This is a genomic window from Streptomyces sp. ISL-99, assembly GCF_018614005.1.
Taxonomy (GTDB): domain Bacteria; phylum Actinomycetota; class Actinomycetes; order Streptomycetales; family Streptomycetaceae; genus Streptomyces; species Streptomyces flavidovirens.
On record NZ_JAGGPC010000020.1, the window covers coordinates 1 to 93,926 of the forward strand.

Below are 93,926 nucleotides of genomic sequence, written 5' to 3' on the forward strand. Positions count from 1 at the left end.
GGTGCGGGGCTTTTCTGCGTTCTCAGGCAGGTCGTACCAGCTTTGCGTCGTACGCCAGGATTACCGCCTGGACGCGGTCCCGGGCGCCGGTCTTCGCGAGGATTCGGGAGACGTGGGTCTTCACCGTTGATTCCGCCAGGTGCAGGCGTTCCGCGATTTCGGTGTTGGTCCAGCCCTGGCCGAGGAAGCCGGAGGCACCGGCACGCAGGCCGGCGTAGGCGTACTCGTCCAGGTCGAAGGTGGTCATGATGAGGACCTTCGTACGGTCTCCCGCAGCGACGATGCGGCGCGTGGCCTCGATGCCGTCCAGGCCGGGCATGCGGATGTCCATCAGCACGACGTCCGGGCGGAGTTGGGAGGACAGGCGCACTGCCTCCGCCCCGTTGGGGGCTTCGCCCAGGACCGTCATGTCGTCCTGGCTTTCGAGCAGCATGCGGAAGCCGAAGCGCTGCATGGGCTGGGCGTCGGTGATGAGCACGGTCGTCACGGCTCGGGGTCCTCGTTCCGGGGGAGATGCAGGTGGATGCGCCAGCCGCCGGTCGGCCGGGCGCCGGCTTCGAGAGTGCCGTCGTACAGGGCGGTCCGTTCGCGCATGCCCGTGATGCCCCGGCCTTCGGGGGAGGGATACGGTGTGCGGCTGCTCGTGTCGGTGACGGTGGCGGTCACGGCGTGGGGGGTGTACGTGACATCGACCTCCGCGGTCGCGTCGGGGCCCGCGTGCTTGAGGGTGTTCGTCAGGGCTTCCTGGACGACGCGGTAGACGGTGAGCTGTTGGCCAGGTCCCGGAGGTACGGCGTCGGGGTGGCGGCGGACCGTCATGTGTACGGGGAGGCCCGCGGCCCGTACGCCGTCCATGAGCTGGTCCAGGTCCGTGAGGGTGGGCTGCGGGGTGAGTTCGGCCGGCGGTGGTGCGTCCTCGCGCAGGACGCCCAGGACGCGACGCAGTTCCGTCAGGGCCGTGCGGCTCGTCGTACTGATGGCGTCGAGGGCCTGGACCGCGCGCTCCGGGGACTTGGCCGCCGCGTACCGGCCGCCGTCCGCCAGGCCCGTGATGACCGACAGGTTGTGGCCGATGATGTCGTGCATCTCGCGGGCGATACGGGTGCGTTCGGCGGCGGCGGCGAGCTGGGCCTGCTGGTCGCGTTCCGCCTGCAGGCGACGGGCGCGGTCGACCAGTGCTTCTGTGTAGTCCCTGCGGGTGCGGACCGCGATTCCGAGAAGGGCGACGAGGCCGACAGCCCAGATGCCGGGGACGACTTGCTCGTCCCAGCCGTCGGGCGGAAAGCGGATGGCGCCCGCGACGTAAGGCCCCATTACCAGCGCCGCCGCCCACCACAGCGTCCTGATCGGCAGGCGCAGCGCGATGTTGAAGAGCGGGAAGAGCTGGAGCAGGGCCGCCTGCAGGACGGCGCCGGTGAGGCTGTTGGCGAGCGCGACCAGTGACAGCGCCGTGAGGACGGGCAGGGGGTGGCGGCGCCGCCACAGCAGCGGCACCGAGAGGCCGAGGCTCATCGAACAGACCAGCCAGCCCGGCAGGTTCGCGTTGTGCGCGATGGTCTGCCAGCCGCCCTCGCCGTAGTCGATGAGCGCCGCCGTCACGAAGAAGCCGGTCAGCAGCAGGTCCCAGACCAGCGGGCGGCGCCGGTCGAAGTCACGTATGCGCTGTATGAGGCGCTGGATGCGCCGGGTGAGAGCCGGAGCACCCGGCGACCAGTCCTGGTCGCGGGCGTCCGGGCCGGCTTTCAGGGCGGGCGTCACCTGCTCATCCTCGTACGAGCGGCGTGTGGAGGGGAGTTCATACGTCGCGGCGCTTCAGCACCGCGCCTGCCATCGCCAGCGACGCGGCCGCCCACAGGACCATGGCCAGCAGAGCGGCTCCGGGGGACGCGGCCCCCGGTATCGCCTGTGCGGAGGTGAGGGCCTCCACCGCCCTTGGACGGGAAGTACTCCACGGCGTCGCTCACGACGTCGTACGGCAGCATGGCGAGCACCTCCGGGAGGATCATGACGCCGCCGATGAACGCGCCGATGGCACCCGGCACCGAGCGCAGCAGCGCGCCGAGCCCGAGTGCGATCAGGCCGAGGAGGGTCAGGCCGGCCGCACTGCCCGCCAGGGCGCGGGTCACGCCGGGATCGCCGAGCGAGGCGGCCTGGTCGGTGCCGGAGAGGAAGAGCTGGGCGGCCAGGAAGGTGACGACGGCCGTGATGAGTGTGAGGGTGAAGGCGACCGCGCCGAAGACCGCTGCCTTGGACCACAGGACGGGGAGCCGGCGGCGCCGACCTGGTGGAGCGGCGCGGCGTGGGCGGCGTAGGGGCGGCCGCCGACGGTCGAGTGGCCGCGGGTCGGTGCGTCCAGGCCGAGGAGCATGCGCAGGGTGGTGGATTTGCCGGCGCCGTTGGGGCCGAGGAAGCCGGTGACGGTGCCGGGGCGGACGGTGAAGGTGAGGTCGTCGACGACGGTCTTGTCGCCGTACCGCTTGGTGAGCCCGACTGCTTCGATTCCGCTTTCTGGGCTGCTGGTCATGGGATCGACGCTACGGAGCGGGCGGCGGCGCAGCGTCCGACCGTGGGCGGGAGCGGGGCGCGGGGGGTAGTACCCGGGTACGACGCCTAAATCGCTTGGCCTGGAGGTCGGGGCGGACGAGTATCGCTGGATGGACTGTGTGATTCGGCCCGTGCGTGCCGGCGAGTGGCCCGAGGCGAAGGAGCTGCGGCTTGCCGCGCTTCAGGATCCGCTGGCGGGGATCGCGTTTATGGAGACGTACGAGAAGGCCGTGGCCGAGCCGGATTCCTTCTGGGAGGGGCGTACGGCCAGGGTCGGCGAGGGCGGTGACGCGCGGCAGTTCGTCGCGGAGGCGCCGGACGGGCGGTGGGTGGGGTCCGTCACCGCGATCGTCGAACGGGCAGGGGACCAGGCGGCGTTCGGTGGTACGCCGGAGGTCGACCAGGTGCACGTGGTGGGCGTTTTCGTGCGTCCCGAGGCACGGGGGACCGGGGTGGCGCAGGAGCTTCTCCGGGCGGCGCTGGAGTGGTCGTGGTGGCTGACGGAGCCGCGGGTCGAGCGGGTGCGGCTGCACGTGCACGAGCGGAACGGGCGGGCCGAGGCGCTCTATGCCAAGGCGGGGTTCGTGCGGAGTGGGGGGACCGTGGCGGTGCCGGGGGACGCGGCGGCGAAGGAGTACGAGATGGTGGCGGTGCGGGGGCGAGGGTAGGGGGAGGAGGTCGATCGCCCCGGCGGGCTTACGGCTCGGTCTGTCCGGTGGTCAGATGGTGGTCCGGCCAGCGGGCCCTGCCCTGTTCCTGGGAACGGAGCAGGACCAGGGTCGGCAGGCCCTGGTCCTGACCGGTCGACAGCAGCTCGGGAAGCTGGGGAAGCGGAGCCACGGCCGCGACGTCGTCCAGGACGAACGTCATTGGTGGGTCGAGCCGACCGTCGGATGACCGTGCGGCCATGCGGCGGCCGTGCTCGACCACGCTTGAGGTGAGTGCGGTGAGCAGAGGCATCGCTCCGGGACGCGACTTAGGGTCCTCGATTGCTTCACCCACCACATAAAGAGTGCCCCCCTCGCCCGCAAATGATTCCAAGGTGACCGAATCGGTTCGGTTGGGGGTGCAGGCTTCGCGAATGTGGATCGAGGACAGCGCGGCGAGCGCCCTCGCCGTCAACTCCTGGGCGATCTCCCGGCGTTCCGGGTACGCGGTGAGCGCGGACTCGAGGAGCCCCGCGGCGCCGCTCGACGCCTTGGGGTGCGTGCGGAGGATACGTACCGGCTCGTGCGCACTGTGCCCCTGCGCCCAGCGGTGCACCTGCCGGAAGGGGCGGCCGTCGACGGCGGCGGCGTGCAGCCAGCCGCTCAGCAGCGTCTCCGCGGTGTCGGCCATCGCGGCGTCCAGCCGCGCCTGGGGCCGTATGGGCGCCAGCAGCGCCACGGCGCGAGCGGCGGCGATGTCGGCGCGGTCGCAGCCGGTGGTGGGGGACCAGTGGAGGCGGGCCGGGGTGTCGCAGAGGTGCCCGGGGTCGTAGACGAGGACGGGGCCGAGCTTGGCCCGCGCGTCCTTGGTCTCGGCCCAGACGGTGGGGTCGGACGTGACGACGAGCGCGGCCCCTTCGGCGTCGAGGACGGCCTGCACGGCGGTGGGCCGACGCACTTCGGGGCTGCCGTAGAGGAGGCGGGGGGTGCGGGGTGCGGGGACCTCGGGGGCGGGGAATGCGGCTGCCGCCGGCTGCGGGGGGTGGAGGCTTGCGGGCGCGTGCGAGGCGGGGGCTGACGTGCGGGCGCCGGCTGCGTCTGAGGCGGCGCCGTGCTGAGGGTTCGCACCGGGGCCCGGGAGGTACGGGCCCACGCCCGCGGAAGCCCCGTGGGCGGCGGAGCCCGCGCCGGGTCCGTAGCCGCCGGCGGCTGTCGCACCAGCAGCGGACAGCCCGTGGTCGGCGCCCGCGCCGGCACCTGCACCTGCGCGGGGCAGGGCTCCAGGTCCGTAGGCAGCACCCGTAGCCTCACCGGCGAGCGGCCCGGCTCCCGGCCCCGGGTGGGGCGGGCCGCCGTGGCCGTAGCCCGGCCCGGGACTGCCGCCAGCGGCATTTAGCCCGGCGCCCGGGCCCGTGTGGGGTAGGCCGCCGTGGCCGTAGCCCGGTCCCGGACCGCCGCCTGCGGCATTCAGCCCGGCTCCTGCACCCGTGTGGGGTAGGCCGCCGTGGCCGTAGTTCGCTCCCGGACCGCCGCCTGCGGCATTCAGCCCAGCCCCCGCACCCGTGTGCGGCGGGCCGCCGGGGCCGTGGTCGGGTCCCGCGTCCGCGCCCGCGTGCGTGTGAGGACGGAACGCGTGGTCCGGGGCGGTTGCCTTGGTTGCCCGTGCCGCTGCCCGGGTCGTCTCGCGTTGTGCCTTCAGGCGGGCCAGTATGCCCAGTACGAAGATCGTCAGTACGCACAGCACCATCAGCTCGCCGATGAGCAGGCCCCAGAACAGCCCGTACCCCGACAGCTGGTCCGCCGGTGTGTCCGGCCACGCCGCCGGGATGTCGTGCGGCGCGCCCATCAGGCGGCGCAGGGCCAGCGGCGTACGGGCGAAGGTGACGCCGTCCGGCCACGCGCCGTGGGTGAACAGACCCGCCAGGCCCGTCGCGAGCCATGCCACGATCGTCAGGCCCAGCAGGAACGCCAGCAGGCCTACCAGCAGGGAGTCCAGGACACCGCGTTCGCCGTGCCCCGCGTACCCCTGCCGCTCGTCGTTGTGTCTCATGTCAGGCGACCGTCGATTCCGAGGACGAGGACTCGCTCATCTGCTGCTCGATGAGCGCCGCCCTCTGCTCCGCCTCCCACTCCGCGGCTCGCAGGTCGTCCGAGATCATGTCCGCCGAGGTCTCCGTCATCGCGCGGTCCGTGAAGACGAGTGGCCGTTCCGCCTCCGTGATCAGGTGTTTGACGACCTGGACGTTGCCGTTCACGTCCCATACGGCGATACCGGGGGTCAGGGTCGGGATGATCTCGACCGCCCACCGCGGCAGGCCAAGTACCCGGCCCGTCGCCCGCGCCTCGTCCGCCTTCTGGGCGTAGATCGTCCGGGTCGAGGCCATCTTCAGGATCGCTGCCGCCTCCCTCGCGGCCGCGCCGTCCACCACGTCGGAGAGGTGGTGGACGACCGCCACGAAGGACAGACCCAGACGGCGGCCGAACTTCAGCAGGCGCTGGAAGAGCTGCGCCACGAACGGGGAGTTGATGATGTGCCACGCCTCCTCCACCAGGAAGATGCGCTTCTTGCGGTCCGGCCGGATCCAGGTGTGTTCGAGCCACACGCCCACGATCGCCATCAGGATCGGCATCGCGATGGAGTTCCGGTCGATGTGGGAGAGGTCGAAGACGATCAGCGGCGCGTCCAGGTCGATGCCCACCGTCGTCGGGCCGTCGAACATGCCCCGCAGGTCACCGTCGACCAGCCGGTCCAGGACCAGAGCCACATCGAGACCCCACGCCCGTACGTCGTCCAGGTCGACATTCATCGCCTCCGCCGACTCCGGCTCGGGGTGGCGCAGTTGCTCGACGATGTCCGTCAGGACCGGCTGCCGGTCGATGATCGTCTCGTTCACGTACGCGTGCGCGACCTTCAGCGCGAAGCCGGACCGCTCGTCGAGGCCGTGCCCCATCGCGACCTCGATGATCGTACGGAGCAGGGCGAGCTGGCCCGTAGTCGTGATCGCCGGGTCGAGCGGGTTGAGGCGGATGCCGCCGTCCAGTGCCGCCATCGGGTCGAGCCGGATGGGAGTTATCCCCAGCTCCTGCGCGATCAGGTTCCACTCACCCGCCCCGTCCTCGCCCTGCGCGTCGAGGACGACGACCTGCCGGTCCTTGAAGCGCAGTTGCCGCAGTACGTACGTCTTCTCCAGCGCCGACTTGCCGTTCCCGGACTCGCCGAGCACCAGCCAGTGCGGCGCCGGGAGCTGCTGTCCGTACAGCTGGAAGGGGTCGTAGATGTAGCCCTTGCCGCTGTACACCTCGCGGCCGATGATCACGCCCGAGTCGCCGAGACCCGGAGCCGCGGTCGGCAGGTAGACGGCCTGGGCCTGCCCCGTCGACGTACGGACAGGGAGTCTGGTCGTCTCTACCTTCCCGAAGAGGAAGCTGGTGAAGGCATCCGTGACGGCGGACAGCGGATCTCGCATGGCGGGTCTGCCCTCTCGGCTAACGACGGATACCGGTGGCGAACGGCAGGGTGTTGACGAACGCCCGGTGGTGCTCGCGGTCGCACCACTCCAGCTTCAGATACGACTTACCGGCCGAGGCCCTGATGGTCCGCTTGTCGCGGGCCAGCGCCTCGGGTGAACGCGACGACACAGTGATGTACCCGACCAGGTTGACACCGGCCGCACCGCTCGCGAGATCTTCACCCCGCTGGTCGAGCCGGCCGTGTGCCGCGATGTCGCGCGGGTCGACGGTCCGGTTCATCTTGGCCTGACGGCTGGCTTCCGCCTCGTCGTTGGTCTTCTCCGTCAGCATCCGCTCGATGGCGACCTCGGTGGGTTCGAGGTCCATGGTGACGGCGACCGTACGGATCACATCGGGGGTGTGGACGAGCAGCGGCGCGAGGAAGTTGACCCCGACCGGCGTCATCGGCCACTCCTTCACCCAGGCGGTGGCGTGACACCAGGGCGCGCGCGTTGACGACTCACGCGTCTTGGCTTGCAGATACGTCGCCTCCATCGCGTCCAGCTCGGCCGGCCAGGCGTTGCGCTTCGTCATGGCCTGGATGTGGTCGATGGGGTGATCGGGGTCGTACATCGAGTGCACGAGGGAGGACAGCCGCCCCTGCCCGAGGGGCTGGCGTACCCGGATGTCGGCCTCGGCGAGCCGCGCGCAGATGTCGGTCAGCTCGCGCGCCATGACGACGGCGAGCCCGGAGTCGCGGTCGAGCTTGCGGCCGCCGTGGGGGCGGGCGGCGCGGGCCATGGCGTTGGCCTCGGCGGCGAGCTCGCGGGAGTAGTGCATGCAGGCGACGAGGTAGGCGCGGTGCTGCTCGCTGGACGTGGACACCATGGACTGGAGCTGGTCGTACGACTCCTTCAGCCAGCCGGGGGCGTGCGCGTCGCCGCGCTGGGCGACGTCCTTGGCGTGGGCGTCGGGGTCGGCGGGGAGGGTGCGGGCGAGCATCTGCAACCGGGTCACGAATCCGTCGCCGTTCGCGACATGCTTGAGCAGCGTGCCGAAACGGTCGACCAGCGCCTCCTGGTCCTCGCTGTCGCGCAGGCCGACGCCGGGGCCTTCGATCTCGATCGCCGCGGTGACCGTCCGCCGGTCGGCGTGCAGGAGGACGGCGATCTCGTCGGGCCCGAAGGGGGCGGCGAGCCAGTTGATCCGCCCGATGCCGGGCGGGGGCCCCACTTCCACTTCACGTCCGTCGCTGCGTACGCCCGCTTCCATGGCGCCGCTGCGGTACGTCGTGCCGTTGCGCAGGGTCCGCTTGTAACTGCGGTTGATTTCGAACCATTTGTAGAAGGTGCGGTGCTTGTACGGGACGTACACCGCCATCAGGGCCAGCATCGGGAAGCCCATGAGCAGCACGATCCGCAGGGACAGGACGGGGACCAGCAGGCCGCTCATCATGCCGAGGAACGCGCCGGCGATGATCAGGGCGATCTCGCCGGTCTCGCGATTCTTGCCGACGATCGCGTTCGGCCGGGCGCGGCCGATCAGATACGTACGGCGGGGCGTGATCGGTTGGGACTGCGTCGTCAACGCCCTGCACCTCCTGTGCTGTTGTTGCCGGTGCCTGTGTTGCCGGTGCCGCGGTTCGTGTGGGTGCTGTTGCTACGGGGCGAGGGCGCGGCGGAAGGGACGGCTCCGCCTCCTCCACCGCCTGTGGGGCCACCACCGATCCCGCCTGCGCCGCCTGCGCCGCGGGAGCTGTGGGCGGCCACGCCGCCGCTGACGGGGTTGGCCTGGCGGGGCGGTGAGGAGTTCCCGCCCCGTTCGCCGCCTCCGCCACCACGGCTGCTGTGGGTCTTGATGCCCTGCGAGACGAGGGCGGCGGGGGAACTGATGACGGCGGCGGCCTGGGCGCCGTCGGTGGCCTTGTTGCGGTTGCTGCGGGCGGCGGCGATCTCGTCGCCGAAGCCGGGGACGAAGCGGTAGATCATGCCGGAGGCGAAGATCGCCAGCAGGATGATGGCGAGGCCGGAGACGACTGCGGAGAAGGCGTTCGGCCCGTCGTCGGCGGAGAGGGCTCCGGCGAGGCCGAGGACGATCACGATGACGGGCTTGACCAAGATGATCGCGATCATGATGCCGGCCCAGCGGCGTACGTGGCCCCACATGTTCTTGTCGACGAGTCCCGCGTAGATGACCACGCCGAGGAGCGCGCCGACGTAGAGCAGCAGGGCGCGGATGAACAGCTCCAGGAAGAGGATCCCGGCCGCGAGGATGGTCACCAGCGAGACGACGATCAGCATGATCGGCCCGCCGCCGATGTCGTCCCCCTTCTTGAGCGCCTCGGCGAACGAGCCGAAGAACACGTCGGTCTGACCGCCGGTGCCGGCGGCGATGACCTCGGTGACGCCGTCGGTGGCGGATACGACGGTGTAGAGGATCAGCGGCGTGAAGGCGGACGCGAGGACGGTGAGCCAGAGGAACCCGATGGCCTCGGACAACGCGGTCGCGAGCGGCACGCCACGGATGGCGCGCTTGGCGACGGCGAGCAGCCAGAGGACGAGGGTGAGGATGGCGGAGGCGGCGAAGACGACGGCGTACTGCTGGAGGAACTTGGGGTTGGTGAAGTCGACATTGGCGGTCGACTTCACGGCATCGCTCAGCTTCCCCACAATCCAGGCGGCGGCGTCGGCGCAGCCCTTGGCGAGGGAGGAGAGGGGGTCAAGGGACTCGGTGGGGTCGGTGGGAGCGCGTAGGCGGGAGCCGCCGCCGTCGCCGTCATCGCAGTACTCCCGTGCCGGGCCGGCGATCAGCGAACACGGATTGTCGCTCTTGTCGGGGGACGGTGACGGAGTGGGCGCTGCCGCGGCTCGGGCGGCGAACATGAGCACCGCAGCCTGAATGGCTGTCAAAGCGGCTGCGACCGAGCGAAGCCGAGGGTTACCGGGCATAAGTGAACCCTCCGAATTCGTTGACGGCGTCCGCGATCTCGTCGGATCCGGACACCGGGTTGTCGCCAGTGACCGGCGTCGGGCCCTCCTTCTGACTGGTCTCCAAGACCTTCCAGTCGGATCCGTTCCACTTCAGCTTGACCGATACCGTGAACCAGCCGCTCGTAACCGGCTTGGTCGACTTCTCGCCGGTCAGACCGAACAGGCCCGAGCACCAGACGTCAACGTCAGCATTACCGTCGCTGTACTTTCCGACCTTCGTGCCCGCAGGCATGGTTCGATTGACGAAGGTTGCCCCGGGCGGTGCGCTGCCGTCCTCGTTGAGACCGATCTGCGTCAGGAACTTGGGTGAATAGTCGGCGTCGAAGCCCGTCTGGAGCCTGTCCAGAGCACTGGGGTCGGCGATCGACTCCACAATGTCGTGACGACGGTCCTCGTTGAACATGCCGTCAGAGCCGAGGGCAGCGGCGTAATTCGCCGCAGCGGACTGCGCGCCCTGTTCGTCCTGTGCGAAGCCGGACGGGATCATCCCGGTCTTCCCCTCGACCGGCTTCACGCCCGTCGCGGACGTCGCCTCCGCCCCGCCGCCCCGCTTCGCCACACTCTCCGCGTCACTCTCCCCACCACCGCGATTCGCGAATGCGATAGCCGCGATCAGCAGCACCACCACGCCCACCACGGTGATGAGGGAACGCGAGGTCCGTACGGGCCGTCGCGCACCCCCGTACACATCGCTTCCCCCGCCCTCGGGCAGGCGGGTGCGGGTCTGGCCGGAGCCGCCGACACGGTCGGAACGACCGCTGTCGCTGCCGTAGCCGTGCTCGTCGCCGAGACTCATGCCGAGTGCGCCCCCTCAACCGTTTGCAGTTCCGCGTAGTACGACGGTAGCCGTGCTGGTTCCCGCGCGGGCGCGGTGTGGTGACTCGACATCAGGGAGACGCAACCTCAGCCAATGGGCACGACGGACGGGTGGGGTGGGGGAGTGGGCCGGGGGTACCCGGTGTTGGCTGACGGTGGGCTAGACAGCCATCCCGTACACGATGGTGAAGAGCGTGCCGAGCGAGCCGATGATGAAGACGCCGGTGAGACCGGCGACGATCAGGCCCTTGCCCTGCTCCGCGCTGAACGTGTCCCTCAGGGCCGTCGCGCCGATCCGCTGCTTTGCTGCTCCCCAGATGGCGATTCCGAGGCAGAGGAGAATGGCGACAGCCATCACGACCTCGATCATGACGCGGGCTTCGTTCCCCAGGGTTCCGAACGGACCCCAGTTCGGGGCGATTCCACCGATGATGGTGGTGATGTCGCCCTTTTCGGCTGCCAGGTTCATGTAAGTCACCGCCCCTGTCGGGTAGTTCGTCGCCCCTGCCGTACGGCAGGGGTCACGCTCTATCTTCGCTGATGAAACCGCACTGGTATGTCGACTTGGCGCCTGTCTTTACCCGACCTCCGCACGTATGGCCGGAAGGATCGCGTTGACCTGCGCTGCCTGCCGGTTGTATTCGGAAACGCGTATGGTCACTCTGTGTATCACGAGGGGTGACGCCGGGCAATGACTGGCGTTATGCACCTTTGGTCGGACGTGGCGTCACCGGGCGTTGCGGGGCGCCGCGTCCGGTACCGGGGGAGCAGTCGGTCGGTCTGTTCGGGGCGTGGCTGTGGTCGGTTGACAGTGCGATGCCGATGACGACGGCGCCCTCGACTATGGGGTGACGCCCAGGCCTCCCCTGGCGTCGGCTGGGAGACCACTACGTGCTCGGACACGCAACAAACTCAGCACTCGATGAGTCCGGCACGCCTCCCCAGTCCCACGAGTCTCAGTCGTATCGCTTCTGGCCATCACGGGTGCGTTTCGTCCCACACGGACGGCTCAGAAGCGCTATGGGTGGTGCGATCGGGCGCGGCGCTTGCCGAAGCCCGTGCTCGGCGGTGTGTCGCACCAGCGGCCGTTGCTGCTGTCGCTGAGCCTGGGGCCGCACCAACCCCTAGACCTCACGCGCCCCACCCACCGGCCCGTCGCCCGGCAGCGCACGAGCAGCCACTTGCCGGGCCTTCGCCGTGGGCTCCCCCCCGGGGGGCCGCCCCCCAGAAGCATTGCGGCGGAGGTTCGGCGGTCAAGGGTGGAGCGGAGCGCAATCGCCGCAGGCGACGCGACGTAGGAGCGCCCTTGAGGGGCGGGCCTCCGGCGCCAACCTTGGCAAAGGCGGCCCCCATGCCAGACGCAATCACCGCCCCAGGGCCGCCACCGCCCAGCCCAAAGCCCGACCCCGTCCCGTCGGTCCGTCCCCGACAGGGGCGAGCCGGAAGGGCCCGGCCCCGGCGGCCGCCTTCATGGGGCGATCAATGCTGGGCGGGGGCGGGGTCGTCGTTGTCGAGTTCGGCGAAGTGGTCGAATTCGCCGGCCTGTACGCCGAGTACGAACGCGTCCCACTTCTTCTGGGTCGTCGTGACGACGTTCTCGGGGTCGCTGGTCTCGCGGAGGTAGACCATGTCCCCCGGCCCGAACGCGATCTCGATCCAGGGCCCGGGCCCGTCCTCGCCCTCTGGCGCGGCGCGGATCCAGTCCAGGTCGGTGGGGATCTCAGCCATGCTTCGCGTTCTCCTTGAGGGTGTGGATCAGGGCGGCCCATGTGGCGGGGTGGTGCATATCGATCCCTTCACAGGCTCTGGGCGATGCTACGGACGAAGACGCGTCATGCGTCAGGCCTCAGGGCGAGCGCATCCGCTACGACGAGCAAGCCGGTCGATATCTTCAAGGTGAGTCCGTGAGCCTCACGGAGTACTCGCGCATCTCCTGTGACAGCTGCGGCGAAGTAGCCCGGCAGCGCGCGGCGAAAACCGTAGTGAACCCGCGCGGCATGGGGGAGGGTTGAGGGGTGCGCAAAGTCTGGGTGGCCACTGGGATCGGGATCGGGCTCTGCCTGAGCTTCGTCGCGCTGCTCGTCGTCGGGACCTTCTCCGCGGCCGCCGGGCTGGCCGGCGGTGCGGGTGGCGGGCGGGCGGTCGGGCTGGCCAAGGGGGCCGTACCCGCGCTGTACCAGCCGCTCGTTCAGAAGTGGGGCAATCTCTGCCCGGCCATCAACCCCGCCTTGCTCGCCGCGCAGTTGTACCAGGAGAGCGGCTGGAACCCGCGGGCGCAGAGCCCGGCCAACGCGCGTGGCATCGCGCAGTTCATCCCCGGGACGTGGGCGTCCCACGGGGTGGACGGGGACAAGGACGGGGACCGGGACATCTGGGATCCCGCCGACGCGATTCCGTCAGCCGCGACGTACGACTGCGAATTGGCCGGATACGTCAAGAACGTGCCGGGGGATCAGACCAAGAACATGCTCGCCGCCTACAACGCGGGCGCGTACGCCGTCATCAAGTACGGGGGCGTCCCGCCGTACCGCGAGACGCAGAACTACGTGAAGATCATCACCAGCCTGGAGCAGAGCTTCGCGCGCCCCATCGGGCGGGTCGAACCGTCGCGGCAGGCCGCCGGTGCCATCTACTTCGCGCAGAAGAAGCTCGGGACGAAGTACCTGTGGGGTGGGAACGGCACGCCTGAGCAGGGCGGGCGTTTCGACTGCTCGGGGCTGACGCAGGCGGCGTACCGGACCGTCGGGATCGAGTTGCCGCGCGTGGCCAACGATCAGTACAACGCGGGGCCCCACCCATCGAGGGACGAGCTGTTGCCCGGGGACCTGGTGTTCTTTTCGGACGACCTGACGAACTCGCGCGCGATCCGCCACGTCGGGTTGTACGTCGGTGGCGGGTACATGATCAACGCTCCGTACACCGGGGCCGTCATTCGCTTCGACAAGATCGATACGCCGGATTACTTTGGTGCGACGCGGGTGACCGAGGAGGGCGCGAAAGCGCTTCCCACGGACCTGCCGGAGGACCGCGGCGGCGCGTGACGTGGCTTGAACTCCCTGTTGTCGCCACCCTCTGAGCTGCGGCGATGTATCTCTCTTCGATAACGTCATGGTGATCATTCGGTGGAGAGTGGAACGGGGGGCGCCGACTGGGCGTTCTCTGGACTGGGGGAGTGGGACAGTCGCGCTGACCACGCGGCGGCGCTCGACTCGGCATGGCCATCGCACGGCATGCCATCGCAGGGCATGGCATGGCATCGCACGAACCACGGGGGTTCGCAGGAGCGGCACGCAGACACGTGTGCCGCGCAGCAGGCAACAAGGCAAGGGGCCGCGGCAGATGGCTGGACTCGCACTGGATGGGGCGAACCCCGACGTCAGTCTGCTCTACGACATCAACGGACTGGCGGCGGATGCGCCGGGCTGGTTCGACCGGGTCATGGAGTTCGTCGGTGAGTACGGGATCATGCTCGGCATGGTGCTGGTGGCGCTCTGGTGCTGGTGGAGCGTGCGTAGGCGCGAGGACGCGGTCACCTCTGTGGCCGGGCTCGTCTGGGCGCCGCTGGCGGCCGGGATCGCGCTGCTGATCAATATCCCGATCCGCGGGTTCGTGGAGCGGCCGAGACCGTTCAACGACCACAAGGGGCTTGAGGTCCTGGTGGCCGGCAAGACGGACTACTCGTTCGTCAGCGACCACGCGACGATGGCCATGGCCATCGGCGTCGCGGTCTTCGTCGCCAACCGGAAGTTCGGGCTCGCGGCGATCGGACTGGCGGTCCTGGAAGGCTTCTGCCGCGTCTACATGGGCGTGCACTACCCGACCGACGTCATTGGCGGATTCGCCCTCGGTACGGCCGTGTCGCTGCTGCTCGCGCCGGTCGCGATGGCGTTGCTCACGCCGCTCATGGCGGCGATCTCGCGGTCGCAGAAGGTGGGTTGGCTCGTACGGGCGAAGGGGTCCGTGGAGCGGGGCGCTGGTGGTGCCGGCGCTGGTCTGGGGCTCGGTTCGGGTGCGGGCTCGGGTGACGGCGGGTCAGCCGTGATTCCCGAGCCGCGGACCGGCGACAGCGAGCGCAACGACCTCGCTGCCTGACGGGTCGTCCTCTCGCCGGTTCGCCCTTGCCCCTGCGTGCTGCGGCTGGTCCGATTCAAAGGGCCTGAGGGAAGTCAAAGAGCCTGTCCGGGTCGTAACGCCTCTTCAGCTCCGTCAGGCGACCCGCCGCCGCGCCGTAGTACGCCTTCCGCCAGTCGGTCAGGGTCGCGTCCGTGTAGTTCTGGTACGCCGCCCCGGAGGCGTACCGGCGCATCGCGCCATGGGTGTTTTTCAGCCAGGTCTGCTGCGCTGTGCCGGGGGTGCCCGCGCGCCAGGCGCCGATGTACTGGGCAAGCATCCGTGACCGGCGGTGCACGAACGCCGTCGCGAGCGGGGCCGGCCGGTTCACCGCGCCGCCGAGCGCGGTCAGGGCGATGCTGCCGCCCCCGCCCTGGGCCACGGGCAGGCGGGTGAACGCCTCGGTCCGGGCGAGCAGCTCGCGTACCCCCGAGGGCGAGAGTGAGCGGTCGAAGAAGTCGCTGCGCGCGGCGTACGTCTCCCGGCCGAGGGCCCCTTGTGGCGTGCGGCCCGGGGTGGTGCCCGGCAGGTGGCACTGGGCGTCGCTGAAACCGGCGCAGCCGGCGTACACGAGCATCGACTCCTGGTAGCTGCGGCGGCGCAGGGAGACCGAGCGGGCGGGGGCGCCGATCTTGTCGGCGAGGCGGTCGACGGCGTTCTGGAGATCGCCGTACGTGCCGAGCGAGAAGGCGGAGACGGACACGTTCGGCGTTGTGCCGCCCGGGCCGGCGGCGAGGTGCGCCGATGACCAGATCTCGTCGGGCTGCGCCGGGCCCCACTCCTGCCAGGCGGTGATGACGGCCTGGGCCTTCGACCAGGGCCAGGACATGTACGCGGTGACGGCGGCGGGGGCCGGGTGGGTGCGGAAGGTCAGCTCGGTCACTACGCCGAAGTTGCCGTTTCCCGCGCCGCGCAGGGCCCAGAAGAGGTCCGGGTTCTCGGTGGACGTGCAGAGCAGGCGCTTGCCGGCGGCGGTGATGAGCGTGGCGGAGGTGAGACTGTCGCACGTCAGGCCGTACGCACGGGAGACGACTCCGTGGCCGCCGCCGAGGGTCAGACCAGAGATGCCGACGGTGGGACAGGAGCCGGCGGGGATGGTGCGGCGGCCCTGGCGGGCGAGGCCCTGGTAGACGTCGATGAGCTTGGCGCCGGCGCCGATGGCAGCGGCGGTGCCGTTCGCTTTGACGTGGGCGAGCTTCGATACGTCGATGACCAGGCGGCCGTTGCCGCTGGACCAGCCGGCGTAGGAGTGGCCGCCGTTGCGGATGGCTACGGGGGTGCGGTGCGCCTTGGCGAAGGCCAGGCACTCCTTGACGTCCGCCTCGTTCGCTACGTACGCCACCGCGGCGGGCTTCAGGTTGTCGAAGCGGGTGTTGTAGAGCTGGCGGGCGGTTTTGTAGGCGGCGTCGCCGGGGCGGACGAGCGGGCCGTCGAGACCGCGGGCGAGAGCGGCCCAGCTGGGGGTGGTGGAGGGGGGTGGGGTCCGGGGGGTGGTGCCTGAGGCCGAGGTACGGGTGGCCGGGCCGGGGCCTTTGGCGGTGCCCGTACCCGTGCCGGTGGTGGTGCCGGTGCAGGCGGCTGCTGCGGCGGTGGCGCCGAGGGCCGTGGCCGAGGTGAGAAAAGTACGCCGTTCCATGTTGTTGCCTCCCGGAGGGCGAGACGGCGTTATGGCGGAACGGGTTCCTGCGGGGCGGAAGTTTATGCCGGGCGCGGTGGCGTACGCCCGCGTCCTCGGGTGTGGATTCGCGCGATTACGAGCGTGCTCGTGGCGCTGGGTCGGTGGGGCAGTGGGTCAGGTCGACGTCGCGTGCAATGCCGCGTCCGCGCGGGCCCGTTCGCGGGAGCGGCGGGCCGGTCCGCGCCAGCCGCAGGAGCAGTGGGCGAAGCAGAAGGAGCCGCGTTCGGTTGTGCCGGTGCGGTGGGTGGGGGCGTCCGGTGTGGCCTCTTGAAGCACGCGTCCACCGTACCGGGGGATCCGCGCGCCGTGGTCGGCGGCCACCGGACCGAGTAAGCACGGAATGAGCACGGAATGAGCACCGAACGAGCGCCGATCGCGGGCGTGACCGGGGCGGTGGCGGGATCGTTAGGCGGGGCGGGTGGGATCGGACACCGGGTGGTAGGGCGTTGGGGGTTGGCGGCGATGGTGGTGCAGCAGCACAGGGTCAAGGGCGGCGCGGTCGCCGTGGCCGTCGCGGCGGGGCTGATCGCCTCCGCCGGATGTTCCGGTGGCGGTGCCGTCGCCGAGGACCAGCAGGGTGGTGACCCCCTCGTCACCGTGCGCGGCGCGGCGGACGCGCTGGTAGCGGCGGGGAGCTCCAAAGCCCGTACGTCGATGGTCATGGCGACCGGCGGCACCCGCGTCACCATCCGGGGCGAAGGGGCGTACGACTTCACGAAGCGGATGGGGCAGCTCAAAGTGCTGCTGCCGCCCGACCCCGACGGCGCGGACAAGCACCGGCCCATCACCGAGTTGCTCACGCCCGGCGCGCTCTACATGAAGAACCGGGGCGCGGGCGTGCCTGCCGACAAGTGGGTGCGGATCGACACGACGACGCTGGACGACGGGAATCTGGTCACCGGCGGGGCCACGGATCCTCTCGCCGCCGCGGAGTTGCTGCGCGGGGCGAAGGAAGCGGCGTACGTGGGAAAGGCCGATGTGGCCGGGACCGCCGTCCGGCACTATCGCGGGGTCACCGACATCGCGCGCGCCGCACGCGTCGCGAAGCCGCACGCGCGGGGCGCGCTGGCCGCCGCGGCGAAAGGCTTCGCCAGGGACGCGGTTCCGTTCGACGCGTACCTCGACGACCAGGGGCGGCTGCGCAAGGTCCGCCACCGGTTCGACTTCACCAATGCGGGACGTACGGTGGCCGTCGCCTCCACGACTCTGCTGTACGCGTTCGGGGTGCCCGTCGAAGTGCGGCTGCCGGCCGCGCGTGACATCTACGCCGGGAAGATCCAGGCGTAGGGCGAGGCCGCCCGCCTCGGCGTGGGTGGCGGGGAAATGGTCCGTCCGTGCCATGCGCGGTGTGTGCCGCGCTGCCTACGCTAGGAAGCCGACGACGGCTGAAAGAGGTGATGCACGTGGCTCCGCTCGGCAGTAGTACGCCCGTCCAGGACCACGTCGCCCTCGCCGAGATCGAGCTGTGTGGTGAGTTGATGATCGCGGCGTCCGCCGCCGACGGGGAACGGCTCAGCCCGGACCGTATCGACGAGGTGCTGAAGGTCGGAGCAGGAGCACCCGCGGCAGGAGGATCCGCGGCCGGGTCACCCGCGGCCGGAGGGTTCGCGGCCGGAGCGGCCGAAGCCGACGAGTGGCCCCGGCAGCGGCGCGACTGAGCGTTCGTCGTTCGTCCCGTGAGGGTGGCGGAGGGCCCGGGGCCCGGCGGCCCCGGACCGGGACCGCTCAGGTCCGCAGCAGGCGCGCGATCGCCTTGGTGGCTTCCTCGACCTTCTCGTCGATCTCGCCGCCGCCCTTGACCGCCGCGTCCGCCACGCAGTGCCGCAGGTGTTCCTCGAGGAGCTGGAGTGCGAAGGACTGGAGCGCCTTCGTGGACGCCGAGACCTGGGTGAGTATGTCGATGCAGTAGACGTCCTCGTCGACCAGCCGCTGGAGGCCGCGGATCTGGCCCTCGATCCGGCGCAGCCGCTTGAGGTGCTCGTCCTTCTGCTTGTGGTATCCGTGCACACCGAGGTCGTGGTCGGTCACCACGGCTTCGGAGGCTCCGGAGGGCGCTTCGGTCGTCGTCGCGCCGGCCGCCTCGGTGGTCGTCATCGCGTCCTCCCGTTGTCCTTAAAGGGGCTGTATACCCCTCGTGGGTATATGGTAACGAATTTTGCGGGTAGGGGCTCGGGGGCCCGTACTGAGCACTGTGCCTGATGGGCGACACTGAAGAACGCCGGTTAGCCGTGGCCGGATGATGCGCCTAGCATCACCCTGACCGAATCCAATGCACCCCGAGGACCCCACGTGCGCTTTCGTCTGACCCCCAGGGAGACGAGCTTCTACGACATGTTCTCCGCATCCGCGGACAACATCGTCACGGGCTCGAAGCTCCTGATGGAACTGCTCGGAGCGGATTCCTCCGCCCGAGTCGAGATCGCGGAGCGGATGAGGGCAGCGGAGCACGCGGGGGACGACGCGACCCACGCGATCTTCCACCAGCTGAACTCCTCGTTCATCACGCCGTTCGACCGCGAGGACATCTACAACCTCGCGTCGCAGCTCGACGACATCATGGATTACATGGAGGAGGCCGTCGACCTGGTCGTGCTGTACCAGATCGAGGAGCTGCCGAAGGGTGTCGAGCAGCAGATCGAGGTCCTGGCGCGGGCGGCCGAGCTGACCGCCGAGGCCATGCCGCACCTGCGGACCATGACGAACCTCACCGAGTACTGGATCGAGGTCAACCGCCTTGAGAACCAGGCCGACCAGATTCACCGCAAGCTGCTCGCGCACCTCTTCAACGGCAAGTACGACGCCATGGACGTGCTCAAGCTGAAGCAGATCGTGGACGTACTGGAGGAGGCGGCCGACGCCTTCGAGCACGTCGCCAACACGGTCGAGACGATCGCCGTCAAGGAGTCCTGACCCCCGGTGGACACCTTTGCGCTCATCGTGACCATCGGGGTCGCGCTCGGATTCACGTACACGAACGGCTTTCACGACTCCGCGAACGCCATCGCGACTTCGGTTTCCACGCGGGCGCTGACCCCGCGCGCGGCCCTCGCCATGGCCGCCGTGATGAACCTCGCCGGTGCCTTCCTCGGCAGCGGTGTCGCCAAGACCGTCAGCGAGGGGCTCATCGCGACCCCGCACGGCGACAAGGGGATGGGAATCCTCTTCGCCGCGCTGGTCGGTGCGATCGTCTGGAACCTCGTCACCTGGTACTTCGGGCTTCCTTCGTCCTCCTCGCACGCGCTCTTCGGCGGCATGGTGGGCGCGGCGCTCGCGGGCGGCACCGAGGTCATCTGGACCGGGGTGCTGGAGAAGGTCGTCATCCCGATGTTCATCTCGCCGTTCGTCGGGCTGCTGCTCGGCTATCTGGTGATGGTCGTCATTCTGTGGATGTTCCGTAAGTCCAACCCGCACAAGGCGAAGCGCGGCTTCCGTATCGCCCAGACCGTGTCCGCGGCCGGTATGGCGCTCGGGCACGGTCTTCAGGACGCGCAGAAGACCATGGGCATCGTGGTGATGGCGCTGGTCATCGCCGATGTAGAGGGCCAGGGCGACGCGATCCCGATGTGGGTCAAGATCGCCTGCGCGCTGACGCTTTCGCTCGGTACGTACGCGGGCGGCTGGCGCATCATGCGGACGCTGGGCCGTCGGATCATCGAGCTGGACCCGCCGCAGGGCTTCGCGGCGGAGACGACGGCGGCGTCCGTGATGTACACGGCCTCGTTCATGTTCCACGCGCCGATCTCGACGACGCACGTCATCACCTCCGCGATCATGGGCGTCGGCTCGACCAAGGGGTCGCGTGCGGTGCGGTGGGGCGTCGCCAAGAACATCGTGATGGGCTGGTTCATCACGATGCCGGCCGCCGCGCTGGTGGCCGCGACCTGTTATTGGGTTGTGCTGCTGGCGTTCGGCTAGCGGTCCCTCCGTACGTACGGAAACGGGCCCGCCCCCACTCCCTTGTCAGGAGTGGGGGCGGGCCCTTTGCCCTTGCGGTGGCACCGCCATGCAGCACCGCAGGACAGGCGTGGCGGCCGGCTTCTAGCCGAAGCGGCCGGAGATGTAGTCCTCCGTGGCCTGGACGGACGGGTTGGAGAAGATCCGCTCGGTGTCGTCGATCTCGATGAGCTTGCCGGGCTGGCCGATTGCCGCGAGGTTGAAGAACGCCGTACGGTCCGAGACGCGCGCCGCCTGCTGCATGTTGTGCGTCACGATGACGATCGTGAAGCGCTCCTTCAGCTCGCCGATCAGGTCCTCGATGGCGAGGGTCGAGATCGGGTCGAGGGCCGAGCACGGCTCGTCCATCAGGAGGACCTGCGGCTCCACCGCGATCGCGCGGGCGATGCACAGGCGCTGCTGCTGGCCGCCGGAGAGACCGGAGCCGGGCTTGTTCAGGCGGTCCTTGACCTCGTTCCAGAGGTTGGCGCCGCGCAGGGACTTCTCGACGACCTCGGCCAGCTTGTTCTTCTTGTACGAGTGGTTGAGGCGCAGGCCCGCCGCCACGTTGTCGAAGATCGACATGGTGGGGAACGGGTTCGGACGCTGGAAGACCATGCCGACCGTACGGCGTACGGCGACCGGATCGACGTCCTTGGCGTACAGGTTCTCGTCGTCCAGGAGGACCTTGCCCTCGACGCGGCCGCCGGGGGTGACCTCGTGCATGCGGTTGAGGGTGCGCAGGAAGGTGGACTTGCCGCAGCCGGACGGGCCGATGAAGGCCGTCACCGAGCGGGGCTCGACGGTCATCGAGATGTCGTCGATCGCCTTGTGGTTGCCGTAGTAGGCCGACAGGCCGCTGATGTCGATTCGCTTGGCCATCTGAATCACTGCTTTCTCATGGCCTTAGCGGCCGGTGCTCGGGGCCTTCCAGCGGGCGATGCCGCGGGCCACCAGGTTGAGGATCATGACGAAGGCGATCAGGACGAGCGCTGCGCCCCAGGCCCGGTCGGCCGACGCTTCGGTGCCGACGATGTACTGCTCGTACACGTACAGCGGAAGCGAGGACTGGGCGCCTTCGAAGGGGTTCGGGTTGATCAGCTTCGTACCGAAGACGAGCAACAGAACCGGGGCGGTCTCACCCGTGATGCGGGCCACCGCCAGCATGACGCCGGTGGTGATTCCGCCGATCGCGGTCGGCAGCACCACCTTGAGAATGGTGCGCCACTTGGGTACGCCGAGGGCGAGAGAGGCTTCGCGCAGCTCGTTCGGGACGAGCTTGAGCATCTCCTCGGTGGAGCGGACGACCACCGGCATCATCAGGATCGAGAGGGCCAGGGCGCCGGCGAATCCGGAGGGTCCGAAGCCCAGCATCAGATTCCAGGTGGCGAGGATGAACAGACCCGCGACGATCGACGGGATGCCCGTCATGACGTCGACGAAGAAGGTGACGGTCTTCGCCAGCCTCCCGCGCCCGTACTCGACCAGGTAGACCGCGGTCAGCAGGCCGATCGGGGCGGCGATCAGGGTCGCGATGCCGACCTGCTCCAGGGTGCCGAGCAGGGCGTGGTAGATACCGCCGCCCTCGTCGGTGTCGAGCAGGCCGCTCATCGAGTGGCTGAGGAAGTAGCCGTCGATGACCTTGATGCCCTTGCTGATCGTGACCCAGGCGAGGGAGAGCAGCGGGACGAGGGCGAGGACGAAGCAGACCCAGACGACGCTGGTCGCGACCCGGTCCTTGCCCTGGCGGCTGCCTTCCACCTTGGTGGTGATCGTGAAGGTGGCCAGTACGAAGATCAGGGCGGCCAGCATGCCCCACTGCACGCGGCTGTGCCAGCCGGCGGTGAGGCCGATGCCGATGCCGGCCGCGACGGACCCGGCGGCGATGGCGGCGGGGGCCCAGCGGGGGAGGCGGGCGTGGGCGAGCGACGCGTGCAGCGTGGGGGAGACCGGGCGCTTGTCCATTACCTGGCTTGTCTGGTTCATGCGTTGGCCCCCGAGTACTCCTTGCGGCGGCCGATGATCCAGCGGGCCGCGCCGTTGACCAGCAGCGTGATGACGAAGAGCACGAGACCGGAGGCGATCAGGGCGTCGCGGCCGAACTCGTCCGCCTCGTTGAACTTCGCGGCGATGTTCTGCGCGAAGGTGCCGCCGCCCGGGTCGAGCAGCCGGCCGGAGATGATGAAGCTCGGGGAGAGGACGACGGCGACGGCCATCGTCTCGCCGAGGGCGCGGCCCAGGCCCAGCATCGAGGCGCTGATGATGCCGGAGCGGCCGAAGGGGAGGACGGACATCCGCATGACTTCCCAGCGCGTGGCACCGAGGGCCAGGGCGGCTTCCTCGTGCATCTTGGGCGACTGGAGGAAGACCTCACGGGTCACGTTGGTGACGATCGGCAGGATCATGATCGCCAGCAGGATGCCGACCGTGAAGAGGTTGCGGGCGACGCCGTCGCTCGTCTTGTCGAAGATGTACGTCCAGCCCAGGTACGTGTCGAGCCACTTGTTGAGGCCGTCCAGGTACGGGACGAGGAAGACGGCGCCCCAGAGGCCGTAGATGATGCTCGGCACCGCGGCCAGCAGGTCGACGACGTACGCGAGCGGCGTGGCCAGCCTGCGCGGCGCGTAGTGCGAGATGAACAGCGCGATGCCGATGGCGACCGGTACGGCGATGGCCATCGCGATGATCGAGCTGACGATCGTACCGAAGAGGAGGACGGCGATGCCGAAGACCGGCGGGTCGCCGGCCGGGTTCCACTCGGAGGTCGTGAGGAAGTTCGCGTCGTCCTTCGAGACCGCGAGGCCGGTGCGGTAGGTGAGGAAGGCCGCGATGGCGGCCATGATCACCAGGAGCGTGATGCCGGACCCCCGCGACAGGGCGAGGAAGACCCGGTCACCGGCGTGGCTGCTGCCCTTGGACGCGAGGCTGGTCTCGGGTCCGGACGACGGTGGTGAGGGCGAGGTGGTCTGGGTTGCTATATCCATCGGGTTTCTCCGGTCTGCGGAGCTGGTGAGCGCTCCTGGCGGCGGTGCACCGGAAGGCGCGGCCGGCCCACGGGTGGCGGGGCCGGCCGCGGCCGGGTCAGGAGAGGGTGGGGATGATCTCGCGGACCTTGGCCGCGATCTCGGTCGGCAGCGGCGCGTAGTCGGCGTCGGCCAGGACCTTCTGGCCGTCCTCGCTGACGGCGTAGTTCAGGAAGGCCTTGAGGGCGGGCAGGGTCTCCGCCTTGTTGCCCTTGTCGCAGGCGATCTCGTACGTCACCAGAACGATCGGGTAGGCGCCGTCGGCCTTGGTGGCGTAGTCGAGGGACAGGGCCATGTCCTTGCCCGTGCCGGTGACCTTGGCGGCGGCGATGGCCTTGGAGGCGTTCTCCGTCGTGGCCTCGACCGGGGCGGCGGCGCCGGTGTCGATCTTGACGGTGTTCAGCTTGTTGGCGGTCGCGTAGGACAGCTCGAAGTAGCCGATCGCGCCGTTGGTGCCCTTGACGTTGGAGACGACGCCGGAGGAGCCGTTGGCGGCCTGGCCACCCTCGGCGGGCCACGACTTCGACTTCGGGTCGTACTTCCAGTCGCTCGCGGCGGCCGTGTTGAGGTACTTGCCCAGGTTCTGCGTCGTACCGGACTCGTCCGAGCGGTGGAAGGCCTGGATGGTGGTGCTCGGGAGCTTGGCGTCCGGGTTGAGCTTGGCGATCGCCGGGTCGTTCCACTTCTTGATCTTCGAGTCGAAGATCTTCGCGAGCGTCTTGGCGTCGAGGACGAGGTTGTCGACGCCCTCCAGGTTGTAACCGATGGCGACCGGACCGCCGACCATCGGCAGGTTGATGCCCTGGCCGCTCTTGCAGACCTTCTTCGACTCGGCGACCTCGTCGGGCTTGAGCGCCGAGTCGGAGCCGGCGAAGGCGACCTGGCCCTGGTTGAACTTGGTGATGCCGCCACCGGAGCCGATGGCCTGGTAGTTGACCTCCGTGCCCTCGCAGGCGGCCTGGAAGTTCTTGACCCAGAGGTCCATGGCGTTCTTCTGGGCCGTCGAGCCCGCCGCGAGGAGCTGGCCCTTCGCATCGTCGCACTTGATGTTGCTGGCGGCCTTGGTCTCGCCGGAGCCGCCGGTGGAGCCAGTGTTGTCGTCCGAGCCGCACGCCGTGAGTACCAGGGCGCCGGAGACGGCGAGGGCGCCGAGCGCGGTGGCGCGAAGCCGGTTCTTGCGCTGAAGCTTCACTTTCGGGTGTTCCTTCCAGGAGCCGCCGGGCCTGGGTGGTGGCGGCGTGCGAAGAGGTAGGTGTCTCGAGTCCCAGCTACACAGGGGGGCGGTCATCTCGCGATGTGCCTCGCACCGTGTACGTCCGAAATTAGGCAGAACAGGTGAAGCCGCCGACGGGGGAGAGTGAACGGGAGGTGAACCGTGCCGAACGGTGTGGTGTGCGCGGGCGTCTCGCGGTGGGCAAGGGGGGTGGGGAGCCGGGTGTGACCGGCGTGGCGTGCGGGTTTCGTGGCCGGGGAATGCTCCCCTTGCCGGTGGTGCCCGAAACGCAGGGGTCTGCGCCACTGCGCGGCGTTTCCTGGCCGACCGCCCGTTCTGCGGGGTGCGAAGGCGGCGTACGCGTCACGTGCGGTGGAGGGAGTCCAGGAGTGCGTCCACCAACAGGCGGTCGCGGGGTTGCGTCAGGCGGTTTTTGGCCGCCGCGGGGGAGAGCCACAGGATCCGGTCCACCTCGTCGCTCGGCGTGAACGCCCCGCCCGTCGCCTCCGCCGCCCAGTACGAGACCCGCTTCGGGCGGCCATTCGCGACGTACCGCAGCGTGGGCAGCGGCGCGCCCGGCGCGCAGTGGTGGCCCGTCTCCTCCAGGACCTCGCGCACCGCGCCGGCCAGGGCGTCCTCGGCGCGCTTGAGCTTGCCCTTGGGGTGCGACCAGTCGTCGTACTTGGGACGGTGTACGAGGCAGATCTCAAGGCCGCCGTCGAACGGCGACCGGCGCCACAGCACGCAGCCCGCGGCGAGGACCGGGTCCTGGGTGCCGGTCACGGCTGCCACAGCTGCTGGAAGGCGAAGCGGGCCGCCTCGACCTCGTGCCGCTGGTCGGCGTGGAGGACGCCCAGGGCGTACGCCGTCGCCGGGGCGATGCGCGGGGTACGGGCCGCCGACGCCGCCGCGCCGGCCGCCTCGGCCGCGTCCCGGTGGCGGTCCAGGGCCCGCGCCGCGGGGAGCGGGTCGACGGGGCCCGTGACGACCTCCTGCGCGTAGCGGTGCAGGCGCAGGAGCAGGCGTACGTGGTGCCAGGGGGCGTCCTGCGCCTCGCTGCTGGGCGCCGCGGCGAGGCCGTGGACGAGCGCGTCCGCGTTGTACGGGTGTGAGGCGCGCCGCAGCGGCAGTGCGGCCACCGCTTCCCGGAGCCGCTGCTCGGCGCCCGTGGAGAGCGGCGTCAGCACCTCGGCGGCGGGCGCGGCGGCGGCGGGGCCGAGCGGAACGTCCGAGGCCAGTAAAGCCACGGCGTCGGCGACCGCGTGGAACCGCGAGGAACCCAGCGCCTGAAGCGCCGCCGAGTGCGCCCGCGTCCTGGCCAGCGTCAGCTGCCGCTCCAGCAGCGCACCGGCCCGGGCGGCCCCGACGGTCAGCGAACCCCCGGGCTCCGCCCCGCCACCGCGCGCCGGGGGCACGGAGGCCTGGCCCGCGCCGCCCCCGGCCCCCGAGAGCCGGTTCAGGGCCTCAAGGAGCCGGTTCAGGCGGGCGGCGTAGGCGTGCTCGCGGGCCAGGGTGCCGGAGAGCCAGGCCAGTTCCGCACGCAGGGTGTCCGCCCAGCCGGTGTCGGTCAGCGGCCGGAACGTGTGCAGCGTCCCGCTGATCCGGCGCGCCGCGCCGCGCAGCGCGCGGGCCGCCTCAGCGGCGTCCGCCGCTCCCTGCGGTTCCTGCCCGCTCTCGCGGTGCACGCGCAGGCTGCGCAGGAAGTCGGCGGCCCGGGCGTGCAGGTAGGGCGCCAGGAGCTCACGGGAGGGGAGGTCGGGTGAGAGGGCCTGCCGGGCGGACAGGGCTTCCGCCAAGGCCTCGGCGGGCAGGATCTCACCCGCCTCCGCCGGGGGCCGGCCGGTGTCCGGCCGCCGGCCCGACCGGGGTCGGGATGCGGTGTCACGGTGTTGCACGCCGGCGCCTCCGGGCGTCAATGAGCATCTCCTGTACGTGCCGCAGCGGCTGTCCGTCGGCGTCCGCCGCGTGCCGCGTCCAGTTGCCGTCGGGGCCGAGGTGCCAGGAGGACGTCGAGTCGGACATTCCGGTTTCCAGCAGCCGGCTCAGGGACGCCCGGTGGGCCGGGTCCTTGACCCGCACCAGGGCCTCTATGCGGCGGTCGAGGTTGCGGTGCATCATGTCGGCGCTGCCGAACCAGACTTCGGGCTCGCCACCGTTTCCGAAGGCGAAGATCCGTGAGTGTTCGAGGAAGCGGCCGAGTATCGAGCGGACCCGGATGTTCTCCGAGAGGCCGGCGACTCCGGGGCGTATCGCGCAGATGCCGCGTACCCAGATGTCGATCGGCACGCCCACCTTCGCCGCCCGGTAGCAGGCGTCGATGATCGCTTCGTCGACCATCGAGTTGACCTTGATTCGGACGTACGCGGGACGGCCCGCCTCGTGGTGCGCGGCCTCCTTGTTGATCCGGGCGACCAGGCCGTCGCGCAGCGACTTCGGCGCCACGAGCAGCCGGCGGTACGTCTCGCGGCGCGAGTAGCCCGACAGCCGGTTGAAGAGGTCGGAGAGGTCCGCCCCGACCTGCGGGTCGGCGGTCAGCAGCCCCAGGTCCTCGTAGAGGCGGGCCGTCTTGGGGTGGTAGTTGCCCGTACCGACGTGCGAGTAGCGGCAGAGCTGGTCGCCCTCCTGCCGGACGACGAGAGACAGCTTGCAGTGGGTCTTCAGGCCGACGAGCCCGTACACGACATGGCAGCCGGATTCCTCCAGCTTGCGGGCCCACTTGATGTTGGCCTGCTCGTCGAAGCGGGCCTTGATCTCGACGAGGACGAGGACCTGCTTGCCGGACTCGGCGGCGTCGATCAGCGCGTCCACTATCGGGGAGTCGCCCGACGTCCGGTACAGCGTCTGCTTGATCGCCAGCACGTCCGGGTCGGCCGCCGCCTGCTCCAGGAACGCCTGCACGGAGGTCGAGAAGGAGTCGTACGGGTGGTGCAGCAGTACGTCGCGCTCGCGCAGGGCGGCGAAGACGTCCGGCGCGGACGCCGACTCGACCTCGGCGAGGTCCCGGTGCGTGCCCGCGATGTACTTCGGGAACTTCAGCTCCGGCCGGTCCAGCGCGGCGATCCCGAACAGCCCGGTCAGGTCCAGCGGGCCGGGCAGCGGGTACACCTCGGCGTCCGACATCTTCAGCTCGCGCACGAGCAGGTCCAGGACGTACGGATCGATCGACTCCTCGACCTCCAGGCGCACCGGCGGCCCGAAGCGGCGCCGCATGAGCTCCTTCTCCAGGGCCTGGAGGAGGTTCTCGGTGTCGTCCTCCTCGACCTCCAGGTCCTCGTTCCTGGTCACCCGGAACATGTGGTGCGCGAGCACCTCCATCCCCGGGAAGAGCTCTTCCAGGTGCGCCGCGATGACGTCCTCGAGGGGTACGTACCGCTGCGGTGACGCCTCCAGGAAGCGGGACAGCAGCGGCGGCACCTTGACGCGGGCGAAGTGACGGTGGCCGCTGACCGGGTTGCGTACGACCACGGCGAGGTTCAGGGACAGCCCCGAGATGTACGGGAAGGGGTGCGCGGGGTCCACGGCCAGCGGTGTGAGCACCGGGAAGATCTGCTGGCGGAAGAGCGTGAAGAGGCGCGCCTGCTCCTTCTCGGTCAGGTCGGGCCAGCGGATGAGGTGCACGCCCTCGTCGGCGAGGGCCGGGGCGATGTCCTGCTGGTAGCAGGCGGCGTGCCGGGCCATGAGCTCGCGCGAGCGGGTCCAGATGAGCTCCAGCACCTCGCGGGGCTGGAGGCCGGACGCGGACCGGCTGGCGACACCGGTCGCGATACGGCGCTTCAGGCCCGCCACCCGGACCATGAAGAACTCGTCCAGGTTCGAGGCGAAGATCGCGAGGAAGTTCGCTCGTTCGAGGAGGGGCGTGGCCGGGTCCTCGGCGAGTTCGAGCACCCGCTCGTTGAACGCCAGCCAGCTGCGCTCCCGGTCGAGGAAGCGGCCCTGCGGCAGCTCGGTGTCGGCCGCGGCGCCTTCCGCGTACTCCGCGTACGCATCGAGGTCCGCGTCGATGTCGGGATCCAGATTGGTCACCGGGGAGCCCGCCAGGGTGTGCGGGCGGTGCGCGGCGATGGAACCGACGGACGGCTGAGCATGCTGGACAGGGGCATCGGCGCTCGGCTGCTGGCTCATGACCCCATTGTTCCGCGCGTCGGGGGTGCCGGGCGCGCCGAGAAGGGGTGATGTGCGGGAGGCTCTCCCGTGCAGGGAAGGTGGCACAGCGGGCTGCATTCCGTGAGGGTCGCAAGCGTGTCTGAATGCGCGGTAACGGAGACATGACGTGCAGGATTCGGGGCCGGGGTCTCCGGGGGTGCCCCCGGGAGACCCCGGCCGCTGCCCGCCCCCTCGGGTCAGGCGTGCCGGCGGCGCAGGACAAAGAAGGCCGCGACGGTCACGAGGGCGGCGACACCCAGGACGATGCCGGTTTCCACGAGCTGGAGCGGCCAGAAGTGCGAGGACGGGTGGATGTCGGCGAAGTTCGTTACGCCGCCCCGCTCGGCCATGCACTTCGCCGGCTCCAAGTCCGCCCGGGCGGGGGAGTAGCACGGCTCCCAGTCGAGCCGCTCGCCGGACGCGGTCAGCATGCCGTCGACGGTCACCCAACTGCTGGTCAGGGCTTCCGTGGCCCGGACACCGGTCACGGTCTGTACGGGCCACAGGTGCTCCCGCACAGCGCCGGCCATGAGCAGCGCGACCGCCCCCGTGGTGAGCCCGGCGACGGCCATGGCGGCGACGGTACGGCGCACCAGCAGCCCGGCGAGCGCGCCGACGGCCACCGCGAGCAGGGCATACGCGGCCGAGGCCGGTCCGATCGCCCCGTACGTGAACGGGTCGTGCCAGCTCAGGGCCGAGAAACCGCCCTCGCCCTCGGCGAGGTAGGTCCAGCTCCAGCGGTAGACCCCGGCGAGCGCGCTCACGCCGGCGGCGACCACGACCGCGGGCACCACGATCCTGGCCATCAGCCAGGCGCCGGGCGTCGCGGACTGGGTCCACAGCATCCTGTACGCGCCGCTCTCCAGGTCGCGCGCGACCATCGGCCCCGCCACGAAGGCCGCGACGAGCAGCGCGATCACCAGCATGCCCGTCGCGCCGTACTCCATGGCCCAGAGGCTGGTGCGGTGGGCGTCGCTGTACTGGAAGATGTCGTCGCCGCAGGCGGTGAGATCGCCGTCCGGGCACTTCGCCTGTCTGGACGCCGTCCAGACCCGCAGCCCGATGACGGTCGCGGCGGACAGGACGACCAGGGCGAGGGCCGCCCACAGCGGGCGGCGGTGCCGGCGGACGGTGACCCAGACCGGGCCGCGCAGGGCGAGCGCGCTCATTCGGCCGCCCCCGCCGCGCTGGGGGTCAGCAGGGCGGGCGCTCCGGGGGAGCGGAGGTGGGCGAGCAACAGTTCCTCCAGGGACGGTTCCGTGGTCTGCCAGTCGTCTCGGACCGGACCCTCGCGCCGCACGAGCGCGGTGAGCTGACGGCCGGTCGTGCGGGACTCGACGACCGTGTGGGGGGCCAGGTCCCGTACCGGGCCCGTGAGCAGGGTGTGGGCGGCGAGGATGTCCTCCGTCTCGCCGCCGAGCCGGACGCGCCCGCCGTCGACGAGCAGCAAGTAGTCGCAGGAGCCCTCAAGTTCGGCCAGGACGTGCGAGGACATCACGATGGTCGTGCCGTGCTCGGCGGATTCGGCCATGAGCGCGCCCATCAGCTGGTGGCGGGCCAGGGGGTCCAGGTCGGCCATCGGCTCGTCCAGCAGCATCAGCTCCGGCCGCTTGCCGAAGGCGAGGGCGAGCGCGAGGCGGGTGCGCTGGCCGCCGGAGAGGGTACGGACGCAGCTGTCCGGGGCCAGGTTTCCCTCCCGTACGATCCGCTCCGCAGTCGCCGCGTCCCACTGCCCCGGGTTGAGTTCGAGCCCCATGCGCAGGGTGTCCTGGACGGTCAACTGCGGAAGCAGCGGCTTGTCCTGGGCGACGTAGGCGATACGGGAGCGCGCCTCGGCCGGGCTGGTGCCGAGGATACGCACGGTGCCCTCGGTGGGGCGCAGGAGTCCGGCCGCGAGGGCCAGCAGGGTCGACTTGCCGGCGCCGTTCGGGCCGACGACCGCGCAGACGCGTCCGGCGGGCAGCCGGAAGGAGCACTCGCGCAGCGCCCACCCCCGCCGCCCGTAGCTCTTGCCGAGGGCGGCCGCCTCGATGGCGGTGTCGGTCATGCGTGATCTCCCTTGAGCTGGTCGCTGAACTGTTCGTCCAGTACGGATGTGAAGAGCGCGGCCACGTCGTCCTTCTCCAACCCGGCCTTACGGGCCCGCGCCGCCCACTCCACGAGTTCGCCGCGCAGCGGTGAGTCGGCGGGGGCGCTGCCTAGCGAGTTGGTTACGAAGGTGCCGAGCCCGCGCCGCGCCTCGACCAGCCCTTCGCGTTCCAACTCGCGGTAGGCCTTGAGCACGGTGTTCGGGTTGATCGCGGTCGCCTCGACGACCTCGCGGGCCGTCGGGAGTTTGTCGCCGGGCTCCAGCAGGCCCAGGCGCAGGGCGTGTTTGGTCTGCTGCACGATCTGGACGTAGGTGGCGACGCCGCTGCGCCGGTCGATGCGGAATTCGACCACGTTGCTTGAACACCCTTTCACTAATTAAGTAGTGGAAGGGTGATGCATGGAAGGGGGCGGTGTCAACTGACGCCGCCCCCTGGTCCGTTCGTGCTGTGCCGGTTACGACTCCGTGCGGTACATCAGGTCCGTCTCGTGCGTGGTGAAGCCGAGCCGCTCGTACACCGTCACCGCCGCCGTGTTGTCCGCGTCGACGTACAACATCGCGGTCGGCACGCCCTGCGCCGCCAGATACCGCAGGCCCGTCGCGGTCAGGGCCTTGCCGAGGCCGCCGCCCTGCGCGTCGGGGCGGATGCCGACGACGTACACCTCACCGAGCTGCTCCTCGGCGTGCACCTTCGTCCAGTGGAAGCCGACGAGTTCGCCCTCGCGCTCCGCCAGGAAGAAGCCCTTGGGGTCGAACCAGGGCTCGGCCTTGCGGTCGTCCAGGTCGCGCTGCGTCATGCCGCCCTGCTCGGGGTGGTGCGCGAACGCGGCGGCGTTCACGGCCAGCCAGGCGGCGTCGTCCTGCCCCGGCACGAAGGTGCGCAGGCTCACGCCGGCCGGGTACACCGGCTCGGGGATGTCCAGCGGGCTCAACGGCCGGCGCATCTGGCGCAGTTCACGGAAGAGGGTGAGCCCGAGCACCTGCGCGAGATGCCGCGCCGCCGCCTTCCCGCCGTGCGCCCAGACCCGCAGCCGCTTGCCCGACGCGTCCAGCACGGTCGTGCCGAGGGTGCGGCCGTGCCCGTGACCGCGGTGCGAGGGGTGTACGACCAGCTCGGCGGCCGGGGCCTCGACGGGGTCGGTGTCCTCCAGCTGCGCGTATCCGAGGAGGGGGCCGTCGCCGACGTACAGCAGGAAATGCCGGATGCCTTCCCGGTGCCCGCCGCGCAACTGGAGCCGGCCCTGCTCGGAGACGGCCTGCATGCCGTCCACGCGGGCGGCCTCGTCGAGCAGCGCCAGCACCGCCTGGGCCTGCGCCTCGTCGAGCGCGTCGAGGGTCTGGATCTTCCTGAGAAAGGCGGTCGAGGGGTCAGTCGTCATGAGTACGAGCGTACGGCGGCGGTGGCGCGACAGGGGCGTTGCGCGGTTCTCGTCGGCGTCATTCGACTGACTGCTCCCCGTGCGGGACCGCGTCCGCGATGCGGGAGAGGTCTTCGGCGCCGGGCATCAGCTCGCGCACTTGGTCCGGCAGTGAGTGACGGCCGCCCAACGGCTGACGCACCGCCAAAGGCAACCAGCTCGTAACCCGTCACCCCCTGTTGCGCTACGCGCGTTGACTTTAGGCTGCGGTTCGTCCGTCACGCTGAGCTCACAAGGGGACAGATGTCAGCGAACCGTCGTACCACCCGCAGCCACCGAGCGACCCGGCGCATACTCGCCTCCGCCGCCGGACTCGCCACCCTCGGTGCCCTCGTCGCCGCGCTGCCGGCCTCCGGCGCGCAGGACGCCGACCGGGCCGGCGGTGACGCGCGGCACGCGTCGAAGCCCTCGCGGACCGTGGACGTACAGCTGCTGTCCTTCAACGACCTGCACGGCAACCTGGAGCCCCCGGCGGGCTCGGCCGGCACGGTGCACGAGACGCAGCCCGACGGGACCACGAAGGCGATCCCGGCCGGTGGCGTCGAGCACCTGGCGACCTCGCTGCGCAAGGCGCGGCAGGGGGAGCGGTACTCCGTCACGGCCGCCGGCGGCGACATGATCGGCGCCAGCCCGCTCATGTCCGGGCTGTTCCACGACGAGCCGACGATCGAGGCGCTGAACAAGCTCGACCTCGACGTGTCGGCCGTCGGCAATCACGAGTTCGACGAGGGCGCCACCGAGCTGGCCCGCATCCAGAACGGCGGCTGCCACCCGGTCGAGGGCTGCTTCGAGAAGGGCAAGGAGTTCGAGGGCGCGGACTTCCCCTACCTCGCCGCGAACGTGACGAACGAGAAGACCGGCAGGCCGATCCTCAAGCCGTACACGGTGTGGAAGAAGAACGGCGTCAAGATCGGCTTCATCGGCGTGACCCTCGAAGGCACTCCGGAGATCGTCACCGAGAACGGCATCAAGGGTCTGAAGTTCCACGACGAGGTCGAGACGGTCAACAAGTACGCCAGGGAACTCGACCGCCAGGGCGTCAAGTCGATCGTCGCGCTCATCCACGAGGGCGGCTCGCCGGCCTCCTCCTCGTACAACTACGACTGCGACTCGCCGGGCGCCGGCGACGGCATCTCCGGTCCGATCGTCGACATCGCCAAGGGCATCACGCCGAAGGTCGACGCGCTGGTCACCGGGCACACGCACCAGGCGTACGTGTGCACCGTCCCCGACCCGTCGGGCAAGCCGCGCATGGTCACGTCGGCGTCCTCGTACGGCAAGCTCTACACGGACACCACGCTCACCTACGACCGCCGCACCAAGGACATCGTGCGTACGGGCGTCAAGAGCGCGAACCACATCGTCGTCCGCGACCAGGAGCAGGCCAAGATCTGGGCGAAGGACATGACCTCGCTCATCGGCCGCTGGAACGCGCTGGCCGCCCCCATCGCGGGCAAGCCGCAGGGCTTCATCTCCGCCGACATCAACGGGCGCGGCTCGACGGCCCCCGAGAAGCCGCTCGGCGACCTGATCGCGGACGCGCAGCTGGAGGGTCTGGCCCCGGCCGACAAGGGCGGCGCGCAGATCGCCTTCATGAACCCGGGCGGGATCCGCTCCGACCTCGTCTTCAAGGCGAGCGGCAGTGAGGGCGACGGTGTCGTGACGTACGGCGAGGCGTTCACCGTCCAGCCGTTCACCAACATGATGAACGTCGTCGACCTGACCGGCGCCCAGCTGATCACCGCGCTCCAGCAGCAGGTCAGCGGCGGCAACGAGGCCTCGCCGAAGATCCTCCAGGTGTCGAAGGGCTTCACCTACACCCTCGACATGACGAAGACGGGCGCCGCCCGCATCGACGTCGCCTCGGTGAAGCTGAACGGCGCCGCGCTCGACCCGGCGAAGACGTACCGCGTCGCGATGAACGAGTTCCTCGCGGGCGGCGGCGACGGCTTCCCGGTCTTCAAGGAGCACAAGAACAAGCTGGTCGGCGCCTCCGACCTGGACGTCTTCAACGCCTACCTGGCGAAGAACTCCAGCGCGGCCGCACCGATCACACCCCCGGCCGCCGACCGCATCACGGTCGTGAATTGACGATTCTCTCCAGGCTGAAGCCGTGAGATTCCCGTTGGCTACTCATAGGTAGCTGGTTGGGTTTCACGCATCCGCCTCCGCCGGTGGGCGGGACTCGGCACCACGGGGCGCCTGCGCGTGCTGTTGGTGACCGAGCCGCCCGTCCGGCGGGCTCGGGCCTCGATCTCGACGGAGGCGTTGTGGTCGGCGTCGTCCTCGTGTCCGCAGTGCACGCACGCGAACAGTCGGCCGCAGCCCTTGCGGGACTCTGGATCCACTTTCCCGCAGGCCGCGCAGGTCTGCGAGGTGTGATACGGCGGCACCGGGCGCAACTCGGAGCCATACAGATGGCACTTGTACTCCAGTTGGCGCCTGCGCGTGCCGGGGCAGTTGTCCAAGATCGAGCGGTTGAGCCCGGACTTGGCCCGTACGTTGCGGCCTGGCTGTTCGAGTGTGCCTTTGGCGCTGCCGGTCATGCTGGTCACGCGCAGGTCCTCAATACCGACGAAGCCGTGGTTTTTGGCAAGGTCAGTGGTGAGCTGGTGCGTGAAATCCTGGCGCCGGTTGGCTTCTCGGGTCTTCAGCTTCCCGATCTGAGCGATGGTGCGGCGCAGCCGGTTGCTGTACTTGCCTCCGTTGTGCTTCTTGGCGTAGGTGATCTGGCGGGCCTTGCGCCGCTCCAGGTTGCGCAGCCTGGCCCCTTCGGCTGCGGTGAGGCCCGGTGGCTTCAGACGCGGCGCGGTCTCGGTGGAGACGTACGCCGATGCGGCGACGCCGAAGTCGACGCCGCAGCCCGGTTTGCCGTTCGGCAGGGCCGCCTTGATGCCGATGGCGACGCCGAAGGCGATGTGCCAGCCGGTCCCGTCCCGGGAAACGGTGGCGTTGCGAATGGTGCCGCCGAGCGCCCGGGAGAGACGGAAGCGGACCCAGCCCAGCTTCGGCAGGTACACCTCAGCCCAATGTCGGTTGAGCTTGCGTACCGCGACTGCCTGCCCCGGCAGCGGGACGGACAGCCGGTGCCCGCGCCTCTTGAACGCAGGGAAGCCAGCAGGGTGTGCATGGCTGAAGAAGTTGTCGTACGCCGCATCCAAGTGCCGCAGCACCTGCTGGCCAGCCTGGGCGGGTAGCTCGGCCAGCCATGCCAGCTCGCTCTCTGCCCGAGCCTGGGTGAGGAACCGGCACTGCTCCACTGCCCGGACCGTCCGGCCGCGCTGCTCGTACACGTGGACACGCTGCGCGAGGGCCACATTCCACAGGGCGCGCGCGGTATGTCCCCACCCGGTCAGGACCCGCTCCTGAACGCTGGTGGGATACAACCGGTATCGGCGCCCCATGTCTGCCTTCACACTGCAAACCATATTCATCGGCGGAGGCAACCGTCCTGATTCGCGCATTAGTTCACACTCCCGCGGCCATGGGGGAACGTGCATGCGAGCGGGGGGTGAACGTACTCCCGGGCCCGATCCGCGTAGGTCCCGTACTTACACCGCGTCGGGCGGCGGCGTCCGAGCGCCCGGGAGTGTGATCAGGGCCTCCGTGCCCTCGGCGCCGTCGCTCGGGCGGTGCAGGGTGACCGTGCCGCCCGTCTGGTGGATGGTGCGGGCCACGATCGACAGGCCCAGGCCCGAGCCCGGCAGAGCGCGGGCGGACGGGGAGCGCCAGAAGCGTTCGAAGACGTGGGGGAGTTCGGCGTCCGGGATGCCGGGGCCATGGTCGCGTACCGTCAGTGTCCCGTTCTTCAGGGTCACGTCGACCGTGCCGCCCGGCGGGCTGAACTTCACCGCGTTGTCCAGGACGTTGACCAGCGCCCGCTCCAGCGCCGCCGGTTCGGCCCGTACGTACCAGGGGGCGAGGTCCGCGTTGATCGTCAGCTCGGGGCCGCGCAGGCGGGCGCGCTCCAGGGCGGCGGTCGCGATCTCGTGGAGCGCGACGACGCGCAGCGGGCTGCCCTGGTCGGCCGTGTCGGGGCGGGCGAGCTCCTGCAAGTCTCCGATGAGGGATGCCAGTTCGGTCATCTGGGCCTTGACGGAGGCCATGAGCGCGGCCCGGTCGGCCGAGGGGATCGCCCGGCCTGTCTCGTCGCTGCGGGCGAGCAGTTCCACGTTCGTACGCAGGGAGGTCAGCGGCGTGCGCAGCTCGTGGCCCGCGTCGGCGATCAGCTGGGCCTGGCGGTCGCGGGACGAAGCGAGCGCGCTGGTCATCGCGTTGAAGGAGCGCGAGAGGCGGGCGATCTCGTCCTCGCCCTCGACCGGGATACGTACGGTCAGATCCTCCGTACGCGCCACATGCTCGACGGTGTCGGTCAGCTTGTCGACGGGGCGCAGGCCGGCGCGGGCGACCAGGAGCCCGGTCGCGCCGGCGCCGAGGACACCGATGCCGGACAGCGCGAGCAGCACCCAGGCGAGGGAGCTGAGCGGATCGTCCACCTCGCTCATCGGGCGGGCGATGGAGACCGCGAACGGGGGGCCGGGGGTCAGGTCCTGCCGCGACTCGCGGAACGGGTAGGTGTAGACCCGCATGTCCTTGCCGTCGGCGTTCTCCGTGGTGTGCAGCGCGTCGCCCTGCTGACCGGCGGCCACGGCGATGTCGCTGTCCTGCACGGGGATGCGCGAGGCACCGGGGAGAGTACAGGGTTCGCCGGCGAGCGGGACGAGCTGCACCACGTACGTGCCGATCGGCTGCACGGCGGCCGTGCCGCCCGCGCACCCCAGGCTGAGGTTTCGCACCACGTCCGCGTCGACCTTGACGCCGCGCAGCGACCGGTCAAGCTGGTCCTCCAGCTGCACCCGCGTCACGAACCAGCACGCCGCCGCCACCGCCGCCACCGCGATCGCCACCGCCGTGGCCGTCAGCAGCGCCAGCCGGGACCGCAGCGGCAGCGCGCGGAACCTGCGCAGCGCACCGCTCACGCCTCACCGCCCCGCAGCGCGTACCCCACACCCCGCACCGTGTGCACCAGGCGCGGCTCACCGCCCGCCTCCGTCTTGCGGCGCAGGTACATGACGTACACGTCGAGGGAGTTCGAGCTCGGCTCGAAGTCGAAGCCCCAGACCGCCTTGAGGATCTGCTCGCGCGTCAGCACCTGGCGCGGGTGCGCGAGGAACATCTCAAGGAGGGTGAACTCGGTGCGGGTCAGCTCCACCGGCCGGCCGCCCCGCGTCACCTCGCGCGTCGCCAGGTCCATCCGCAGGTCCGCGAAGGACAGGACCTGGCCGGGCCCGCCCGGCGCCTCCTCGCCGGCCGGCCCCCCGGCGGCGTACGAACTGCGCCGCAGCAGCGCCCTGATGCGGGCGAACAGCTCGTCCAGCTCGAACGGTTTCACCAGGTAGTCGTCGGCGCCCGCGTCGAGCCCGGTCACGCGGTCGCCGATCGTGTCGCGGGCGGTGAGCATCAGGATGGGCAGCCTGTCGCCGGACGAGCGGATGCGGCGGGCCGCCGTCAGGCCGTCCATGCGGGGCATCTGGATGTCGAGGATGATCAGGTCGGGTTCGTACGACGCCGCCTTCGCGAGCGCGTCGATGCCGTCGACGGCGACCTCCGTCCCGTACCCCTCGAAGGCGAGACTGCGCTGAAGAGCCTCGCGCACGGCGGGCTCGTCGTCGACGATCAGGATGCGCTCGGCGGGGGTGTTCATCGGGCTTCCTCGGCCTGCCTTCGGGAGATGCGGGTGGTCGGGGCTGCTGGTCGGCTGCTCTCAGGCTCGCACGGTACGGATGTCAGCCGTCGCCCCCGGCGCGGAGCTGCCCCAGGTCGGCCTTGACCGTGTCGATGGGGATGGCGAAACCGAGACCGACACTGCCCGCCGTGGAACCGCTCGCTCCGCTCGGGGCGTACATCGCGGAGTTGATGCCGATGATCTCGCCGTTCATGTTGATCAGGGCGCCGCCGGAATTCCCGGGGTTGAGGGAGGCGTCGGTCTGGATCGCCTTGTACGTCGTCTTCGACGATCCGGTGTCGCCGTTGAACTGCTGCCCGCCGAACTCGAACGGCCACTGGCCGCCCCCGCCCTGCCCCTGCCGGCCCTGCTGGTCCTGGCCCGGGTTCTCGTCCTTCGACACGGTCACGTCCCGGTCGAGCGCGGAGACGATGCCGCTGGTCACGGTCCCGGTGAGCCCCTCGGGCGAGCCGATCGCCACGACCTCGTCGCCGACCTTCACGTCGTCGGAGTTCCCGAGCGTCGCCGCCTTCAGACCGCTCGCCCCCTGGAGCTTGATGAGGGCGAGGTCCTTGTCGGGGTCGGTGCCGACGACATCGGCGGTGTACGTCTTGCCGTCGCTCAGTTTGACCTTGACGGAGGAGGCCCCCGAGACGACGTGGTTGTTCGTGATGATCTCGCCGTCGGCGGTGATGATCACGCCGGAGCCGGTGGAGTCGCCGGAGGCCGACGTCGCGTTGATCTCCACGATGCTCGGGCTCACGGCCTGCGCGACTCCGGAGACGGTGCCCTTGCTGCTCTGCGAGACGTTCGTACCGGTGACGTCGTTGCCGCTGGCGGCGGAGTCCGCCGCGGCGAGGCGCTCCGCGAAGGCCGCCGTCCCGCCGCCGATCGCGGCCGCGACGATGGCGACCGCGGCGATGAGGGCGACCGGCCGGCGGGCCCGCCGGTGTCCCGCCGCGGGGGGCGGCGGCGCGTACGCGGGCGGCGGCGGATACGCGCCACCACCGCCGTACGAGAAGGCGTAGGGCTGCTGCTCGGGCTCGGGGTACTCGCCGCTGCGGCGGGGGCTCTCGGTCATGTCCCAGAGCTTGGCCAGCGGTTATGAGAACCGTCTGAGGAGCCGCTGAGAAGCCCGACAGAACCGTGTATGCCCCATATAAAGGCGAATGGGCGTCGCAGGCGCCGCTTACGTCGCCGGGCAGCCGCAGGAGCGGCGTACCACCAGCGCCGACGGGAACTGCTTGAGCCGCTCGCGCCGCGACCCCGCCACCCGCAGCGAGTCGTCCAGCACCAGGTCCACCGCCGCCCGCGCCATCGCCGGCCGGTCGGAATACACCGTCGTCAGTGGCGGATCGGTGAGCGCCGCTTCCTTCACGTCGTCGAACGCCGCCACCGCCAGCTCGCCCGGTACGTCGATACGCAGCTCACGCGCGGCCCGCAGCACGCCGATCGCCTGGTCGTCCGTCGAGCAGAAGATCGCGGGCGGCCGGTCCGGTCCTGCCAGCAGACCCAGGGCCACCTTGTAGGCGTCGTACCGGTTGTACGGAGCGTGGAAGAGCCGGCCCTCGGTCGACCGCCCCGACTCCCGCATCGCCCGGCGCCAGCCCACGACGTGGTCGGCCACCGGGTCGCCGACCAACGGGGTCGACTCCATGCCGCCCAGGCAGGCGACGTACGGATGACCGTGCTCCAGGAGATGGCGGGTCGCGAGCTGCGCGCCGCCGATGTTGTCCGTGACGACCGCCACGTCGTCGATCGTCTCGGGCCGCTCGTGCAGCAGCACCACGCGGGCGTCCCACGCCTCGATCTCGGCGGCCGCCCACTCGCTCGGGCCCTGGCTGACCAGGATCAGACCGGAGACCCGCATGCCGAGGAAGGCCCGCAGATAGTGGACCTCACGCTCGTCGCGGTAGTCGGAGTTGCCGACGAGGACCATCTTTCCGCGGTCGGCGGCGGCCTGTTCGACCGCGTGCGCCATCTCGGCGAAGAAGGGCTGCCGCGCGTCGGGGACGATCATGCCTATGAGGTCGGTGCGGCGGGACGCCATGGCCTGCGCGACCCGGTCCGGCCGGTAGCCGAGCTCCTTGATCGCGGCGAGGACACGCTCGCGCGTGGCCGGGGCGACCGGCCGGGGTCCGTTGTTGATGACGTAACTCACGACCGCGGTCGAAGTCCCCGCCAGTCGCGCCACATCGTCCCGCGTCACCTTGGCCACGCGCGGCAGTCTACGCGTGGTGACCTACCGCTGGGCAGGCCGTACGGCAGCTTCCTCCTGGGGGGCCGTGTCCGCGTCCGTGCCCGCCATATGGGTGACGGCCGCAGGGGTCGCCTTTCGCGCGGCCTTGGCCCTGGCCTCCTCGGCCGCCGCCCGCTCGACCTTCTCGGGCGTCACGAAGCGGTAGCCCACATTGCGTACGGTCCCGATGAGCGACTCGTGCTCCGGGCCGAGCTTCGCGCGCAGCCGCCGCACGTGCACGTCGACCGTGCGCGTACCGCCGAAGTAGTCGTAGCCCCACACCTCCTGGAGGAGCTGGGCCCGCGTGAAGACCCGGCCGGGGTGCTGCGCCAGGTACTTCAGCAGCTCGAACTCCTTGAAGGTCAGGTCCAGGACCCGCCCCTTGAGCTTCGCGCTGTACGTCGCCTCGTCGACCGACAGGTCACCGTTGCGGATCTCCATCGGGCTGTCGTCCGAGGTGAGCTGCTGGCGGCCGGTCGCCAGCCGCAGCCGCGCCTCGACCTCGGCCGGACCCGCCGTGTCGAGCAGTACGTCGTCGATGCCCCAGTCGGCGGTGACGGCCGCGAGACCGCCCTCCGTGACGACGAGGATCAGCGGACAGCCGGGTCCGGTGGACCGCAGCAGCTGGCACAGCGACCTGACCTGCGGCAGGTCACGGCGGCCGTCGACCAGGATGACGTCGGCACCCGGGGTGTCGACAAGGGCCGGGCCCTCGGCGGGGGCCACCCGCACACTGTGCAGCAGCAGGCCGAGGGCGGGAAGCACCTCCGTCGACGGCTGAAGGGCATTGGTCAGGAGCAGCAGAGAACTCATCGTCCGCCACCTGCCTGGATCGGACAGTCATGCACGGTTCGCTCGCCCATTACGTCGGTTCCTCCTCGGTCCCTGCGGAGGGGGTCCCACCCATGCCCTTGAGGCTATGGGGGAGTATGCGGCACTGCTTATGCGGCACTGCTTGTACGGCTCGGTCCCGCGCCCTGGGACCGCGCCGCGTCATCTGTCCGTAACAACGGTCAGAAAACACAAAAGGACCCGGGGGCAACGTTGCCCAGGTCCTATGCCCAGCAGAATAGCTCACATGAGTTCCGAACCGGAGGGGCAAGTCCGCAGATCCCGTGTTCGCTTGGTCACGCAGGGGTCCCGGCGCACGGCGTCACGGACGATTCTGCGGGCGGACGACGGGGTCCGTATCGAGGCCCTGTACGAGCCCGCGCGGGGCGGCGAGGGCGATCCGGCGATCGTCGTGGCGCACGGTTTCACCGGCTCGGTCGACCGCCCCGCGGTGCGGCGCGCGGCGCGTGTGTTCAGGCAGTACGGGGCCGTCATCACGTTTTCCTTCCGCGGTCACGGCGGCTCGGGCGGCCGCTCCACGGTCGGCGACCGGGAGGTCCTCGACGTGGCGGCGGCGGTCCGCTGGGCCCGCTCGCTGGGGCACGAACGGGTGGTCACCGTCGGCTTCTCGATGGGCGGCTCGGTGGTCGTCAGACACGCCGCGCTGTACCGCGATCCGGCCGGGGACGGCGACGAAGGCGGCGACGGCACGCACGGGGGGCGCACACAAGCGCACCCGGCGGGACAGGCGCACGCGCACGCCGACGCGGTCGTGGCCGTCAGCGCCCCCGCCCGCTGGTACTACCGCGGTACGGCGCCGATGCGGCGGCTGCACTGGGTGGTCAGCCGGCCCGCCGGGCGGCTCGTCGGGCGCCTGGGGCTCCGTACCCGGATCCACGCCCGGGACTGGGACCCGGTGCCGCTCTCGCCGGTCGAGGCGGCGGCCGGACTCGGCCCGACGCCGCTGCTGGTCGTCCACGGCGACCGCGACCCGTACTTCCCCCTGGACCACCCGCGGATGCTCGCCGCGGCGGCCGGCCGGAGCGAACTGTGGATCGTGCCCGGCATGGGCCACGCCGAGAACGCGGCCGAGGAGACACTCCTCAACCGCATCGGCGCCTGGCTGACAGCGGCATAGCTCATCATGGAAGCCGACGAAAGGAGCGCCGCTATGGCAGTGGGCACCATCCGCTACTGGGCCGCGGCCAAGGCCGCGGCCGGCATCGCAGAGGAGCCGTACACGGCCGGGACGCTCGCCGAGGCGCTCGACGCGGTGCGCGAGCGCCACCCCGGGGAGCTGACGCGCGTACTCCAGCGGTGTTCGTTCCTCATCGACGGCGACCCCGTCGGGACCCGCGGTCATGAGACCGTACGGCTGGCCGAGGGCGGCACGGTCGAGGTGCTCCCGCCGTTCGCAGGAGGATGACCCCCACACCATGAGCAACCAGCAGCCCTACCCGTCGTACGACGGACACGACCCGCGCGACGGTCAGCAGGCGCCGCACGCCCAGGAGCCCTACACCCAGACCTGGGAGGGACAGACCTGGGACACCCAGTACCAGCCCGTGCAGGAGCCGTACCGGCAGCAGGACCCCGCCCCGGCCGCCGCCGACACGGCGTACCTCGCGCCGCAGAACGGCGCGTACCCGATGCCGCCGGAGCCCCAGGCGTCGTACGACCCGCACGCGGGTGGCCAGGCTGCGTACGGGACCCCGAGGGGGGCGTACGAACCCGCGCCGACCGCGCACGAGCCCGCACCGGAGGCGTACCGGCCCCCGTCGGCCCAGGCACCCGCCCCGTCGGCGGGGTACGGCCCGGCGCCGGGCGGCTACGCGGCGTCGGCGGCGTACGAACCGGCTCACGCGGCCCCCGCCGCTGCTCCCTCGCCCGACTCCGCCACCGGCACGGCGCCGTACAGCCCGCCCACCACCATGGGCCACGCGCGCCTCACCGACGCCCAGCGCGCCCGCGCCGAGGGCCGGTCGCCGATCATCGCGCCCGGGATGCAGCCGGCCGCCCTGACCACCGTGCTCGCGCTGCTGCTCGCCGGCGCCGCGGCCGTCGGCCAGTACGCACTCGTCGTGCCGCTCGTGCTGCTCCAGGCGGTCACCGCCGCGGGCTGGTTCCGGCTCAACGGCATGTGGCCCGCCCGCCAGGGCATCGCGCTGGCCTTCCTCGGCGGCGTCACCGCCGACATCGCGCTGCTGGCCGTCGACGCCGCGCACGCGCCCGCCGCGATCATCGGCACGCTCGGCGTCTGGGTGCTGCTCACGCTCGTACTCCAGCTGCGCAACCGGGCCCCCGCCGACGAGCGGATGTACGGGCTGACGGCCACCGTCACCTCGGCCGCCCTCGCCGTCATCGCGGCAGGCCACCTCGCGGCGGCCCCCGAAGCCGTGATCGTCGGCGCGATCGCCGTCGCCGTCGCCGTGCCGGCCCGCGCGCTGCCGCTGCCCGGTGTCGCCTCCGTCGTCGTCGCGCTGCTGGCCGCCGCCGGCGCCGGGATCGCGGCCGGCGCGATGACGGACGTGGGTGCCGAGGGCGCGCTGCTCGGGCTCGCGGCCGGGGTCTGCGCGCTGATCGGCCTGCGCGTCGCCAGCTACGACTACCCCTCCCGCTTCGTCCACATGACGGCGGGAGTGGCGCTGCCGCTTGCCGCCGCCGCACCCGCCGTCTACCTGATCGGCCGGGTCGTCGCCTGACGCCTGTGATTACCTGGCAGTAGGCTCGCACTCGTCAAGGGGGCTTGGACGAGTGCGCAAGTAGGAGCCGGACCGGCTCGACGAGTTGTGGGGGACCTGTAAGCCATGCGAGCACTGCGAAGACTGCTGGTTGTCGCCGTTATTCTGGGTGGCATTTTCGTGATCGTGGACCGCGTCGCGGTCAATTTCGCCGAGTCCGAGGTCGCGAAGCGCGTCCAGAGCCAGCAGGGCCTGACCGGCGCGACCGACGTATCGATCAAGGGCTTTCCCTTCCTGACCCAGGTCGCCGCCAAGCACCTCGACCAGGTCGACGTCTCCGTCGCGGGCGTCGAGGCGAGCGCGGAGGGCCGCAAGGTCCGGATCAGTGAGATGACCGCCGAGCTGCACGACGTGCGGGTGACCGGCAGCGTCAGCGGCTTCTCCAGCGCGACGGCGGATCTCGCGAACGGCACGGCGCGCATTTCGTACGCGGACCTGTCCAAGGCCTCCGGCAGCGAATTTCCCGTGTCCTACGGCGGCAACGGCAAGGTGAAGGTCACCGGCTCCGCCGAATTCCCCGGCGTCGGCGTCGTCAAGCGCAGCGTGCTGTCGAGCGTGAGCGTGGTCGACGGCACCACGATCCGGGTGCGGGCGGACGAAGTCCCGGGCGAAGGCATCCCCGGGGTCGAGGAGAAGATCCGGGAGAAGACCGACTTCGACCGGCAGATCGGCGGGCTGCCCGAGGGGCTGAAGCTCGAAAAGGTCGAGGCGACCGAGGACGGCCTTGAGGTCTCCGTGACCGGTACGAACGTAGGCCTCGCCGGATAGTGAGACGGCGGCGTCCGCCCCTCAGGCAGCGGGCGGTCCCCGACCGCGCACGGGCCCGGAACGACGGTCCGTCACCGGCTTCGCGTCCCGCATCGCGGATGATCGCGTCTCAACATCCGACACGCCGGTGACACGCCGGTCGTGACGTCCCTACGATCGGTCCCATGCAGCAGCGACAGGCGGACCTCACGAAGCGGCGGGCAGTAGACCTCTGCCGCGTCGCCGCCATGCTCTGTCGCGTTGTCTGAGCGGGTTCTGACCGGAACAGTCCGGCGCCCGCCCTCCCCGGCCCCCGATCGACCGACCGACCGAACTGGCGCAGCCGAAGCTCAGTCGAAGCCGGTCGAAGTCAGGGCCACCCCCGCCCGTGCGGTCGTACGCCGCCCCGCTTCCGCGTACCGGCGTACCCGCACAAGCCCCTCGCGCATAACCGCCGCACTTCCCCAAGCTCTTAAGGAGCAGGGGATGCCCCATCCCCCGGAGGAGAACAGCATGAGCCGCAGCGACGTCCTGGTCGACGCAGACTGGGTCGAGGCCCACATCGAGGACCCGAAGGTCGCGATCGTCGAGGTGGACGAAGACACCTCGGCGTACGAGAAGAACCACATCCGCAACGCGATCCGGATCGACTGGACCAAGGACCTCCAGGACCCCGTCCGCCGCGACTTCGTGGACCAGGCCGGCTTCGAGAAGCTCCTGTCCGAGAAGGGCATCGCGAACGACACCACGGTCGTCCTCTACGGCGGCAACAACAACTGGTTCGCCTCGTACGCCTTCTGGTACTTCAAGCTCTACGGCCACCAGGACGTCCGCCTGCTGGACGGCGGCCGCAAGAAGTGGGAACTCGACTCCCGCGACCTGGTCGCCGAGGTCCCCGAGCGCCCGGCCACCCAGTACAAGGCCAAGCCGCAGAACACCTCGATCCGCGCCTTCCGCGACGACGTCGTCTCCGCGATCAACAACCAGAACCTTGTCGACGTGCGCTCGCCCGACGAGTTCAGCGGCAAGCTCCTCGCCCCGGCCCACCTCCCGCAGGAGCAGTCGCAGCGCCCGGGCCACGTCCCGTCCGCCCGCAACATCCCGTGGTCGAAGAACGCCAACGACGACGGGACCTTCAAGTCGGACGAAGAGCTCAAGGCCCTGTACGAGGCCGAGCAGGTCGACCTGGCGAAGGACACCATCGCGTACTGCCGCATCGGTGAGCGTTCGGCCCTGACCTGGTTCGTCCTGCACGAGCTGCTCGGTGTCGACAACGTCAAGAACTACGACGGCTCGTGGACCGAGTACGGCTCCCTGGTCGGCGTGCCGATCGAGCTCGGCGCCAACAAGTAACCCCTCTCGCCTGAGACTTGAAGGACGGATTTCAACATGTGTGGAGCAAAGGCCGGCGGCCCCGACGCCTCGACGATCAAGCCCGGTGAGACCACCATCCAGGGCAGCGTGACCCGTGACGGCGAGCCCGTCACCGGCTACGTCCGCCTCCTGGACTCGACCGGCGAGTTCACCGCCGAGGTCCCGACCTCGGCCACGGGCCAGTTCCGCTTCTACGCGGCCGAGGGCACGTGGACCCTGCGCGCGCTGGTCCCCGGCGGCACGGCCGACCGTACGGTCGTCGCCCAGAAGGGTGGCCTCGCGGAGGTCGCGATCGCCGTCTGACGGCGGTTTCACCACTGGCCGAAGGGCCGCACCCCAGGGGGTTTGGACGCTACCTGGACCGGGTGCGGCCCTTCGGTCGTACGGTGGAGGTATGTACGCGCGGCGGCGGCACGCCTACTTCCTGCTGATGGGCGGATGCATCTTCCTCTTCGTCTCCGCCTGGGCTTTCGTGCGGCTGTGGTCCGTGCCGGTGGCCGTCGGGATGTGCTTCGTCGCCATGGTCATCCCGCCCGTCGCGGCGATGGTCGCCAACCGGCGGGGGCCGGACGACCGCTGGTGGGACGATCCGTCCGGGGACCCGAAGTCCGACGACTGGTGGGACGAGCTGGACGGCAAGAAGCGCCCCCGGTAGACCTCGGTATCAGTAGACGAGGGACTGCACGTCGTCCGCCATGACCTCGCTGACGAAGACCTGGGCGCCGGCGATCCGTACGCCTTCGATCACGTCCTTCTCGGTGATCTCCCGCCGCGCCGCGCACTGCGTGCACAGGGTGATCTGTCCTGCCGCCGTGATCGACTCGATCAGGTCCGGCAGCGGCGCCGCGTGCGGCAGTTCGAACTCGGCCGCGCGGCCGGGCAGCGCGAACCACGAGGACTCGCCGGTCAGCCAGAGCGAGACCTCCACCCCACTGGCGACGGCCACCGCCGCCACCGTGAACGCCTGCGAACACCGCTCGGGGGCGTCGGCCCCGGCGGTCACCTTGATCACGAGCTTCTTCGCCATGCCCGAACTGTAATCCGCCGCCGTACCGCGACGGCCGCCGACGCCGGGGCGCCCCTCGCAGAGAAGGCTGGGCAGCCGCCGACTAAGCTGGGGCCCGGCCCCGTACTGCCCACCGCTCGTGCAAGGAGCAACCCCGTGCTGACGATTTTCTTCGAAGCCCTGCTGGTTCTGGTCTGCGTCGGCGTTCTCGCCTTCGCCGGTCTGACCGTGAAGAAGCTCTACCAGGGTCAGCGCTAACCCACCCTCCCCCTCACAGATCGTCTGAGCAGCTCATGATCGAGATCCCGTCCGACCTCCACCCGGACCTCGTCCCCCTCGTCTTCCTCCTCGGTAACTGGGAGGGTGCGGGCGTTTCCGACTTCCCCGGCGCCGAGAAGTGCAACTTCGGCCAGGAGGTCAGCTTCACCCACGACGGCCGGGACTTCCTCGAGTACGTCTCGCACACCTGGGTGCTCGACAACGAGGGCAAGAAGGTCCGCCCGCTGGAGAGCGAGACCGGTTACTGGCGCATCGACAAGGACCGCAAGGTCGAGGTCGTCATGATCCGCGACCAGGGCGTCGTCGAGATCTGGTACGGCGAGCTGGCCGACCAGAAGCCGCAGATCGACCTGGTGACGGACGCGGTGGCGCGCACCGCCGCCTCGGGGCCGTACAGCGGCGGCAAGCGTCTCTACGGCTACGTGAAGAGCGACCTGATGTGGGTCGGCGAGAAGGCCACCCCGGACGTCGAGCTCCGCCCCTACATGTCGGCGCACCTGAAGAAGGTCGTCGACCCGAGCGAGTGGGCGAAGGACCTCAAGGACCTGCCCGACGACGGCATCGCCTTCTTCAAGTAGGCCGGACACCCCGTCGGTCGCTCGCCGCGCTGCCTACACTGGGCACGTGGTGAGCACCGACTGGAAAAGCGACCTGCGGCAGCGCGGCTACCGGCTGACGCCCCAGCGTCAGCTTGTCCTGGAGGCCGTGGACACCCTGGAGCACGCGACACCCGACGACATCCTCGTCGAGGTACGCAAGACCGCGTCCGGTGTGAACATCTCCACCGTCTACCGGACGCTGGAGCTCCTGGAGGAGCTGGGCCTGGTCAGCCACGCGCACCTGGGGCACGGGGCCCCGACGTACCACCTGGCGGACCGCCACCACCACATCCACCTGGTCTGCCGGGACTGTACGAACGTGATCGAGGCCGACATCGCGGTCGCCGCCGACTTCACGGCCAAGCTGCGCGAGACGTTCGGCTTCGAGACGGACATGAAGCATTTCGCGATCTTCGGGCGCTGCGAGAAGTGTGCCGCCAGGGCTTCGGCGCAGGCTTCAACCACCGAGTCGTAGGCTGGCGGGTATGCAGCCACACTCACCGGCAAGCCCCCTGCTGTCCCTGCCCGGCGCCGTCCCCGCCGAAGGGCGCGACGAAGGTGTCGCCGCGCACTACGGAGACCTGTTCCGCGAGCAGCGCGCGCTCGCCGACGGCAAAGGTTTCGTCGACCTCTCGCACCGCGGCGTCGTCACCGTCAGCGGTGACGACCGGCTGAGCTGGCTGCACCTCCTGCTCACGCAGCACGTCAGCGATCTTCCGGCGGGCCGGGCCACCGAGGCGCTGGTCCTCTCCGCGCACGGTCATGTCGAGCACGCGATGTACCTCGTCGACGACGGCGAGACGGTGTGGATGCACGTCGAGCCGGGTACGCAGGGCGATCTCATCGCGTACCTGGAGTCGATGAAGTTCTTCTACCGGGTGGAGACCGCCGACCGGACCGAGGACTTCGCGGTCGTCCACCTGCCGGCCGGCTCGATCGCCGACGTGCCCGAAGGCGTGGCCGTACGCGAGACCTCGCACGGCCGTGACCTCTTCCTGCCGCGCGGTGAGCTGGAGGCGTACGCCGGGACTCACGGCCCGGCGGCCGGCATCCTCGCGTACGAGGCCCTGCGCGTCGAGGCCCACCGGCCGCGCCTCGGCTTCGAGACGGACCACCGCACCATCCCGCACGAGCTGGGCTGGATCGGCAGCGCCGTACACCTCCAGAAGGGCTGCTACCGGGGGCAGGAGACGGTCGCCCGCGTCCAGAACCTGGGGAAGCCGCCGCGGCGGCTCGTCTTCCTGCACCTGGACGGCAGCGATGTGCTGCTGCCGGGGCCGGGGACGCCGGTGCGGCTGGCGGCGGACGGTGAGGAGGGGCGCCAGCTCGGGTTCGTCACCACGTCGGCCCGCCACCACGAGCTGGGGCCGATCGCGCTCGCGCTCGTCAAGCGCAATGTGCCGGTGGACGCGGAGCTGCTGGCGGGGAACACGGCGGCGGCGCAGGAAGTCGTCGTAGAGCCGTAGGTCCGCGCTCCGCGCTGCCTCAGACCTCGATCAGGACCGTGAACGGGCCGTCGTTCGTGAGGGAGACCCGCATCTGGGCTCCGAAGCGGCCCGTCTCCACGTGCGCGCCCAGTGCGCGCAGCTGCGCGACGACCTCGTCCACCAGCGGTTCGGCGATCTCGCCGGGGGCCGCGGCGTTCCAGGTGGGGCGGCGGCCCTTGCGGGCGTCCCCGTAGAGGGTGAACTGTGAAATAACCAGAAGTGGCGCATTCACATCCGAGCAGGACTTCTCGCCTGCGAGGATCCGCACCGACCACAGCTTCCGGGCGAGCTGTGCGGCCTTGTCCGTTGTGTCCTCGTGGGTTACTCCCACCAGCACACACAGTCCTTCGCCCACGATTTCGCCGACCGTTTGTCCGGCCACGACGACGCTCGCGCCGTCCACCCTCTGCACCACTGCACGCATACGCAGCAATGTATCGGGGGCTGAACGGGCGTAGAGCACCTGCGTAGCCCCCGTCAAGAGTGGCACGATGCACGAAGGCGGTGCGCGCCGCACCGGTCGAGGGGACGGAACAATCCATGAGCACACCTGGCGCCGGGCAGCCGCCCGGCCCCGTACCTATGCCAATGATCCAGCTGACGCCATCCGCTCCCGCCGCACGACCACCGGCACAGCGGACCGGCGAGAGCGCGGATCGTCAGACGCGGAACGATCTCGGCGGGCTGCGGCTGCCCGAACTGCGTGGCCTGCGCCGGGACTCGCAGCGGGACGAGGCCGACCTCAGCTATGTGCGGCGTCTGCTGCACGGGCGGATCGACATTCTGCGGGCCGAGCTGGCGCGGCGTACGGGGCCGGAGTCCCCTGTCGTCGAGCGGCTGTCGGAGATCCTCGCGGACGCCCCTTCCCAGCACCGCTCCTCCGCCCGGCACGTGACGATGTCCACCCCGCACAGCGAGGAGTTCCGGCTGCTGGCCGCCGAGATGCTGGCGGACGTGGAGCTGTCGGACCTGGCTGCCCGTACGGACGAGGAACTGCACGCGGCCATGGGGCGGCTGGTCCGGTACGAGCAGCAGGTCTCGCGGCGGCGGCAACAGCTTCAGCGGACGGCGGACGATTGCAGTGCGGAGATTGCCCGCAGGTACCGTGATGGGGAAGCACAAGTAGACGACCTGCTGACCTGAGGCCCTGATCCGGCCTTGCGGGAGCCTGGTCCTGTTCCCGTTCCCGGAAGGTCGAGATGTCCTCCAGCACCGCCGCCGCTGCCACGCCCCCGGTCATATCCCCGGTCCTCGCGGAAGTCGTCCGTTCCGGTTTCGTCGAGGGCCATCACCGGGGTTCGCTGGTCGTGCTGGCGGCGGACGGCAGTGTGGACCTGGCGGTCGGGGATCCGTACGCCCCGGTCTTCCCCCGCTCCAGCAACAAGCCGATGCAGGCGGCGGCGATCCTGCGGGCCGGGCTCGACCTGTCGGGGGAGCGGCTGGCGCTGGCGGCCGCGAGTCACTCGGGGGAGCGCTTCCAGCTCGATCTCGTACGGAAGATGCTGGCGGACGCCGGGCTCACGGAGGCGGACCTCCAGACTCCGCCCGATCTGCCGCTGGACCCGGTGGAGGCCGAGTCGTACCTGGCGGCGGGCGGTGTGCGGGAGCGGCTCACGATGAACTGTTCGGGCAAGCACGCGGCGATGCTGGCGGTGTGCGGGCTGAACGGGTGGGACACGGCCTCTTGTCTGGATCCGGCGCATCCGTTGCAGCAGCTCGTGCTGCGCGTGGTCGAGGAGGCGAGCGGCGAGCGCGTCGCGGCGGTGGGTACGGACGGGTGCGGCGCGCCGCTGATGGGGATCAGCCTGGTCGGTCTCGCGACGGCGTTCCGCAGCTTCGTGCTGGCCGAGCCGGGTACGGCCGAGCGCCGCGTCGCGGACGCGATGCGCGCGCACCCGGAGTACGTCGCCGGTACGCGCCGCCCCGACACCTGGCTGATGCGCGAGGTGCCGGGCACGCTGTCCAAGATGGGCGCCGAGGCGGTCCAGGCGGTGGCCCTCCCGGACGGCCGCGCCCTCGCGTTCAAGGTCGACGACGGTGCGACGCGCGCCCTGGGACCGGTGCTGGCGCGGGCGCTGCGGCGGCTCGGCGTGGACGGGCCGGTGGTGGAGCGGATCGGGCGGGCGCCGCTGATGGGCGGAGCCGCTGAGGTGGGGGAGATACGGGCGGCGTTCTGAGGCCGGGAAAAGCACGCGACAGGTCGTGTCCGGTGTGCTTAGCGTGGGCGCATGAGTGTCGACGTACGCACGATCACCGAGTCAGAATTCACCGACTGGCTGCGCGCACTCGCCACCGGCTTCCTCCGGCCGCCCGTCATCCCGGAGGACGAAGCGGCGGAGCGCCTGCCGCATATGGGCCTGCCGCGCATCCGGGGCGCGTTCGACGCCGGGCGCTGTGTCGCGACGTACCGCTCCTTCGCCCAGGAGCTCACCGTGCCGGGCGGCGCGAAGGTCCCCGCGAGTGCTGTGTCGAACGTGACCGTGTCGCCGACGCACCGCCGCCGGGGGCTGCTCAGCCGGATGATGGACGCGGACCTCGCGGCGGCGAAGGAGCGCGGGGATGTGCTGTCGACGCTGATCGCCGCCGAGTATCCGATCTACGGGCGGTACGGGTTTGGGCCCGCCGCGTCGATCACCGAGTGGGAGATCGACGTACCCAGGGCCGGGCTCGACACGCGCTGGGCGGGGCCCGGCGACGGGGGCCGGATCGATCTGATCGACGGGGCCGAGGTACGGAAGCTCGGGCCTGAACTGCACGAGCGCTTCCGCGCGACGCAGCACGGCGCGATCGACCGGGACGAGCGCTGGTGGCAGCTCGGCACGGGACAGGTGGTCCTGTCGTTCCAGCCCTGGACCGAGCCGTTCTACGCCGTGTACCGGTCGGCGCGGGGCGAGGTGGAGGGGCTGCTGGTCTACCAGGCCGACGAGAAGTGGGGCGACGGCAAGCAGCCGCTGAACACGGCGACCGTACGCGACATGATCGCGGTGTCGCCGGCGGCGGAGCGCGCGCTGTGGCACTTCGTCTGCGCGGTCGACTGGATCACGACGGTACGGTCCGGATACCGCGCCAGTGACGATCTGCTTCCCCTCCTGCTCCCGGATCCCCGGGCCGCCAGGATCGTCACCCAGGCGGATTTCCTGTGGGTGCGGCTGCTGGACGTCGTACGGGCCCTGGAGGCCCGCACGTACGCGGTGCCCGGCTCGCTCGTACTGGAGGTGCATGATGCGGCGGGGCCGGCCGGCGGGCGGTTTTGGCTGGACGCCTCGGCGGACGGGGCGGTGTGTGCGCCTTCGGCCGAGTCACCCGATCTGACGCTGGGCGTGCGGGAGTTGGGGTCGCTGTACCTGGGGGAGGAGTCCGCGGTGCGGCTGGTCGCGCTCGGCCGGGTCACGGAGGAGTCGGCGGGCGCCGCCGCCGTTGCCGACGCCCTGTTCCGTACGTCCAGGCGACCGTGGTGCCCGGACATCTTCTGAGCCTGTTCCGAGGGTTCGACGCCCTCTGGAAACCCGTCACGTCGGCCCCGACACTTTCCTGGCGACTCCTGATGTGACTCGAGGCGAACAGGTGGCACCGGTGACCGAGCAACTGCGGAATCTGATCAAGGGTGCGGAATGCGTGCTCTTCGACTTCGACGGCCCCATTTGCCGGCTCTTCGCGGGCCACCGGGCGCACGACGTGGCGGACAGCCTGGTCGACTGGCTGAAGAAACGCGACCGCCATGTGCTGCCGGCCGAGGAGGACTTGGCTTCGGACGACCCGCTCGCCGTCCTGCGGGCCGTGGCCCGGATCCTCCCCGGCAGCGAACTGGTCCAGGCCCTGGAGGAAGAGCTCACCCGCGAGGAACTCCGCGCCGCCGCCACCGCCCGGCCCACCCCTTACGCCGACCCGCTGATACGCACCTGGAGCGCGGTCGGCAGCCGCCTCGCGATCGCGACGGACAACTCCCCGCTGGTCGCGGAGCAGTACCTGACCGGCCGTGGCCTCGCCGGCTGCTTCGTGCCGCACTTCTACGGCCGTACGACTGACCTGAGCCGGATCAAGCCGGACCCGGACTGCGTCAACCGCGCCCTGACCGGCTTGGACGCCTGCCCGGGCGCGACGCTGATGATCGGCGGCACACCGTCGGACCTCTTCGCGGCGCAGGAGGCGGGCGTACGGTTCCTCGGCTACGCGCGCGACGAGACGCGGGTACAGCGGCTGCGCGGGGCGGGCGCGGAGGTCGTCGTGGACACCCTGGAGCCGGTGCTCGCGACGGTACGGGCGATGGCCCGGGCCTGATCCTCACGCCGTCCTCGGCCTGAACAGCGCGTCCGGCAGGGATCGCGGCAGCCAGGGCCCCTGTGGCGCGGTCGTCCGCGGGTCCGTGACCTCAAGTTCTGTTGAGGTCAAGCGCGTACGCTTCGTCCTCATGAGTGGTTTGCGCGAGCGGAAGAAGCAGCGGACGTACCGGGTGATCTCCGATGCCGCGATCGCCCTGTTCCTGGAGAAGGGCTTCGACCAGGTCTCCGTCGCCGAGGTGGCGGCCGCGGCCGAGATCTCCAAGCCGACGCTCTTCCGCTACTTCCCCGCGAAGGAAGACCTCGCCCTGCACCGGTTCGCCGACCACGAGGACGAGGCGGCCCGGGTGGTGGCCGCCGGGCGCGCGGAGGGGCTCTCGCCGCTGGACGCCCTGCACCGGCACTTCCTGGCGGGCCTCGACCGGCGCGAGCCCGTGACGGGGCTGAGCGACGACGCCGACGTGCTCGCCTTCCACCGGCTGCTGTACGGGACGCCGAGCCTGGTGGCCCGGCTCCACGCGTACGTGCGGCGCTCCGAGCAGGCGCTCGCGGCCGCCCTCGACGGACCGGACGACCCCATCGCCGCACGGCTCGCGGCCGGGCAGATCGTGGCCGTACAGCGGATCCTCGCGGAGGAGAACTGGCGCCGGATCGAGGCGGGGGAGCGCGCGGACGACGTGCTTCCGGGGGCCGTGGCGGCGGCTGGTCTGGCCTTCGGGCAGCTGAGGGCCGGACTCGGAGCCAAATTCTAAGGCTGAGTTAAATTCGTTACTGAGTTACGTTATCTTGAGTGGATGACGTCACTCGACCATGCCCTCAGCCAGGAACGGACCTTCCACGACCTCTGCCGCGCAGCCCTGACCCGGATGACCGAAGGCGCCGGTGAACAGGTCGTCACGGGTGAGGACGTCTCCGCCTCCGGCGCCGACGCCGAAGTCCTCGGCTTCCATCTGCGCTCGTACGCCAAGGAGTTGCGGGAGGAACCCGAGAGCCCGCTCTTCTTCGGGCGGCTGGATCTGGCCGACGGCCGCAGTCACCACATCGGGCGCCGCCGCATCGCCGAGCACCCCGCCGATCCGCCGCTGGTCATCGACTGGCGCGCCCCCGTCTCCCGCGCCTTCTACCAGGCGAGCGCACGCGACCCGCAGGGCGTGCGGGTGCGCCGGCGGTTCGGCTGGGCGCCGTGGAGCAAGGGGGCCTCGGAGGATCTGACCGGGCTGGAGGACGAGCGGCTCGCGGCGGGGGAGCAGAGTGACGGCGTACCGGGGGGCGGCATCCTCGCCGGTGAGATCGAGCGGCCACGCGTCGGTCCGATGCGCGACATCGCCGCCACCATCCAGCCGGAGCAGGACGATCTCGTACGCGCCGGGCTCACCGAATCCCTCTGCGTACAGGGCGCTCCGGGCACCGGCAAGACCGCTGTCGGCCTGCACCGCGCGGCGTACCTCCTCTATACGTATCCGCAGCGCCTCAGGCGCAGCGGCCTCCTGATCCTGGGACCCAACCGGACGTTTCTGTCGTACATCTGCGAGGTGCTGCCGGCGCTCGGCGAGGGCGGCATCAGACAGTCGACGGTCGAGGACGAGATCGGGCGCCATCCCGTGCGCGCCGAGGACAGCCCCGCTGCCGCCGCCGTCAAGCACGACGCCCGGATGGGCCAGGTGCTCCAACGTGCGCTGTACGGGCGGGTGTCGGCGCCCGCCGAGGCCGTCGCCGTGCCCGACGGCTCGTACCGCTGGCGGATTCCGCTCGGCGAGCTGGAGCGGATCGTCGAGGAGGTACGGGCCGAGGCGCCCCCGTACGCCGTCGGCCGCGAGCGCGTCCGCACCCGCGCCGTCCGCGCGCTCCAGCTCCAGGCCGAACGCCGCGCCGGGCCGACCGGCAACGAGTGGCTGCGGCGGATGGGGCGGTCCCGGGCAGTCGGGGCGTTCGTCGACTCGGTATGGCCGAAAGTCCACCCGGAGGAGATCGTGGCCGCGGTGCTCACCGACCCGGCCGACCCCCTCCTCACTCCTGACGAGCGGCAGGCCATCCGCTGGGGGAAGCCGCCGCGCTCCTGGAGGAGCGCCAAGTGGTCGGCCGCGGACCTGGTGCTGATCGACGAGGTCGCCGGGCTGATCGAGCGGCCCGAAAGCTATGGCCACGTCGTCATCGACGAGGCACAGGACCTCTCCCCGATGCAGTGCCGGGCGATCGCGCGCCGCGTCGGCTTCGGTTCGGTGACGGTGCTGGGTGATCTCGCGCAGGGTACGACGCCGTGGGCCGCCCGCACCTGGCCCGAGCTCCTCGCCCACCTCGGCAAGGAGACGGCCGCCGTCGTGCCGCTGACCACCGGTTTCCGTGTCCCGGCCGCGATCGTGGAGCTGGCGAACCGGCTGCTCGGGGCGCTGGACGTCGACGTACCGCCGGGCCGGTCGCTGCGGTCCGACGGGGAGCTGGCGGTGCGTGAGGTGCGGGATGTGGTGGCCGCGACGGTCGACGCGGTACGGGCCGCCCTGAGCCGGGAGGGATCGGTGGGCGTCGTCGCGGACGCGGGCCGGGTGCGGGAGCTGCGGGAGGCGCTGGACGCGGCGGGGGTCGGCGAGAGGGCGGCGGGAGAGGCGCGCCGGGTGTCCGTACTGCCCGCCACGCTGGCCAAGGGCCTCGAATTCGACCACGTCGTCGCGGTCGAACCGGCCGAGATCGCCGGCGCCGACGACCGGGGGCTGCACCGCCTCTACGTGGTGCTGACGCGGGCGGTCAGCCGCCTGGACGTGCTGCACTGCCTTCCGCTTCCGCCGCACATGCGGCCCTGAGCGGACGTAATGCCGGGGGTTGGACGCACGAGCCTCGCGAGGGCCGTGGAAGGCGCCTGAGTGCTCATCAGGTGCGTGGCACCGCCGGGGCCGGACGGCCGGCCCGCCATGGGGGAGCCGCCCGGCGCCCCGAAGCCCCGGGCAGCTTTCCGCCTCGGCCGTTCCCCTCAGCGGTCCGTACGCCGCAGCCGTACCACCGGAATGTCACGGGTGGTCTTCTTCTGGTAGCTCTCGTACGGCGCGAAGACGTCCACCAGGTGCGGCCACACGCGGGCCTTCTCCTCGGCGGAGAGCGTCTCGGCGCGGGCCGGGAACCGCTCGGTACCGACGCGCAGTTGTACGTCCGGGTTGTCCTGGATGTTCAAGTACCACAGGGGGTGCTCGTCCGAGCCGCCCTTCGACGCCACGACCAGATGGTCGTCGCCGTCGCGCCCGTAGATCAGCACGGTGCGCCGGACGGTGCCGGTGCGCCGTCCCACGTAATCCAGCAGCAGGCAGGGCGCGCCCTGCATGGTGGTGCCCTTGGTGCCGCCGGACTCCTCGTACAGCTCGGCCTGCTCGGCCACCCAGCCGCTGGGGCTGAGCTTCACCGCACCGCTGCCGTCGCCGGCGCTGTTCTCGTCTGTCACGTGTGTGGTCACCTGTGCCGCTCCTTCTGGCCGTATCGCTGTCGCGTCGTAGTGCCGGACAACATCCAGGGTCACCCCTGTCGCCTCCGGTGGCGCAAAATCGCTCGACAACGGTCGTACGGGCAAAGAACATTCACCCCGATGACACGAACCGATATCCCTCCCACGCCCGACGAGCGCGCCTCACTCGCGACCTTCCTCGACTACGTCCGCGACACCGCGCGCGCCAAGTGCGACGACGTGTCGCAGGAGGACGCCCGCAAGGCCCCGCTGCCCGGATCGCCGCTGATGACGCTGTGCGGGCTCATCAGCCACCTCCACTGGGTCGAGTACTACTGGTTCCAGGTGGTGTTCCTCGGCGAGGAGGACGAGGGGCCGTGGACGGAGGAGGACCCGGACCGCGAGATGCGCATCGCCCTCGACGTCCCGCTCGCCGACCTGCTGTCGGCGTACGACGCCCAGTGCGCCCGCTACCGGAAGCTGGTCGCCGACCACGACCTGGACACCGAGGCGCGGCGCGCCAGGGGCAACGGGAGCCGCGTCAATCTGCGCTGGATCCTGCTGCACCTGATCGAGGAGACCGCCCGCCACAACGGCCACCTCGACATCCTGCGCGAGCTGGCGGACGGCCGTACCGGCTCCTAGGGGCCGGTTCACCCGACGGGCGGCGCGTCCTTGCTCTTGAGGTCGCGCCGGTCCGGGCGGCGCGGTGAGACGACGTCACGGTGGTGGCGCTCCAGGGTCATGAGGCCCCGGCCGCCCGGCATCGCGACGACCGCGCCGGAGGCAGGGCTTCCGGCGAGCCAGACGCCGTTCTCCATCGCCGGGTCCCAGCGGTACCACCGGAGCGGATTGCGCGCCGTGAGCGGCCGGGACCAGCCGCCTTCCCTGGTCATCAGCCGTACGGGTACGCCGTTGGGGTCCTTGGTGCCCGCCTGCTTGCTGAGCGCGTCCCGGTGCTTCCACGGGTTGGCCTGGAGCACCTTGCGCATGCGGCGCAGGCGGCGCAGCGACCCGATGTAGGCGTACAACGCGCCGGGCGCGACGAGTCCGAAGAAGAGGGCGGGGACAACGCCCGCCCCGGCGCGGCGGATGTCCTGCGCGTACAGGCCCGTGAGGGCGAGCGCCGTGATGGTCAGCAGCACGAAGACGACCAGGCCACCGGCGACGCGCCGTCTCGCGCGTTGCCAGGCCTTCCGCGTCTCCGGGTGGTCGAAGGCACAGTCGGTCGAGGGCAAGCCGGCGTCGTTTGTCATGCGTACCGTTCCTGAGATGGGGCACTGGGAGGGCGCGCGGGCGCCCCAAGGACCGTATACCTGGGGCTCGGGCCCCGAGGGCGACACGCGAACACTTTTGCAAGCAGGCGCTTGCAAAAGTTAGCGGTGATGGCGCACTATCGGGGCATGGCATCACTCAACGTCGGCAATCTCGGCGAGTACCTGCGCGAGCAGCGGCGCACCGCGCAGCTGTCGTTGCGGCAGCTCGCCGACGCCGCCGGGGTGTCCAATCCGTACCTCAGCCAGATCGAGCGCGGGCTGCGCAAGCCGAGTGCGGAGATCCTGCAGCAGCTCGCGAAGGCGCTGCGGATCTCCGCCGAGACGCTGTACGTACAGGCCGGGATCCTCGACGAGCGGGAGCGCGAGGAGCTGGAGACGCGTGCCGTCATCCTCGCCGACCCGTCGATAAACGAGCGGCAGAAGCAGGTGCTGCTGCAGATCTACGAGTCGTTCCGCAAAGAGAACGCGACGGATGTCCCCTCGGATGTCCCGTCGGACGCCCCTGCCGGCCGCCCCCGCACGGCCGACGACGGCAGTGATGCCGGCACACCACCCTCACAGTGAACTGAGCTCCGGGAGGACCACAGTCATGGCCATCACCGATGACCTGCGTAAGACCCTCACCGACCCGACCCCCCTCTACTTCGCGGCCGGCACCGCGGACCTCGCCGTACAGCAGGCGAAGAAGGTGCCGGCGCTGATCGAGCAGCTGCGCGCCGAGGCCCCGGCGCGTATCGACGCCGTGCGCAACACCGACCCCAAGGCCGTCCAGGAGAAGGTGACCAGCCGCGCCAAGGAGGCCCAGGCCACCGTTCAGGCCAAGGTCACCGAGGTGCTCGGCACGCTCGACACCGATGTGAAGAAGCTGGGCGAGCAGGCCCAGGACCTGGCGCTGCGGAGCGTGGGCGTGGCCGCCGAGTACGCGGTCAAGGCGCGTGAGGCGTACGAGAAGGTCGCCGAGCACGGTGAGCAGAGCGTGAAGGCCTGGCGCGGCGAGGCGGCCGAGGAGATCAACGAGATCGCCGTCGCCGTCGAGCCCGACCCGGAGCCCAGGGCGGACGGGCCGAAGGCCGCCGAGGCCAAGGCCGCTCCGGCGAAGAAGACCCCCGCCGCACGCAAGGCGCCGGCGAAGAAGGCCACGCCGGCCGCCGAGAAGTAGGGCAGACACGGCGAGCAGGCGACCAGGGCTGTACGGGCGCGAGCCGGGCACCTCTATGGGTGTCCGGCTCGTTGTCCGGGTACCTTGGCCGCGAGGCGCTCATCCACTCTCTAGGCGGTGTACAGCATGTTGCTCCAGGGATTCGGCACTCTGTTGTCGTTGCTCAACCTCGCCATGCTCCTCCTCGCCGTGGTCGCGCTGTTCTTCGCCGCGACGGCCCGCGAGGACGCGTACCGCGCCACCGACAAGCAGACCAAGGTCTTCTGGCTGGTCCTTCTGGGCGTCACGGTCGCCGTGAATCTCTTCGTCCCGATGCTGTTCCTGCAGATCGCCGGTCTGGTCGCGACCATCGTGTTCATGGTCGACGTACGGCCCGCGATCAAGCAGGTCTCGGGCGGCGGCGGTGGCGGGCGCAAGGGCGGCGGCAGCAGCAGCGACGGTCCGTACGGGCCGTACAACGGCGGACGCTAGACGCCGCGGCCGGGCGGCTGCTCAGCCCCGGTCCAGGAGCACCAGCGCCACGTCGTCGGTCAGTTCACCGCCGTTGAGGTCCCGTGCCTCGGTGACCGCGGCCTCCAGCAGGGCCTCGCCGCGGAGTCCGGCCGCCAGCTGGCGGTTGATCATCGCGACCATCCCGTCCTGGCCGAGCCGCTGCTTGGAGCCGGGCGGGCCGACCCGGCCCTCGATCAGGCCGTCCGTGTACATCATCAGGCTCCACGAGCCGCCCAGCTCGACCTGCCGGCGCGACCAGCGGGCGCGGGGCAGCAGGCCGAGCGCGGGGCCCCCGTCCTCGTACGGAAGAAGCTGCGCGGCCCTGCCCTGGCGCGCTATCAGCGGTGACGGGTGTCCGGCCAGGCACAGCCCGGCCCGCCGTCCGTCCGGCGCGATGTCGACCGTGCAGAGCGTCGCGAAGATCTCCTCGCTCTCCCGCTCGTGCTCCAGGACCTGCTGGAGCGTGGACAGCAGCTCGTCGCCGCACAGTCCCGCGAAGGTCAGGGCGCGCCACGCGATGCGCAGTTCCACACCGAGGGCGGCCTCGTCCGGGCCGTGGCCGCAGACGTCGCCGATCATCGCGTGGACCGTGCCGTCGGAGGTGCGGACCGTGTCGTAGAAGTCGCCGCCGAGCAGGGCGCGGGAGCGTCCGGGCCGGTAGCGGGAGGCGAAGCGCAGGTTCGAGCCCTCCAGCAGCGGGGTGGGCAGCAGACCGCGCTCCAGGCGGGCGTTCTCCTGGGCGCGCAGCCGCGACTCGGCCAGCTTGTGCTGCGCGGTGTCGGCGCGCTTGCGCTCCACGGCGTACCGGATGGCCCGGCTGAGCTGGCGCCCGTCGAGCTCGTCGCGGAAGAGGTAGTCCTGCGCGCCGACGCGCACCGCCTCGGCGGCCCGCTCGGCGTCCGTCTCGGAGGTCAGAGCCAGCACGGCGTGCCGGGGCGCGAGGCGCAGCACGTGCCGCAGCGTGGCCAGCCGGTCCCCGTTCTCGCCGTCCTCGCCGGTCCCCGCGGAGGTTCCGGAGGTGGGGGCGGGCAGGGCCAGGTCGAGCAGGATGCAGTGCACGTCGTCCGTGAGCAGCCGTTCGGCCTCGGTGAGGTTCCGGGCGGTGCGGATACGGACACGGGTGCCGGCGGCGTCGAGCAGCGAGGGCACGGTGAACGTCCCCGCCGGATCGTTCTCGATCACCAGCAGGGTGAGGTCGGTGCTGTTCGCGGACACGACGGGGGAGGCCGGGGCGGCGGGACCCGCGGCGGCCGGGGCCGACGCGGTCTCCATGCTGCTCCCGGCCTGCTGTTTCGGCAGGACGGCCTGACCGTGTTCCACGGCCGGACTCTCACGCTGCCGCGGTACGGGTACGGGCATCGGTTTCGGTTCCTTCCCTCCCCCCGAGGGTGCGGCGGCACGACGATCGACGTTCCGCCAAACGGGGACCATAGCGTTACCGGGCGCTCCGGCGGAATGCCGTGCGGAAAGCCGGCCGTGGTCGTATGCCGCCTCCCGCAACGCATCCGGCGGGATCGGCGGCCTGCCGCGTCATGACGAACATCACGCCCCGGGCCACCCGTACGGCCCCTCGCGACCCCCGCGCGCCCGGCTTCACTTGTCCGGGCGTACGACTCCCAGAATCGGCATCGAACCGGCCCCGGCGATCGTCACGTCCCGGCCGGGGCGGGGCGCGTGCACCATCGCGCCGTCGCCCACGTACACCCCGATGTGGCTGGCGTCGTCGAAGTAGACGATCAGGTCGCCGGGCCGCATGTCCTTCACGTCGACGCGGGGCAGCTGCTTCCACTGCTCCTGCGACGTGCGCGGTATGGCGCGTCCGCCCGCGAGCCACGCCTGCGACGTCAGCCCCGAGCAGTCGAAGGAGCCCGGGCCCTCGGCCCCCCAGACGTACGGCTTGCCGATCTGCGCCGTCGCGTAGGCGACCGCCGCCGCGCCGCTCTTCGTCGCCCTGCCTGCGGCGCCCCTGAGCACGCCGGAGTCGAGCCAGGCGGTCTGGGCTCTGTACTCCGCCTCCTGCTCCATCTTGAGGAGCCGCTCGCGCTCCTCCTTCTCCAGCGTCGACTCCAGCTTCTCGGCGGCGGCGATCTGCTTCTTGATCTCCTTCTTCGCCGCTTCCTTCTTCTTGCGGCTGGACTCCAGACGCTGCCACTGGGCGGTCGCGTCCTGGGTGTACGCCTCCAAGTCGGCCTGGGTCCGCGACAGTTCACCCAGAAGTCCCTTGGCCGCCTGCTGGCCCTCACGGATGCGGCCCGCCCCGTCCAGGAAGTGCTGGGGGTCGCCGCTGAGCATCATCTGCGCCTCGGGCGGCAGCCCGCCGGTGCGGTACTGGGCGCGGGCTTCCGCCCCCACCTGCTTCTTCAGCCGGTCGATCCTCTTCTGGCCCTCGACGATCTCCCTGGCCAGCTTCACGATCTCGGACGACTGCTTGTCGGCGCGCTCCTCGGCGAGGTTGTACGCGTCCGTGGCCGCCGCGGCCTTGCGGTAAAGGGCGTCGATCTCGACGCGTACCGCCTGGAGGCTCTGCTCGCTTCTCGGCGGCTTGGGGTCCGCGTACGCCTGTCCAGGTGCGGCCAGCACGGTCAGGGCGCAGACCAGCGCGATCGCGGTCGCGGCGCTGCGACGTCGGTTCACAAGCTCCCCCGGATCCCGGATCCCTCATCACATGGCCCCGCATGTGATTTACCGTCAGTAACTTAGGTGCGATGCCGTGATGCTGCCATGCCGTCCGTGAAAACGACAGAGGCTCCCACCCACAGGTTTCTGACGAACAGCCGGCCCGCCACGTTCCCCCTGTGCACCACTCTTCCGAGTAGATCCAAAACCGTTTCAGCCGGTGCGCGGCTGGAGAGCGGCCCAGTTCACCGTGACTTCGCCCTGCCGCCACCGCCGCTCCCCGTCCGCCAGCGGCCAGTCGGCCGAGAGATCGCGCACGGCCTTGATCCAGCGCTGCCGGGCGCCGAGCGAGGCGTACGGAGCGGCCGCCGCCCACGCCCGGTCGAAGTCCCGCAGGAAGGCGTGCACCGGCTCGCCCGGCACATTGCGGTGGATCAGCGCCTTCGGCAGCCGCTCCGCGAGGTCGGAGGGCCGCTCCAGTGACCCCAGCCGGGCCGCGAACGTAACCGTCCGCGGCCCCTCCACCCCCAGCGCGACCCACACGTGCCGCCGCCCGATCTCGTCGCACGTCCCCTCGACCAGCAGCCCGCCGGGCGCCAGCCGCCCGCACAGCCGCGCCCAGACGGCGGCGACCTCCCCTTCGTCGTACTGGCGCAGCACGTTCGCCGCCCGGATCAGGGCGGGGCGGCGGCTGTCGGGCAGGGGCACCTCGAAGCCGCCGTGCCGGAAGGCGAGGCCCAGGCGCTCGTACGGCTTCGCGGCGGTGACGCGGGCCGGTTCGATCTCGATGCCCACGACCTCGGCGGCGGGCGCGGCGGTGCGCAGCCGGCCGAGCAGCTCGACGGCGGTCCAGGGCGCGGCCCCGTACCCGAGGTCGACCGCGACCGGATCGCTGCTGCGGCGCAGCTCGGGGCCGTGCGCGGCGGCGATCCAGCGGTCCATGCGGCGCAGGCGGTTGGGGTTGGTCGTCCCGCGGGTGACGGCGCCGACCGGGCGCGCGGGGGAGATGCGGGAGGCCATGAAGCGAGGGTAAGCGCCCGCGCGGCCCCGTAAAGGTTGAGGCAGCTGAAGTAATGATTTGGCAAAGCGGAAATTGGAAGGGGCCATTCCGCTGTTTGGCCTGAACGGAGGGCCACCCCGCGCCCTCTCGCTGCCATGCCATCCCGAGCGAGGAGAACCGTCGACGTGAGCCAGTACGTCTCCCGACTCGCCGGCACACTGGCGACGCCGCCCCGCCTCCGGCTGCCCGGCGGCCACCACCGCAAGCCGCGCCGGATCGCCATGCTCAGCGTCCACACCTCCCCGCTGCACCAGCCGGGGACGGGCGACGCGGGCGGCATGAACGTCTACATCGTCGAGCTCGCCAAGCGTCTCGCCGCCATCAACATCGAGGTCGAGATCTTCACCCGGGCGACCACGGGCGGCCTGCCGCCCAGCGTCGAGCTGTCGCCCGGCGTGCTGGTCCGCCACATCGACGCGGGCCCGTACGAGGGCCTGGCCAAGGAGGAGCTGCCCGCCCAGCTCTGCGCCTTCACGCACGGCGTGATGCAGGCCTGGGCCGGCCAGCGCCCCGGCTACTACGACCTCGTCCACTCCCACTACTGGCTCTCCGGCCACGTCGGCTGGCTCGCCGCCGAACGCTGGGGCGCGCCCCTCGTCCACGCCATGCACACCATGGCGAAGGTGAAGAACGCGGCGCTGGCAGAGGGCGACACCCCCGAGCCGGCCGCGCGCGTCATCGGCGAGACGCAGATCGTACGGGCCGCGGACCGCCTCATTGCCAACACGGCGGAGGAGGCGGACGAACTGGCCCGCTTCTACGAAGCCGACCCCGCCAAGATCGCCGTCGTACACCCGGGCGTGAACCTGGACCGCTTCCGCCCGGCCGACGGCCGGGCAGCGGCCCGCCACCGCCTGGACCTCCCCCAGGACGCGTTCGTCCCACTCTTCGCGGGCCGCATCCAGCCGCTCAAGGCCCCGGACATACTCCTGCGAGCGGTAGCCGTACTCCTCGACAACGACCCGTCGCTGCGCTCGAAAATCGTCGTACCGGTCGTCGGCGGACCGAGCGGCAGCGGCCTCGCCAAGCCGGAGGGCCTGCAGAAGCTGGCGGCCCGCCTGGGCATCGCCGACGTCGTACGCTTCCGCCCGCCGGTCGGCCAGGACCACCTGGCGGACTGGTTCCGGGCGGCCTCCGCGCTGGTCATGCCCTCCTACAGCGAATCGTTCGGCCTGGTCGCGATAGAGGCCCAGGCGTCCGGCACGCCGGTCGTCGCGGCGGCGGTCGGCGGCCTCCCGGTAGCCGTACGGGACGGGCAGACCGGCATCCTCGTCGAGGGCCACGACCCGGCCGGATACGCCCGCGCGCTGCGGCGCTTCATCGACGAGCCGGGCCTGGCGGACCGGATGGGCACGGCGGCCGCCCGCCACGCCCAGTCCTTCGGCTGGGACACCGCCGCGTCCGCCACGGCCGACGTGTACATGGCCGCGATGCACGAACACCGCCGTCGCGTACGCTCGCACCATGGCTGACGCGCAGCAGCAGGGCATCGAGACGCTAGAGCAGACGCTGAAGGACGCGGAGCTGGAGTGGGAGAGTCCTGAGCCCGGCTCGTACGTGGTGAAACTCCCCGGCACCCGCAAGCTCTCCACGACGTGCTCCTTGATCGTCGGTCGCCACTCCCTCTCCATCAACGCCTTCGTGATCCGTCACCCGGACGAGAACGACGCGGCGGTGCACCGCTGGCTGCTGGAGCGCAATCTGCGCCTGTACGGCCTGAGTTACGCGATCGACAGCCTCGGCGACATCTACCTGACCGGCAGGATGCCGCTCTCGGCGGTGACCCCCGACGACGTGGACCGCTTGCTGGGGAGCGTTCTGGAGGCGGCGGACGGCAGCTTCAACACCCTGCTGGAACTGGGCTTCGCCGGCGCGATCCGCAAGGAGTACGCGTGGCGCGTGTCGCGGGGTGAATCAACAAGAAACCTGGAAGCGTTCACGAACCTGACCCAACGGCCCGACTGACTAGCTGAACGGCCCCGCCTCCAACGTGGAGGCGGGGCCGTTCGGATGCGGCGACAGCTCGCCGGCTTCGTCAGTCCTTGTCGTGGTAGCCCTTGTGGCCCTCGTGGCCCTTGTGGCCCTCGTGGTGCTTCTCGCCCGAGGAGTAGGAGGCGCGGGCCTTGGTGATGCCGTTGCGGCCGCCGACGTTGACGAAGCCGAACTCCTCGTGCTTCCCCTCTTCGTGGCGGCTGTAGCCCTTGTAGCCCTTGTCGTGCTTGTAGTCGTCGTCGTGCTTGTAGTCGTTGTCGTGCTTGTAGTCGTTGTCGTGCTTGTAGTCGTTGTCGTGCTTGTAGTCGTTGTCGTGCTTGTAGCCCTTGTCGTGCTCGTAGCCCTTGTCGTGCTCGTAGCCCTTTTCGGCGTGGTCGCCGTGGTGCTTCTCGCCCGAGGAGTAGGAGGCGCGGGCCTTGGTGATGCCCTTGCGGCCGCCGATGTTGAGGAAGTCGAACTCCTCGTGCGTTTTCTGGCCGTCGTAGCGGTTGGACTCGTAGGACCTGCCGTCGTCCATGCTGGCGGCGGCAGCCGGGCCGGCTGCCATGAAGCCGGCGGCGGTGATGCCGACGAGGGTGATCGCGACGCGACGAAGCATGTTTCGCTCTCCTGTACGTACGTGACGGGTGAGGCCTGACGGGGTGACTCCACCTCACCCCCCGGGCACTCGACAGCGGCACACGCCATGAGGTCATCCGGACGGGGGAGAGGCCTGCATCCGATCGGTCGCACCAACCGGTGGCGTCAGCTCCGGCCGCCCCCGCCCCTGCCTCATCTGCCAGGCCGCCGGTGAGGAGACGCCCCGGCGCGGCACCGACCCCGAAGCACCCGCCCCCATCCGCGCGCCCCCACCCCGTGCCATGCTCGCCGCTGACGCACACATGAACACCGTTCACATACGTGGAGGCGGAGTATGGGGCACGGTCAAGGCCAAGGTCAGCACACCATCAGCAGACGCGGTCTGCTCAGTGCGATAGCGGTAGCAGCGGCAAGTACCACCACCCCGGCCCACGGCACCGCCCGGCAAAGCTCCCCGCCCCCCACCACCTGGCAGGAGTTCACCGCGGCGCCGTACACCCACCCCCAGATCCCCTACGTCGGCCGGGCAGGCGCCCACGCCGGCGCCAGGCGCGCCCCCCGCCACCCCGTCGTGGCCAACGTCCTCCACTACGGCGCCAAGCCCGACAGCTCCGCCGACGCCGCCCCCGCGATCAACCGCGCCCTCGCCGCCGCCGGCGCCCGCGGCGGCGGCACCGTCGTCGTCCCGCCCGGCACGTACCGCATCGACGACGTCATCCGCATCGGCCACAGCAACGTGGTCCTGCGCGGCGCCGGCAGCACCCGCACCAAGCTGCTGGCGACCAGGAACCTCACCGAGCTCATCGGTCCCTACGGCAGTCGCTACGGCGGCGACAAGTCCTCCTGGTCATGGGCCGGCGGCCTCATCTGGCTCTGCCCGCAAGGGCGTTACGAGTCCCTCACCGCGGGGATCCGGGCGAAGGCCTGGCCCTTCGAAGGCTGGACCGGCAACAAGCGCGACGAGTGGCGGACCCTCACGACGGTCGCCCCCGCCGAACGCGGCGACCGGACCATCACCGTCCACAACGCCACCCGGCTGCACCCCGGCCGGCCGGTCCTTCTCCGCCTCGCGGACGACGCCACCCACACCCTCCTGGCGCACATCGCAGGCGACAGCCCCGGCGCCCACGCGTACACCTGGGACGACAAGACCAAGCTGACGAGCTACGTCCCGTACGAATGGCCCGTACGCATCACCCGCGTCACCGGCACCGAACTCACCCTCGAACGCCCCCTGCCTCTCGACATCCGCCCCGAATGGGACCCCAGCGTCGAGGACTTCGCCATCGCGCAGCGCACCACCCCACCCCCCGCGGGCACCCAGCTCCACGGCATCAACGTAGAAGGCCTGTCCAGCTACAACGTCTGGTCGCGCGGCGTCATGCACATGGGCACCTTCGACACCCACCGCGGCATGCCGTTCGCCAACGTCCGCACACAGATCACGGTGAACAACAACGGCCGCCACGGCGGCGACGCCTCCGCCGGACCGCTCTACGGCGCCCGGTTCACCCACTGGAACGTGACCGTCACCAACGCCCGCGCCGGCCTGGTCAAGATCGACACCATCGCCCCGTACAGCGCGACCGTCGGCATCAGCGAGGTGAGGGAGTTCGACCAGACCGACGTCCCCGATTTCACCGGGCCGCTGCACAGCCGCCTGGAGGCATACGGATCCCCCACTTCCGTACACCCGCCCAACCTCTACGAGGCCCAGCGCGCCCTCACCCGCTGACCTGGCGTACGCGCGGAACCTTCAGGCGGCAGAGTCGGGTCCGTCCCCAAGCCAGACCCTGCGGCCCATGTCGTCCAGCTCTTCCTTGAGGCGCTCGTACTCAGGGAGCGCTCGGCGGAGCAACCGCCAGTAGTCGGGGCCGTGCCCGACGACCATCAAATGCGCCAGTTCGTGAGCGATCACGTAGTCAATGAGGCGTATGGGCAGCTGGAATACGGCCCAGTGCAGGGCCATGTGCCCACCTGCCCCGTCCGTGTCCGGTGTGTAGACACCCCAGCGGCTTCCCAGGTCCCGTACCTCGACCGGTGGTTCGGACACCGCCATCCGTGCGGCCCACGGTTGGAGGCGCCCGCGAGCCCAGCTCGCCCCAGCCCTCCGGTACCAGTCGATGACCGCGTCGCGCCCGGCTGTCTGATCGGTCGAGACCGTACGGTCCAGTCGCAGCCGGCCTGCTGCCATACGCACGGGAGCGCCTTCGTCGTCAACAATGAGCAGGCGGTATTCACGCCCCAGATAACGGAAGACGGCACCGTCGACGAGTGCGCGGGACGGGTGCATCGGCCGGAAACGGTCCCGGACCCGCGACTTCTCCTCGATCCAGGTCTTGTGCTTGTGTACGAAATCCACCGCGCGCCCGGCGGAGCACTGCTCGGGCGCGCGCAGTGTGATGGTGCCGTCCCGCTCGACCGTCAGGCCGAGCCGGTTACGGCGGGCGCTGACGCGCACCTGCAGCAGCAGCTCGCCGATGGTCAGGAGCTGCCCATCAGTGAGGTCCGGAGTCGTGTGGGCGAGCGAGGTATCTGGCACAACCGCAATTGTGCCTATCGTTCCGCCCGGAAGCCCGGAAGGTGTTCCTGGACGAGGCTCACCAGGTGCCGGGCGACCCTCCGTACCTCCTCAACATCCCCCGACCTGGCTTCCAGCCCGTCTTCGCGCAGCCGCTCGACCACATGCGACGTCAGACGGGAGATGTCCCGGGACTCAGCGCGGTAGGAGCGCAGCCGGACCTTGGCCCGCACGACTTCGTAGACGCCGGCTGACAGCCTCAGCAGTTCCTCCGGCTCCGGCAGATCGAAGGCCTCGGAGCTGCCGAGGCCACCCCGCAGCCAGCCGTGTACCCGACGTTCCATCGGGCTCAGCCCGGCCAGCAGCGGATCGTCGTCCTGCTCCTGGCGCGCCTTGTCGATGAGGTCGGCCAGCTCGTCCAGCTTCCACCGGTCGTCCATGGATCGCAGCACTTCTTCGAGCGCCTCGGACAGCTCCTTGTACTTCTGTTCGTTCTCCCGGCGGACCCGCTCCTCCAGGTGGAACCGGAGAGCGTGCTCCATCTCGGCGGCGGCCTCGCGCGGATCCTCGATGCTTCGTACATCGGTGTCGAAGGCGGGGGAGAGGATCGAGACGGGCGGGATCACCTGGGTGATCTCGGGTGCTTCGAGGTGCTCGGCGATCAGCGCCCGAACCTTGCGGCCGTATCCACGCAGGCTGAACTGCCCACCGGGAGCGTCCCGGTAGTGCCTGCGCACCCGCTGCTGGAGAAGTGCCCACCGCTTGGCGTCACCGACGAAGCCCAGGGCGCCCTCATGCGGCAGCACGCGCTCCAGCGAGGTGAGGAAGACGCCGAGGTGCTTGTCGAACAGGGCACGCTCGTCCTCGTCCCGCAGGGCGAGCATCGCGCGCGCCCGTCCGCCCCGCGTCTCAAGGTCTGTGATGTCCATGCCCATCAGGAACTCGCTGACCTTTTCAGCAGCGTTCTTTGTGTCCTGCACGGCGGACGCGACATCCCGGAGGCTGGCCCGTACGACTGGTGCTTCCTGCCCATAGCCGGACAGGGCATCGCTGAGCGGGGCCAGTACGCCGTAGTAGTCGACGACCAGTCCGCCCTCCTTGCCCGGGGCTCGGCGATTGACACGCGCGATGGCCTGGAGCAGCTCGGCATCCCGGATCGGCCGGTCCAGGTACAGGACCTGCTCGACGGGTGCGTCGAAGCCGGTCAGCAGCATCGACTTCACGATGAGGAAGGTGACCGGAGCGTCATCGGCGACGGTATTGGGCGCCTCGGGCGCGGGTCGGCTCCATGGCTGCCGGGCGATCGTCTCGGGCCGGGGCGGATTCGGCTCCGGGATGTGCTGAACTGCCCACGGGTTGTCCTTGGGCAGCTCCGGCAACTCCTCCAGGAACCGCGCGATGTGCTTTTTCTGCCGCGCCTCGTCGGTCCACTTCCGCCAGCGGCCGTCTTTCTTCTCACCGCCGGCCGAGATAACGGGCACGAAATCCATGCGCCGGATGATTTCCTGGAACCTCCAGGCCCAGTAGAGCACCGGATCGTCGTCCTTGAAGTCCTTCGGCTCGACACCCCGAAGCCGCTCGGGCAGCCGGCCGTTGGGAGCGAACGCGGCCACCCGCTCCAGCAGTTCGGCACGGGCGTCTCGCAGCGCGTCCCGGTACAGCACGGCGGCAGCCCGGCTGACCACTGCCGCCTGCGCCTTGAACCCGCCGGTGAGGACGTGGACGACGTAGTGCTCCAGCATGTCCGTCGCCTTTTTCCGGATCATGGTCTCGGACTCGGCGACATCGCGCTCGGTGGGCGCGCTGTACTTCTTCCTGAGCAGCTTCTTCTGCTCATCGGTGCGGGAGGCGATGAGGTTCTCGAACTTGGCGTCGAGGACCTCCCCGTCGACGACCCTGGCCGGTCCGGTGCGGCCTTCGTAGCGGATGGGTACGACGACCTTGTCCTTCTCGGCCTCCGCCATCTTGTACTCGTCGATGAACGGGCCGAAGATCCGCGCGGTGTCGTTGAGCTTGCCCTTCATGATGGGTGTGCCCGTGAAGCCGATCCTGGCCGCGTTGGGGGCGGCGTCGCGCAGGCAGGCGTGGAGGACTGAAGTGTGCGAGCGGTGCGCCTCGTCCACCAGGACCAGGACCTTCTCCGAGGTGGTGCACAGGGCGAAGCGCGGCTGGCTACCGTCCTTCTTCTCCGGCGTGGGATCGGAAGCCTCGGCCGGTTCCTGTCCGCCCGCGATCCGGTCCCGTACGGCGTCGTAGGCGTCGGCATCGGAGCGGTCGTCGCCATCCCCGCCCGCGGTGAAGCCGAAGCCCACGATCCCGTACTTCTGGATCGTCGTGAAGATGACATGGCGCCCACCGTCCTTGAGCATGCGCCCGACGTCGGCCTGGCTCTCCGCCACCTTCACGGAGCGCTCGCCGGTCCGCAGCGCGGCAGCGAGCTGGTCCTGGAGCTGGGTGCGGTCGGTGACGATGAGGATGGTGAAGGTGTTCAGCTCGGGGTCCTGGCTCATGTGCAGCCGCCGCGCCAGAAAGGCCATAGTCAGGCTTTTGCCCGAGCCCTGGGTGTGCCAGATGACACCTCCGCGCTCGTCCTCGGACGCGCCGGGGGCGAGGCGCGTGCGGCGGGTGCGCAGGTTCTGGATCGTCTTCTCGACGGCCCGGTACTGCTGGTGCCGACAGACGGCCTTGACCTTGGGTACGTCCTGACTGTCCTGCCCTGTCTTGCCGGTCCTTCCCTTGCCACGCTTCTTCTGCTTGACCGGCAGCCCGAAAACGTAATGCCGGAGGATGTTCAGCAGATTGACGGGCTTGAGAACGACGGCGACCAACTGCTGCTGCTCGGAGGGCGCTTCATCCGCTTCCAGCAGCTTCGGCTCGACGTCCACCCGTCGCAGGGCAGCGCGGAGCTCCTTCTCGTCCTTGTAGTCGGGCTCGACGCTCCGCCAGGGCGCGAAGTCACGCTCGCGCGAGTCGATGGTGCCGAGATACGCCGTCTCGCCGGTGGCCGCGATCAATAGCTGAGTGGTCTTGAACAGCTCGGGGATGCCGCGCGGAATCGCCTGCTGGTCGCGCTCCTGGACGTCGTACTCGATGGGATTCCCGGTGTACGCCCGGAGGTCACGTATCGCGAGACCGACCGAGTCCTGAAGGTCGGGACTCTTGCACTCGACGACGGCGACCGGGATGCCGTTCACGAACAGAACGAGGTCGGGGATCTCCTCGTACCCGCCGGCGGTCCGGACGCGCAGCTGCGAGACGACGAGGAAGTCGTTCCGCTCGATGACCCGCGCCTCATCCTCGATGGCCCAGTCGATGAAGTGGACAGGGGTGCCTTCTCTGCCCTTGTGATGGACCTTGTGCCCTCGGATGCCGGCGCCGTGCAGAAGCAGTTCGGTCGCTTTGAAGTTGGCGGTACGGAGACTGCGACCGCCCGGCCCGACGGACACGGCCTCAAGTTTCTCGATGGCGCGGGCCGCGTGCTCGTCCTCTACCCAGGGGGCGTCGCTGCCGGGCAGCCGGTTCACTTTCCGCAGAGCCTTGGCCAGCCGCTCTTTGAGCAGTACGTCGGTGTACGTGCGCCGCCCGTCGGTCTCGGCGAGATCCCGTCCGGGGACGTGCGTCCAGCCCATCGCCACCAACTGCCGGACGAACGGCAGCTCGACCTCGTCCCGCTCAACTTCGTTCCGTGACACGCCCCGCACCCCGAACCCTCGTCACCCCGGACTGTCGGTCCATTGTGCGGTGGGTGACGTGCGGATGCGTGTGATCAGGCCAAAGCCCCCGGGGGTGGCCCGGGGACTTTGTTTTGATATCGGACTATTCGTCGTCCTCGTCGTCCTCGTCGTCCTCGCCGCCCTCACCGTCCGGGGCGGGCAACCGCGCGCCCCGGCTCTCGGCGACGCGCACGGTGTCGCGCAGAGCCTCGGTCAACCGGGAGGACAAGAAGCGGAGTTCCCCAGCCCCGACTGAGGGTTCGCCGAGCATGGATTGCGCGTGGCCGAGCAGGTCGGCGGCCATGCCGAGCTGTACGGCCTCAACGTTGTCGGCGAGCCGGGAGAGGTAGCCGTGCCCGTCGGTGGCCAGATAGCAGGGCTTTCCTTCCGGCCCGGTCCAGGGGAGCAGGCGGATCCGGGTCTGATCGATCACGCGGCAACCTCCACACCATGGATCCGACGCGGGCCGACGTCGACCCCGTGGGTGGCGAGCCACAGGGCGCGGCGGCGCTGCCGTTGCAGCCGGACTTCGTGCGGGGTGAGGAGGTACGGACGTACGAGGGCACAGTCCTCGCCGCGCAGGGGCGCGGGGACGCGGATCCGGGGCGCGGGGTGGGGCCGGTGGTTGGCGGCGGGCACCGGCCCGGCCTGCCGGTGGCGGCCGTGCGCGGGGAGCAGCAGTCCCAGCAACTGCTCGAAGAGGCGGGCGATACAGTGCGGCATGTCGACCTGCTTTCATCAGGTTGGCCATGCCCCCGGGCCGTCTCAGCGGTCGCGGGGGTCTGTTGTGGGTGCGTGGAAGCGATCTGCTCCAGTGCGGATCTCAACTTCCCTTCAAAGCAGCGAAGATCACTCCAAGTAGTTCCACGGCTACGAGCATACTCGCAGATTCTCTGCGAGTGGAGAAGTTCTACTAGTCGCAGTCTGGCTGTGTGACTGACAGACTTGGGGCAACCGAGAGGAGTGCTCATGGGTCAGGGTTTCGGGCTGGTTGTGCGCTTCACCTTGCGCGACCGTGTTGCTGCAACTGCCTTTGATCAGCTGTGCGTTCGCACCCTGGAGGGGATCAGGGCCAAGGAACCGGGCACGCTGACGTACGTCAGTCACATCCCGGTCGATGAGCCGCTGGTCCGCGTCTTCTACGAGCTGTACGCGGACCGCTCCGCGTTCGAGGCGCATGAAGCGCAGGCGCACACCAAGAGGTTCCTCAGGGAGCGGGAGCAGTTCCTCGCGGGCGTTGAGGTGACGTTCCTCAGCGTGGTCGACGGAAAGGTGGCGGGGTAGTCGTGTCAGCGGAGAGGCGGCGGGCCTTTGGCAGGCAAGTAGCCGAACTGCGAAGGCAGCGCAGTCTCACGCAAAGCGAACTGGCCGCTGTGATCGGTCGCACCGCGAGCTGGGTGTCCCAGGTCGAACGGGGCATCCAGCCGGTGAACCGCTTCGATGTACTGCGATTGCTCGCGGACGGTCTCGGCGTGCCGCTTCATATCCTTCAGCCCGACGTACCGCCGATCCCTGACGCTGATTCAGTAGACGAGACCTCACCGAACGATCTGGACCAAGCGCGGCTGTTGATTTCGGGACATGCTGCGTTGGACGTCCTTCTGGAACCTCGTGAAGATGCGCGCCCTGCGCTCGTGCCCGAGCTGAGGGGTGAGGTCGAACGGATCTGGGAGCTCACGCACGCGGGTCGGTTCGCAGCGCTGAGTGCCGCGCTGGGCCCCCTCGTGCCACGACTGGAGCGGGCGTCCAGAACCACTTTGGCCGTACAGCGTTCAGAGGCTCATCGGCTGTTGGCCCGTACCTATCAAGCGCTGGCGGCGGCCTTCGTGCGGCAGAATGAAGGGGATGCTGCCTGGGTTGCGGCGGACCGAGCGATCAGAGAGGCCGAACTTGCCGGGGACCCGCTCGGGGTCTTCGTCGGCGTCTTCCGACTGGTCCATGCCTTCGTGCGCCTTCAGCACTTGGATCAGGCCGAGCATGCAGCGGCCACGGCGATCAATGTTCTGGCAAGACACGCCGAGGCTGACACGACTCCTGTGGAGGAACTGTCAGTCGTCGGTTCACTCCACCTCGCGCTGGCCTTGGTGCACGCGCGGGCCGGGGAGCGGGCAGCTGCTCGGCAGCAGATTGATAAGGCCAGGGCGGTGGCTGCGCGGATCGGGACGGAGCGGAACGACTTCAACTTGGAGTTCGGTCCAACAAACGTTGAAGTCCAGGCGGTCTCCACTGCCGTCGACTTGGGAGACGCCGGTGAAGCGCTCGACATCGCCCAGGGGCTGGATGCCAGGGAACTGTCCGCCGAGCGTCGATCCCGGCTTCTCATGGACCTCGGCCGTGCTCACGCCCAGCGACGCCAGTTCGGCGATGCCCTCGAATGCCTGCTGAGGGCCGAGGAGATTGCCCCAGACTTGATCCGGGGGCACGCCGCGGCTCGTGGCGTCATTCGTGAACTGATGCTGATGGCTGGGCGCGGTGCTTCGCCGGAGCTGCGCGGACTCGCTGAGCGTGCGGACGCGATGGCCTGAGTGTCGCTTTCGATCAGGCATGCAATGCCCTATCGGGAGTTTCCCGCCAGTACATCGTCGACAAGGCCGAGCTTGAGCTGGCGCAACTTGTTCAATTCGTGTGTGTTTGCTGATAGCTGTGCGTCAAACGTCGCCAAATGATTGACGACTTGATGCTGCATCTCTAGGGGTGGGAGCGGCAAACGAATCGACTCGACCAGAGATGCGTTCAAGTTGGTCTGGTTCGAACCATGGCCGATTTTGCGGAGTTCTCTGTAATTACTCTCAAGCCAGTGGAAGAGGAACTGGGGGACCAGGAGTTGCTTCTCGCACACGATCGCAGCCGCAGCCTGGTTCACTGTTGCCTCGACGCCCAAGATTGCGCTTCGCCCGCGTGTGACGCCCTCGCCGTACATGGCGAGCAACACTGTTCCGCTGGGGAACACTCGCAATCCGGTTTCTCTCACAGCAGACCAGGTAATGCGCTCTGCTGTGTCGGAGATGGTAGAGAAATTGATCTCGGCGGTCCTGACCCAGGGGACGACTCCGGAAGACCAGAAATCAGCTCGTGTCCGCGAGGGTGTGCTGCCGGAGGCAACGGTTGCCATCTCGGTGAGCGCTTGCTCGGGCCACGACTGCGAAGTCATGAGTGTGCGCATGACCTCATTCCGGATCACGTGAGTCTTTGCAACGGCATCCTCTATGGAGCGCTCTGCGTCAGCCATAGCGCCCAGAATCTCCAAGACCTGGCGTTGCTCCGGCAGTGGGACGTCGGGGATCAAGAGTCGTTTGACTGCGTCTTGGGAGATGTTTCCTTGCCCGGTGCTCCCACTCAGGAGAGACTCAACTTGGCGCCGCACTTCCGAGGTCCTCAGTACGATCGTCAAGAACTCGGGCTTCGTCAGTCGGGAGTCCGGGACCAGTCGAAGCGTCTTGTCGCTCAGCATGAGCTTCGGGCGAGTATTTCCTACGAGGCACACGGTCCCTACGAGATCTCGTGCCCCGTTTGCGCGTGCCATCAAAAGATCGCCCGGTCGGATCTCTAGCGCTGGCCGCGGGAGCAGGTTTGAGGGGAGCCGCTTGGATTCTTGAGGAGCGAAGGTCCCGGTAGTTACTGAGCTGACACGCAGGACTCCCCATTCGCCAGCCCCTGGCGGGTCCGTTTCGCACGATGGGCTCCATCCGGCTTCGATCCGCTGAAGAACCGAGCCGAGCGGGACCCTGGCGCGCTGCTCACTCCGCATAACCGAGCTCCTTCAGGAAGCCTTCCAGCTTTGCTGCCGCCTCGGCCCGCCGCGCTTCGATGTCCCGCAACGACACCGCATATTTGTCCTCCCAAGTGCGGTACGCCGTCACCAACTCACGCCGCCCACGCCCCACATGCCCATCCAACGTTGCCGCAAGGTCCGCCCGCAGAATCCCTAGCACCACCTCGCGCTCAGCCTCCTCCGTCTTCAGCGCCTCACGTGCCCGAGTAAGTCCGGTCACCGTCCGTACCTTTGCGGCCACCTCCACGTGAATGTCTAGCAACGTCGTCTGAGCCGGAGCTGCCTCCTTGGCCTTAGCGGCCGCGGGCTTCGCCTTACCCACCGAGTCCAGCGGCCAGAAGTCGTCCTCCAGCTTCTTCACCGCCGCGTTCGCCTTCGTGCGGTCCCGCTTCAGCTTGGCCAGCTCCTCAGCGCTGAGGACATTGACCGCCTCGGGGGCGTCGCCACCGGTGTCGTCGGAGGTCTCCTCGCCGCCGTCGGCCGCAGCGGCCTTCACCGCCGCCTCCGCCGCCTGCGCCGCCTTCCACTTCCCGTCAAGCTCCGCCTTGCGCGCGTCCGCCGCCGCCAGTTCCTTCAGGAAGTCCGGAGCAATAGCGGCGACCACCTTGTGGTCGTACGCCTGGCGCCGCTCCGCGCCCGACCGCTTCCGTGCGCCGCCCGTACGCGGGTCCCGGTCCGGTTCAAGCATCGTCTCGACGGTCTCGACCCACCCGTCGATGACCCCGCCGAAACCGTTCCCGGCCAGTGCCATCAGCTCGTACTTCGCTGCGTGCCACCAGCCCGCAACCGCGCCGTCGAGCGCGTAGCGGTCGAGGAGGCCGACCTTCTCCAGCCGGCTGGTGAACGAGGTCAGCAAGTCGGCTCGGAGCCGGGCGAGTTGGGCCCGGCGCTCGCCCTCCGTGCGGTCGTCACCCGCCTCCGGCGGCGTCAGGTCGGCGATCAGCTCGGCCTCCGTCGACCACCATTCGTCGAACGCCGCCCGCAGCTCCGCCTCCCGCGGCGCTGCCAGCTTCGCGAGTCGCTCGGCATCGGGCCGCTCGCCCTCCGGCAGGAAGTCCACGTACGCGGAATCCCCGTCCCGCTGCACGAACAGGTCGGTGACGCCGATCCCGTACGCGTCCAGCAGCGCCGCCTTCGCCTCGATCTCCGAGCGCGGTACGCCACCGCTCAGGTGCGCCCGTACGTCCTGCGGTTCGGGCGGCGGCGTGTTGTCCACGTACCGGCGGATGTTGAGGTTGTAGTCGTTCTCCGCCAGCTCCTCGCGGTCCACCAGTCGCGCGAACGCCTTGTCCTTGTGTTCCGTCGCGTGGAACGTGGAGACAATCTTCTCCACATGCTCGGGCAGCAGTACGTTCTGCGCCCGCTCCGCATGGAACTCGCGGTCGGCGTTGATGAACAGAATCCTGCCGTGCCGGTCGGCCCGCTTCGTGCCCTGCGTCCGCAGCACCAGCACGCACGCCGGGATGCCGGTCCCGTAGAAGAGATTCGGCGCCAGGCCGATCACGGCCTCGATCAGGTCGGCCTCCACCAGCTCCGCGCGGATGTCCCGCTCCGTGCTGCCCCGGAACAGCACGCCGTGCGGCATGACGGTGAAGACAGACCCCTCACGCGCGTCCCGTGTCATCGCGAGCATGTGCTGCAGGAACATCAGGTCGGCCTTGCCGCGCTCCGAGGTCTCCCCGTACGGCATCCGCTCCTCGATGTCCTCGATGGCCGCCTTGGAGTAGTCCATCGAGAACGGCGGATTGCTCAGCACCAGGTCGAAGTCGCGCTGCGCGTGGAGCGGATTGCTGAGGGTGTCCCCGGTGTGCAGCTCGAAGTGGTCGGCCCCGTGGAAGAGCATGTTCATGGTGGCCATGACCCACGATCCGCTGTTCGCGTCCTGTCCGGCCAGGAACAGGTCCTCGGAGTCGCCGCCGTGCTCGTCGATGTACTCCTTGGCGTGGATGAGCATGCCGCCGGATCCGACGCACGGGTCGTAGATGCTCATACTGTGGTGCGGGCGGGCGAGCTCGACCATCATCCGGACCACCGCGCGCGGTGTGTAGAACTCTCCGCCCTTGCTGCCGGCCGAGTCCGCGAATTCCTTGATCAGGTACTCGTAGGCTGCGCCGATCATGTCGGGGAACTCGAAATCTTCGCCGCGCAGACGCAGAGTGGCGAAGTGCTGGATCAGCGCGGCCAGTCGCTCGTCGGCGAGCCTTACGGACGCCTCGGCGTTACCGGATCCGCCGCCGATGCGGTTGAAGTTCACGTGGTCGAACAGACCGGTCAGCCCGTTGCTCTCATGGGCTTCCAGCTTGGCGAGCGCTGGCTGCAGGAACTGCGTGGCGACGTCGGAGACCGCGCCCTCCAGCACCTTCCAGCGCGCTTCCTTCGGGACGTACAGGACCCGCCGGACCTCGTACTTGTCCGGGTTCTCGCCCTCGGCGTCGGCGTCGGCCTGCGCCTTCCCCTTGGCCAGCTCGGCGGCCACGATCTGCTCCCGGGCCGCCTCGAACTCGTCGTTCACGCGCTTCAGGAAGAGCAGGACGAAGATGTAGTCCTTGTATTCGGCGGCGTCCATGGTGCCGCGCAGAATGTCCGCCGCCGCGAAGAGATGGCGCTCCAGCTGCGCCAGCGTGAGCTTGGCCACGGTAGGGACTCCCTGTGCTCTTGTACGGGCGGGCGGTACGGCCAGAAGCGTACGGCCGTCCGGCCCGGGGCCGAAATCTGCCCGGAGAGCCTAATAGTCCGTGACGAGCAGGCCCTCTTCTACGAAGCGCCAGACGTCCGTATACGGGTCGCGATTGCTGTGGAGGGCATGGTCGCCGTGCTGGGCGTTCATCCGTTGCGCACGCGCCTTGGCCTTGGCGTAGCCGTCTGAGTGCTCCTTGAGGATCTGCTCAGGCAGGACGACCTTCGCGTCTTCCTTCGAGGTACGAGGCGTAACGAAGGGCAGTCGCTTGGCCGCGTCGTCGCAGACACCTCCGAACGTGCTCGTGTAGTCCTTGTGGTGGAGCAGCCGCCAGAGCTCGAAGCAAGGGTGGGAGTAAGCGACCTCCAGGCCCTCGTTCCTCTCCTTCATCTTCCTCGCCACGCGCATCACCTCGTCGACGCCCTCGTGCTGGTCACGGTCGAAGAGGCACCACACCGTGGTCCAGCGGGAGATTCCTCTCGGCGGTACTCCCCACGCCTCCCGTCTGGCCTTTCGGTTCTCCTCACGGAGCTTCGTGACGGCCTGGTCGAGGAGATCGAGCGGCTTGCGCGAGTGCGTGGGGCGCGCCGAGCCTTTCGTACCGCCCAGGGTGCGCTCGTCGTTGGCGATATGGACGGCGAGCGGGATATCGGGGTCGCGCAGGTCTCGGACGATGTCGATGTACTGCGGCTCGGTCAGCGTGCCCTCGGTGAAGATCCACACCGACGGCACCGCCTTGGAGGATCTGCGAGCCCTGTCTGTCGAGTCGTTCCCCCTCTTCCTGCTCGCCATCAGGCCTGCTCCGCCTCCGCTTCCCTGGTACGTGCGGCCAGTATCCGGCGCGCGATCTGTCCCTCGGTGACGTTGGGGACGGCTCCGAACCTGCCGGCCAAGTAGGAGCTTGTGAGGTCTTCCAGCTCACCGGGCTCGGCCGCCGTCAGGGGGTAGAGCTCGGTCCCGCCCGCTTTGTCCTTCTCCGTCAGCCAGACCTGGCCCGGATCGAGCAGCCGCCAGCCGCTGGGCGTGCTCAACAGCGAAGGGTCATGGGAGGTGAACACCAGCTGTGCGCCACGGGTGTTGACGAGCGGGTTGTGGAAGATCCGAATCAGTTCGGCGGCGAAGCGCGGGTGAAGGCTGGAGTCGAGCTCGTCCACCAGCAGTACCGCGCCCTCGTCGAGTGCGAGCAGAATCGGTCCGATCAGCGCGAACCAGGAGCGGGTGCCGAACGACTCCTGATCCCAGTCCAGAACAGCTTCCGTGCCGTCCCCCGCGCCGTGCACCAGGCGGACGGCAGGCGCCTCGCCGGGATGCCTGTCGACCATGGCTCCGCTGATTCCCAGATCGGCGACGCGCAGCAGTTCCTCGATACGCCGGCGGGACTGCTTGTCTTGCAGTCGGCTGACTGTGTAGGCCTCGCGCTCCCGTCGCTCGTGCTCAGGAGTGACCAGCCAGAGGTTGCGCTCGAACCACTGGTAGATCGGCGTGAGTTGCGGGTGGTTGTCGGTGGCGGCCCGGGAAAGAAAGAGGGCGTTTGGGCGGGTTGTGCGGGCCAGACGCGCACGGTCCTGAATCCGGTCGCCCGGGAAGTCGTACTCCTGATCGCGGGAGGCATCCCGGTCCAGCCATACCTGGCGCCGCCCGCGCGGATAGGCGTGCAGCCATTCGGCTTCCACCCGGGTCGCGCCGAGCTCGTAGCCGTATGTCCAGCGCACAGCGTCTTCCGCGACGAAATCGACCTCGAAGAAGGAGCTGTCGGCCGCGGACTTTTCGTCGAGCGCGAATTGCTGCCGGGGGATTCCTCGGTATGAGGTCCATTCCGCGTACGAGCTCAGCACGGCGTCGCGCATGCGGTCCAGCGCGGTGAGGACATTGGATTTGCCCGAGGCATTGGCGCCGAAGATACCGATCAGCGGGTAGACGTCCACAGTCTTGCCGCCGGCCAGCTGCACGGTGCGGGCGGTACCCGGGTCCTGGCCTGGGGGTGCGGTGAAGGACAGCTCCTGCTCGTCGCGCAGTGACCGTACGTTGGCCACCCGGAACCGCAGCAGCATGCCGTCCTCCTCCCGTTGCGCACAGGGTAGTGCTGTGATCGCCGGTGTGCCTACTGGGCGGTCATGGCGGGCGCCATGCGTGTTCCCCAGCGCGCCCTCACCCGCTGACCTTCTCCCCGTCCGCATCAGGAGCGGGGACCGGCACGGCCGCCACCGCACCAGCAGCCGCCACAGCAGCAGCCGCCTCAGCCTCCTCCTCCGACTCCGCGAGCACCCGCCGCAGCAGCGTCGCGTACCCCGCCGCGGCGACCACGCCGATGACCCCGCACCCGATCCACAGCACGTCCGGCCCGGGCCCGTCCACGATCCAGCCCGCCAGGATCGGCGCGAGGAAGCCGGCCAGGGCCCAGGACATGCCCATCACGCCCTGGTACCGCCCCCGCGCGTGCTCCGGGGCCAGCCGCGCGGTGGCGGCGGCGTTCGTCGGCACGTGCACCATCTCGCCGAGCGTCCACACCACCACGGTCACCGCGAACAGCAGCGGCGTCCCGGCCAGCGCGGTCGCCCCGGTCCCGGCGGCGAACAGCAGCGAGGAGACGGTGAGCAGCGCGGCCGGTGACCGCCGGTCGGTGATCTTGTTGACGAGCAGCTGGAAGCCGACTATCACCACACCGTTGACCGCGATGACCATGCCGTACGCACTCGGCTCAAGACCCTCACCGGCCATCGTCAGCGGCAGCCCGACCCACGGCGCGGTAAAGATGAGGCACACCAGCAGGTTGAGCAGCACCAGCGTCCGGAACGGCCCGTCCCGCAGCACCTCGACGACACTCACCTTCGGCCCGCCGGCCGCTTCCCCCTTCACCGCCGCCGGGACGGCCGGCCGCGTCTCCGGCAGCCGCAGGAAGACGATCACCGCACACAGGACGGTCGCCGCCGCGTCCACCAGGAACAGCGTCCGGTAGCCGAAGACGATCGCCGCGCCCCCGCCGAGCGCGGCGATCGCGAAGCCCAGGTTGAGCGCCCAGTAGTTCAGTGCGTACGCGCGCCGCCGCTCGTGCTCCGGCACCAGGTCGGCGATGGTCGCGCCGATGGCCGGGCGTACCGCCTGCATGGCGACGCCCATCAGCAGCACCACCACGGCGACGCCGACCGCGCTGGTCACCACGGCGAGCGCGGCCGCGCCCGCCGCCGTACCGAGGTGCCCGGCGATCATCGTGGGCCGCCGCCCCCACCGGTCCGTGAGCATCCCGCCGAGCGGCGAACCGGCTATCCCGCCGAGCCCGTGCAGCGCGATGACGAGCCCCGCGTACCAGGCCGAGTAACCCAGCTCCTGCGTCAGATACAGCGACAGGAAGGTCAGTACGAAGGCCCCGGTGCGGTTCACCAGCGTCGAGGTCCACAGCCACCAGAAACCGTCGGGCAACCCCGAGACCGTCTCCTTCGCGGCACGTCCGATCGTGGCCATGGACATACGTCATCCCCCCAGGGACCTTCGGTGGCGGCGGTGGACGCCTGTAAGCGGCTGAAGCGGTATCCGCAAATTACAAGGGCGACGCTCGCCCGGCCACTCAATTGACGCGAGCCGTCAACCGTCCGAGGCGTCCATTAGTCTCGTACGCATGGCCGACGCACCGTACAAGCTGATCCTCCTCCGCCACGGCGAGAGCGACTGGAACGCGAAGAACCTGTTCACCGGATGGGTGGACGTCAACCTCACCGAGAAGGGCGAGAAGGAGGCGGTACGCGGCGGTGAGCTGCTCGTCGAAGCCGGCCTGCTGCCCGACGTACTGCACACCTCGCTCCAGAAGCGCGCCATCCGCACCGCCCAGCTCGCGCTGGAGGCCGCGGACCGCCACTGGATCCCCGTGCACCGCTCCTGGCGCCTGAACGAGCGCCACTACGGCGCCCTCCAGGGCAAGGACAAGGCGCAGACGCTCGCCGAGTTCGGCGAGGAGCAGTTCATGCTCTGGCGCCGCTCGTACGACACCCCGCCGCCGGTCCTCGAAGACGGCACGACGTACTCCCAGTCCGACGACCCGCGCTACGCGACGATCCCGAGCGAGCTGCGCCCGCGCACGGAGTGCCTCAAGGACGTCGTCGAGCGCATGCTGCCGTACTGGTACGACGGCATCGTCCCGGACCTGCTCGCGGGCCGCACCGTCCTGGTCGCCGCCCACGGCAACTCGCTGCGCGGCCTGGTGAAGCACCTCGACGGCATCTCCGACGAGGAGATCACCGGCCTCAACATCCCCACGGGCATCCCGCTCTACTACGAGCTCGACGCCGACTTCCGCCCCGTCACCAAGGGCGGCAAGTACCTCGACCCGGAGGCCGCGAAGGCCGCCATCGAGGCCGTGAAGAACCAGGGCAAGAAGAAGTAACACGCACGGATCGAGCCCCCTGGCGCGGAGTTTCCGCGGCAGGGGGCTCGGTCTTGCTGCGTGACGTGAAGGTTCCTGACGGTCCGCGATGTACGCGGTACGCATGTACGCGAAGAGGCGAGCGCACGATATGAGCGACACCCTGCTGACCACATTGGCCGCCACCATGGCGCAGTTGGTCACCGCCATCGACCTGACGGACGAGGACGACGTCGATCCGGACCTGGCCACCACCTGGTTCGAAGACGTCGCCGACAACCTCGGCAGGCTCTCCGCCGACGACCGCCACCGGCTCGCGGCGCTCTTCCGGGAAGCGGCCATGGAGGAGACGCGCCCGGAGTTCCGGGAGGCGATGCTGGAGGTGCCGGAGAACTTCGGTCTCGAGGACGACGACGATGACCGGTACGACGACGGGGACGCGGCGTAAGCGGGTCAGCCCGTACGGCACGTGAACAGGTCAGCCCGTACGGAAAGGGACCCGTCCGCACCGGACGGGTCCCTTTCCGTACGCACCGGTCCCGCTAGCCGCAGCAGCCACCGCACTGGCACGGCGCGCCCGACTGGCAGCCGCAGCCGCAGCTCGACCCGCAGCCGCACGCGCCGAGGACGGGCAGCGACGCGGGACGGTGGTGGACCACTTCAACCGGCGGTTCCTGCTGGGAGTTGGGCGTGGGGGAATCGGCCATGGGGATCCTCCTCGAAGGCGCGCGCGGCATACTCCTGCTGCCCATTGGATGCCCACTCCAGCGGGCGCATCAACGGCGCACACGCGCAATGCTCCGCTTTACCGTGCTTACTCGCCCTGCGCGGGCGGGGGCGTAGTGGCGGCCGCCGCCTGGAGCTCGTCCGCGTGCTCACCCGTCACCAGGTACACCACGCGCTTGGCCACCGACACCGCGTGGTCGGCGAACCGCTCGTAGTAGCGGCCCAGCAGCGTGACATCGACCGCTGTCTCGATGCCGTGCTTCCAGCGGTCGTCCATCAGGTGCTGGAACAGCGTGCGGTGCAGCAGGTCCATCTCGTCGTCGTCGTGCTCCAGCTGGAGCGCGAGGTCGACGTCCTTCGTGGTGATGACCTCCGCCGCCTTCGCCATCAGGCGCTGCGCGAGCTGACCCATCTCCAGCATGGTGGCGTGCAGGTCGTGCGGTACGGCCGAGGCCGGGAAGCGCAGCCGGGCGAGCTTCGCCACGTGCTGGGCCAGGTCGCCCGAACGCTCCAGGTCGGCGCTCATCCGCAGCGAGGTGACGACAATCCGCAGATCCGTCGCCACGGGCTGCTGGCGGGCCAGCAGGGCTATGGCGCGGGCTTCCAGGTCGTGCTGGAGATCGTCGACCTTCTGATCGGCGGCGATCACGCTCTCGGCGAGCTTGAGGTCCGCGTCGAGCATGGCCGTGGTGGCCCGCCCGATGGCGGAGCCGACGAGCCGGGCCATCTCGACCAGGGCTTCACCGATCGAGTCAAGTTCCTCGTGGTACGCGTCGCGCATGAAAGTCCCTCTCTTGTCTTTCTGAGGCCTCTGAACCCCACGCTCCCACGTTCTGTCCGTTACGCGTCCGATTCCGGCACCCCAAGTGAACCAACCCCATCCCCTCGGTGAACTCTGAGCGACGAGTGTTCGAGAGGCCACCCATTTGGCTGGGGGAGTGTCACAGCCCCCGCTTAACCTGGGTGCATGGACGTGAACGCGGCAGTCGCCGCAGCAGCAGCGATCGCCGGTCTGCTGACCGGTGTGATCGCCGTGCTGACGTTCCGCTGGAGCGAGCGCGAGCAGGCCAGGCCCACCCGGTCCTCCATGCGGCCCGACGTCAACGCGGTGCTGCCGCCGGGCGTCGACACCGTGCTGTCCGTGCTCCGCTCCTCCGCCGTCGTACTGGACGAGAGCGACAGCGTCGTCAAGGCCAGCTCGGCGGCGTACGCACTCGGGCTCGTCCGGGGCGGGAAGCTGGCCGTCGACCCCATGCTCCACATGGCCCGCGACACCCGCCGCGACGGGGAGATACGCCAGGTCGAGCTGGACCTCCCGCGTCGCGGCACGGGCCGCGGCGAGGCTCTCGCGGTCTCCGCCCGCGTCGCCCCGCTGGGCTCGCGCCTCGTACTGCTCCTGGTGGAGGACCTCACCGAGGCCCGCCGCATCGAAGCGGTACGGCGCGACTTCGTCGCGAACGTCAGCCATGAGCTGAAGACTCCTACCGGTGCGCTCTCGCTGCTCTCCGAGGCCGTCATGGACGCCTCGGACGACCCCGAGGCGGTCACCCGGTTCGCGGGCCGCATGCAGATCGAGGCGACCCGCCTCACCAATCTGGTCCAGGAGCTCATTGATCTTTCCCGCGTCCAGAACGACGACCCCCTGGAGGACGCGGAACCGGTCCGCGTCGACGAACTGGTCGCCGAAGCCATGGACCGCAGCCGCCACGCCGCGTCCACCAAGAACATCACGATGGCCGCCGGCGGCACCGAGGGCCTGTACGTCTGGGGCAACCGCGGCCAGCTCGCCGCCGCCCTCGGCAACCTCGTCGAGAACGCCGTCAACTACAGCCCGGCGCGCACCCGCGTCGGCATAGCGGGCCGCAGGATCTCCGCCCCCGGCGGGGACCTGATCGAGATAGCCGTCACCGACCAGGGCATCGGCATCTCCGAGAAGGACCGCGAGCGGATCTTCGAGCGCTTCTACCGCGTGGACCCGGCCCGCTCCCGGGCCACCGGAGGTACGGGCCTCGGCCTGGCCATCGTCAAGCACGTGGCCGCCTCGCACGGCGGGGAGGTCACGGTGTGGAGTTCCGAGGGACAGGGCTCCACCTTCACCCTGCGACTGCCCGAGGCAGCCGCGTCACGCGACCGGCCCCCGGTCGCCGCCCCGGACGACGACGAGTCCGCAGACACTGCTGCCGGGCCGTACGAGACCACTGATCGCGAACCCATTCCCCACCCGGAGGTCCTTCCGTGACCCGAGTGCTCGTCGTCGAGGATGAGGAATCCTTCAGCGACGCCCTGTCCTACATGCTCCGCAAGGAGGGCTTCGAGGTCGCCATCGCGGCCACCGGCCCCGACGGGCTCGACGAGTTCGAGCGCAACGGCGCCGACCTCGTCCTGCTGGACCTGATGCTCCCCGGCCTGCCCGGCACCGAGGTCTGCCGACAGCTGCGCAGCCACTCCAATGTCCCGGTCATCATGGTGACCGCCAAGGACAGCGAGATCGACAAGGTCGTGGGTCTGGAGATAGGCGCCGACGACTACGTCACCAAGCCCTTCTCCTCGCGGGAGCTGGTCGCCCGCATCCGCGCGGTCCTGCGCCGCCGCGGCGAGCCGGAGGAGGTCACTCCGGCCGCTCTGGAGGCCGGTCCGGTCCGTATGGACGTCGACCGCCACGTGGTCACGGTCGGCGGCGGCAAGGTCGACCTCCCGCTGAAGGAGTTCGACCTCCTGGAGATGCTGCTGCGCAACGCGGGCCGGGTCCTCACCCGCATGCAGCTGATCGACCGCGTCTGGGGCGCGGACTACGTGGGCGACACCAAGACCCTCGACGTCCACGTGAAGCGCCTGCGCGCCAAGATCGAACCGGACCCGGGTGCGCCGAGATATCTGGTGACGGTCCGCGGCCTGGGCTACAAGTTCGAGCCGTAAACTCGAAAGCTGATCACGCGTGCATGCTGAAGGGGGCGCTCCCGCCGGTACGAACCGGCAAGAGCGCCCCCTTCAGCATGTGCTGCGTGTACGTACGGGCGTCAGTGAGACGCGCCGTGCTCGTCGGCGTCGTCGGCGTCGTCCGAGGGCTTCGAGGCGCCCTGCGACGGGCTCGTCGACGCCGTGGCGCCCGCCTCGCCCGTGGCCGCGCCGGTCGGGGTGCCCGAGGGGGTGGTGGTCGCCGTGCCGGACGGCGCCTGGGCCGGCGGCTTCGGGAGCTCGCTCGGGCCGACGTCCTTGAAGTAGTGCGTCGCCGGGACCACGAACGCTCGCAGCTCCACCGTGCCGGTCTCGCTGAGCTCGAAGCGCACGGGCTGCGCGTCGCCGGCCTTCGCGGCCTCGCGGCCGTTCTCGATCACGGCGGAGGCGTTGTCCTTGCCGCCGAGGAGGAGCGAGCCGCCGGCGGGCACGGTCAGCGGGCCCGAGCCCTTGGCCGGCTTGAGCGTCACCTTGGTGCTGGTGCCGGGCAGCGTGATCGCTTCGAGCGTCTCCGCCTTGGTGCCGTTGTTGAACACCATGCCGGTGACGACCGCGGGACCCTCGGCGTCGAGCTCGGGCTGGGTGACGATCGTGGCGTTCTGGATCTTGATGTCGTCGACGCTGGCCGCGGCGTTGTCCGGCCTGACTTGCAGTGTCTGCGCGTCGTTGCCCGCCCCACAGGCGGCAAGCGAAGCGATCGAGAACACGATGGCGGTGGCGGCGAGGGCACCGCGTCGAAGGCTGCGGCTCACGGCGGAGGCATCTCCTGTTAGACGGGTTCGAGCGGCGTAAAGCCGCCCTAAGGGTGTGTCAGCGCGCTTAGGTTACCGAGCGGCCGTCCGGCCCTCGCACCCGACCCGCCCCTCCCCGCCCGCCCATACCGGCCACCGGTGACGCGGCGGCTTGTTTCGTACGGCGTTCACATATCCGCAGGGCGGCGTACGTGCGTCCCACATGCGGATTATCCGTAAGGAATGTATGGGGGGCCGGGGGAATTGATCACCGTCGTCGTGATCAATTCTCGATTCCGGCCGAACGGGTGACCGGTCGCCGAACGGAGTACGTCAAGTTCACCGCTTGGAACCCGGCAAAACGGGACGTTCGGCCTCTTCGGGGGGCTCCGTGATGTGTGTAACGTACGCGTTTCTCTCCGCCCGCACAGCCGCTCCGACCTGCGAATACCCGCTTCCGGAAGACCTGCGCAGCACGTTCCTGTTGCTGTTGTCAAGCCCCGAGATATGCCCTGACCTGCGGAAACGCCATTCAGAAGAAGCCGTATCCGTGTTACTCTGGATAGCCACGGAAGGGGTACCTGTCACATGACGTTCAAGGTTGGCGACACCGTGGTCTATCCCCATCACGGGGCCGCGCTGATCGAGGCTATCGAAACTCGCCAGATCAAAGGCGTGGACAAGACCTACTTGGTGCTCAAGGTCGCCCAGGGTGACTTGACTGTTCGTGTGCCTGCGGACAATGCGGAGTTCGTCGGTGTACGCGATGTAGTCGGTCAGGAAGGGCTCGACCGGGTCTTCGAGGTGCTCCGCGCACCGTATGCCGAAGAGCCGACGAACTGGTCCCGGCGCTACAAGGCAAATCTCGAGAAGCTCGCCTCCGGTGATGTCATCAAGGTCGCCGAGGTAGTGCGCGACCTGTGGCGCCGTGAGCGTGAGCGCGGTCTCTCCGCAGGTGAGAAGCGCATGCTCGCCAAGGCGCGCCAGATCCTGGTGAGCGAGCTCGCACTCGCGGAGAACACCAATGAAGACAAGGCCGAGGCTCTGCTCGACGAGGTCCTCGCGTCCTGACTCCGGGTCCCAGGGACTCCTTCCCTGATACCCAGTAATGATGCCGCGGTGCCCGCCGGCAAGGTCTCCAGCCCTTGTTGCGGGCGCTGCGGCATGTTGCGTTCACTGCGCGCGGCGTTCACTGTGCGCGCCCGGTCCCCGGCCCCACTGATCAGCCCGCTGATCTTCGCCCGCCCCCGATGCCTTGATCCCTTGGTGCTTCGGTGCTGGTGTGCCGGGCCCGGGCAGCTGGCTCGACCAGTCGTCACGGAAGGGGCCGGTCAAGGCATCGCGCCCGGCACGCTGTGGCCATACCCACGAACGCCGCGGACACAAACCTGGCGGACCCGAACCCGTTCCCGAAGCTTGTCGGCAGCTTGTCGGCCCCGGAGCTACAGATGACAGACGAATCCCGTCCCCCGTCCACTCCGCGCACCGCCGCCGTGATCCCCGCGGCCGGCCGCGGGGTGCGGCTGGGCCCCGGCGCGCCCAAGGCGCTTCGCGCGCTGAGCGGCACCCCCATGCTGATCCACGCGGTACGGGCCATGGCCAACTCCAGGGCCGTCTCCCTCGTCGTGGTGGTGGCCCCGAAGGACAGCGCCGTAGAGGTGAAGAACCTCCTCGCCGAACACGCGCTGCCCGAGCGGACGGACTTCGTCGTCGTACCGGGCGGTGAGACCCGCCAGGAGTCGGTGCGGCTCGGACTCGCCGCGCTGCCCGCCGACATCACCGCCGTCCTCGTGCACGACGCCGCCCGCCCGCTCGTGCCCGTCGACACCGTCGACTCGGTCATCGAGGCCGTACGGGACGGAGCGCCGGCCGTGGTGCCCGCGATGCCGCTCGCCGACACCGTCAAGGAGGTCGAGCCCGGGGAGAAGGGCGCGCCCGAGCCGGTCGTCGCCACGCCCGAGCGGGCCAGGCTGCGCGCCGTACAGACTCCGCAGGGCTTCGACCGCGCCACGCTCGTGCGCGCGCACGAGACGATCGCGGCGAGCGGGGAAGGCGCGACGGACTGCGCCGGCATGGTCGAGCGGCTCGGCGTGCAGGTCGTGGTCGTACCCGGCCACGAAGAGGCGTTCAAGGTGACCCGGCCGCTGGACCTCGTCCTGGCCGAGGCGGTACTCGCCCGCAGGAGGGCACACGATGGCTTCTGAGGTTCCCCCGGTTGTTCCCGGTCCCGTTCCCCCGCTGCCGCAGGTCGGCATCGGCACGGACATCCACGCCTTCGAGGAAGGCCGCGAGCTGTGGTGCGGCGGCCTGCTCTGGGAGGGCGAGGGGCCCGGCCTCGCCGGCCACTCGGACGCCGACGTGGTGGCGCACGCCGCCTGCAACGCGCTCTTCTCCGCCGCCGGTCTCGGTGACCTCGGGGCGCACTTCGGCACAGGGCGTCCCGAGTGGTCCGGTGCGTCGGGCATCACCCTGCTGACGGAAGCGGCGCGGATCGTACGGTCCGAAGGCTTCGGGATCGGGAACGTCGCCGTCCAGGTCGTCGGCGTACGGCCGAAGATCGGCAAGCGGCGGGAGGAAGCGCAGAAGGTGCTCTCCGCCGCGGTCGGCGCGCCGGTTTCGCTGTCGGCCGCGACGTCCGACGGCCTCGGCTTCACGGGCCGCGGTGAGGGGCTTGCGGCGATCGCGACGGCGCTGGTCGTTCGCACGGCGGCCTGAGCGGGCGTGCCTGCGGCGCGTTTCCCCACCCCGCCCCTTCCCGACTGGGGGCAAGCCCCCAGACCCCCGGACGCCCTCCGGCGTCTGAGGAGCGGGGTCTGGGGCAGCGCCCCGGACGGGAGTACAGGAAAGGGTCGCTAGGCACTGTCGTCCGCCCACTACCCTGGTGTGGTGACTATTCGGCTGTACGACACCAGCGCCCGGCAGACTCGCGACTTCTCCCCGCTCACTCCGGGCTGCGTCTCGATCTACCTCTGTGGCGCTACCGTGCAGGCCGCCCCGCACATCGGCCACATCAGGTCGGGCCTCAACTTCGACATCATGCGCCGCTGGTTCACCTACCGCGGCTACGACGTCACGTTCATCCGCAACGTCACGGACATCGACGACAAGATCATCAAGAAGTCGGCGGACCAGGGCCGCCCCTGGTGGTCGATCGGCTACGAGAACGAGCGCGCCTTCAACGACGGCTACGCCGCCCTCGGCTGCCTCCCGCCCACCTACGAGCCCCGCGCCACCGGCCACGTCACCGAGATGGTCGAGATGATGCGCGGCCTCATCGAGCGCGGGCACGCGTACGAGGCCGACGGGAACGTCTACTTCGACGTGCGGTCGTACCCCGGCTACCTGGAGCTGTCCAACCAGGACCTGGACAACCTCCTCCAGCCGTCCGGCGAGGGCGAGACCGGCAAGCGCGACCCGCGCGACTTCGCCATGTGGAAGGCCGCGAAGCCCGGCGAGCCGAGCTGGGAGACCCCGTGGGGACGCGGGCGCCCCGGCTGGCACCTGGAGTGCTCCGCGATGGCCCACAAGTACCTGGGCAAGGCATTCGACATCCACGGTGGCGGAATCGACCTGATCTTCCCGCACCACGAGAACGAGATCGCCCAGGCCAAGGCCTTCGGCGACGACTTCGCCACGTACTGGGTGCACAACCACTGGGTCACCATGGCCGGCGAGAAGATGTCGAAGTCCCTCGGCAACTCGGTGCTCGTCAGCGAGATGGTCAAGGCGTGGCGCCCCATCGTGCTGCGCTACTACCTCGGTACGCCGCACTACCGCTCCACCATCGAGTACAGCGAGGAAGCCCTGCGCGAGGCGGAGTCCGCCTTCGCGCGCATCGAGGGCTTCGTCCAGCGCGTGATGGAGAAGGCGGGCGGCGTCGTCGAGCCCGCCACCGAGGTCCCGCCGGCGTTCGCCGAGGCGATGGACGACGACCTCGGCGTCCCGCAGGCGCTCGCGATCGTCCACACCACCGTGCGACAGGGCAATTCCGCGCTGGCCGCCGACGACAAGGACGAGGCCGTCGCCCGGCTGGCGGAGGTACGGGCGATGCTCGGCGTCCTCGGCCTCGACCCGCTCGACGAGCAGTGGTCGGGCGGCGGCACCGAGCGCGGCGAAGACCTGCACGGGGTCGTCGACACGCTCGTACGCCTCGTACTCGACCAGCGCCAGTCGGCCCGTGACCGCAAGGACTGGGCCGCGGCCGACGCCATCCGGGACCAGCTCCAGCAGGCCGGTCTCGTCATCGAGGACAGCCCGTCGGGCCCGCGATGGACCCTCGGTTCGCGCTGACCGGCGCGCCCGGCGACGCCGAGCGGGGCACACTTTCACTTATACGTACGCACGTCTGAAGCAACGGAACAGGTAACAGGTCATGGCCGGGAACAGCCAGCGCAGGAACCGCCGCACGTCCAACAAGAAGGGCGCTACGGTCGGCAGCGGTGGCCAGCGGCGCAAGGGCCTCGAGGGCAGGGGCCCGACGCCGCCCGCCGAGGCGCGCAAGAAGCACAAGAAGAACCGCATCGCCACCGCCAAGGCCAAGCAGGCCGCGGTCCGCCGCCCCGCGCCCCGGCGCGGCGGCGCCAAGGGCACGTCCGAGATGGTCGTCGGCCGTAACCCGGTCTTCGAGGCACTGCGCGACGGCGTCCCGGCGACCACGCTGTACGTCCAGCAGTACATCGACAACGACGAGCGGGTGCGCGAGGCGCTCCAGCTCGCGGGCGAGCGCGGCAACATCAACCTGATGGAGGCCCCGCGTCCCGAGCTCGACCGGATGACGAACGGCCTGAACCACCAGGGCCTCGTCCTCCAGGTCCCGCCGTACGAGTACGCGCACCCGGACGACCTCACGGCGGCGGCGTACGACAAGCACGAGGACCCGCTGATCGTCGCCCTCGACGGCGTGACCGACCCGCGCAACCTCGGCGCGATCGTCCGCTCCGTCTCCGCGTTCGGAGGCCACGGCGTGGTCGTGCCGGAGCGCCGTGCGGCGGGCATGACGGCCGGTGCCTGGAAGTCGTCCGCCGGTACGGCGGCCCGTACGCCGGTCTCCCGCGTCACCAACCTGACGCGCGCCCTGGAGGGCTACCAGAAGGCCGGGATCACGGTCGTGGGCCTGGCGGCCGACGGCGAGCACACGGTCCAGGACCTGGAGCAGCTCGGCGGCCCGGTCGTCATCGTCATCGGCAGCGAGGGCAAGGGTCTCGGCCGCCTCGTCGGCGAAACGTGCGACTACCTCGTGCGCATCCCGATGCCGGGCGGCGCCGAGTCGCTGAACGCCGGTGTCGCGGCGGGCATCGTGCTCTGGGAGGCGGCGCAGCGCAGGCGCTGACCGGGGGCCCGAGGGAGAAGTCGGTTATGTCCCAGTAAGGGGGTCTTGACGGGTCTCGGACAGATCGGAGGCGTCAAGGCAGTGTCCTAACCACACATCCCTCGGTTAGATGAGTGTGGACACCAGAACACCCGGGTTCGACGATCAGCCCGCCCTGAGCATGGTCAAGGTGCCCTGCGATCCAGCGCAGGTCATCGTCAACCACGCCAGCTTCCGCGTGCAGTTCGCCCCAACCCCGAGCCGGCGTCCCGCCCCGCCGTACGCGGGGGCGGGCGGTGTGAGCAGTGGGCCGGGGGACGCGGCACGCATTCCGGCGATGGCCGGCGCGGCCGCGGGCCGGCGGCGGGCGCCCGTCGTCTGGAGCGGGAAGTCCGAGCCGGGAGACCCCGGCGCGACGGGGCTGCTCCAGGCCGTACGGAACTCCTCCGCCGGCGAGCGCCACGACAGCGGCGCCACGCAGGTCATCCCCCGGCTCCCCGCGGACGAGAACGCGGAGGACACCGCGGCGATCCCCACCGTCATCGGGCCGCGCGCCTCCGAGCCGCCCCGGGCGCCGATGCTGCCCCGGACGAGGCAGGCCGTCGGCGCGTACGACGTCCCCGACCGGAACGGCGAAGACGCCTACGCCGGGAGGGAGTTCGACGACGACGAGTTCGAAGACGGCGACGAGTACGGCGCGGAAGGCGAGCGCATCCGCCGTAACGGCGCCGACGCGGTCCGGCACGCGTACTACCCCGGGCGGCGCATGAACCTCGGCGTGGTGCTGCTGCCGCTGCGGGTGTTCCTCGGCTTCATCTCCATCTACGCCGGCATGGGCAAGCTCTGCGACCCCGTCTACTTCGACGGCGGCGAGCGTGGCTCGATGGTCAAGTGGCTCACGTCGCTGCACCCGTGGACCGTCGCCGAGCCGCTGCGCGACTTCGCGCTGAGCCACCCGGTGGGCGCCGGCCTGACCGTGGCGTTCCTCCAGGTCGTCGTCGGCGTGCTGACGGTGCTGGGGCTGTGGCAGCGGGTCGCCGCCTGCTTCGGGACGCTGCTGTCCGCCGCGCTGCTCATGACGGTGAGCTGGAAGACCGTACCGGCGTACGACGCGCCGGACATCATCTACCTCGCCGCCTGGTCGCCGCTGATCATCGCCGGCGCGCCCGTCTACTCCATCGACGGCCGTCTCGCCGGCGAGGCCTGGCGCA

At 70.0% G+C, this 93,926-nt stretch carries 93 protein-coding genes and 2 pseudogenes; 44 read left to right on the top strand and 51 right to left on the bottom strand.

Annotated features, from left to right (window positions below):
• Positions 1-22 precede the first annotated feature (22 nt).
• From J7E91_RS36720 to J7E91_RS11755, 4 genes and pseudogenes are all read right to left on the bottom strand, one after another.
• Positions 23-487, bottom strand: a complete 465-nt coding sequence (locus tag J7E91_RS36720) for a response regulator transcription factor (RefSeq protein ID WP_214901737.1) — start codon at positions 485-487, stop codon at positions 23-25.
• Positions 484-1,758, bottom strand: coding sequence for a sensor histidine kinase (locus J7E91_RS11745; protein WP_374224673.1), 1,275 nt, complete (start codon positions 1,756-1,758; stop codon positions 484-486). Before J7E91_RS11745 ends, J7E91_RS36720 begins: the two co-directional genes overlap by 4 nt.
• 37 nt (positions 1,759-1,795) lie before the next feature.
• A pseudogene (locus J7E91_RS11750) lies at positions 1,796-2,270 on the bottom strand (ABC transporter permease); the annotation flags it as partial.
• Positions 2,271-2,272: 2 nt separating this feature from the next.
• A pseudogene (locus J7E91_RS11755) lies at positions 2,273-2,524 on the bottom strand (ATP-binding cassette domain-containing protein); the annotation flags it as partial.
• Positions 2,525-2,654: 130 nt separating this feature from the next.
• On the opposite strand from J7E91_RS11755, the gene J7E91_RS11760 reads away from it, so the two are divergent.
• Complete coding sequence (locus J7E91_RS11760; RefSeq protein WP_214901738.1) at positions 2,655-3,212, top strand: GNAT family N-acetyltransferase; 558 nt, start codon at positions 2,655-2,657, stop codon at positions 3,210-3,212.
• Between the two features lie 28 nt (positions 3,213-3,240).
• On the opposite strand, the gene J7E91_RS11765 is transcribed toward J7E91_RS11760, so the two are convergent.
• The 7 genes from J7E91_RS11765 to J7E91_RS11795 form a co-directional block, all read right to left on the bottom strand.
• Positions 3,241-5,163, bottom strand: a complete 1,923-nt coding sequence (locus J7E91_RS11765) for a type IV secretory system conjugative DNA transfer family protein (RefSeq protein ID WP_374224678.1) — start codon at positions 5,161-5,163, stop codon at positions 3,241-3,243.
• Between the two features lie 79 nt (positions 5,164-5,242).
• On the bottom strand, positions 5,243-6,658 hold the full coding sequence (locus J7E91_RS11770) for an ATP-binding protein (RefSeq protein WP_214901742.1): 1,416 nt from the start codon (positions 6,656-6,658) through the stop codon (positions 5,243-5,245).
• A 19-nt stretch (positions 6,659-6,677) separates the two neighbouring features.
• Entirely contained in the window at positions 6,678-8,228 is a 1,551-nt protein-coding gene (locus tag J7E91_RS11775) for an SCO6880 family protein (RefSeq protein WP_028814670.1), read from the bottom strand.
• Positions 8,225-9,589 (bottom strand): hypothetical protein, encoded by a 1,365-nt coding sequence (locus tag J7E91_RS11780; RefSeq protein ID WP_214901744.1) that lies wholly within the window; start codon positions 9,587-9,589, stop codon positions 8,225-8,227. Before J7E91_RS11780 ends, J7E91_RS11775 begins: the two co-directional genes overlap by 4 nt.
• A complete protein-coding gene (locus J7E91_RS11785; RefSeq protein WP_214901746.1) occupies positions 9,579-10,427 on the bottom strand; it encodes a hypothetical protein in 849 nt (282 codons plus the stop codon). The genes J7E91_RS11780 and J7E91_RS11785 overlap by 11 nt, the downstream gene beginning before the upstream one ends.
• Before the next feature lie 180 nt (positions 10,428-10,607).
• Complete coding sequence (locus J7E91_RS11790) at positions 10,608-10,916, bottom strand: hypothetical protein (protein ID WP_028814667.1); 309 nt, start codon at positions 10,914-10,916, stop codon at positions 10,608-10,610.
• Positions 10,917-11,926: 1,010 nt separating this feature from the next.
• A complete protein-coding gene (locus J7E91_RS11795; RefSeq protein ID WP_214901748.1) occupies positions 11,927-12,175 on the bottom strand; it encodes a DUF397 domain-containing protein in 249 nt (82 codons plus the stop codon).
• 302 nt (positions 12,176-12,477) lie between these two features.
• On the opposite strand from J7E91_RS11795, the gene J7E91_RS11800 reads away from it, so the two are divergent.
• Together J7E91_RS11800 and J7E91_RS11805 are read left to right on the top strand one after the other, a co-directional pair.
• Positions 12,478-13,488: a bifunctional lytic transglycosylase/C40 family peptidase gene (locus tag J7E91_RS11800; protein WP_214901916.1), complete on the top strand. Its 1,011-nt coding sequence runs from the start codon at positions 12,478-12,480 to the stop codon at positions 13,486-13,488.
• Positions 13,489-13,786: 298 nt separating this feature from the next.
• The gene (locus J7E91_RS11805; protein ID WP_214901750.1) at positions 13,787-14,539 is read left to right on the top strand and encodes a phosphatase PAP2 family protein; all 753 of its coding nucleotides are present in this window, start codon (positions 13,787-13,789) and stop codon (positions 14,537-14,539) included.
• Between the two features lie 55 nt (positions 14,540-14,594).
• Here the strand turns inward: J7E91_RS11805 and J7E91_RS11810 are convergent, their stop codons facing one another.
• Positions 14,595-16,193, bottom strand: a complete 1,599-nt coding sequence (locus tag J7E91_RS11810) for an FAD-binding oxidoreductase (RefSeq protein WP_214901752.1) — start codon at positions 16,191-16,193, stop codon at positions 14,595-14,597.
• 156 nt (positions 16,194-16,349) lie between these two features.
• Positions 16,350-16,511: a hypothetical protein gene (locus tag J7E91_RS11815; protein ID WP_214901754.1), complete on the bottom strand. Its 162-nt coding sequence runs from the start codon at positions 16,509-16,511 to the stop codon at positions 16,350-16,352.
• Between the two features lie 186 nt (positions 16,512-16,697).
• Here J7E91_RS11815 and J7E91_RS11820 point away from each other — a divergent pair, with 186 nt between their 5' ends.
• Together J7E91_RS11820 and J7E91_RS11825 are read left to right on the top strand one after the other, a co-directional pair.
• Complete coding sequence (locus J7E91_RS11820) at positions 16,698-17,522, top strand: hypothetical protein (RefSeq protein WP_214901756.1); 825 nt, start codon at positions 16,698-16,700, stop codon at positions 17,520-17,522.
• Between the two features lie 110 nt (positions 17,523-17,632).
• Positions 17,633-17,893, top strand: coding sequence for a hypothetical protein (locus J7E91_RS11825; protein ID WP_251015543.1), 261 nt, complete (start codon positions 17,633-17,635; stop codon positions 17,891-17,893).
• A gap of 67 nt (positions 17,894-17,960) precedes the next feature.
• On the opposite strand, the gene J7E91_RS11830 is transcribed toward J7E91_RS11825, so the two are convergent.
• Positions 17,961-18,329 (bottom strand): metal-sensitive transcriptional regulator, encoded by a 369-nt coding sequence (locus J7E91_RS11830; RefSeq protein WP_214901758.1) that lies wholly within the window; start codon positions 18,327-18,329, stop codon positions 17,961-17,963.
• A gap of 195 nt (positions 18,330-18,524) precedes the next feature.
• Between J7E91_RS11830 and J7E91_RS11835 the strand changes: the two genes are divergently transcribed.
• Both J7E91_RS11835 and J7E91_RS11840 read left to right on the top strand, forming a co-directional pair.
• Positions 18,525-19,145: a DUF47 domain-containing protein gene (locus J7E91_RS11835; protein WP_028814660.1), complete on the top strand. Its 621-nt coding sequence runs from the start codon at positions 18,525-18,527 to the stop codon at positions 19,143-19,145.
• Positions 19,146-19,151: 6 nt separating this feature from the next.
• Positions 19,152-20,150 (top strand): inorganic phosphate transporter, encoded by a 999-nt coding sequence (locus J7E91_RS11840; RefSeq protein WP_214901760.1) that lies wholly within the window; start codon positions 19,152-19,154, stop codon positions 20,148-20,150.
• A gap of 123 nt (positions 20,151-20,273) precedes the next feature.
• Here J7E91_RS11840 and pstB read toward each other — a convergent pair whose 3' ends face one another.
• The 11 genes from pstB to mshD form a co-directional block, all read right to left on the bottom strand.
• Entirely contained in the window at positions 20,274-21,050 is a 777-nt protein-coding gene (pstB, locus tag J7E91_RS11845) for a phosphate ABC transporter ATP-binding protein PstB (RefSeq protein ID WP_214901762.1), read from the bottom strand.
• Between the two features lie 24 nt (positions 21,051-21,074).
• On the bottom strand, positions 21,075-22,133 hold the full coding sequence (gene pstA, locus J7E91_RS11850) for a phosphate ABC transporter permease PstA (RefSeq protein WP_251015548.1): 1,059 nt from the start codon (positions 22,131-22,133) through the stop codon (positions 21,075-21,077).
• Between the two features lie 17 nt (positions 22,134-22,150).
• Positions 22,151-23,152 (bottom strand): phosphate ABC transporter permease subunit PstC, encoded by a 1,002-nt coding sequence (gene pstC / locus J7E91_RS11855; protein ID WP_214901766.1) that lies wholly within the window; start codon positions 23,150-23,152, stop codon positions 22,151-22,153.
• Positions 23,153-23,249: 97 nt separating this feature from the next.
• Complete coding sequence (gene pstS, locus J7E91_RS11860; protein ID WP_214901768.1) at positions 23,250-24,383, bottom strand: phosphate ABC transporter substrate-binding protein PstS; 1,134 nt, start codon at positions 24,381-24,383, stop codon at positions 23,250-23,252.
• 384 nt (positions 24,384-24,767) lie between these two features.
• Positions 24,768-25,187 (bottom strand): NUDIX hydrolase, encoded by a 420-nt coding sequence (locus tag J7E91_RS11865; RefSeq protein ID WP_214901770.1) that lies wholly within the window; start codon positions 25,185-25,187, stop codon positions 24,768-24,770.
• Complete coding sequence (locus tag J7E91_RS11870) at positions 25,184-26,320, bottom strand: CHAD domain-containing protein (protein WP_374224674.1); 1,137 nt, start codon at positions 26,318-26,320, stop codon at positions 25,184-25,186. Before J7E91_RS11870 ends, J7E91_RS11865 begins: the two co-directional genes overlap by 4 nt.
• A complete protein-coding gene (locus tag J7E91_RS11875) occupies positions 26,286-28,526 on the bottom strand; it encodes an RNA degradosome polyphosphate kinase (RefSeq protein WP_214901774.1) in 2,241 nt (746 codons plus the stop codon). The genes J7E91_RS11870 and J7E91_RS11875 overlap by 35 nt, the downstream gene beginning before the upstream one ends.
• Positions 28,527-28,744: 218 nt before the next feature.
• Positions 28,745-29,716 carry an ABC transporter permease gene (locus J7E91_RS11880; RefSeq protein WP_214901776.1) on the bottom strand — a complete coding sequence of 324 codons (972 nt, stop codon included), beginning with the start codon at positions 29,714-29,716 and terminating at the stop codon, positions 28,745-28,747.
• Complete coding sequence (locus J7E91_RS11885) at positions 29,713-30,594, bottom strand: ABC transporter ATP-binding protein (RefSeq protein WP_214901778.1); 882 nt, start codon at positions 30,592-30,594, stop codon at positions 29,713-29,715. The genes J7E91_RS11880 and J7E91_RS11885 overlap by 4 nt, the downstream gene beginning before the upstream one ends.
• Positions 30,591-30,989: a GntR family transcriptional regulator gene (locus J7E91_RS11890; RefSeq protein ID WP_214901780.1), complete on the bottom strand. Its 399-nt coding sequence runs from the start codon at positions 30,987-30,989 to the stop codon at positions 30,591-30,593. The genes J7E91_RS11885 and J7E91_RS11890 overlap by 4 nt, the downstream gene beginning before the upstream one ends.
• Before the next feature lie 102 nt (positions 30,990-31,091).
• Entirely contained in the window at positions 31,092-32,015 is a 924-nt protein-coding gene (mshD, locus tag J7E91_RS11895; protein WP_214901782.1) for a mycothiol synthase, read from the bottom strand.
• 282 nt (positions 32,016-32,297) lie between these two features.
• On the opposite strand from mshD, the gene J7E91_RS11900 reads away from it, so the two are divergent.
• Positions 32,298-34,145 (top strand): bifunctional UDP-sugar hydrolase/5'-nucleotidase, encoded by a 1,848-nt coding sequence (locus tag J7E91_RS11900; RefSeq protein ID WP_214901784.1) that lies wholly within the window; start codon positions 32,298-32,300, stop codon positions 34,143-34,145.
• A gap of 38 nt (positions 34,146-34,183) precedes the next feature.
• Here the strand turns inward: J7E91_RS11900 and J7E91_RS11905 are convergent, their stop codons facing one another.
• The 6 genes from J7E91_RS11905 to J7E91_RS11930 form a co-directional block, all read right to left on the bottom strand.
• Positions 34,184-35,470 carry an RNA-guided endonuclease TnpB family protein gene (locus J7E91_RS11905; protein ID WP_214901786.1) on the bottom strand — a complete coding sequence of 429 codons (1,287 nt, stop codon included), beginning with the start codon at positions 35,468-35,470 and terminating at the stop codon, positions 34,184-34,186.
• A gap of 135 nt (positions 35,471-35,605) precedes the next feature.
• Positions 35,606-37,033 carry a cell wall metabolism sensor histidine kinase WalK gene (locus tag J7E91_RS11910; RefSeq protein ID WP_214901788.1) on the bottom strand — a complete coding sequence of 476 codons (1,428 nt, stop codon included), beginning with the start codon at positions 37,031-37,033 and terminating at the stop codon, positions 35,606-35,608.
• Positions 37,030-37,758 (bottom strand): response regulator transcription factor, encoded by a 729-nt coding sequence (locus tag J7E91_RS11915; RefSeq protein WP_214901790.1) that lies wholly within the window; start codon positions 37,756-37,758, stop codon positions 37,030-37,032. The genes J7E91_RS11910 and J7E91_RS11915 overlap by 4 nt, the downstream gene beginning before the upstream one ends.
• Positions 37,759-37,840: 82 nt before the next feature.
• Positions 37,841-38,860, bottom strand: a complete 1,020-nt coding sequence (locus J7E91_RS11920; protein ID WP_214901792.1) for a S1C family serine protease — start codon at positions 38,858-38,860, stop codon at positions 37,841-37,843.
• 108 nt (positions 38,861-38,968) lie between these two features.
• Positions 38,969-39,997, bottom strand: coding sequence for a LacI family DNA-binding transcriptional regulator (locus J7E91_RS11925; protein ID WP_214901794.1), 1,029 nt, complete (start codon positions 39,995-39,997; stop codon positions 38,969-38,971).
• 24 nt (positions 39,998-40,021) lie between these two features.
• The gene (locus J7E91_RS11930; protein WP_214901796.1) at positions 40,022-40,831 is read right to left on the bottom strand and encodes a response regulator transcription factor; all 810 of its coding nucleotides are present in this window, start codon (positions 40,829-40,831) and stop codon (positions 40,022-40,024) included.
• Between the two features lie 265 nt (positions 40,832-41,096).
• Here J7E91_RS11930 and J7E91_RS11935 point away from each other — a divergent pair, with 265 nt between their 5' ends.
• The 8 genes from J7E91_RS11935 to J7E91_RS11965 all read left to right on the top strand — a co-directional run bounded on the left by J7E91_RS11935 (position 41,097) and on the right by J7E91_RS11965 (position 46,366).
• Positions 41,097-41,987 (top strand): alpha/beta hydrolase, encoded by an 891-nt coding sequence (locus J7E91_RS11935; RefSeq protein WP_214901798.1) that lies wholly within the window; start codon positions 41,097-41,099, stop codon positions 41,985-41,987.
• A 33-nt stretch (positions 41,988-42,020) separates the two neighbouring features.
• On the top strand, positions 42,021-42,275 hold the full coding sequence (locus J7E91_RS11940) for a MoaD/ThiS family protein (RefSeq protein WP_214901800.1): 255 nt from the start codon (positions 42,021-42,023) through the stop codon (positions 42,273-42,275).
• A gap of 10 nt (positions 42,276-42,285) precedes the next feature.
• Positions 42,286-43,551 (top strand): hypothetical protein, encoded by a 1,266-nt coding sequence (locus tag J7E91_RS11945; protein WP_214901802.1) that lies wholly within the window; start codon positions 42,286-42,288, stop codon positions 43,549-43,551.
• Positions 43,552-43,656: 105 nt separating this feature from the next.
• The gene (locus J7E91_RS11950) at positions 43,657-44,358 is read left to right on the top strand and encodes a DUF2993 domain-containing protein (protein WP_214901804.1); all 702 of its coding nucleotides are present in this window, start codon (positions 43,657-43,659) and stop codon (positions 44,356-44,358) included.
• A gap of 164 nt (positions 44,359-44,522) precedes the next feature.
• The gene (locus J7E91_RS37270) at positions 44,523-44,606 is read left to right on the top strand and encodes a putative leader peptide (RefSeq protein WP_374224679.1); all 84 of its coding nucleotides are present in this window, start codon (positions 44,523-44,525) and stop codon (positions 44,604-44,606) included.
• Positions 44,607-44,850: 244 nt separating this feature from the next.
• Positions 44,851-45,690 carry a sulfurtransferase gene (locus tag J7E91_RS11955; protein ID WP_214901811.1) on the top strand — a complete coding sequence of 280 codons (840 nt, stop codon included), beginning with the start codon at positions 44,851-44,853 and terminating at the stop codon, positions 45,688-45,690.
• A 36-nt stretch (positions 45,691-45,726) separates the two neighbouring features.
• Positions 45,727-46,014 carry a DUF1416 domain-containing protein gene (locus tag J7E91_RS11960; RefSeq protein WP_028814639.1) on the top strand — a complete coding sequence of 96 codons (288 nt, stop codon included), beginning with the start codon at positions 45,727-45,729 and terminating at the stop codon, positions 46,012-46,014.
• Between the two features lie 91 nt (positions 46,015-46,105).
• Entirely contained in the window at positions 46,106-46,366 is a 261-nt protein-coding gene (locus tag J7E91_RS11965) for a DUF3099 domain-containing protein (protein WP_214901813.1), read from the top strand.
• A gap of 9 nt (positions 46,367-46,375) precedes the next feature.
• Here J7E91_RS11965 and J7E91_RS11970 read toward each other — a convergent pair whose 3' ends face one another.
• A complete protein-coding gene (locus J7E91_RS11970) occupies positions 46,376-46,738 on the bottom strand; it encodes a DsrE family protein (RefSeq protein WP_028814637.1) in 363 nt (120 codons plus the stop codon).
• A 272-nt stretch (positions 46,739-47,010) separates the two neighbouring features.
• On the opposite strand from J7E91_RS11970, the gene J7E91_RS11975 reads away from it, so the two are divergent.
• The 3 genes from J7E91_RS11975 to J7E91_RS11985 are packed head-to-tail and all read left to right on the top strand — an operon-like array spanning position 47,011 to position 49,061.
• Positions 47,011-47,574, top strand: coding sequence for an FABP family protein (locus tag J7E91_RS11975; protein ID WP_214901815.1), 564 nt, complete (start codon positions 47,011-47,013; stop codon positions 47,572-47,574).
• A 46-nt stretch (positions 47,575-47,620) separates the two neighbouring features.
• Positions 47,621-48,070 (top strand): Fur family transcriptional regulator, encoded by a 450-nt coding sequence (locus tag J7E91_RS11980; RefSeq protein ID WP_214901817.1) that lies wholly within the window; start codon positions 47,621-47,623, stop codon positions 48,068-48,070.
• 10 nt (positions 48,071-48,080) lie between these two features.
• The gene (locus tag J7E91_RS11985) at positions 48,081-49,061 is read left to right on the top strand and encodes a folate-binding protein YgfZ (RefSeq protein WP_214901819.1); all 981 of its coding nucleotides are present in this window, start codon (positions 48,081-48,083) and stop codon (positions 49,059-49,061) included.
• A 19-nt stretch (positions 49,062-49,080) separates the two neighbouring features.
• On the opposite strand, the gene dtd is transcribed toward J7E91_RS11985, so the two are convergent.
• Positions 49,081-49,506, bottom strand: a complete 426-nt coding sequence (gene dtd / locus J7E91_RS11990; protein ID WP_037649914.1) for a D-aminoacyl-tRNA deacylase — start codon at positions 49,504-49,506, stop codon at positions 49,081-49,083.
• Between the two features lie 116 nt (positions 49,507-49,622).
• On the opposite strand from dtd, the gene J7E91_RS11995 reads away from it, so the two are divergent.
• From J7E91_RS11995 to J7E91_RS12020, 6 genes are all read left to right on the top strand, one after another.
• Positions 49,623-50,225 (top strand): ABC transporter substrate-binding protein, encoded by a 603-nt coding sequence (locus J7E91_RS11995; protein WP_214901821.1) that lies wholly within the window; start codon positions 49,623-49,625, stop codon positions 50,223-50,225.
• 56 nt (positions 50,226-50,281) lie between these two features.
• Positions 50,282-51,259 (top strand): asparaginase, encoded by a 978-nt coding sequence (locus J7E91_RS12000; RefSeq protein ID WP_214901823.1) that lies wholly within the window; start codon positions 50,282-50,284, stop codon positions 51,257-51,259.
• A 51-nt stretch (positions 51,260-51,310) separates the two neighbouring features.
• The gene (locus J7E91_RS12005; protein ID WP_214901825.1) at positions 51,311-52,555 is read left to right on the top strand and encodes a GNAT family N-acetyltransferase; all 1,245 of its coding nucleotides are present in this window, start codon (positions 51,311-51,313) and stop codon (positions 52,553-52,555) included.
• A gap of 100 nt (positions 52,556-52,655) precedes the next feature.
• Positions 52,656-53,360, top strand: a complete 705-nt coding sequence (locus J7E91_RS12010) for an HAD family hydrolase (protein WP_214901833.1) — start codon at positions 52,656-52,658, stop codon at positions 53,358-53,360.
• 130 nt (positions 53,361-53,490) lie between these two features.
• Entirely contained in the window at positions 53,491-54,111 is a 621-nt protein-coding gene (locus J7E91_RS12015) for a TetR/AcrR family transcriptional regulator (RefSeq protein WP_214901835.1), read from the top strand.
• A 42-nt stretch (positions 54,112-54,153) separates the two neighbouring features.
• A complete protein-coding gene (locus J7E91_RS12020) occupies positions 54,154-56,154 on the top strand; it encodes an AAA family ATPase (protein WP_214901837.1) in 2,001 nt (666 codons plus the stop codon).
• A gap of 167 nt (positions 56,155-56,321) precedes the next feature.
• Here the strand turns inward: J7E91_RS12020 and J7E91_RS12025 are convergent, their stop codons facing one another.
• A complete protein-coding gene (locus J7E91_RS12025; protein WP_214901839.1) occupies positions 56,322-56,783 on the bottom strand; it encodes a nitroreductase family deazaflavin-dependent oxidoreductase in 462 nt (153 codons plus the stop codon).
• A 141-nt stretch (positions 56,784-56,924) separates the two neighbouring features.
• Between J7E91_RS12025 and J7E91_RS12030 the strand changes: the two genes are divergently transcribed.
• Entirely contained in the window at positions 56,925-57,428 is a 504-nt protein-coding gene (locus J7E91_RS12030) for a DinB family protein (RefSeq protein ID WP_214901843.1), read from the top strand.
• 8 nt (positions 57,429-57,436) lie between these two features.
• Here the strand turns inward: J7E91_RS12030 and J7E91_RS12035 are convergent, their stop codons facing one another.
• On the bottom strand, positions 57,437-58,039 hold the full coding sequence (locus J7E91_RS12035; protein WP_214901844.1) for a hypothetical protein: 603 nt from the start codon (positions 58,037-58,039) through the stop codon (positions 57,437-57,439).
• Positions 58,040-58,186: 147 nt separating this feature from the next.
• On the opposite strand from J7E91_RS12035, the gene J7E91_RS12040 reads away from it, so the two are divergent.
• The 3 genes from J7E91_RS12040 to J7E91_RS12050 all read left to right on the top strand — a co-directional run bounded on the left by J7E91_RS12040 (position 58,187) and on the right by J7E91_RS12050 (position 59,690).
• Positions 58,187-58,624 carry a helix-turn-helix domain-containing protein gene (locus J7E91_RS12040; RefSeq protein ID WP_251015544.1) on the top strand — a complete coding sequence of 146 codons (438 nt, stop codon included), beginning with the start codon at positions 58,187-58,189 and terminating at the stop codon, positions 58,622-58,624.
• Positions 58,625-58,649: 25 nt separating this feature from the next.
• Positions 58,650-59,219, top strand: a complete 570-nt coding sequence (locus J7E91_RS12045; protein WP_214901847.1) for a hypothetical protein — start codon at positions 58,650-58,652, stop codon at positions 59,217-59,219.
• A gap of 126 nt (positions 59,220-59,345) precedes the next feature.
• The gene (locus J7E91_RS12050) at positions 59,346-59,690 is read left to right on the top strand and encodes a DUF2516 family protein (protein WP_214901918.1); all 345 of its coding nucleotides are present in this window, start codon (positions 59,346-59,348) and stop codon (positions 59,688-59,690) included.
• Positions 59,691-59,711: 21 nt separating this feature from the next.
• Here the strand turns inward: J7E91_RS12050 and J7E91_RS12055 are convergent, their stop codons facing one another.
• The 3 genes from J7E91_RS12055 to J7E91_RS12065 form a co-directional block, all read right to left on the bottom strand.
• Positions 59,712-60,983, bottom strand: coding sequence for a PP2C family protein-serine/threonine phosphatase (locus J7E91_RS12055; RefSeq protein ID WP_374224680.1), 1,272 nt, complete (start codon positions 60,981-60,983; stop codon positions 59,712-59,714).
• Between the two features lie 321 nt (positions 60,984-61,304).
• Positions 61,305-62,345 carry a C40 family peptidase gene (locus J7E91_RS12060; protein WP_214901852.1) on the bottom strand — a complete coding sequence of 347 codons (1,041 nt, stop codon included), beginning with the start codon at positions 62,343-62,345 and terminating at the stop codon, positions 61,305-61,307.
• A gap of 195 nt (positions 62,346-62,540) precedes the next feature.
• A complete protein-coding gene (locus tag J7E91_RS12065) occupies positions 62,541-63,347 on the bottom strand; it encodes a class I SAM-dependent methyltransferase (RefSeq protein ID WP_214901854.1) in 807 nt (268 codons plus the stop codon).
• 165 nt (positions 63,348-63,512) lie between these two features.
• Here J7E91_RS12065 and mshA point away from each other — a divergent pair, with 165 nt between their 5' ends.
• On the top strand, positions 63,513-64,859 hold the full coding sequence (gene mshA, locus J7E91_RS12070; protein ID WP_214901856.1) for a D-inositol-3-phosphate glycosyltransferase: 1,347 nt from the start codon (positions 63,513-63,515) through the stop codon (positions 64,857-64,859).
• Positions 64,852-65,352 (top strand): YbjN domain-containing protein, encoded by a 501-nt coding sequence (locus tag J7E91_RS12075; protein ID WP_214901858.1) that lies wholly within the window; start codon positions 64,852-64,854, stop codon positions 65,350-65,352. Before mshA ends, J7E91_RS12075 begins: the two co-directional genes overlap by 8 nt.
• 70 nt (positions 65,353-65,422) lie before the next feature.
• Here J7E91_RS12075 and J7E91_RS12080 read toward each other — a convergent pair whose 3' ends face one another.
• Entirely contained in the window at positions 65,423-65,977 is a 555-nt protein-coding gene (locus J7E91_RS12080; protein ID WP_214901860.1) for a hypothetical protein, read from the bottom strand.
• Between the two features lie 315 nt (positions 65,978-66,292).
• Between J7E91_RS12080 and J7E91_RS12085 the strand changes: the two genes are divergently transcribed.
• Positions 66,293-67,693, top strand: a complete 1,401-nt coding sequence (locus J7E91_RS12085; protein WP_214901862.1) for a glycoside hydrolase family 55 protein — start codon at positions 66,293-66,295, stop codon at positions 67,691-67,693.
• Between the two features lie 21 nt (positions 67,694-67,714).
• On the opposite strand, the gene J7E91_RS12090 is transcribed toward J7E91_RS12085, so the two are convergent.
• From J7E91_RS12090 to J7E91_RS12105, 4 genes are all read right to left on the bottom strand, one after another.
• Positions 67,715-68,500, bottom strand: coding sequence for a SprT family zinc-dependent metalloprotease (locus tag J7E91_RS12090; RefSeq protein ID WP_308376405.1), 786 nt, complete (start codon positions 68,498-68,500; stop codon positions 67,715-67,717).
• A 14-nt stretch (positions 68,501-68,514) separates the two neighbouring features.
• Positions 68,515-72,171 carry a type I restriction endonuclease gene (locus tag J7E91_RS12095; RefSeq protein WP_214901864.1) on the bottom strand — a complete coding sequence of 1,219 codons (3,657 nt, stop codon included), beginning with the start codon at positions 72,169-72,171 and terminating at the stop codon, positions 68,515-68,517.
• 124 nt (positions 72,172-72,295) lie between these two features.
• The gene (locus tag J7E91_RS12100) at positions 72,296-72,625 is read right to left on the bottom strand and encodes a hypothetical protein (RefSeq protein WP_214901865.1); all 330 of its coding nucleotides are present in this window, start codon (positions 72,623-72,625) and stop codon (positions 72,296-72,298) included.
• Positions 72,622-72,915 carry a hypothetical protein gene (locus J7E91_RS12105; RefSeq protein WP_214901867.1) on the bottom strand — a complete coding sequence of 98 codons (294 nt, stop codon included), beginning with the start codon at positions 72,913-72,915 and terminating at the stop codon, positions 72,622-72,624. The genes J7E91_RS12100 and J7E91_RS12105 overlap by 4 nt, the downstream gene beginning before the upstream one ends.
• 246 nt (positions 72,916-73,161) lie before the next feature.
• Here J7E91_RS12105 and J7E91_RS12110 point away from each other — a divergent pair, with 246 nt between their 5' ends.
• Positions 73,162-73,476 carry a putative quinol monooxygenase gene (locus J7E91_RS12110; RefSeq protein WP_214901869.1) on the top strand — a complete coding sequence of 105 codons (315 nt, stop codon included), beginning with the start codon at positions 73,162-73,164 and terminating at the stop codon, positions 73,474-73,476.
• Positions 73,477-73,478: 2 nt separating this feature from the next.
• Positions 73,479-74,717, top strand: coding sequence for a helix-turn-helix domain-containing protein (locus tag J7E91_RS12115; RefSeq protein WP_214901872.1), 1,239 nt, complete (start codon positions 73,479-73,481; stop codon positions 74,715-74,717).
• Between the two features lie 29 nt (positions 74,718-74,746).
• Here the strand turns inward: J7E91_RS12115 and J7E91_RS12120 are convergent, their stop codons facing one another.
• The 5 genes from J7E91_RS12120 to J7E91_RS12140 all read right to left on the bottom strand — a co-directional run bounded on the left by J7E91_RS12120 (position 74,747) and on the right by J7E91_RS12140 (position 82,100).
• A complete protein-coding gene (locus tag J7E91_RS12120; protein WP_214901875.1) occupies positions 74,747-75,421 on the bottom strand; it encodes a restriction endonuclease subunit S in 675 nt (224 codons plus the stop codon).
• 508 nt (positions 75,422-75,929) lie between these two features.
• Positions 75,930-78,599, bottom strand: a complete 2,670-nt coding sequence (locus tag J7E91_RS12125) for a class I SAM-dependent DNA methyltransferase (protein WP_214901878.1) — start codon at positions 78,597-78,599, stop codon at positions 75,930-75,932.
• A gap of 90 nt (positions 78,600-78,689) precedes the next feature.
• Positions 78,690-79,433, bottom strand: a complete 744-nt coding sequence (locus J7E91_RS12130; protein ID WP_214901882.1) for an RloB family protein — start codon at positions 79,431-79,433, stop codon at positions 78,690-78,692.
• Complete coding sequence (locus J7E91_RS12135; RefSeq protein ID WP_214901886.1) at positions 79,433-80,692, bottom strand: ATP/GTP-binding protein; 1,260 nt, start codon at positions 80,690-80,692, stop codon at positions 79,433-79,435. Before J7E91_RS12135 ends, J7E91_RS12130 begins: the two co-directional genes overlap by 1 nt.
• 97 nt (positions 80,693-80,789) lie before the next feature.
• The gene (locus J7E91_RS12140) at positions 80,790-82,100 is read right to left on the bottom strand and encodes an MFS transporter (protein WP_308376408.1); all 1,311 of its coding nucleotides are present in this window, start codon (positions 82,098-82,100) and stop codon (positions 80,790-80,792) included.
• A gap of 154 nt (positions 82,101-82,254) precedes the next feature.
• Between J7E91_RS12140 and J7E91_RS12145 the strand changes: the two genes are divergently transcribed.
• Together J7E91_RS12145 and J7E91_RS12150 are read left to right on the top strand one after the other, a co-directional pair.
• The gene (locus J7E91_RS12145) at positions 82,255-83,016 is read left to right on the top strand and encodes a phosphoglyceromutase (RefSeq protein WP_214901892.1); all 762 of its coding nucleotides are present in this window, start codon (positions 82,255-82,257) and stop codon (positions 83,014-83,016) included.
• A gap of 130 nt (positions 83,017-83,146) precedes the next feature.
• The gene (locus J7E91_RS12150) at positions 83,147-83,443 is read left to right on the top strand and encodes a hypothetical protein (protein WP_157839157.1); all 297 of its coding nucleotides are present in this window, start codon (positions 83,147-83,149) and stop codon (positions 83,441-83,443) included.
• Between the two features lie 94 nt (positions 83,444-83,537).
• On the opposite strand, the gene J7E91_RS12155 is transcribed toward J7E91_RS12150, so the two are convergent.
• Positions 83,538-83,702 carry a hypothetical protein gene (locus tag J7E91_RS12155; protein WP_214901895.1) on the bottom strand — a complete coding sequence of 55 codons (165 nt, stop codon included), beginning with the start codon at positions 83,700-83,702 and terminating at the stop codon, positions 83,538-83,540.
• Positions 83,703-83,809: 107 nt separating this feature from the next.
• Entirely contained in the window at positions 83,810-84,502 is a 693-nt protein-coding gene (gene phoU / locus J7E91_RS12160; protein ID WP_214901897.1) for a phosphate signaling complex protein PhoU, read from the bottom strand.
• Positions 84,503-84,688: 186 nt separating this feature from the next.
• Here phoU and J7E91_RS12165 point away from each other — a divergent pair, with 186 nt between their 5' ends.
• Together J7E91_RS12165 and J7E91_RS12170 are read left to right on the top strand one after the other, a co-directional pair.
• The gene (locus tag J7E91_RS12165) at positions 84,689-85,960 is read left to right on the top strand and encodes a cell wall metabolism sensor histidine kinase WalK (protein ID WP_214901900.1); all 1,272 of its coding nucleotides are present in this window, start codon (positions 84,689-84,691) and stop codon (positions 85,958-85,960) included.
• Entirely contained in the window at positions 85,957-86,637 is a 681-nt protein-coding gene (locus J7E91_RS12170; protein WP_028814608.1) for a response regulator transcription factor, read from the top strand. Before J7E91_RS12165 ends, J7E91_RS12170 begins: the two co-directional genes overlap by 4 nt.
• Before the next feature lie 101 nt (positions 86,638-86,738).
• On the opposite strand, the gene J7E91_RS12175 is transcribed toward J7E91_RS12170, so the two are convergent.
• A complete protein-coding gene (locus tag J7E91_RS12175; RefSeq protein WP_214901903.1) occupies positions 86,739-87,428 on the bottom strand; it encodes a DUF461 domain-containing protein in 690 nt (229 codons plus the stop codon).
• 567 nt (positions 87,429-87,995) lie between these two features.
• Here J7E91_RS12175 and J7E91_RS12180 point away from each other — a divergent pair.
• The 6 genes from J7E91_RS12180 to J7E91_RS12205 form a co-directional block, all read left to right on the top strand.
• Entirely contained in the window at positions 87,996-88,478 is a 483-nt protein-coding gene (locus J7E91_RS12180) for a CarD family transcriptional regulator (RefSeq protein WP_006380568.1), read from the top strand.
• Positions 88,479-88,855: 377 nt separating this feature from the next.
• The gene (gene ispD / locus J7E91_RS12185; protein WP_214901905.1) at positions 88,856-89,611 is read left to right on the top strand and encodes a 2-C-methyl-D-erythritol 4-phosphate cytidylyltransferase; all 756 of its coding nucleotides are present in this window, start codon (positions 88,856-88,858) and stop codon (positions 89,609-89,611) included.
• Positions 89,601-90,122: a 2-C-methyl-D-erythritol 2,4-cyclodiphosphate synthase gene (gene ispF, locus J7E91_RS12190; RefSeq protein WP_214901908.1), complete on the top strand. Its 522-nt coding sequence runs from the start codon at positions 89,601-89,603 to the stop codon at positions 90,120-90,122. Before ispD ends, ispF begins: the two co-directional genes overlap by 11 nt.
• A gap of 171 nt (positions 90,123-90,293) precedes the next feature.
• Complete coding sequence (gene cysS / locus J7E91_RS12195; RefSeq protein ID WP_214901910.1) at positions 90,294-91,697, top strand: cysteine--tRNA ligase; 1,404 nt, start codon at positions 90,294-90,296, stop codon at positions 91,695-91,697.
• A gap of 82 nt (positions 91,698-91,779) precedes the next feature.
• Positions 91,780-92,736 carry a 23S rRNA (guanosine(2251)-2'-O)-methyltransferase RlmB gene (rlmB, locus tag J7E91_RS12200; protein ID WP_069928178.1) on the top strand — a complete coding sequence of 319 codons (957 nt, stop codon included), beginning with the start codon at positions 91,780-91,782 and terminating at the stop codon, positions 92,734-92,736.
• Between the two features lie 109 nt (positions 92,737-92,845).
• On the top strand, positions 92,846-93,926 hold a 1,081-nt coding region (locus J7E91_RS12205; protein WP_214901912.1), incomplete at its 3' end, for a DoxX family membrane protein.

Coding starts and splice junctions, on each gene's coding strand:
- J7E91_RS11760 (WP_214901738.1), top strand. CDS start 2,655: ATGGACTGTGTGATTCGGCCCGTGCGTGCCGGCGAGTGGCCCGAGGCG.
- J7E91_RS11770 (WP_214901742.1), bottom strand. CDS start 6,658: ATGCGAGATCCGCTGTCCGCCGTCACGGATGCCTTCACCAGCTTCCTC.
- J7E91_RS11780 (WP_214901744.1), bottom strand. CDS start 9,589: ATGCCCGGTAACCCTCGGCTTCGCTCGGTCGCAGCCGCTTTGACAGCC.
- J7E91_RS11785 (WP_214901746.1), bottom strand. CDS start 10,427: ATGAGTCTCGGCGACGAGCACGGCTACGGCAGCGACAGCGGTCGTTCC.
- J7E91_RS11790 (WP_028814667.1), bottom strand. CDS start 10,916: ATGAACCTGGCAGCCGAAAAGGGCGACATCACCACCATCATCGGTGGA.
- J7E91_RS11795 (WP_214901748.1), bottom strand. CDS start 12,175: ATGGCTGAGATCCCCACCGACCTGGACTGGATCCGCGCCGCGCCAGAG.
- J7E91_RS11805 (WP_214901750.1), top strand. CDS start 13,787: ATGGCTGGACTCGCACTGGATGGGGCGAACCCCGACGTCAGTCTGCTC.
- J7E91_RS11810 (WP_214901752.1), bottom strand. CDS start 16,193: ATGGAACGGCGTACTTTTCTCACCTCGGCCACGGCCCTCGGCGCCACC.
- J7E91_RS11820 (WP_214901756.1), top strand. CDS start 16,698: ATGGTGGTGCAGCAGCACAGGGTCAAGGGCGGCGCGGTCGCCGTGGCC.
- J7E91_RS11825 (WP_251015543.1), top strand. CDS start 17,633: ATGCACGTGGCTCCGCTCGGCAGTAGTACGCCCGTCCAGGACCACGTC.
- J7E91_RS11830 (WP_214901758.1), bottom strand. CDS start 18,329: ATGACGACCACCGAGGCGGCCGGCGCGACGACGACCGAAGCGCCCTCC.
- pstB (WP_214901762.1), bottom strand. CDS start 21,050: ATGGCCAAGCGAATCGACATCAGCGGCCTGTCGGCCTACTACGGCAAC.
- pstA (WP_251015548.1), bottom strand. CDS start 22,133: ATGGACAAGCGCCCGGTCTCCCCCACGCTGCACGCGTCGCTCGCCCAC.
- pstC (WP_214901766.1), bottom strand. CDS start 23,152: ATGGATATAGCAACCCAGACCACCTCGCCCTCACCACCGTCGTCCGGA.
- J7E91_RS11875 (WP_214901774.1), bottom strand. CDS start 28,526: ATGAGCCAGCAGCCGAGCGCCGATGCCCCTGTCCAGCATGCTCAGCCG.
- J7E91_RS11880 (WP_214901776.1), bottom strand. CDS start 29,716: ATGAGCGCGCTCGCCCTGCGCGGCCCGGTCTGGGTCACCGTCCGCCGG.
- J7E91_RS11885 (WP_214901778.1), bottom strand. CDS start 30,594: ATGACCGACACCGCCATCGAGGCGGCCGCCCTCGGCAAGAGCTACGGG.
- mshD (WP_214901782.1), bottom strand. CDS start 32,015: ATGACGACTGACCCCTCGACCGCCTTTCTCAGGAAGATCCAGACCCTC.
- J7E91_RS11900 (WP_214901784.1), top strand. CDS start 32,298: ATGTCAGCGAACCGTCGTACCACCCGCAGCCACCGAGCGACCCGGCGC.
- J7E91_RS11915 (WP_214901790.1), bottom strand. CDS start 37,758: ATGAACACCCCCGCCGAGCGCATCCTGATCGTCGACGACGAGCCCGCC.
- J7E91_RS11920 (WP_214901792.1), bottom strand. CDS start 38,860: ATGACCGAGAGCCCCCGCCGCAGCGGCGAGTACCCCGAGCCCGAGCAG.
- J7E91_RS11930 (WP_214901796.1), bottom strand. CDS start 40,831: ATGAGTTCTCTGCTGCTCCTGACCAATGCCCTTCAGCCGTCGACGGAG.
- J7E91_RS11935 (WP_214901798.1), top strand. CDS start 41,097: ATGAGTTCCGAACCGGAGGGGCAAGTCCGCAGATCCCGTGTTCGCTTG.
- J7E91_RS11940 (WP_214901800.1), top strand. CDS start 42,021: ATGGCAGTGGGCACCATCCGCTACTGGGCCGCGGCCAAGGCCGCGGCC.
- J7E91_RS11945 (WP_214901802.1), top strand. CDS start 42,286: ATGAGCAACCAGCAGCCCTACCCGTCGTACGACGGACACGACCCGCGC.
- J7E91_RS11950 (WP_214901804.1), top strand. CDS start 43,657: ATGCGAGCACTGCGAAGACTGCTGGTTGTCGCCGTTATTCTGGGTGGC.
- J7E91_RS37270 (WP_374224679.1), top strand. CDS start 44,523: ATGCAGCAGCGACAGGCGGACCTCACGAAGCGGCGGGCAGTAGACCTC.
- J7E91_RS11955 (WP_214901811.1), top strand. CDS start 44,851: ATGAGCCGCAGCGACGTCCTGGTCGACGCAGACTGGGTCGAGGCCCAC.
- J7E91_RS11960 (WP_028814639.1), top strand. CDS start 45,727: ATGTGTGGAGCAAAGGCCGGCGGCCCCGACGCCTCGACGATCAAGCCC.
- J7E91_RS11965 (WP_214901813.1), top strand. CDS start 46,106: ATGTACGCGCGGCGGCGGCACGCCTACTTCCTGCTGATGGGCGGATGC.
- J7E91_RS11970 (WP_028814637.1), bottom strand. CDS start 46,738: ATGGCGAAGAAGCTCGTGATCAAGGTGACCGCCGGGGCCGACGCCCCC.
- J7E91_RS11975 (WP_214901815.1), top strand. CDS start 47,011: ATGATCGAGATCCCGTCCGACCTCCACCCGGACCTCGTCCCCCTCGTC.
- J7E91_RS11985 (WP_214901819.1), top strand. CDS start 48,081: ATGCAGCCACACTCACCGGCAAGCCCCCTGCTGTCCCTGCCCGGCGCC.
- dtd (WP_037649914.1), bottom strand. CDS start 49,506: ATGCGTGCAGTGGTGCAGAGGGTGGACGGCGCGAGCGTCGTCGTGGCC.
- J7E91_RS11995 (WP_214901821.1), top strand. CDS start 49,623: ATGAGCACACCTGGCGCCGGGCAGCCGCCCGGCCCCGTACCTATGCCA.
- J7E91_RS12000 (WP_214901823.1), top strand. CDS start 50,282: ATGTCCTCCAGCACCGCCGCCGCTGCCACGCCCCCGGTCATATCCCCG.
- J7E91_RS12005 (WP_214901825.1), top strand. CDS start 51,311: ATGAGTGTCGACGTACGCACGATCACCGAGTCAGAATTCACCGACTGG.
- J7E91_RS12015 (WP_214901835.1), top strand. CDS start 53,491: ATGAGTGGTTTGCGCGAGCGGAAGAAGCAGCGGACGTACCGGGTGATC.
- J7E91_RS12020 (WP_214901837.1), top strand. CDS start 54,154: ATGACGTCACTCGACCATGCCCTCAGCCAGGAACGGACCTTCCACGAC.
- J7E91_RS12030 (WP_214901843.1), top strand. CDS start 56,925: ATGACACGAACCGATATCCCTCCCACGCCCGACGAGCGCGCCTCACTC.
- J7E91_RS12035 (WP_214901844.1), bottom strand. CDS start 58,039: ATGACAAACGACGCCGGCTTGCCCTCGACCGACTGTGCCTTCGACCAC.
- J7E91_RS12040 (WP_251015544.1), top strand. CDS start 58,187: ATGGCATCACTCAACGTCGGCAATCTCGGCGAGTACCTGCGCGAGCAG.
- J7E91_RS12045 (WP_214901847.1), top strand. CDS start 58,650: ATGGCCATCACCGATGACCTGCGTAAGACCCTCACCGACCCGACCCCC.
- J7E91_RS12050 (WP_214901918.1), top strand. CDS start 59,346: ATGTTGCTCCAGGGATTCGGCACTCTGTTGTCGTTGCTCAACCTCGCC.
- J7E91_RS12055 (WP_374224680.1), bottom strand. CDS start 60,983: ATGGAGACCGCGTCGGCCCCGGCCGCCGCGGGTCCCGCCGCCCCGGCC.
- J7E91_RS12065 (WP_214901854.1), bottom strand. CDS start 63,347: ATGGCCTCCCGCATCTCCCCCGCGCGCCCGGTCGGCGCCGTCACCCGC.
- J7E91_RS12075 (WP_214901858.1), top strand. CDS start 64,852: ATGGCTGACGCGCAGCAGCAGGGCATCGAGACGCTAGAGCAGACGCTG.
- J7E91_RS12080 (WP_214901860.1), bottom strand. CDS start 65,977: ATGCTTCGTCGCGTCGCGATCACCCTCGTCGGCATCACCGCCGCCGGC.
- J7E91_RS12085 (WP_214901862.1), top strand. CDS start 66,293: ATGGGGCACGGTCAAGGCCAAGGTCAGCACACCATCAGCAGACGCGGT.
- J7E91_RS12105 (WP_214901867.1), bottom strand. CDS start 72,915: ATGCCGCACTGTATCGCCCGCCTCTTCGAGCAGTTGCTGGGACTGCTG.
- J7E91_RS12110 (WP_214901869.1), top strand. CDS start 73,162: ATGGGTCAGGGTTTCGGGCTGGTTGTGCGCTTCACCTTGCGCGACCGT.
- J7E91_RS12120 (WP_214901875.1), bottom strand. CDS start 75,421: ATGGCTGACGCAGAGCGCTCCATAGAGGATGCCGTTGCAAAGACTCAC.
- J7E91_RS12130 (WP_214901882.1), bottom strand. CDS start 79,433: ATGGCGAGCAGGAAGAGGGGGAACGACTCGACAGACAGGGCTCGCAGA.
- J7E91_RS12135 (WP_214901886.1), bottom strand. CDS start 80,692: ATGCTGCTGCGGTTCCGGGTGGCCAACGTACGGTCACTGCGCGACGAG.
- J7E91_RS12140 (WP_308376408.1), bottom strand. CDS start 82,100: ATGGCCACGATCGGACGTGCCGCGAAGGAGACGGTCTCGGGGTTGCCC.
- J7E91_RS12145 (WP_214901892.1), top strand. CDS start 82,255: ATGGCCGACGCACCGTACAAGCTGATCCTCCTCCGCCACGGCGAGAGC.
- J7E91_RS12150 (WP_157839157.1), top strand. CDS start 83,147: ATGAGCGACACCCTGCTGACCACATTGGCCGCCACCATGGCGCAGTTG.
- J7E91_RS12155 (WP_214901895.1), bottom strand. CDS start 83,702: ATGGCCGATTCCCCCACGCCCAACTCCCAGCAGGAACCGCCGGTTGAA.
- phoU (WP_214901897.1), bottom strand. CDS start 84,502: ATGCGCGACGCGTACCACGAGGAACTTGACTCGATCGGTGAAGCCCTG.
- J7E91_RS12165 (WP_214901900.1), top strand. CDS start 84,689: ATGGACGTGAACGCGGCAGTCGCCGCAGCAGCAGCGATCGCCGGTCTG.
- J7E91_RS12180 (WP_006380568.1), top strand. CDS start 87,996: ATGACGTTCAAGGTTGGCGACACCGTGGTCTATCCCCATCACGGGGCC.
- ispD (WP_214901905.1), top strand. CDS start 88,856: ATGACAGACGAATCCCGTCCCCCGTCCACTCCGCGCACCGCCGCCGTG.
- ispF (WP_214901908.1), top strand. CDS start 89,601: ATGGCTTCTGAGGTTCCCCCGGTTGTTCCCGGTCCCGTTCCCCCGCTG.
- rlmB (WP_069928178.1), top strand. CDS start 91,780: ATGGCCGGGAACAGCCAGCGCAGGAACCGCCGCACGTCCAACAAGAAG.